The 115,343-nt window shown below is 40.5% G+C and carries 116 protein-coding genes, 1 tRNA gene, 1 pseudogene, 1 riboswitch and 1 other annotated feature (2 of these 120 cut by a window edge); of the genes and pseudogenes, 91 read left to right on the top strand and 27 right to left on the bottom strand.

Annotated elements, in window-relative coordinates:
* The 8 genes from FFM63_RS03835 to FFM63_RS03800 all read left to right on the top strand — a co-directional run.
* Positions 1-1,196, top strand: the 3' portion of a protein-coding gene (locus FFM63_RS03835) for a BglG family transcription antiterminator (RefSeq protein WP_137609006.1). 658 nt of this gene lie to the left of the window's left edge; 1,196 of the gene's 1,854 nt are visible here — the last part of the coding sequence; the start codon falls outside the window, past its left edge; the stop codon is at positions 1,194-1,196.
* On the top strand, positions 1,193-1,672 hold the full coding sequence (locus FFM63_RS03830) for a transcriptional regulator GutM (RefSeq protein WP_137609005.1): 480 nt from the start codon (positions 1,193-1,195) through the stop codon (positions 1,670-1,672). Before FFM63_RS03835 ends, FFM63_RS03830 begins: the two co-directional genes overlap by 4 nt.
* 2 nt (positions 1,673-1,674) lie before the next feature.
* Positions 1,675-2,226: a PTS glucitol/sorbitol transporter subunit IIC gene (srlA, locus tag FFM63_RS03825; protein WP_137609004.1), complete on the top strand. Its 552-nt coding sequence runs from the start codon at positions 1,675-1,677 to the stop codon at positions 2,224-2,226.
* A gap of 62 nt (positions 2,227-2,288) precedes the next feature.
* Positions 2,289-3,281 carry a PTS glucitol/sorbitol transporter subunit IIB gene (gene srlE / locus FFM63_RS03820; RefSeq protein WP_137609003.1) on the top strand — a complete coding sequence of 331 codons (993 nt, stop codon included), beginning with the start codon at positions 2,289-2,291 and terminating at the stop codon, positions 3,279-3,281.
* Positions 3,282-3,302: 21 nt separating this feature from the next.
* On the top strand, positions 3,303-3,656 hold the full coding sequence (locus FFM63_RS03815) for a PTS glucitol/sorbitol transporter subunit IIA (RefSeq protein WP_137609002.1): 354 nt from the start codon (positions 3,303-3,305) through the stop codon (positions 3,654-3,656).
* Positions 3,657-3,836: 180 nt separating this feature from the next.
* Positions 3,837-5,063 carry an S-methyl-5-thioribose kinase gene (mtnK, locus tag FFM63_RS03810; protein WP_137609001.1) on the top strand — a complete coding sequence of 409 codons (1,227 nt, stop codon included), beginning with the start codon at positions 3,837-3,839 and terminating at the stop codon, positions 5,061-5,063.
* A 1-nt stretch (position 5,064) separates the two neighbouring features.
* The gene (locus FFM63_RS03805) at positions 5,065-6,120 is read left to right on the top strand and encodes a s-methyl-5-thioribose-1-phosphate isomerase (protein WP_137609000.1); all 1,056 of its coding nucleotides are present in this window, start codon (positions 5,065-5,067) and stop codon (positions 6,118-6,120) included.
* Positions 6,121-6,133: 13 nt separating this feature from the next.
* On the top strand, positions 6,134-6,775 hold the full coding sequence (locus tag FFM63_RS03800) for an L-fuculose-phosphate aldolase (RefSeq protein ID WP_137608999.1): 642 nt from the start codon (positions 6,134-6,136) through the stop codon (positions 6,773-6,775).
* A 54-nt stretch (positions 6,776-6,829) separates the two neighbouring features.
* Here FFM63_RS03800 and FFM63_RS03795 read toward each other — a convergent pair whose 3' ends face one another.
* Positions 6,830-7,750, bottom strand: a complete 921-nt coding sequence (locus FFM63_RS03795; protein WP_137608998.1) for an alpha/beta hydrolase — start codon at positions 7,748-7,750, stop codon at positions 6,830-6,832.
* Positions 7,751-7,943: 193 nt separating this feature from the next.
* On the opposite strand from FFM63_RS03795, the gene rbsR reads away from it, so the two are divergent.
* The 8 genes from rbsR (at position 7,944) to FFM63_RS03755 (ending at position 13,016) form a co-directional block, all read left to right on the top strand.
* On the top strand, positions 7,944-8,936 hold the full coding sequence (gene rbsR / locus FFM63_RS03790; protein WP_137608997.1) for a ribose utilization transcriptional repressor RbsR: 993 nt from the start codon (positions 7,944-7,946) through the stop codon (positions 8,934-8,936).
* A gap of 111 nt (positions 8,937-9,047) precedes the next feature.
* A complete protein-coding gene (gene rbsK / locus FFM63_RS03785) occupies positions 9,048-9,953 on the top strand; it encodes a ribokinase (protein ID WP_137608996.1) in 906 nt (301 codons plus the stop codon).
* 16 nt (positions 9,954-9,969) lie between these two features.
* On the top strand, positions 9,970-10,365 hold the full coding sequence (gene rbsD / locus FFM63_RS03780; RefSeq protein ID WP_137608995.1) for a D-ribose pyranase: 396 nt from the start codon (positions 9,970-9,972) through the stop codon (positions 10,363-10,365).
* Between the two features lie 21 nt (positions 10,366-10,386).
* Positions 10,387-11,274 carry a ribose/proton symporter RbsU gene (rbsU, locus tag FFM63_RS03775; RefSeq protein WP_137608994.1) on the top strand — a complete coding sequence of 296 codons (888 nt, stop codon included), beginning with the start codon at positions 10,387-10,389 and terminating at the stop codon, positions 11,272-11,274.
* Positions 11,275-11,439: 165 nt separating this feature from the next.
* The gene (locus FFM63_RS03770) at positions 11,440-11,841 is read left to right on the top strand and encodes a hypothetical protein (RefSeq protein ID WP_137608993.1); all 402 of its coding nucleotides are present in this window, start codon (positions 11,440-11,442) and stop codon (positions 11,839-11,841) included.
* Between the two features lie 38 nt (positions 11,842-11,879).
* Positions 11,880-12,179 carry a DUF5960 family protein gene (locus FFM63_RS03765; protein WP_137608992.1) on the top strand — a complete coding sequence of 100 codons (300 nt, stop codon included), beginning with the start codon at positions 11,880-11,882 and terminating at the stop codon, positions 12,177-12,179.
* Between the two features lie 195 nt (positions 12,180-12,374).
* Complete coding sequence (locus tag FFM63_RS03760; RefSeq protein WP_137608991.1) at positions 12,375-12,704, top strand: hypothetical protein; 330 nt, start codon at positions 12,375-12,377, stop codon at positions 12,702-12,704.
* Positions 12,705-12,707: 3 nt separating this feature from the next.
* Entirely contained in the window at positions 12,708-13,016 is a 309-nt protein-coding gene (locus FFM63_RS03755; RefSeq protein ID WP_246033279.1) for a hypothetical protein, read from the top strand.
* A gap of 232 nt (positions 13,017-13,248) precedes the next feature.
* Here the strand turns inward: FFM63_RS03755 and FFM63_RS03750 are convergent.
* From FFM63_RS03750 to FFM63_RS03730, 5 genes and pseudogenes are all read right to left on the bottom strand, one after another.
* Positions 13,249-13,395, bottom strand: a pseudogene (locus FFM63_RS03750) (IS3 family transposase); the annotation flags it as partial.
* A gap of 587 nt (positions 13,396-13,982) precedes the next feature.
* A complete protein-coding gene (locus FFM63_RS03745) occupies positions 13,983-14,813 on the bottom strand; it encodes a phosphoenolpyruvate hydrolase family protein (RefSeq protein ID WP_137608990.1) in 831 nt (276 codons plus the stop codon).
* 3 nt (positions 14,814-14,816) lie between these two features.
* Positions 14,817-16,034 (bottom strand): Tm-1-like ATP-binding domain-containing protein, encoded by a 1,218-nt coding sequence (locus FFM63_RS03740; RefSeq protein WP_137608989.1) that lies wholly within the window; start codon positions 16,032-16,034, stop codon positions 14,817-14,819.
* 98 nt (positions 16,035-16,132) lie between these two features.
* Positions 16,133-17,323, bottom strand: a complete 1,191-nt coding sequence (locus tag FFM63_RS03735; protein WP_137608988.1) for a phosphoenolpyruvate hydrolase family protein — start codon at positions 17,321-17,323, stop codon at positions 16,133-16,135.
* A 547-nt stretch (positions 17,324-17,870) separates the two neighbouring features.
* A complete protein-coding gene (locus tag FFM63_RS03730) occupies positions 17,871-19,046 on the bottom strand; it encodes a NupC/NupG family nucleoside CNT transporter (RefSeq protein WP_137608987.1) in 1,176 nt (391 codons plus the stop codon).
* A 275-nt stretch (positions 19,047-19,321) separates the two neighbouring features.
* Here FFM63_RS03730 and FFM63_RS03725 point away from each other — a divergent pair, with 275 nt between their 5' ends.
* The 3 genes from FFM63_RS03725 (at position 19,322) to FFM63_RS03715 (ending at position 23,006) form a co-directional block, all read left to right on the top strand.
* Positions 19,322-19,960, top strand: coding sequence for a GntR family transcriptional regulator (locus tag FFM63_RS03725; RefSeq protein ID WP_137608986.1), 639 nt, complete (start codon positions 19,322-19,324; stop codon positions 19,958-19,960).
* 129 nt (positions 19,961-20,089) lie between these two features.
* Complete coding sequence (locus FFM63_RS03720) at positions 20,090-21,289, top strand: quaternary amine ABC transporter ATP-binding protein (protein WP_137608985.1); 1,200 nt, start codon at positions 20,090-20,092, stop codon at positions 21,287-21,289.
* Positions 21,282-23,006 carry an ABC transporter permease/substrate binding protein gene (locus FFM63_RS03715; RefSeq protein ID WP_137608984.1) on the top strand — a complete coding sequence of 575 codons (1,725 nt, stop codon included), beginning with the start codon at positions 21,282-21,284 and terminating at the stop codon, positions 23,004-23,006. Before FFM63_RS03720 ends, FFM63_RS03715 begins: the two co-directional genes overlap by 8 nt.
* 89 nt (positions 23,007-23,095) lie before the next feature.
* Here FFM63_RS03715 and proC read toward each other — a convergent pair whose 3' ends face one another.
* Positions 23,096-23,908: a pyrroline-5-carboxylate reductase gene (gene proC, locus FFM63_RS03710; protein WP_137608983.1), complete on the bottom strand. Its 813-nt coding sequence runs from the start codon at positions 23,906-23,908 to the stop codon at positions 23,096-23,098.
* Between the two features lie 190 nt (positions 23,909-24,098).
* Here proC and FFM63_RS03705 point away from each other — a divergent pair, with 190 nt between their 5' ends.
* The 11 genes from FFM63_RS03705 (at position 24,099) to FFM63_RS03655 (ending at position 31,442) form a co-directional block, all read left to right on the top strand.
* Positions 24,099-25,058, top strand: coding sequence for a helix-turn-helix domain-containing protein (locus tag FFM63_RS03705; RefSeq protein WP_137608982.1), 960 nt, complete (start codon positions 24,099-24,101; stop codon positions 25,056-25,058).
* On the top strand, positions 25,051-25,356 hold the full coding sequence (locus FFM63_RS03700; protein WP_137608981.1) for a hypothetical protein: 306 nt from the start codon (positions 25,051-25,053) through the stop codon (positions 25,354-25,356). The genes FFM63_RS03705 and FFM63_RS03700 overlap by 8 nt, the downstream gene beginning before the upstream one ends.
* A 75-nt stretch (positions 25,357-25,431) precedes the next feature.
* A complete protein-coding gene (locus FFM63_RS03695; protein ID WP_137608980.1) occupies positions 25,432-25,782 on the top strand; it encodes an iron chaperone in 351 nt (116 codons plus the stop codon).
* Positions 25,775-26,143 carry a VOC family protein gene (locus FFM63_RS03690; protein ID WP_137608979.1) on the top strand — a complete coding sequence of 123 codons (369 nt, stop codon included), beginning with the start codon at positions 25,775-25,777 and terminating at the stop codon, positions 26,141-26,143. Before FFM63_RS03695 ends, FFM63_RS03690 begins: the two co-directional genes overlap by 8 nt.
* A 351-nt stretch (positions 26,144-26,494) precedes the next feature.
* Positions 26,495-27,358 (top strand): sulfite exporter TauE/SafE family protein, encoded by an 864-nt coding sequence (locus tag FFM63_RS03685; protein ID WP_137608978.1) that lies wholly within the window; start codon positions 26,495-26,497, stop codon positions 27,356-27,358.
* 150 nt (positions 27,359-27,508) lie between these two features.
* On the top strand, positions 27,509-28,156 hold the full coding sequence (locus FFM63_RS03680; protein ID WP_137608977.1) for an HI_0552 family protein: 648 nt from the start codon (positions 27,509-27,511) through the stop codon (positions 28,154-28,156).
* A 101-nt stretch (positions 28,157-28,257) separates the two neighbouring features.
* On the top strand, positions 28,258-28,488 hold the full coding sequence (locus FFM63_RS03675) for a DUF1858 domain-containing protein (RefSeq protein ID WP_137608976.1): 231 nt from the start codon (positions 28,258-28,260) through the stop codon (positions 28,486-28,488).
* Positions 28,488-29,816 carry a DUF438 domain-containing protein gene (locus tag FFM63_RS03670; RefSeq protein ID WP_137608975.1) on the top strand — a complete coding sequence of 443 codons (1,329 nt, stop codon included), beginning with the start codon at positions 28,488-28,490 and terminating at the stop codon, positions 29,814-29,816. The genes FFM63_RS03675 and FFM63_RS03670 overlap by 1 nt, the downstream gene beginning before the upstream one ends.
* A 185-nt stretch (positions 29,817-30,001) precedes the next feature.
* A complete protein-coding gene (locus FFM63_RS03665; RefSeq protein ID WP_137608974.1) occupies positions 30,002-30,232 on the top strand; it encodes a heavy-metal-associated domain-containing protein in 231 nt (76 codons plus the stop codon).
* Between the two features lies 1 nt (position 30,233).
* On the top strand, positions 30,234-30,767 hold the full coding sequence (locus tag FFM63_RS03660; protein WP_137608973.1) for a ferritin-like domain-containing protein: 534 nt from the start codon (positions 30,234-30,236) through the stop codon (positions 30,765-30,767).
* Positions 30,768-30,782: 15 nt separating this feature from the next.
* On the top strand, positions 30,783-31,442 hold the full coding sequence (locus FFM63_RS03655) for a Crp/Fnr family transcriptional regulator (protein WP_137608972.1): 660 nt from the start codon (positions 30,783-30,785) through the stop codon (positions 31,440-31,442).
* Positions 31,443-31,536: 94 nt separating this feature from the next.
* Here FFM63_RS03655 and FFM63_RS03650 read toward each other — a convergent pair whose 3' ends face one another.
* From FFM63_RS03650 to FFM63_RS03635, 4 genes are all read right to left on the bottom strand, one after another.
* Positions 31,537-32,490, bottom strand: a complete 954-nt coding sequence (locus FFM63_RS03650) for a siderophore ABC transporter substrate-binding protein (protein WP_137608971.1) — start codon at positions 32,488-32,490, stop codon at positions 31,537-31,539.
* A 77-nt stretch (positions 32,491-32,567) separates the two neighbouring features.
* Positions 32,568-33,326, bottom strand: coding sequence for an iron ABC transporter ATP-binding protein (locus FFM63_RS03645; protein ID WP_137608970.1), 759 nt, complete (start codon positions 33,324-33,326; stop codon positions 32,568-32,570).
* Positions 33,323-34,291, bottom strand: a complete 969-nt coding sequence (locus tag FFM63_RS03640; RefSeq protein ID WP_137608969.1) for an iron chelate uptake ABC transporter family permease subunit — start codon at positions 34,289-34,291, stop codon at positions 33,323-33,325. Before FFM63_RS03640 ends, FFM63_RS03645 begins: the two co-directional genes overlap by 4 nt.
* The gene (locus FFM63_RS03635) at positions 34,288-35,235 is read right to left on the bottom strand and encodes an ABC transporter permease (protein ID WP_137608968.1); all 948 of its coding nucleotides are present in this window, start codon (positions 35,233-35,235) and stop codon (positions 34,288-34,290) included. Before FFM63_RS03635 ends, FFM63_RS03640 begins: the two co-directional genes overlap by 4 nt.
* 535 nt (positions 35,236-35,770) lie before the next feature.
* Here FFM63_RS03635 and FFM63_RS03630 point away from each other — a divergent pair.
* Both FFM63_RS03630 and FFM63_RS03625 read left to right on the top strand, forming a co-directional pair.
* Entirely contained in the window at positions 35,771-36,538 is a 768-nt protein-coding gene (locus tag FFM63_RS03630) for an SDR family NAD(P)-dependent oxidoreductase (RefSeq protein ID WP_137608967.1), read from the top strand.
* A 273-nt stretch (positions 36,539-36,811) separates the two neighbouring features.
* Positions 36,812-38,353 (top strand): zinc ribbon domain-containing protein, encoded by a 1,542-nt coding sequence (locus FFM63_RS03625; RefSeq protein ID WP_137608966.1) that lies wholly within the window; start codon positions 36,812-36,814, stop codon positions 38,351-38,353.
* A gap of 72 nt (positions 38,354-38,425) precedes the next feature.
* Here FFM63_RS03625 and FFM63_RS03620 read toward each other — a convergent pair whose 3' ends face one another.
* From FFM63_RS03620 to FFM63_RS03605, 4 genes are all read right to left on the bottom strand, one after another.
* Positions 38,426-41,275 carry a DEAD/DEAH box helicase gene (locus FFM63_RS03620; protein WP_137608965.1) on the bottom strand — a complete coding sequence of 950 codons (2,850 nt, stop codon included), beginning with the start codon at positions 41,273-41,275 and terminating at the stop codon, positions 38,426-38,428.
* 12 nt (positions 41,276-41,287) lie between these two features.
* On the bottom strand, positions 41,288-41,683 hold the full coding sequence (locus FFM63_RS03615) for a (deoxy)nucleoside triphosphate pyrophosphohydrolase (RefSeq protein WP_137608964.1): 396 nt from the start codon (positions 41,681-41,683) through the stop codon (positions 41,288-41,290).
* A 347-nt stretch (positions 41,684-42,030) separates the two neighbouring features.
* Positions 42,031-42,327 carry a hypothetical protein gene (locus tag FFM63_RS03610; protein ID WP_137608963.1) on the bottom strand — a complete coding sequence of 99 codons (297 nt, stop codon included), beginning with the start codon at positions 42,325-42,327 and terminating at the stop codon, positions 42,031-42,033.
* A 168-nt stretch (positions 42,328-42,495) separates the two neighbouring features.
* Positions 42,496-42,711: a zinc ribbon domain-containing protein gene (locus FFM63_RS03605; protein WP_137608962.1), complete on the bottom strand. Its 216-nt coding sequence runs from the start codon at positions 42,709-42,711 to the stop codon at positions 42,496-42,498.
* Between the two features lie 248 nt (positions 42,712-42,959).
* Here FFM63_RS03605 and FFM63_RS03600 point away from each other — a divergent pair, with 248 nt between their 5' ends.
* The 13 genes from FFM63_RS03600 (at position 42,960) to FFM63_RS03540 (ending at position 55,800) form a co-directional block, all read left to right on the top strand.
* A complete protein-coding gene (locus tag FFM63_RS03600; protein WP_137608961.1) occupies positions 42,960-43,916 on the top strand; it encodes a cation diffusion facilitator family transporter in 957 nt (318 codons plus the stop codon).
* 154 nt (positions 43,917-44,070) lie between these two features.
* Positions 44,071-45,870 (top strand): glycerophosphoryl diester phosphodiesterase membrane domain-containing protein, encoded by a 1,800-nt coding sequence (locus FFM63_RS03595; protein ID WP_137608960.1) that lies wholly within the window; start codon positions 44,071-44,073, stop codon positions 45,868-45,870.
* A 246-nt stretch (positions 45,871-46,116) separates the two neighbouring features.
* The gene (locus FFM63_RS03590; RefSeq protein ID WP_137608959.1) at positions 46,117-46,623 is read left to right on the top strand and encodes a dCTP deaminase/dUTPase family protein; all 507 of its coding nucleotides are present in this window, start codon (positions 46,117-46,119) and stop codon (positions 46,621-46,623) included.
* Positions 46,624-46,653: 30 nt separating this feature from the next.
* Positions 46,654-48,024, top strand: a complete 1,371-nt coding sequence (radA, locus tag FFM63_RS03585; RefSeq protein ID WP_137608958.1) for a DNA repair protein RadA — start codon at positions 46,654-46,656, stop codon at positions 48,022-48,024.
* Positions 48,025-48,097: 73 nt separating this feature from the next.
* Entirely contained in the window at positions 48,098-49,252 is a 1,155-nt protein-coding gene (locus tag FFM63_RS03580; protein ID WP_137608957.1) for a PIN/TRAM domain-containing protein, read from the top strand.
* Between the two features lie 96 nt (positions 49,253-49,348).
* Complete coding sequence (gene gltX / locus FFM63_RS03575) at positions 49,349-50,806, top strand: glutamate--tRNA ligase (protein WP_137608956.1); 1,458 nt, start codon at positions 49,349-49,351, stop codon at positions 50,804-50,806.
* Positions 50,803-51,000: a binding site (T-box leader), on the top strand. Its footprint overlaps the gene before it by 4 nt.
* A gap of 146 nt (positions 51,001-51,146) precedes the next feature.
* A complete protein-coding gene (gene epsC, locus FFM63_RS03570) occupies positions 51,147-51,680 on the top strand; it encodes a serine O-acetyltransferase EpsC (protein ID WP_137608955.1) in 534 nt (177 codons plus the stop codon).
* Positions 51,673-53,082, top strand: coding sequence for a cysteine--tRNA ligase (gene cysS, locus FFM63_RS03565; RefSeq protein ID WP_137608954.1), 1,410 nt, complete (start codon positions 51,673-51,675; stop codon positions 53,080-53,082). Before epsC ends, cysS begins: the two co-directional genes overlap by 8 nt.
* Complete coding sequence (locus FFM63_RS03560; protein ID WP_137608953.1) at positions 53,082-53,480, top strand: Mini-ribonuclease 3; 399 nt, start codon at positions 53,082-53,084, stop codon at positions 53,478-53,480. Before cysS ends, FFM63_RS03560 begins: the two co-directional genes overlap by 1 nt.
* Positions 53,470-54,297, top strand: a complete 828-nt coding sequence (gene rlmB, locus FFM63_RS03555; protein ID WP_137608952.1) for a 23S rRNA (guanosine(2251)-2'-O)-methyltransferase RlmB — start codon at positions 53,470-53,472, stop codon at positions 54,295-54,297. The genes FFM63_RS03560 and rlmB overlap by 11 nt, the downstream gene beginning before the upstream one ends.
* Positions 54,297-54,824: an NYN domain-containing protein gene (locus tag FFM63_RS03550; protein WP_137608951.1), complete on the top strand. Its 528-nt coding sequence runs from the start codon at positions 54,297-54,299 to the stop codon at positions 54,822-54,824. Before rlmB ends, FFM63_RS03550 begins: the two co-directional genes overlap by 1 nt.
* A 66-nt stretch (positions 54,825-54,890) precedes the next feature.
* Complete coding sequence (locus FFM63_RS03545; protein WP_137608950.1) at positions 54,891-55,448, top strand: sigma-70 family RNA polymerase sigma factor; 558 nt, start codon at positions 54,891-54,893, stop codon at positions 55,446-55,448.
* Between the two features lie 109 nt (positions 55,449-55,557).
* Entirely contained in the window at positions 55,558-55,800 is a 243-nt protein-coding gene (locus FFM63_RS03540) for a Veg family protein (protein ID WP_137608949.1), read from the top strand.
* Between the two features lie 28 nt (positions 55,801-55,828).
* On the opposite strand, the gene mscL is transcribed toward FFM63_RS03540, so the two are convergent.
* Positions 55,829-56,269, bottom strand: coding sequence for a large conductance mechanosensitive channel protein MscL (gene mscL, locus FFM63_RS03535; protein ID WP_137608948.1), 441 nt, complete (start codon positions 56,267-56,269; stop codon positions 55,829-55,831).
* 230 nt (positions 56,270-56,499) lie between these two features.
* Between mscL and yfmF the strand changes: the two genes are divergently transcribed.
* From yfmF to mprF, 8 genes are all read left to right on the top strand, one after another.
* Entirely contained in the window at positions 56,500-57,762 is a 1,263-nt protein-coding gene (gene yfmF, locus FFM63_RS03530) for an EF-P 5-aminopentanol modification-associated protein YfmF (protein WP_137608947.1), read from the top strand.
* Entirely contained in the window at positions 57,755-59,056 is a 1,302-nt protein-coding gene (yfmH, locus tag FFM63_RS03525; protein WP_137608946.1) for an EF-P 5-aminopentanol modification-associated protein YfmH, read from the top strand. Before yfmF ends, yfmH begins: the two co-directional genes overlap by 8 nt.
* A 253-nt stretch (positions 59,057-59,309) precedes the next feature.
* Positions 59,310-60,170 carry a RodZ domain-containing protein gene (locus tag FFM63_RS03515; protein ID WP_137608945.1) on the top strand — a complete coding sequence of 287 codons (861 nt, stop codon included), beginning with the start codon at positions 59,310-59,312 and terminating at the stop codon, positions 60,168-60,170.
* A gap of 117 nt (positions 60,171-60,287) precedes the next feature.
* Positions 60,288-60,869 (top strand): CDP-diacylglycerol--glycerol-3-phosphate 3-phosphatidyltransferase, encoded by a 582-nt coding sequence (pgsA, locus tag FFM63_RS03510; protein WP_137608944.1) that lies wholly within the window; start codon positions 60,288-60,290, stop codon positions 60,867-60,869.
* A gap of 108 nt (positions 60,870-60,977) precedes the next feature.
* Complete coding sequence (locus FFM63_RS03505) at positions 60,978-62,225, top strand: competence/damage-inducible protein A (RefSeq protein WP_137608943.1); 1,248 nt, start codon at positions 60,978-60,980, stop codon at positions 62,223-62,225.
* A 213-nt stretch (positions 62,226-62,438) separates the two neighbouring features.
* Positions 62,439-63,494 (top strand): recombinase RecA, encoded by a 1,056-nt coding sequence (recA, locus tag FFM63_RS03500; protein ID WP_137608942.1) that lies wholly within the window; start codon positions 62,439-62,441, stop codon positions 63,492-63,494.
* Positions 63,495-63,744: 250 nt separating this feature from the next.
* A complete protein-coding gene (gene rny, locus FFM63_RS03495; RefSeq protein ID WP_137608941.1) occupies positions 63,745-65,301 on the top strand; it encodes a ribonuclease Y in 1,557 nt (518 codons plus the stop codon).
* Between the two features lie 375 nt (positions 65,302-65,676).
* Positions 65,677-68,238 (top strand): bifunctional lysylphosphatidylglycerol flippase/synthetase MprF, encoded by a 2,562-nt coding sequence (gene mprF, locus FFM63_RS03490; protein ID WP_137608940.1) that lies wholly within the window; start codon positions 65,677-65,679, stop codon positions 68,236-68,238.
* A 29-nt stretch (positions 68,239-68,267) separates the two neighbouring features.
* Here mprF and FFM63_RS03485 read toward each other — a convergent pair whose 3' ends face one another.
* Complete coding sequence (locus FFM63_RS03485) at positions 68,268-68,672, bottom strand: Hsp20/alpha crystallin family protein (protein ID WP_137608939.1); 405 nt, start codon at positions 68,670-68,672, stop codon at positions 68,268-68,270.
* A gap of 224 nt (positions 68,673-68,896) precedes the next feature.
* On the opposite strand from FFM63_RS03485, the gene ispE reads away from it, so the two are divergent.
* The 9 genes from ispE to FFM63_RS03440 all read left to right on the top strand — a co-directional run bounded on the left by ispE (position 68,897) and on the right by FFM63_RS03440 (position 80,229).
* A complete protein-coding gene (ispE, locus tag FFM63_RS03480) occupies positions 68,897-69,748 on the top strand; it encodes a 4-(cytidine 5'-diphospho)-2-C-methyl-D-erythritol kinase (RefSeq protein ID WP_246033278.1) in 852 nt (283 codons plus the stop codon).
* Between the two features lie 358 nt (positions 69,749-70,106).
* The gene (locus tag FFM63_RS03475) at positions 70,107-71,054 is read left to right on the top strand and encodes a metal ABC transporter substrate-binding protein (protein ID WP_171000187.1); all 948 of its coding nucleotides are present in this window, start codon (positions 70,107-70,109) and stop codon (positions 71,052-71,054) included.
* Positions 71,055-71,598: 544 nt separating this feature from the next.
* Positions 71,599-72,279 (top strand): metal ABC transporter ATP-binding protein, encoded by a 681-nt coding sequence (locus FFM63_RS03470; RefSeq protein ID WP_137608938.1) that lies wholly within the window; start codon positions 71,599-71,601, stop codon positions 72,277-72,279.
* Positions 72,252-73,082 carry a metal ABC transporter permease gene (locus FFM63_RS03465; RefSeq protein ID WP_137608937.1) on the top strand — a complete coding sequence of 277 codons (831 nt, stop codon included), beginning with the start codon at positions 72,252-72,254 and terminating at the stop codon, positions 73,080-73,082. Before FFM63_RS03470 ends, FFM63_RS03465 begins: the two co-directional genes overlap by 28 nt.
* Positions 73,083-73,322: 240 nt before the next feature.
* Positions 73,323-74,141: a pur operon repressor gene (purR, locus tag FFM63_RS03460; protein ID WP_137608936.1), complete on the top strand. Its 819-nt coding sequence runs from the start codon at positions 73,323-73,325 to the stop codon at positions 74,139-74,141.
* A gap of 235 nt (positions 74,142-74,376) precedes the next feature.
* Positions 74,377-75,744: a bifunctional UDP-N-acetylglucosamine diphosphorylase/glucosamine-1-phosphate N-acetyltransferase GlmU gene (gene glmU / locus FFM63_RS03455; RefSeq protein WP_137608935.1), complete on the top strand. Its 1,368-nt coding sequence runs from the start codon at positions 74,377-74,379 to the stop codon at positions 75,742-75,744.
* Between the two features lie 97 nt (positions 75,745-75,841).
* Positions 75,842-76,813 (top strand): ribose-phosphate diphosphokinase, encoded by a 972-nt coding sequence (locus FFM63_RS03450; protein WP_137608934.1) that lies wholly within the window; start codon positions 75,842-75,844, stop codon positions 76,811-76,813.
* A 268-nt stretch (positions 76,814-77,081) separates the two neighbouring features.
* Positions 77,082-79,505, top strand: a complete 2,424-nt coding sequence (locus FFM63_RS03445; RefSeq protein ID WP_137608933.1) for a hypothetical protein — start codon at positions 77,082-77,084, stop codon at positions 79,503-79,505.
* A 4-nt stretch (positions 79,506-79,509) separates the two neighbouring features.
* Complete coding sequence (locus FFM63_RS03440) at positions 79,510-80,229, top strand: ABC transporter ATP-binding protein (RefSeq protein ID WP_137608932.1); 720 nt, start codon at positions 79,510-79,512, stop codon at positions 80,227-80,229.
* Between the two features lie 832 nt (positions 80,230-81,061).
* On the opposite strand, the gene FFM63_RS03435 is transcribed toward FFM63_RS03440, so the two are convergent.
* From FFM63_RS03435 to FFM63_RS03425, 3 genes are all read right to left on the bottom strand, one after another.
* The gene (locus FFM63_RS03435; protein ID WP_137608931.1) at positions 81,062-82,564 is read right to left on the bottom strand and encodes a helix-turn-helix domain-containing protein; all 1,503 of its coding nucleotides are present in this window, start codon (positions 82,562-82,564) and stop codon (positions 81,062-81,064) included.
* Between the two features lie 316 nt (positions 82,565-82,880).
* Entirely contained in the window at positions 82,881-83,624 is a 744-nt protein-coding gene (locus FFM63_RS03430; protein WP_137608930.1) for an amino acid ABC transporter ATP-binding protein, read from the bottom strand.
* Between the two features lie 95 nt (positions 83,625-83,719).
* On the bottom strand, positions 83,720-85,315 hold the full coding sequence (locus tag FFM63_RS03425; RefSeq protein WP_137608929.1) for an ABC transporter permease subunit: 1,596 nt from the start codon (positions 85,313-85,315) through the stop codon (positions 83,720-83,722).
* A 123-nt stretch (positions 85,316-85,438) separates the two neighbouring features.
* Positions 85,439-85,612: riboswitch (Lysine riboswitch) on the bottom strand.
* Between the two features lie 609 nt (positions 85,613-86,221).
* Here FFM63_RS03425 and FFM63_RS03420 point away from each other — a divergent pair.
* The 5 genes from FFM63_RS03420 (at position 86,222) to FFM63_RS03400 (ending at position 90,540) form a co-directional block, all read left to right on the top strand.
* A complete protein-coding gene (locus FFM63_RS03420; protein ID WP_137608928.1) occupies positions 86,222-86,596 on the top strand; it encodes an HIRAN domain-containing protein in 375 nt (124 codons plus the stop codon).
* A 178-nt stretch (positions 86,597-86,774) separates the two neighbouring features.
* Positions 86,775-87,473: an NAD-dependent protein deacylase gene (locus FFM63_RS03415; RefSeq protein ID WP_137608927.1), complete on the top strand. Its 699-nt coding sequence runs from the start codon at positions 86,775-86,777 to the stop codon at positions 87,471-87,473.
* Between the two features lie 60 nt (positions 87,474-87,533).
* A complete protein-coding gene (locus FFM63_RS03410; RefSeq protein ID WP_137608926.1) occupies positions 87,534-88,376 on the top strand; it encodes a chorismate mutase in 843 nt (280 codons plus the stop codon).
* Positions 88,369-88,896, top strand: coding sequence for a transcription repressor NadR (locus tag FFM63_RS03405; RefSeq protein WP_137608925.1), 528 nt, complete (start codon positions 88,369-88,371; stop codon positions 88,894-88,896). Before FFM63_RS03410 ends, FFM63_RS03405 begins: the two co-directional genes overlap by 8 nt.
* Positions 88,897-89,082: 186 nt before the next feature.
* Positions 89,083-90,540, top strand: coding sequence for an NAD-dependent succinate-semialdehyde dehydrogenase (locus tag FFM63_RS03400; RefSeq protein WP_137608924.1), 1,458 nt, complete (start codon positions 89,083-89,085; stop codon positions 90,538-90,540).
* A gap of 94 nt (positions 90,541-90,634) precedes the next feature.
* Here the strand turns inward: FFM63_RS03400 and def are convergent, their stop codons facing one another.
* Positions 90,635-91,198 (bottom strand): peptide deformylase, encoded by a 564-nt coding sequence (gene def / locus FFM63_RS03395; RefSeq protein WP_137608923.1) that lies wholly within the window; start codon positions 91,196-91,198, stop codon positions 90,635-90,637.
* Between the two features lie 264 nt (positions 91,199-91,462).
* Between def and rpsO the strand changes: the two genes are divergently transcribed.
* The 4 genes from rpsO to FFM63_RS03375 all read left to right on the top strand — a co-directional run bounded on the left by rpsO (position 91,463) and on the right by FFM63_RS03375 (position 97,132).
* Positions 91,463-91,732, top strand: coding sequence for a 30S ribosomal protein S15 (gene rpsO / locus FFM63_RS03390; protein WP_088934178.1), 270 nt, complete (start codon positions 91,463-91,465; stop codon positions 91,730-91,732).
* Between the two features lie 352 nt (positions 91,733-92,084).
* On the top strand, positions 92,085-94,214 hold the full coding sequence (gene pnp / locus FFM63_RS03385; protein WP_137608922.1) for a polyribonucleotide nucleotidyltransferase: 2,130 nt from the start codon (positions 92,085-92,087) through the stop codon (positions 94,212-94,214).
* 292 nt (positions 94,215-94,506) lie between these two features.
* Positions 94,507-96,504 (top strand): KUP/HAK/KT family potassium transporter, encoded by a 1,998-nt coding sequence (locus tag FFM63_RS03380; RefSeq protein ID WP_137608921.1) that lies wholly within the window; start codon positions 94,507-94,509, stop codon positions 96,502-96,504.
* A 106-nt stretch (positions 96,505-96,610) separates the two neighbouring features.
* The gene (locus FFM63_RS03375) at positions 96,611-97,132 is read left to right on the top strand and encodes a flavodoxin domain-containing protein (protein ID WP_137608920.1); all 522 of its coding nucleotides are present in this window, start codon (positions 96,611-96,613) and stop codon (positions 97,130-97,132) included.
* Between the two features lie 169 nt (positions 97,133-97,301).
* On the opposite strand, the gene FFM63_RS03370 is transcribed toward FFM63_RS03375, so the two are convergent.
* From FFM63_RS03370 to FFM63_RS03360, 3 genes are all read right to left on the bottom strand, one after another.
* Complete coding sequence (locus tag FFM63_RS03370) at positions 97,302-98,669, bottom strand: MATE family efflux transporter (RefSeq protein WP_137609057.1); 1,368 nt, start codon at positions 98,667-98,669, stop codon at positions 97,302-97,304.
* 108 nt (positions 98,670-98,777) lie between these two features.
* Positions 98,778-99,101, bottom strand: coding sequence for a DUF960 domain-containing protein (locus FFM63_RS03365; protein WP_137608919.1), 324 nt, complete (start codon positions 99,099-99,101; stop codon positions 98,778-98,780).
* A 216-nt stretch (positions 99,102-99,317) separates the two neighbouring features.
* On the bottom strand, positions 99,318-99,929 hold the full coding sequence (locus FFM63_RS03360; protein WP_137608918.1) for a 50S ribosomal protein L25/general stress protein Ctc: 612 nt from the start codon (positions 99,927-99,929) through the stop codon (positions 99,318-99,320).
* Between the two features lie 409 nt (positions 99,930-100,338).
* On the opposite strand from FFM63_RS03360, the gene FFM63_RS03355 reads away from it, so the two are divergent.
* From FFM63_RS03355 to udk, 3 genes are all read left to right on the top strand, one after another.
* Positions 100,339-101,055 carry a 16S rRNA pseudouridine(516) synthase gene (locus FFM63_RS03355; protein WP_137608917.1) on the top strand — a complete coding sequence of 239 codons (717 nt, stop codon included), beginning with the start codon at positions 100,339-100,341 and terminating at the stop codon, positions 101,053-101,055.
* A gap of 11 nt (positions 101,056-101,066) precedes the next feature.
* Entirely contained in the window at positions 101,067-101,753 is a 687-nt protein-coding gene (locus tag FFM63_RS03350) for a YjjG family noncanonical pyrimidine nucleotidase (RefSeq protein ID WP_137608916.1), read from the top strand.
* A gap of 70 nt (positions 101,754-101,823) precedes the next feature.
* Positions 101,824-102,450, top strand: a complete 627-nt coding sequence (gene udk / locus FFM63_RS03345; RefSeq protein WP_137608915.1) for a uridine kinase — start codon at positions 101,824-101,826, stop codon at positions 102,448-102,450.
* A gap of 79 nt (positions 102,451-102,529) precedes the next feature.
* Here udk and FFM63_RS03340 read toward each other — a convergent pair.
* The 3 genes from FFM63_RS03340 to rpiA all read right to left on the bottom strand — a co-directional run bounded on the left by FFM63_RS03340 (position 102,530) and on the right by rpiA (position 104,213).
* Positions 102,530-102,613, bottom strand: a tRNA-Leu gene (locus FFM63_RS03340).
* A 105-nt stretch (positions 102,614-102,718) separates the two neighbouring features.
* Positions 102,719-103,405: a 2,3-diphosphoglycerate-dependent phosphoglycerate mutase gene (gpmA, locus tag FFM63_RS03335; protein WP_137608914.1), complete on the bottom strand. Its 687-nt coding sequence runs from the start codon at positions 103,403-103,405 to the stop codon at positions 102,719-102,721.
* 130 nt (positions 103,406-103,535) lie between these two features.
* Positions 103,536-104,213: a ribose-5-phosphate isomerase RpiA gene (gene rpiA, locus FFM63_RS03330; RefSeq protein ID WP_137608913.1), complete on the bottom strand. Its 678-nt coding sequence runs from the start codon at positions 104,211-104,213 to the stop codon at positions 103,536-103,538.
* Positions 104,214-104,621: 408 nt separating this feature from the next.
* Between rpiA and rpsL the strand changes: the two genes are divergently transcribed.
* From rpsL to rplX, 17 genes are all read left to right on the top strand, one after another.
* Positions 104,622-105,035, top strand: a complete 414-nt coding sequence (gene rpsL / locus FFM63_RS03325; RefSeq protein ID WP_002294318.1) for a 30S ribosomal protein S12 — start codon at positions 104,622-104,624, stop codon at positions 105,033-105,035.
* A gap of 44 nt (positions 105,036-105,079) precedes the next feature.
* Positions 105,080-105,550 (top strand): 30S ribosomal protein S7, encoded by a 471-nt coding sequence (rpsG, locus tag FFM63_RS03320; protein WP_137608912.1) that lies wholly within the window; start codon positions 105,080-105,082, stop codon positions 105,548-105,550.
* Positions 105,551-105,630: 80 nt separating this feature from the next.
* A complete protein-coding gene (fusA, locus tag FFM63_RS03315) occupies positions 105,631-107,715 on the top strand; it encodes an elongation factor G (RefSeq protein WP_137608911.1) in 2,085 nt (694 codons plus the stop codon).
* Positions 107,716-107,877: 162 nt separating this feature from the next.
* Positions 107,878-109,065, top strand: coding sequence for an elongation factor Tu (tuf, locus tag FFM63_RS03310; RefSeq protein ID WP_137608910.1), 1,188 nt, complete (start codon positions 107,878-107,880; stop codon positions 109,063-109,065).
* Between the two features lie 544 nt (positions 109,066-109,609).
* On the top strand, positions 109,610-109,918 hold the full coding sequence (rpsJ, locus tag FFM63_RS03305) for a 30S ribosomal protein S10 (RefSeq protein WP_010756438.1): 309 nt from the start codon (positions 109,610-109,612) through the stop codon (positions 109,916-109,918).
* Between the two features lie 21 nt (positions 109,919-109,939).
* Positions 109,940-110,569, top strand: coding sequence for a 50S ribosomal protein L3 (rplC, locus tag FFM63_RS03300; protein ID WP_137603772.1), 630 nt, complete (start codon positions 109,940-109,942; stop codon positions 110,567-110,569).
* 28 nt (positions 110,570-110,597) lie between these two features.
* On the top strand, positions 110,598-111,221 hold the full coding sequence (gene rplD, locus FFM63_RS03295; protein ID WP_137608909.1) for a 50S ribosomal protein L4: 624 nt from the start codon (positions 110,598-110,600) through the stop codon (positions 111,219-111,221).
* On the top strand, positions 111,221-111,508 hold the full coding sequence (gene rplW / locus FFM63_RS03290; protein WP_137603770.1) for a 50S ribosomal protein L23: 288 nt from the start codon (positions 111,221-111,223) through the stop codon (positions 111,506-111,508). The genes rplD and rplW overlap by 1 nt, the downstream gene beginning before the upstream one ends.
* Positions 111,509-111,547: 39 nt before the next feature.
* Positions 111,548-112,381 carry a 50S ribosomal protein L2 gene (gene rplB / locus FFM63_RS03285; protein WP_137608908.1) on the top strand — a complete coding sequence of 278 codons (834 nt, stop codon included), beginning with the start codon at positions 111,548-111,550 and terminating at the stop codon, positions 112,379-112,381.
* A gap of 42 nt (positions 112,382-112,423) precedes the next feature.
* Complete coding sequence (rpsS, locus tag FFM63_RS03280) at positions 112,424-112,702, top strand: 30S ribosomal protein S19 (RefSeq protein WP_071857885.1); 279 nt, start codon at positions 112,424-112,426, stop codon at positions 112,700-112,702.
* Between the two features lie 21 nt (positions 112,703-112,723).
* The gene (gene rplV / locus FFM63_RS03275) at positions 112,724-113,071 is read left to right on the top strand and encodes a 50S ribosomal protein L22 (RefSeq protein WP_137603768.1); all 348 of its coding nucleotides are present in this window, start codon (positions 112,724-112,726) and stop codon (positions 113,069-113,071) included.
* A gap of 13 nt (positions 113,072-113,084) precedes the next feature.
* Positions 113,085-113,741 carry a 30S ribosomal protein S3 gene (gene rpsC / locus FFM63_RS03270; RefSeq protein ID WP_137608907.1) on the top strand — a complete coding sequence of 219 codons (657 nt, stop codon included), beginning with the start codon at positions 113,085-113,087 and terminating at the stop codon, positions 113,739-113,741.
* A gap of 2 nt (positions 113,742-113,743) precedes the next feature.
* Positions 113,744-114,178 carry a 50S ribosomal protein L16 gene (gene rplP / locus FFM63_RS03265; protein ID WP_137603767.1) on the top strand — a complete coding sequence of 145 codons (435 nt, stop codon included), beginning with the start codon at positions 113,744-113,746 and terminating at the stop codon, positions 114,176-114,178.
* The gene (gene rpmC, locus FFM63_RS03260) at positions 114,168-114,359 is read left to right on the top strand and encodes a 50S ribosomal protein L29 (RefSeq protein WP_010747210.1); all 192 of its coding nucleotides are present in this window, start codon (positions 114,168-114,170) and stop codon (positions 114,357-114,359) included. Before rplP ends, rpmC begins: the two co-directional genes overlap by 11 nt.
* A gap of 21 nt (positions 114,360-114,380) precedes the next feature.
* Entirely contained in the window at positions 114,381-114,647 is a 267-nt protein-coding gene (gene rpsQ, locus FFM63_RS03255; protein WP_137608906.1) for a 30S ribosomal protein S17, read from the top strand.
* A gap of 55 nt (positions 114,648-114,702) precedes the next feature.
* A complete protein-coding gene (rplN, locus tag FFM63_RS03250; RefSeq protein WP_010742760.1) occupies positions 114,703-115,071 on the top strand; it encodes a 50S ribosomal protein L14 in 369 nt (122 codons plus the stop codon).
* A gap of 35 nt (positions 115,072-115,106) precedes the next feature.
* Positions 115,107-115,343, top strand: the 5' portion of a protein-coding gene (rplX, locus tag FFM63_RS03245; RefSeq protein ID WP_137608905.1) for a 50S ribosomal protein L24. It continues 75 nt past the right edge of the window; 237 of the gene's 312 nt are visible here — the first part of the coding sequence; it begins with the start codon at positions 115,107-115,109; the stop codon falls past the right edge of the window.

The raw sequence follows: 115,343 nt of genomic DNA, 5'->3' as shown, positions 1-115,343 counted from the left end.
CTCATTATATCAATTATTTTGAAGGTGACCCGCTGCTAGAAGACTTGTTTGTCAGTTTGGCGACAGAATATAGTTTGACAATCAGTCAATTTGATTTTGACTTTCTATGTTTTCCACTGAATATTTTTAATAATAATTTAGTACTTGAAACAAAAGCCGATAATACCGAAGTGAAAAAAGTGTTTCAATTCATGATGGATCAGATCAATGCAGCGGTCCTTATTAATTTGGATCAAGCAGAATTGTTCATTAATCTGCGTACTCATTTCATGTTTTTAATCAATCGGTTGATTTTTCAAGTAGAGACGTATGATATCTTTCACGAGGAATTCAAGCAAAAACATGCCTTTGCTCATGAACTGGCAGAATTAGGAATCAATGCTTTGGCACAATTTTTACAAAAGCCAAAGCAAATTTCAGAGATCTCTTACTTGGCGATCTATTTTGAACTCGCATTAAAATCTGATAATCAGACAAAGATGAAAGAAATCGCCGTCGTCTGCAATACAGGCAAAGGAACAGCATTGATGATCAAACGTCAACTAGAGACCGTCCTAGGTCCCAACATTCGAATCTCGCATTATTCTGAAGAAGAATATGAGACCAAGGATCTGGATCGTTATTTTGCAGTTTTTACCACGGTTCCATTGAAGCATACAAAGGCGACGACCGTAGTGATCAAGCTGACAGATTTGTTCAATGAAAATTGGCTGCTGAGCGAGTGGAAACGGATCGTTGCGACGAAAGCAGCTATTTTTGATCACATTCAGATGAACTTCATGCAGCTGGATAAGCAACTTTCTTATGAAGAAAATCTAACAATGATGTTAGATGAATTAGTAATCAAGCAGAAGGTCGATGAGACATTTAAAAGTTATATTTTAGAAAAGGCTAAAGAAGAATCTGCCGTAATCGGGAATGGAATCGCTTTTCCTCACGGAATCAATCATCAGATCGAAGAAATTTTAGTAATGATTGGAACCTATGCAGAAGGCTCTTCTTTGGAAGACATTGAATTAGTTTTTTTAGTGGCGATTCCGGAAAATTTAACACTCGCTATGGAAAAAGAATTATTGAGTTTTTATGATACGATCTTTGTTATTTCAGCAAATGATACGCTGCGAAAAGAAGTCAAGCAAATCAATAATAAAGAAGATTACTGTCAGTTAATTGTGGAAGGAGACGGGATCAAATGAACATCATCGTTTTAGGAGTTATTGCCATTATTGCTTACATTTTTCAGATTTTGTTAGGAATGAAGCAAATCAAAAATTTTAACACAGTCTATATCAGGATGAAACGTAAAGGAAAAGTGGCTATTGGCCGCCGACCTGGAAAAATTGCTTCGGGAACGATTTTATTATTAGGCGTTTCAGATAAGGGAATCATTCAAGAAGCAGAGATGATGCAAGGAATCTCCGTAGTGGCTCGGTTTAAAGCGCGTCCCCAATTTGTCGGGATCGATATCCATCAATTAATGGAGTCAGCTATCTTAACAAAAGAGAATAAATTGACGCGTCAAGCAGCAGAAAATGCACAAAAGGTCTATTTAGCAGTTGAAAAGGGAAATTATCAAGAAACGAAACCTATTTCTCCACTGATGAATCTAGGGACGCAGTTATCGTTGATGAAACATTCGATTCAAACAAAATTTACTAAAGGACGTGTATAAGAATGGATTATATTACAAAGTTTGCGGAAGGATTTATGAGTCTCTTCCAAACCGGAGCAGAAACCTTTATTAGTTGGATGACTGGGATCGTCCCCGTTGTTTTGATGTTGATGGTTGCCATGAACACACTGATCGCCTTTTTAGGAGAAGAACGTGTAACGAAAATTGCTAAAGCGTCTTCTAAAAATCCATTTACTCGCTATTTGATTTTGCCATTTGTTTCCGCTTTTATGTTAGGAAATCCAATGTCTTTCACTATGGCTCGCTTTTTACCAGAATATTACAAACCAAGTTATTACGCTTCCCAAGCACAGTTTTGTCATACGAGTAATGGTGTTTTCCCTCATATCAATCCCGGTGAATTATTTGTTTGGATGGGGATTGCCCAAGGAATCACTCAATTAGGTCTAAACTCGATGGAACTAGCCATACGCTATATGTTTGTTGGGATCGTAATGAACTTTATCGGCGGCTGGGTAACAGACTTCACGACAGCATTCGTTTGCAAGCAGCAAGGAATCGAACTAAGCAAAGAAGTTAAATTAGTCGACTAATACGACCTATGACGTTGTATCCAAGATAAAAAGTAGAGAAGAATCTATTAGGAGGAACAAACATGGCTTATAATAGTATTAAAGTAGTGAAGGGAAATGGCGGTTTCGGCGGCCCTTTAGTGATCACACCAACTGAAGAAAAACACAAATTTATCTATGTAACAGGCGGCGGCGAAAAACCGGCGATCGTAGATAAAATTGCTGAATTAACTGGTATGGAAGCTGTTAATGGATTCAAAACATCTATTCCTGATGATGAAATCGCTTTAGCGATCATCGACTGCGGCGGGACGTTACGCTGCGGGATCTACCCAAAGAAAAATATTCCAACGATCAATATCGTCCCAACTGGAAAAAGCGGTCCGTTAGCGCAATACATTACTGAAGATATTTATGTTTCCGCAGTAGGCCTTAATCAAATCACATTGACTGAAGAGAGCGCAACACTTCACGCAACGGAAGAACCGGCTGAAAAGAAATACAAATATTCAACTGACAAAAAAATTACGGAACAACGAGCAGAACAGCAAAGTTTTATCGCTAAAATCGGGATGGGCGCCGGGAAAGTTGTAGCAACCTTCAATCAATCCGCTCGTGAAGGCGTACAGACAATGATCAATACTGTGATTCCGTTCATGGCTTTTGTTTCATTATTGATTGGGATTATTCAAGGTTCAGGGATCGGAACGGTTTTTGCTAATTTAATGAAACCGCTGGCAGGAAATGTTTTTGGATTGATCATTATTGGTTTTATCTGTTCATTGCCATTCTTATCACCGTTATTAGGACCTGGGGCGGTTATCAGCCAAATTTTGGGAACTTTGATCGGGGTTGAGATTGGAAAAGGAAACATTCCACCGCAATTAGCATTGCCAGCATTGTTTGCGATCAATACGCAAAATGCCTGCGATTTTATCCCAGTTGGTTTAGGATTAGAAGAAGCTGAAGCAGAAACAGTTGAAGTTGGGGTACCATCCGTTTTATATTCCCGCTTCTTAAATGGTGTGCCAAGAGTAATTGTTGCTTGGTTAGCAAGTTTTGGATTATATAGTTAAAAATGTTTGGAGAGATGAAGGATGATTTTTGAGACACACGTTACCCATATTGGACCTGAAGCAGAGATGTTTCGACAAGAAAAAATGTTGATTCTCTTTGGAAATGACGCGCCGGAAACATTAGCAGATTACTGTTACAATATCCAGTTGTCGCCATCGACCGATGAGATCACCGCAGGAATGAATTTTTCTTTTGACGATCAAAGCTACAAAATCACCGCAGTCGGAGATGTGGTAAAGAAAAATTTGGATGACTTAGGCCATATCACCTTACGCTTTGATGGATCAGAAACGGCGGAACTTCCGGGTACACTCTACGTAGAAGATAAAGAGCTACCGACCATCACCATCGGCACAAAAATTATGATTAAATAAGAACACTCACCGAAAAGTTGCATTTGACTTGTTTAAATGTAAACTTTTAGGTGGGTGTTTTTTTCTTAATAAAATGAATTTTGTGGACGATAAGCAAAAGAAAAAAACATAACGTACTAGAAGCTGATCGAGTTTGTGAGACGTTTCTCGATAGTAAAATGAAATGAATGAGGTGATATTATGAGGATCACACCGAATGAAACAACGACATATCAAGAGCATTTTTTAATGGACAGCGCAGCGGTCAAAAAATATGTGGTGGAGAAATTGGGTGCTTTTTCCAGCGCGGATCCGTTAACGGTGACTGAGATTGGCGATGGGAACATCAATTATATTTTTCGGGTGGTAAATCAAGCGACGCAAGAAAGTCTGATCATCAAGCAAGCGGATGTCTTGTTGCGTTCTTCTGGGCGGCCATTGACCATCGACCGCAATCGGATCGAAGCAGAGATCTTATGGTTGCAAAATGAGTTGGCACCGCGGTTTGTACCGGAAGTATATCATTATGATCAAAAAATGTATGCCTTGACGATGGAAGATATCTCAGATTATCAAAACATGCGTTATGAATTGATCGAAAAGAAAATCTTTCCTGACTTTAGTGAGGAAATCACGGAATATTTGGCTCGGACACTGCTTTTTACGAGTGATCTTGTTTTGGACCGCGAGGTGAAAAAGCTGCGGGTCAAAGATTTCATTAATCCTGAGATGTGCGATATCAGCGAAGATTTGGTCTTTACCGAACCTTACGATGACTATAAGCAGCAAAATGTTTTGACTCCCGGTAATGAGTCGTTTGTCATCAAAAATTTATACGAGAATGCCCCGTTGCAAGCCGAGGTCGCGCTGTTGCGCAATAACTTTATGAACAATGCTCAATCATTGGTGCATGGCGATCTTCATACCGGTTCTATTTTTATCAATCAAACCGGTTTGAAAGTCATTGATCCGGAGTTTGCTTTTTATGGACCGGCGGGCTATGACATCGGTAATGTTATCGCCCATCTTTATTTTCCGCTAGTCAAAAATTTGTTTGACCCGACAGTCGATCAAGTGTTCCATCAGTGGATCAAACAAACGATCGGGACAGTTTATGATCAAGTTCGACAAAAATTAGCTGAATACTACGATGAAGCGGTGACTTTTTCGCTTTATCGAAACCAAGCATTTAAAGAGGCGCTACTGCAAGAGATTTTGACAGATGCGGTTGGGTATGCTGGAACAGAGATCATTCGGCGGGTGGTAGGCAATTCAAAGGTCAAAGAATTATCTTTGATCCCGTTAGAGAAAAAAGCAGAAGCAGAGCAAATGTTATTAAAATTAGGAATCCAATTAATTATCGATCGCAAGCACATTACTAGCGGCAGTCAACTGATCGATAGAATCAATGAATTAGAAGGTGAGTAAGTTGGAAAGACAAGATTATACGATGCCGACATTGCTGCAATATGAAAATGTCGCTTGGTATGAAGATGGCAAGGTTCGTATTTTAGATCGGCGAATCTATCCGACACGGGTAGAATTTGTCGAATGCGAGACCCATCAAGCAGTCGCGCAAGCCATCACAGATATGGTGACGCAAAGTGCGGGACCATACACGGCGGCAGGAATGGGCATGGCATTGGCGGCAGAAGAAAGCAAAAATTTAACGCCTGCAGCTCAGCTGTTGTATTTAAAAAAAGCAGCAGCAACGATTGCTAATGCGCGTCCAACGACTGCTAATCGGATGACCTTGATCACTGAAAAGTGTGTGGCAGTCGCAGAAACAGCATTAGCAAAAGGCGAAGACCCCACAGGAGCAATCAAGCAAAATACGATTGATTCTTTGAACCGCCGCTATTATACGATGAATCAAGTGGCGAAATACTTGATCGCAAAAATCCCTGACAACGGGACAGTTCTAACGCAATGTTTCGGAGAAACGATCATCGGAATGCTGTTGCGTGAAGCGCTTGAACAACAAAAAACGCTGCGCTTTTTTTGTGCCGAAACACGCCCGTATTTGCAAGGGGCGCAGCTGACTGCCAGTTGTTGTGCGGAAATGGGATTTGATACGACCGTCGTTTCTGATAACATGATCGCGTATTTGATGGAACATGAACAGATCGATCTCTTTACTTCGGCAGCCGACACGATCGCTCAAGACGGCTATATCGCCAATAAAGTCGGTACATATCAAATCGCGATTTTAGCGCAGCGTTTTGGTATCCCTTATTTTGTTACTGGAATTCCAGATACAGATAAACTGACGCACGAAAGCATCAAGATCGAGATGCGCGATCCGGAGCAAGTCATGGAATTAAATGGGATCAAACACACGTTAGCAGGAGTCAAAGCGATTTATCCATCTTTTGACATTACGCCGCCAGAATTGATCGGTGCGGTCGTGACTGATCGGGGAATTTTTTCACCTTATGATTTAAAACGCTATTTAACGGAACAACCTGAAAATAATTTTTATTGATAGGAGCAAAAAAATGAAGTACCAAAAAGAACGCGAGTTGATTGTTGAATACGGCAAAAAGCTGATTACTGAAAATTTGACTACCGGAACTGGCGGCAATATCAGTCTGTATTTGCCTGAAGAACAAGTCATGCTGATCAGTCCAAGCGGCGTCCCTTATTTTGAAACAAAATCCGCAGACATCGTTTTGATGGATCTAGAGGGCAACGTTTTGGAAGGAACGCGCAAACCATCAAGTGAGTATGAGCTGCATAGTATTTTTTATGCGAATCGACCAGAGGTACGGTCTGTCGTTCATACACATTCAGAATACGCGACGACTTTTGCCTGTCTGCAGCAAGCAATTGAGCCGCTGCATTACATCATCGGTTCCGTAGGTGAACAAGTCCGCTGTTGCGCGTACAAAACCTTTGGAACTTACGAATTAGCTGAAGAAGCCTTTAATTTTATCCACGAAGACAATGGAATCTTATTAGGAAATCATGGCGTCCTAACGATCGGTCCAGATCTTCCCAGCGCCTTCAGTGTGGCAAAAGATATTGAATTTTTAGCAAAACTGGATTATCGCGCCCGCTCCATCGGGACGCCGAAACTATTAAATCAAGCACAAATGCAAGAAGTCTTGGAGAAATTTGCGACATATGGTCAACAATAAAAAAACGTATCTTTGACGAACACGCCAAAGATACGTTTTTTTAACTAAAAGAGATCAGGGAACATATTGCTGAACAAAATGGGCGACTTTTGCCTGGTACATATCGGGGTCTTTGCTTAATGATCCGGCGTGTTTGGCACCGTGAACGACATAGCGTTCTTTCGGTCCTTTTGTTGCGTGGTAGACCTCATCGAGCATCGAATAAGGGACAAAATCATCTTTGTCGCCGTGAATAAAGAGCATTGGACGATGATTTTTTTTCAATTGTTTGATTGCGTCTGCTTCGCCCCAAAAATAACCTGCTCGAATTTTTGTGATCAAACTAGTAACGGGGACCAACGGAAATGCGGGGAGATTGAAGAGTTGTTTTAATTGATAACTCAATTCAGCCGTAACTGAGCTGTAACCGCAGTCTTCCACGAAGGCTTTGACATTGTTCGGTAATTTTTCACCGCTAGTCATCATTACCGTTGCTCCGCCCATGCTGACTCCATGAAGTATGATTTCAGCATGGGGATCTTTTTCAATGATTCGATCGATCCATTGAAGATAATCTTTTCGTTCCGGCCAGCCGAAACCGATATAAGCACCTTCGCTTTTGCCGTGTCCGCGAGCATCGGGCAGCAAAATATTATAGCCGAGATCATGATAGATCTTGGCGTATTGCGGCATATCAGCGGCTTGGCCCATATAGCCGTGGGCAATGATAACTGTTTTATGCTGAGTCGTTTTAGCGGGCAGATAATACGCCGCTAGTTTCAAGCCGTCTTTTGAGGTGAGCCGCCAAGTACTGTGATTATTTTTGAACCATTTTTCAGCGGCAGCTAATTGGGTTGATTTTTTCTCAGAACGCGTCGCGATAAAGTCTTTTTTAGTTGGAACGACCGCATACGTGTAAAAATAATTTCCCGCAATGATCAGTCCAACGACTAGAAACAAAGCGATCCCTAAAAGGATTTTTGCTGTCCGATTCATGCCTTCACTTCTTTCTATTTTTAAACAGTTGATTGATCGATTGAAAATGTAAAAAAATAAGCTGAAAACATTGATTGATCCATCATTAGCAGTATAAAAAAATCTGCACGGCATAGCAAGTTTACAATGAGCGTATTTACAGGGTTGATTATTCATGAGAAAATGTAGCAGAGTTTGAGGTAGGAGAGATCAGATGAAAAACAAAAAAATCACCATCAAAGATGTTGCCAAAAGATCAGGGGTTTCAATTGCAACGGTCTCCCAGATTTTAAACGGAAATGATCAAAAGTTCAGTCCGAAAACAGTTGAAAAAGTCTTGGCAGCTAAAGCCGAATTACATTATGAACCGGATTATTTTGCGCGCCGGATGATCATGAAAAAAAGCAAGACCATAGGTGTGTTGGTTCCAGATATCACGAATCCGTTTTTTAGTACGCTGGTTCGCGGGATTGAAGGCGTTTTATATCGTGAGAATTTTGTGACGATGCTGTGCAACGCCGATTTGGATACAAAAAAAGAGACCGATTATTTAGAAGAATTGAGTCGCCGCGGGGTCGACGGCTATATTATCGCTAGTTCAGCGATTTCTAATCGAGCGATCAACGAGACGCTGCGAAAAAAGAATTTTCCATACATTGTTTTGGATCAAAAAAAAGCAGAAGGATTTAGTGACGCAGTTTTGACTGATGATTTTTCAGGCGGAAAAATGGCAGCGGAACATTTGAAACAATTGGAGCATCAAAAAGTCGCCGTTGTTTTACCAGAAAATGCGACAGAAAATATCCAGACACGGCTGATAGGTTTTCAAACAATTTATCCAGAAGCTGTTTTAATTTATGCAAAAATGTCCAAAAAGGGCGGACGCCAAGCAGCCAACGCCGTTGTGGAGACAGATGTGACGGCGGTGTTTGCGATCAATGATGAATTAGCTTTTGGATTGTATTTAGGTTTTGCCGAGTTGGGAAAAAAAATTCCGCAAGACTATAGTGTGATCGGTTACGATGATGTCGACATGTGTGAATACGTCACGCCGCAATTGACGACGATCGCTCAGCCCATCTATGAATTGGGGCAGACGACGGCGGGATTATTACTGGAAAGAGTGGAACGACCTGAGAAAGATTGGGAAGAGAAAACCTTGCCTGTACAATTAGTTAAACGTTTTTCAACTGCACACTTGAAATAGTTTTCAAGCTGTGCTATATTTTTGGTGTCGAATTAAAACGTTTTAATAAAACGTTTTAATTCAAACTAAATGAGCAAATAAATCTTAAGAATTAGAGATGGAGTGAACAAAATGAATACGATTACAATTATTGGAAGTATAAATCTTGATCGCACGATCCGAGTGAAGCAAATGCCAAAACCAGGTGAAACGATGCACACGAAAGAAATTTTCTCAGCCGGCGGAGGCAAAGGCGCAAACCAAGCCGTTGCAGCTAAACGTTCTGAAGCAGCGACAAATTTCATCGGTGCTGTCGGCAACGATGCAGCAGGGGAAATGATGCGCGGATTATTAGCAGATGAAGGCATTGAATTAGCTGGTGTGCAAACATTAGAAAAACAAGCAACCGGTCAAGCTTACATCATTGTGGATGATCAAGGTGAAAACAGCATCATGATCCATTCAGGCGCCAACAACGTGTTTACGCCGCAACAAGTGCAAGAACAAGCCGACGTGATCAAAGCAAGCGACTTTGTGATTGCCCAATTTGAAAGCACTTTAGAAAGCACGGTCGAAGCTTTTAAAATCGCCCGCGAAGCTGGAGTAAAAACAATTTTAAATCCAGCACCCGCTTTAGAACACGTTCCTGAAGAATTATTGAAAGTTACAGATATGATCGTTCCAAATGAAACTGAGACAGAAATTTTGACTGGAATCAAAGTTACAGATGAAGCTAGTTTGAAGGCTGCAGCAGAGCAGTTACATCAATTGGGAATCGAAGCCGTGATCATCACGATCGGCAGCAAAGGAGCCTATTATGATGTGCAAGGCCGAAGCGGAATCGTACCAGCTTTCAAAGTGAATGCTGTGGATACGACTGCGGCGGGAGACACATTTATCGGCGCAATGAGCAGTGTCTTAGCCACTGATTTTAGTAATTTAGAAGAAGCCATCGAATATGGAAACAAAGCATCATCACTAACTGTTCAACGTTTTGGTGCGCAACCTTCTATCCCATACAAAAATGAATTGAAATAAGGAAAGGATGTTTACAATGAAAAAAGGAAAAGTTATTAATTCAGATATTTTACGCGTGATCTCACAAATGGGGCACTTCGATCAAATAAGTATCGGTGATGCTGGTATGCCAGTCCCGATGACAACAGAAAAAATCGATTTAGCCGTCGATAATGGTATTCCAAGTTTTATGGATGTTTTAAATAATGTTTTGGAAGAATTAGAAGTTCAAAGAATTTATTTAGCTGAAGAAATCAAAACAGAAAATCCAGCAATGTTGAAACAAATTCAAGAGCGATTACCAGAAATGCCGGTAACATTTATCCCGCATAGTGAAATGAAAGCGGCACTGCACGATAGCCGAGCATTTATTCGGACAGGAGAAATGACTCCTTATGCCAATATTTTATTGGAAAGCGGCGTCGTATTCTAGACAGGTGAAGGGAGAAAAAATATGAACGCAACAGCACTTTTAATCGGATTAGGACCATTACTTGGTTGGGGATTGTATCCTACGATCGCATCAAAAATCGGCGGTCGGCCAGTTAATCAAATTTTAGGTTCAACTTTAGGAACATTGATTTTTGCTTTAGTTTTTGCGGCAGTTAACGGTATCAGCCTGCCAACTGGAATGGATCTAGTCTTCTCGATTCTTTCAGGGATCGGCTGGGCAACTGCACAGATCATTACTTTCCAATCATTTACAATGGTCGGCTCATCACGAGCAATGCCGATCACTACAGCTTTCCAATTGCTAGGAGCTTCTCTTTGGGGCGTATTCGCATTAGGAAACTGGCCAGGAACGAGCGCTAAATTATTAGGCGGACTAGCTTTGATCTTGATTATTCTTGGTGCATGGATGACTGTTTGGACAGAGGAAAAAACGCAAGAAAAAGCCAGCATCTTGAAAAAAGCTGTGATCTTATTAGCAGTCGGCGAAATCGGTTATTGGGCATATTCAGCTGCACCGCAAGCAACAAGCATTGACGGCATGCATGCCTTCTTACCGCAAGCAATCGGAATGCTCTTAGTTGCTGTTGTTTATTCAGTATATTTGAGTGTGAAAGGCAAAGACAAATCGGCTTTTGCAGAAGCTGTTTCTTATAAACATATTTTCTCTGGTTTCTTTTTCGCCTTCGCTGCATTGACTTACTTGATCTCTGCACAACCAAATATGAATGGTTTAGCGACCGGCTTCATTTTATCTCAAACATCAGTTGTTTTAGCAACGTTGACAGGTATTTGGTTCTTAGGACAAAAGAAAACAAAAAAAGAAATGACGATTACGATCATCGGCTTGGTATTGATTTTAGCTGCCGCAACGATGACAGTGATGCTCTAAGCGGTTGTAACAGACTACTTATTCGGAAAAAAGGATGCGACTTTTGTCGCATCCTTTTTTTGCTGGAGATAAATCAAAGTAAAAAAGCTGAAGGCAATGTTATAATCAAAATATAGAAAAGAAGACTGTTTTTGGAAATTCCTTCAGTAAAGAAGAGGAGAAGTTATGAAACTGACGATCTCATTAGATATTTTAGAAGAGGCTTTTTATTATGTATCGCCGGTCAAACCGGTATCGACGGTACCATTGATCTATACGACTTTTTCAGCAGAAAAGGCAGAAGTAGCTTACACAACTGATAATGAAGCAAAATTTGCCCGCAAAATTGAACGATCTTTTAAGGCGGCTTTTCATGAAATCGTTCAAGCAAATCAAGATTATCGCAAAATACTTGATCAAGATACGCTGTTAGCGCCACAAGAATATTTAGCGATGCAAGGGAAATTGATTGATTCGATTGTTACATCAATCAAAAAATATCCGGAATTAGCATTGATTCGGGTGGAATTTGCCGGCAGTTGGCCAGCATATCAGACAGCAGCAGGGCATCTGGACTTGGCTGACTAAGCGAGTCTTTAAAATAAATGCAGGAGAGGGCGGAGAAAATGGATAAGACCTATTTTGAAGGACAAACGGCATTTTTAGCAGATTATCAAAACGTGGCAAAAACGGCAATGACCGATCAGCAAGTGATCGATGAAGTGATGGAGCAGTTGAACAAACCGATCCCTGACAAAAAACTCGTCTACATTTTACCCGGAGATCAAACGATCAATGGCCAAGCAGTCAGATTCCCGTTTCGCAAAGAACTGATCGCGCAAGATAATGAAGCAACGGTTTCGAATCAATTTTTCTATGAAGGTTCACCATATGAATATGGAGTTGTTGAAGACGAACAGCCGTAAACCTAAAGACTTTTGAGTTTAGCAAAACTCGAAAGTCTTTTTTTGGCTTGCTTTAAAATTAGAAGCTGATATGATAGATACAATGTGATTTGTTATTTTTTTGCAAGAATGGGAGGTGATGGTCTTGCATGATTTACCAGCAGCAGGGCTATTTCCTGCAAGCGATAAATTAAAATCTGAAAGGAAGTTAATCAATTGTTTACTCTTGAAAAGAAAGCGGAACCAGCACAACAACTATGGAACCATATCAAACGTCACTATCAAGGTGAAAAAGTCGCCGTTGTAGGAGTGAAAAAAAGTCTGCCGCAGACTTTCTTACGCAACAAACAAGTTATTTTTTATGAAAGTCTGACTGGAGAATCGTTACTCGTTGAAGGAAAACAGTTTTTAGAGCGGTTTGCTAAAAATTATACAGCGTTCGTCTTTTATTTAGATTGCCCTGCAAAAATTGCTGAACAGCTGATCGACACTGGCCGTGCTTTAGGAGTCAGAGTGACGGTCACAGTGAAAGAGCAGGCGGCTTAGCCGATGATGTGGAAAGAAGTTGTTCGCCAAAAAACGATTCAAAACACTATCTTAAGAAATGGACTGCGACTGTTGCGCCAAAAAAATTGGTATCAAAACCAAGATAAGCAGACAGTCCTAGAAATCTCAAGCAAATTACAAAATGTGATGCAATTGCATTTAGAAACAGAAAACTTAGTCGTAGGAATTCCCGGCTTTGGCAAAGAAGTCACTTTATTGGAGATCGATGAGCCGCAATTTGTCCCTCACTATCAAGTAGAACAAGTTATTGAATCTGCCGCGGGACACTTTATTAAATTAAAAACAATCTAATCGTTTAAAAGAAGCTGCACGAATATGCAACGTCATTAACTTAAGAGACTTGTTTTTTTTAAAGTGGAAATTCGTAAATTTCATGGATTCCTACTTCTTTTTCTTCCTTACAAGATATACTTAAGAAAAGAGCGTCCCGGTGTGTACTGACTCCAAAAAGTTAGACCAAAATTGGAAATGTTAAGATGGAATTGTCAAGAAAAACTAGACACTTAGTTAAGAGAATAAGTGTCTAGTTTTTTTCAAAGTCTCTAGGAGATTGATAGCCAAGAGCAGAATGCATTCGTTTGGTGTTATAGTAAGTTTCAATATATTTAAATATTTTCTGTTGAGCTTGATCAATAGCCGCAAAGTTTGCGTTATTGATCAGCTCTCTTTTTTTGACTCGTAATGTGGTGTTGTAGTAATACTTAGGAATACTTAAATATTAATCGTATTCAAAAAATGGTTAGGTTCTCAAAAGGTCCATTTTAAAAAATAAAGAGAGTATCTATCTTGATGATGGAACGCTACTGTATAATGGATCGTATGTAGAAATAGAAACAAAAACTAGTAATATCATGAAGCGTCCATTTCACAATTATTTGGAGAATTCAAAGCAATGGGGACACACACGTATACATGGTGAGAATTAAAAATTGGCAAATCTTAGAATAAAAAATTGAAAGTGTGAAATATGATTAGAATTCAGTTGAGGTTGAAACGGTTGGAAACAGTTTTCGGACTTGCTGTAGAATCTAATTATAACGAAAATTCAATATTTATAAGCATGATTATTTTTCTAAGTGGGGATAGAATCTGAATAATTTCTCTAATATTTCTGCTAATCTTCTCCAAGTGAGGTTTAGGATGAACGAGATTTTTTTATAAAATAAATTCAAAACCAGATATAATCCTACTAAAATAAGATTTTATCTGGTTTCTTGGTATAAGGATTTACAATATTTTAAAAATATTAAAATCTATTTATTTTTTTATGATTTTAAATGCTGCGGTTTGTTCTCGGATACCCTTTTCTGCCGCAAAGCGTTCAATACTTGAGGCACCAAAGAAGCCATCAATGCCTTTTGTTTTCTCAATAACATATTTTGCATCTTCTGGTTCAGCAATTGGGCCACCATGACAAATTACCATGATTTCAGGATTAACGGCTCTCCCAGCTTCGATGATAGCTTCAATTTTTTCTACACAATCATCTAAGGTCAGCGCAGTTTTGGCACCAATCGTTCCTTTAGTTGTTAGGCCCATATGAGCAACTAGAATATCTGCTCCAGCTTCCGCCATTTTTTTAGCTTGCTCCGGATCAAATACATAAGGAGTGGTTAACATATCTAACTCGTGAGCTTTTTTAATCATCTCAACTTCTAAATCATAACCCATTCCTGTTTCTTCAAGATTCTGTCTGAATACACCATCAATTAATCCAACTGTTGGGAAATTTTGTACGCCATTGAATCCTTGATTTTTTAATTGTTTTAAATAGATATCCATTACACGGAAGGGATCAGTCCCACAAACCCCAGCTAATACGGGAGTTTCTTTTACTACTGGAAGGACTTCTTGTCCCATTTCCACAACAATTTGATTTGCATCACCATAAGATAGAAGCCCCGCTAAAGATCCTCTACCGGCCATGCGATAACGACCAGAATTATAGATGATTAGCATATCTGCGCCACCAGCTTCACTACTTTTGGCGGTTATTCCAGTTCCTGCTCCTACACCGACAAGGATCTCTCCAGTGTTAATTTTTTCTTTAAACGAAGCAACTACTTCTTTTCTTGTTTGAGTATTCATGATTTAAATTCCTTCCTTATTTATTAGATTAATCAGTTTTTGCGCAGAAAATTCCGCAAATTCCTGATCATTAATTGCATTGTTTAATTCAATTAATTGAACATTTTTATTATTTAAATGTTCCTTTATCGAATTGATTAATGCCAGGTCTGCTTCTGGTGAATAAAAAGGACCATCGACTATATCGATTCCTGAAAAGCCATCTTTTGGGATAATTAAAATAGTTTCTATTTGTGATTGGTTTAGCTTTTCGGCAATTATTACACCTAGCTTTTTATTCTCCTCAACAGTTGTTCTCATCAAAGTAACCGTAGGATTATGTTTATAGAATAATCTTTCCTTAAATTTCTCTGGCACAGTGTCAAATGGACCAAAGTTGACCATGTCTAGCGCACCAAGTGAGACTACTTGAGGAACTTTTGCGGCTACTGCTGCGTCAAGTCTCTTTTCCCCGGCATTTAGAATTCCACCTACTAGTTGGTCAGCCCATTCAGTCGTTGTGAGGTCAAGTACGCCTTTAAAATAGCCATCTGCTATCAAGGACTCCATTGTCCTACCGCCAACTCCGGTAGCATGGAAGACCAAAACTTCAAAGCCATTTTTTTCAAGATATTCTCTAGCAAAATTAACAGCTGGAGTAGTCACGCCAAACATTGTTGTAGCAATCAATGGGCGTGCATCTTCCTCCGATTCAAAACGATAATTCAATAATCCGGCCATAGCAGATACCGCATTCCCAAAGATTCTTTTTGATATCTTATTTAGGCCAGAAACATCTACGATTGAAGGCATCATGATAATATCGCTTGTACCAACATAGACACTAGTATCTCCTGAAGCTACTGTCGAAACAATCAATTTTGGAACTCCAATTGGCAGCTGCCGCATTCCGGGAGCCACCAATGAAGTTCCTCCTGTACCACCAAAAGATAAGACCCCGTCAAATAAATTTTTGGCATACAACTTAGGCAAAAGAATCTCTAATCCTTTTGACAATACATCTGTTGCGTAAGCCCTATCATTTCGTTTGCGGATCAACTCAATATTCTCATTCACTTGTTCAGCGACTTCAGAGACATCGATGTCTGGAACAAATGAAGGTTCAAAAACTCCAATATGGATAGTAAAGACGTTCAGATCGAGATCTTCCAAAAGTTTTTTAATATATTGATACTCTGTCCCTTTTGAATCAAAAGTCCCAACTAAAGCTACCGTTTTCAATTGTTTATACCTCCTTATTCGGTAATATTTACTGTTTACAAGGTAATTATAGGGGGATAAGTATGGTTTGAAAACGTTTTATTAAACTAGAAAATAGTTTATATATTAGATTCTCTGTAATTTTTGGGTGATTGATGTATATATTTTTTGAAGATTTTATTGAATTGTGCATAATCCGGGTAACCAACTAGAGTAGCTATTTCAACTAATCTCAAATCAGTGGAGTTCATTAGTTCAATCGATTTATTCAACCGAAATTTGATTAGGTATTCTGTAAAGCTTATTCCAGTTTTTTTCTTAAACAGATCACTCAGGTAACTTGGGGACAAATTCGAAAATTCAGCTAATTCGCTAATATAGATAGTAGTAGAATAATTCTCACTAATATATTTTTTGACGAAGTCCACAGGATCATAGTATTTTTCAATACCTTCTAAAATTTGTATCGTCAAATTATTATGATGAGTATGTGTCGCGTCTTTAAAAGACTTGATTTGTGAGGATAAAATCTGTTCCGAATTGATTCTTTCGAATGTTGATCCACCAATATATCCTTTTATCTCTGGAAATTTATTATAAATATAACGAGCTTCTATCAGGTCGTTGATTGGCCCACCATAAACCATAATAATACTTGTTGAATTTTGTTTTTTTAGCAAGGCGCATATTCCTTGAATCGTCATCAGCATATTCTCAAAAGAGCGCATTTTCTTGGCACCCAAACTACCACCCTCAGTGAGACCGAGATGAATACAAAGAATATCAGGACGTATTTGATCCATCATTTCTGCCTCATGAGTATTTGTGACAAAGCCCATCGTAAATAAACCAAATTTTTTTGCAGCGGCAATAAATTCTATTTCTTGATTAAAAGTAATTCCATCTTCCTCCAAAGCTTCTCTAAATTGTCCATCAATCAGACTAATCGTTGGATAATTCACTATGCCAGCAAAATTATTTTCATAGATATATTTAATCAACCCTGTTGAATCCATTAAGGGATCAGTCGTATTCACACCAAATAAAACAGGAAAATTCTCAAGAAGGGGTAGTATCTCTCTTGTAGAAAAATCTCGTACTAAATCATTACTATTAGCGAATGGAAGGTAGCCACCTAATGAGCTTCTGCCCATCTGCCTAAATTTACCAGAATTTAAAGCTAAAATTATATCTGCTCCGCCATTTTTAGCATTGACTGCGCTCATTCCCGTCGCGGTAGCCACGCCTAAAAGATATTTTCCTTCATAGATTTGCCTCTTAAGCTTCTTTAAGACTATTTGCTTTTTCATATTTGCCTCACGCTTTCACTATCAACAATAGATTCACTTTTCTCATTACTATTATACTTTAGTTAGGAAAAAAAAATAAACCTATGTTTACCTAAAAAAGTGGCAAGGATGCTTTGAGATATCCCCAGTCAATTGGACAACTAAATTCGTTCAATATTTTGCTGAATTAAAATGAAAGGACAGTATCATCATGAAAAAAACACTAGGGAAAAAGATACAGAATGCTTTTTATAGAGAAAATTCCCAAACGTTTTGCAGATGGAGTGCATGCCAATGCTCATCAGATTGGCACGATTAGCAGCCCTTAGATCACACGCCAAGGGGGCGCATGATCTAAGGGCTGCTTCTCTCCATTTCGAGAAGGAAAGAGATACAGATTAAAATTTTTTATCGCAAGAACTTCAGAGAAATTCTTTTGGTATAGTCTAAAATTAATTTCTGCAATTTTTTTGAGATAAACGCAAATTATATTTGTCGGTATTCTTTTCTTGATATTTTCAGGGGGACTACACCATCCCGTTTTGGAATGGTGATCGGTGTTTTTGACTTAGAAGATCAAGCCTGTAATAATCGCACTTAAAAAGCTGACTAAACTGGCACTTAACAAAATTTTCAAACCATGCTTGGCAACTAAATTGCCTTTTTCTTCATTCAAACCTTTCATAGCACCGGAGATGATCCCGATGGAAGAGAAGTTGGCAAAAGAGACTAAGAAAACGGAAATGATCGCTGTCGTACGAGCTGAGAAATCCCAATTGCCGTTTGCTAACTCAGTCATAGCTACAAATTCGTTGGTCACTAATTTTGTAGCCATCAAGCTACCGGCGTCAACCGCTTCTTTCCAAGGAATCCCTGTGATGAAAGCCAATGGCGCAAATACATAACCTAAAATCTCTTGAAAGGTCAGACCGGTGATCTGAGCAAAAATAAAGTTAATCATCGCGATTAATGCGACAAAACCAATCAACATCGCGGCCACAGTCACAGCTACGTGGAAGCCGTCTAAAATATATTCGCCCAACATTTGGAAAAAGGTTTGTTCTTTGTCTTCTTCGATCACCAATTCGTCATTTTCCAATTGATAAGGATTCACGATTGAGGCAATCAAAAAGCCGCCGAATAGATTCAAGATTAGCGCAGTGATCACATACCGCGGCTGGATCAATGCCATATAAGAACCAACGATCGACATGGAAACAGTCGACATCGCTGAGATTCCCATAGTCGTTAAACGTTGTTCAGATAATGAAGGAAGTTCTTTTTTAATGGAAATAAATACTTCAGACTGTCCTAAGATCGCCGAAGCAATCCCGTTGTAAGATTCTAATTTTCCCATTCCATTGATCTTGCTGAGCGCAAGCCCGATCCCTTTCATGAAGAGCGGTAAAATCTTAATGTAACGCAAGATTCCGATGATCGCAGAGATGAAGACAATCGGCATCAGAACATTTAGGAAAAACGGAAAACTGCCTTTGTTGGCGATCCCGCCAAAAACAAATGCGACTCCTGAACCGGCAAAACTCAGCAAGGAATCAAACACACCGGCCAACCCACTGACGATGGTCGTTCCTACAGTCGTTCGTAATAAAATAAATCCTAATAAAAATTGCAATACTAACATGACCAAAATCGGCGTATAGCGAATTTTTTTACGATCATTGCTGATCAAAAAACTTAAGGCTAAAACAAGAATCAACCCAATAATACCTATCAAAAAATGCAAAAAATCACTCCTAATTTCTGTAGAATTACTTCATTTTTTTCATGCCGTTTTGCTAGTCATGCTGCCGTAACATTCAGCAGAATCGGCAATCTGGGATAGCGTAACTTTTTTTAGCCGAAATTGCGAAAGATATCTTAAAAAAATTTGTTTCTATGATTAAATTCTAAAGAGGAAAACACTAACAACTTCATTTTTACCGATACATAGTGATTACAGCTTTTCTGAAAAAAATATGCTATGCTTGGAAAGAATTCTGCAGAAAAAGAGGGATAGGAATGGAAGGGGAAAACAAGAAGCGGATTTTACTGCCGCGCTATCAACAAGTAGCAGTAGAGATCGCCGAACGAATCGCCGATAAACGGTATCAAGTAGGAGAAAAAATCCATGCACGCTCGACATTGGCCAGCAATTTCAATGTTTCGCCAGAAACGGCACGCAAAGCGATCAATGTTTTAGTGGATCTTGGGATCATGGAAGTCCGCCACGGCAGCGGAGCGTATGTCCGCTCGCGGGAAAAAGCGCAAGTTTATTTTGAAAAATATCAAGATGTGCAATCGATCCAAGAAATAAATACTGAGATTCAAGCCAGTGTTGAGAAACAAAAGCAAGAGCTGGATTCTGTCAGTAAACTGTTGAATCAATTGATCTTGCAAACGAAACGCGTTCATAACGTTGCGCCGTTTGTTCCTTATGAATTGACGCTGACGGAAGTTGCGGCACACTTGGAAAAAACGATCAATGAGTTGAATATTTGGCATGAAACCGGTGCGACCATCATCGCGATCCAACAGAAGAACGAATTATTGTTATCTCCCGGACCTTATGCCAAGATCTGTGCTGGCGACACGTTGTTTTTTGTCGGCAATGAATTAGTTTTACAGCGGATGCAGCATTTGTTTTATCCAGATAAATAATTCAATCCAAAAGAAAAAGCCGCGGTTTTTTCTTTTTTTGTTTGCAGAAAATTTTCAGCATCTTTTTTGACAAAAGTGACCACATGATGTTAAGGTTGTATGGTCACTTTTTAAGAGGAGGATATTTTTTTGAGTAAAGTTAAGGTAGAACATCTGACTAAAATCTTTGGTAAGAAACAGCAACAAGCCCTTGCGATGATTCAAGAAAATCGTGCAAAGACTGAAATTTTAGAACAAACAGGTGCAACTGTTGGTGTGTATGATGCAAATTTTGAAGTCAATGAAGGAGAAATTTTTGTTATTATGGGACTTTCCGGCAGCGGGAAATCCACGCTGATCCGTTTATTAAATCGCTTGATCGATCCAACTTCAGGGGAGATCTATATCGATGGAGAAAATATTGCTCAAATGGATAAAGAGGCACTGCGTGAAGTGCGCCGCCATAAAATCAATATGGTTTTTCAAAACTTTGGTTTGTTTCCTCATCGGACGATTTTAGAAAATACAGAATACGGACTTGAAGTGCGCGGCGTACCAAAAGCCGAGCGTCAAGCTAAAGCAGAACAAGCATTAGAAAATTCTGGGTTATTGAGCTTCAAAGATCAATATCCTAATCAATTATCCGGCGGAATGCAGCAGCGGGTCGGCTTGGCACGAGCGCTAGCCAATGATCCTGAAATTTTATTGATGGACGAGGCGTTCTCTGCGTTGGATCCGTTGATTCGCCGTGAGATGCAAGATGAATTGTTAGATTTGCAATCAAATGTACAAAAAACGATCATCTTCATCACGCATGATTTGAATGAAGCGTTGCGGATCGGTGATCGGATCGCGTTGATGAAAGATGGTCAAATCATGCAGATCGGTACCGGCGAAGAAATTTTGACTCATCCAGCCAATCAATATGTACGCGATTTTGTCGAAGATGTGGATCGTTCAAAAGTGTTAACTGCACAAAATATCATGGTTCCGGCGTTTACGACAAATATCGAAGTCGACGGACCAAATGTCGCGTTGAATCGGATGCGTAAAGAAGAAGTCAGCATGCTTTTAGCAGTGGATCGCAAACGAAAATTAAAAGGCAGTCTGACGGCGGAAAAAGCGTTAGAAGCCCGTAAAAATAATTTAACACTGAAAGAAGTCATCGATAAAAATGTCCGCCGGATCCCTAAAGATATGCTGGTCACGGACATTTTCAATCTGATTTTTGATTCGCCGGCACCGCTAGCGGTAGTCGAAGGCGACCGCTTAGTCGGAGTCGTTATTCGCGGCAGTGTGTTAGAAGCATTGGCCAATACAGAAACGGAAGAGGTGGAAGCCCATGTTTAATTTTTTACAACAAGCCTTGCCTGTCGCCGATTGGGTCGAAGGATTTACTAATTGGCTGACGGGAACTTTTGCCGGACTATTTTCTGTCTTGCAGCATGCAGGGCAATTTTTGATGGATGGAATGACCAATCTATTAACAATGATTCCACCGTTATTATTTATTCTTGTCTTGACGGTTATCGCCTTTTTTATCTCGAATAAAAAATGGGGACTGACGAGTTTTACATTGGTTGGATTATTGTTTATTTATAATCAGGGATTATGGACCGATCTGATGAGTACCGTTACATTAGTTCTTTTATCCAGTCTATTGTCGATCATCATCGGAGTACCGCTTGGAATTTTAATGGCTAAAAATGAAACAGCTAAAAAAATTATCACGCCGGTTTTAGATTTCATGCAGACGATGCCGGGATTTGTCTATTTGATTCCAGCCGTTGCTTTCTTTGGGATTGGAATGGTGCCGGGGGTGTTTGCCTCCGTGATCTTTGCGTTGCCGCCAACTGTTCGTTTTACTAATTTAGGGATCCGTCAAATTCCTAAAGAATTGATCGAAGCTTCGGATTCATTTGGCGGAACTGGAAAACAAAAACTGTTTAAACTAGAATTGCCGCTAGCTAAGAGCACGATTTTAGCCGGGATCAACCAAACGACGATGTTGGCTTTATCAATGGTTGTGATCGCATCGATGATTGGTGCTCCCGGTCTAGGCCGCGGCGTCTTGTCCGCTTTACAGCGCGCACAAGTCGGAAATGGCTTTGTCAATGGATTGGCGTTAGTAATTTTAGCCATTATCATTGACCGCTTTACACAAAATATCAACAAACCAAAACAACACGTGGTTGAAAAGAAAGCGAAAACAAACAAGAAAAAAATCGGGATCATCGCAGGTGTAGTCGCAGCAGTTATCTTGTTCGCTTCATTTGGTCTTAATGGAATGTCTAAAGAAACAAAAGGCACGATCAATCTGACTTATGTTGAGTGGGATACAGAAGTCGCTTCCACCCACGTGGTCGGCGAAGTCTTAAAAGAGATGGGCTACGATGTCAATCTGACACCGCTGGATAACGCGATCATGTGGGAATCTGTAGTAAAAGGCGAATCGGATGCGATGGTCGCTGCATGGCTGCCAAATACCCACAAATCACAATTTGCTCAATACAAAGATCAAGTAAATGATCTTGGCGTCAATTTAAAAGGTGCCAAAGTCGGAATCGTTGTACCAGACTATATGGCTGTGGATTCGATCGAAGACTTGACGGACCAAGCCGATAAAACGATCACGGGAATCGAACCTGGCGCCGGAGTAGTCACTGCAGCTGAGAATACAGTGAAGACTTATCCAAACCTTGCTGATTGGAAAGTTTCAACGTCATCTTCAGGCGCCATGACCGTTGCACTCAGTCAAGCAATCAAAAAGAAACAACCGATCGTCATTACAGGCTGGTCTCCCCATTGGATGTTTGCTAAATACGGATTGAAATACTTAGAAGATCCCAAAGGCGCGATGGGAACAGCAGAAGCCATTCATACAATCGCACGCAAAGGATTGAAAAAAGATCAACCTGAAGCGTACAACGTATTAAATAATTTCCATTGGAACCAAAAAGATATGGAGAGCGTCATGCTGGCAATCAACGAAGGCGAAGACCCTTCCCAAGCCGCAAAAGATTGGATCAAAGACCACCAAAAAGAAGTTGCAGAGTGGAAGAAATAAAAATCAACAACCGCCAAACATTAGATTTTAGTCTGATGCTTGGCGGTTGTTTTTTATCACTTAAGATAGAACACATATATTGGTTTAAATTATTTCTTCCCTAATTCTTCGTCTTTGCGAATGGTGGCGTCGATTCCTTTGATCACGGTGGAGATGAAACCGTGGTCTTCTAATTCGACAATGCCTGCGACGGTTGTTCCACCGGGAGAACTGACGCGGTCGATCAGGGTCCACGGATTTTCTTTGCTCTGAGCCAACGTTTCTGCACTGCCTAAAATGGCTTGGGTCGCCATTTCTAAAGCAAGGTCTTTTGGCAAACCGTTTTTCACCGCGGCACGAGCGATGGAATCGATGAATAAAAAGGCATAGGCGGGAGAGCTTCCAGCAATCGCTGTGAAGATAGAAAAATATTTTTCTTCTAGCGGCCAAGCTTTGCCTACGGCGTTGAATAGGTCGATGATCGTTGATATATCTGTTTGTGTGGCACTTGGATTTCCGCAAACAGCGGCGGCACCTTCACCGACCATCGCATTCATATTCGGCATCACGCGAACGATCCGAATCGGCTGATTGGTCTCAAAGACTTCATAAATCGCTTCGGTACTAGTTCCTGCGGCAATCGAAACGATCAGCGGATCATTTTTTAAGATCGCGTCTTTTGCGGCGAGCAAAACGCCTTTGATGACGTTCGGTTTGACCGCTAAAATCAAAGTGTCGACGGTTTCGATGACTTCTTGCGGATTTTCCAACGCATGTGCACCAACTTCTTTTGCAAAGGCTTGGACTTTCTCAGTTGATATATCGTATAGATAAATGTTTTCTGGTTGACTGAAGCCTTTTTGGATGATTCCTGTAACGATTGCCGTCGCCATATTGCCGGCACCGATAAAACCAATTTTCATATTTATTCCTCCTAAATTTTTTAGCTAGTTTTTAATCTACAAAATTAAACTAGTGATCAAAGTGTTTGAATCAAATGTTTAAAATTTGAAAAGATGGTACAATCAATAAAACAAGTATATGCTGATAGGCATTTATTTAAAATAGTTTAGAAACAGAAGAAAGTGTTTGATTCTAAGGTGGGAAAGTTCATTGGATGTAACCGTGACACAATATACTGATTTTTATCGCTTTCTAAAAACATTGGATTGCTATTTAGCTGACAATGACAAAATGATCGACGAAGTTCGGCGTTTTACAGAAAACCCGCAGCGGGAAATCGCGGCGTTCGTGACTAAAAAAACGGGTGATCAAATTACTGTTCCTACAGGTTTTGTTCGGATCTTATACGTGCTAAAAGGTTCGGCGGTTGTTAGAACAGAGGACGTAGCAACAACGCTGACTACCGGCGGTCTGATCATCACGAATGCTGTTGCAGATCTTTCTTACGGCGCTGAGTTTGATTCTGAGGTGATCGCCTTTTATTTCAAGTCGAGCTACTTTACTGAGTCGCTGCTGGGCCAATTTTTTGAAGAACCGCTGCTTTATCGTTTTTTTATCGAGGCATTAAGTGATGAATTTAGCGGTATCGGTCGTTATTTGATCTATGATTTTGCTGAGGTGACAGATGTCCATTTTTATGCGTTACTTTTGTTGAAACAAATCGTCAAAATGGCTTATTTTAATAATAAAGTAACGAAATCAGCGTTTGTGCTCTTGATCGTTGAGATCAGTCAGGCGGCGCCGGAACGTTTGGTTGCTAAGGATACTTTTGTTTCGAATGGGCAATTGACTGAAGAAATATTAGCGTACATCGATGCTCGGTTAGAACAAGTGACATTAGCAGAAGTTGCGCAAAAATTTCACTTCCATCCGAATTATTTATCTAATTTACTAAAGGAAAAAACGGGTCAGTCTTTTACCGAAGTTGTTTTATTTCGAAAAATCGAACGATGCAAAAGTTATTTAGCACAGACAGAACTAACAGTGCAAACGATCGTGGAACGCTTAGGTTATAAAGACAAAGCTTTTTTCTATAAACGTTTCAAACAGATTGAAGGAGTCACACCGAGTCAGTATCGAAAAAATGAGAGGAAGAAACTAAATGTATGAAGAAATTTTTGCTGAAGTTCAGCTGACTGTCGCAGAACAGCCGATCGAATGGGTCGACGGCTTGCCGTTTTATCGCGGACACATCAAAGAACTGCCTTTTATCACTGGTGCAGGTCCCTCAAAAAAGGCGATGTATCGTCAATTGGCAGAACAATACCAAGAATATGCGGCCTTGAATCAAGTTGAGGATAAAGAAGAGGAAATGACGTCTTCTTTATTGACGGCTGATCAGTTGTTGAAATATTATGACGGCGAAACGTTTGACGGTTTTTCATTGGGTGATTTATTGAAAGAGTAGAGCAAATTTCTATCGCTTTTTAGTCATTTTCGCTAAACTAACTGAAAAGGCTATTACGAATAAGGAGCTGAATGTATGTCACCGATTGAGATCTACATCAATGATGCTGAAAAAGAGCAACAACCTTTGCTGAAAGAGCTTTATCAGCTCATCAAAGAAATTGTTCCAGCAGAAACAACGGAAAAAATCTCTTATGGGATGCCGACTTTCTATTTAAAAGAAAATCTGGTCCATTTTGGCGCGATGAAAAAACATTTAGGATTTTACCCGACACCTAGCGTGTTGACGGTTTTTCAAGAACAACTGGAAGACTACAAAACTTCAAAAGGTGCCGTGCAGTTTCCGTATGAACAAGAATTGCCGAGCGATTTGATTAAAAAAATGGTTCATTTTCGTTTAGAAGAGGTGGTGGCTAACTATGCTTAAAGAAATCGAAATCATGTTGTATGTCAATGATGTCGCTGCTAGTGCGGCTTTTTGGCAAGAAGGGCTGGGTGGAACGATCCGCTCGCAGCAAACGATGGTCGATGGCTCGCTGCAAGTAACGGTAGAATTGTTTGAATCGGTCCAGTTAGTTTTGTTTGATCGGGCGTTCATTGCGGAGTATTCTCCGGAAGTCATCAATAATGTTCCTTCATTATTATTAAAAGTATCGGACCTGGATAGTTATCATAAACGGCTGCAAAAAATCAGTCCAGTGGTAAATCCAATCGCGGAACAAGCGGGTAAAAGACTATTTAATTTTTCAGATCCTGAGAATAATTATTTTGTCTTGAGTGAAGAATGATCAGATTTTATACTGAGTGATTTGCGACTTTGAGGGTGTGACAAGAATCTTGTCACACTCTCTTTTTTCGAATAAACGGTGTTTCAGTGGCATCTTTAGAAATGCGCCGAGATTTCACAAAAATTTGAGCAACGATTTTCAAAACTGTCCGTTGATTTCTTGAAACTGCCCACTTCTGTCATCCTCACTTTTTTTATGGAAATCGATTTGACAGTCCACTTTGAATAATGTACTGTTTATTGGATGAATATCATCAAACTGTTAGTTGATTTAAGTTAAATTCCTTATGAAGTGCTGTATTATTTTATAAGGAAAAAGCGCTTTATTATTAAATTGTTAAAGGAGAAAATCATGGTACAAATTTTGTTGGGGTTGCTAGGCGTCCTATTAGTTTATTATCTTTTTTATTTTATTCGCGATTTAGCTGCAGAACGAGGAAATTGGGGCAGCGGAAACGCCATAGTCTCAGGAGTGATCGGTCTGGTGACCGATGCGATGGACACGTTAGGAATTGGAAGTTTCGCACCGACGACGATGTTGTTGGAAATGACGAAACAGTTAGATAATGACCGCAAACTGCCGGGAACATTGAATGTTGCCCATACGGTTCCAGTAATTATTGAAGCATTTATTTTTATTACAGTTGTAAAAGTGGCACCGTTAACATTGTTCTCACTAGTTATCGCTGCGATCGTTGGTTCATATGTAGGTTCTAAAACGGTCAGCAAATTGCCAGAGAAAAAGGTGCAGTTCTACATGGGGATCGCTCTGATCATCACGGCTGGTTTGATGGCGTTGAAACAATTAGGCTTGCTTGATATGTTAGGAACAGGCAATGCGTTGACTGGCTTGACGGGGATCAAATTGATCATCGGGATCGTTGGGAACTTTATCTTAGGCGCGTTGATGACGATTGGAGTTGGCTTGTATGCACCATGTATGGCTTTAGTTTATATGCTGGGCTTGAATCCATTGGTCGCTTTTCCAATCATGATGGCTTCATGTGCGGGCTTGATGCCGGTTGCCGGTGTGAATTTCATCAAATCTGGCGACTATGCCCGGAAAGTTAGTTTGGCAATTACGATCGGTGGGATCATCGGTGTGGTGATTGCGACTAAATTCGTTACTGGATTAAACATGAATGTTTTAACGTGGATCGTGATCGCAGTAGTTATCTACTCAGGCGTTACCTATATCCGCAAAGGCTTGCGTTAAGTTCAGTTCGGACAGTTATGAAAAATTTTTAAAACCGCTCGACCCCTTGCTCAGTTTGAGAAAGGGGTCTTTTGCTGCTTACAAATTTTGTTTGAATAAATATTTTGAAATGTTTACAATAAGGATGATTTAAGGAAAAGAGGCGATTTCATGGAATTAACAAACGATGACTTTCAATTATTTGAGCGTGATTTTTTTGCCTTCAAACAATTAAAGGAATTTTATTCAATAGATGAAGTGGAAGAAATAAAACAAGAGTATAAAGAACACTGGCAAAAATGGAAAGCGTGGCAGCAAGCCGTTGCGAAGGCGTTGCCAGCAGAGTATCGTATGGAAAAACCAAAGATTGAAAGTTGGACCAATGGGTGGAATTTACGGAACCACTTTTGGAGCGCCTATCGTGATCCGCAGAGCAGAAATCAAAATGCCTGTCTAGCAGCATTGCTGAATAGAAAACAATTTCAAGTCTATTTGATGTTTCAACATTATAAAAGCGATGAACGTGCCGGGAGTTTAGCTGAATACAACGAATTGCTGACCAGCTTGCATGAATGGAGCAAAGGCGTGGCAAATATTGAGGAGTATTATATTTGGCCGCAAGTGGAACATGAATTAGAAGACCATTTGCCGCTGACAGAATTTTTAGCCGACAACAACCAGCCGCAAAAATTACAAGCAGCGATGCAGGATCGCAGTTTCCAATTAGGAAGATTAATTTTTAAAGCTACACCGAACATCGTTCAAGAAACGCTGCAAACATTAGAAGAACTTGCGCCTTTGTATTTTACGTTAAGCTGATTTATCAGATACGATATTTTTGCAAAGTTTTTTTAACAAGTGCTGTGAAATGCTTAGGTTATGCGTATAATGAGTAAACAGCATGTAAAGGAGAGCCGTATATGAAGGAATTAGACTTATCTAAATCTCTATTCGAATTAGTCACGCTTTATCCTGAAGTTAAGGATTTAATGTATAAATTAGGTTTTGACACAATCGCAAAACCGGGGATGCTGCAAACGGCAGGTCGCTATGTAACGATCCCTAAAGGAGCAAAAATGAAACACATCCCGATGGAACAGATCATCGAAACATTTGAAGCAAATGGATTCACAGTGAAAGGAGCGGTTTAATGGAACGAACAAGAGAACAGCGCCAAGAAAGAATCGTAGAGATTTTGTCGCTGCTGCACAAAGGCGGTTCATTTGAAGAAGCCAAAGACTTATTCAACCAAGAATTTGAAGGAGTAGATGTCACCGAGATCACCTCTGCTGAAAAGGCGTTGATCCAAGGCGGCTTGAATCCGCAAGAAATCCAAAAATTATGCAACATCCATGCAGCGGTCTTCAAAGGATCGATCAATGAGATCCATCGTTCCAATCTAGAACATGAACAACCGGGACATCCGATCCATACGCTGAAATTGGAAAACCAAGTCTTGCAATCTTTATTGACAGACGAAATCGATGGTCTTTTAGCAAAGGTCAAAGCGGGGGATTGGTCGCAAAAAGACCGCCTGCTACATGCATTAGGGGATCTGATGCAGATCGATAAACACTATGCCCGCAAAGAAACATTGATTTTTTCTTACATGGAAAAATATGGGATCACAGCGCCGCCTAAAGTTATGTGGGGAGTGGACGATGATGTTCGTGATCAAGTCAAAGCGCTGATCCAATTAGTCGCTTCAGAAAAAGTTGCTTACAACCCGCTAGCTGAAAAATGGGAAGAAGCAAAAAATGAAATTGAAGAGATGATTTTTAAAGAAGAAGAAATCATGGCACCCATGACGCTTGATGTTTTTAGTCTGAAAGATTGGGAAAAAATTGCCGCAGACAGTTTTGATATCGGTTTTGCCTTCATTCCGGAACCACTGCCTTGGAAAGCCAGCAAATCTGCGTTAGAAAAAGAACAAGAACGCGAGCCGGCACGTCAGTTGGCAATCCAGCAAGCGAAAGAAACAACCGAAGGAATCGCGGCAGGTCTTGCTGAAGCCGAAGCAGCCGTACTTGAAGAGCATTATGATTGGGAAAATGAAACATCAGCAGAAACGATCGTCTTGCCGACTGGGACTATGAAGCTGGAAGAAATGATCGCGATGTTCCAAGTATTGCCAGTCGATTTGACTTTTGTAGATAAAGATGACCGCGTACGCTTTTTCTCAGAAGGAAAAAATCGTGTCTTTCCACGGACAAAATCCGTTGTCGGTCGGGAAGTCGTGAATTGTCATCCGCCAAAAAGCATGCATATCGTTCAGCAGATTTTAGATGATTTTCGTTCTGGCGCTCGCTCAGAAGCCGATTTTTGGATCGATATCCGCGGCAAGAAAGTCTATATCCGCTACTTTGCACTAAAAAATGAACAAGGGGAGTATCTGGGCTGTTTAGAAGCAACCCAAGATATCACCGAAATTCAAGCAATCGAAGGCCAAAATCGTTTATTGGATGGAAAAACAGAATAAGAATCAGCAGAGTTCTCGTCACGGCGGGAACTCTTTTTTTATTTGTTCCAAAATAAATCGTTTTGAGTATTCGCTGATTTTTTGCTAATGATCAAATAAAAAAGTCAAAACTTGATAGAGGTCAATTTATTAAGTCCAAAGACCCGCTAGAATAAGAGTATCAAATGAACGAGGAGGAAACAGTCATGCAAAAAGTAATCATCCAATTAGGAACATTAACTTGTCCATCATGTATGCAAAAAATCGAAAATGCGGTGGGACAACAATCAGGTGTCGATAAAGTCAAAGTTTTATTCAATGCCAGCAAGGTCAAAGCCGAGATTCAACCAGATAAGACGAGTCCAGAAGCCTTAAAACAAGTGATCGAGAATTTAGGTTATGAAGTAGAAGGAATCAAAGTAAAGGAGTTGGCATAAGATGACGGTTGAAGAAAAGTATCAAGCAGAGAAAATCAAAAGCGATCAAGATCACCACATTCCTACAGCCGGCGCGATGATCAGCCACATTTTGTCCAATTTATTTGTCCATAGAGTCAAATTACGGCAAGCGGATTATTATTTGAAAGGATCTGTCCGGAGTTTTGCAGAACCTAAGCTAGCAGCTATGATCGCTGAAGAAGATCAGTTATTTGACGAATTAAGCCAGAAGGTGTTAGATGAAGGGGAACTGATTCCAACGACTTTGGCTGAGTTTACAGAGTATGCTATGATCAAAGACAGCGGCAAGTTGAAATATGAGGACGCCGAAACGATCCTCAATGAGCTCGTAGCCGATTTAGCTACACAAAACTTGTTTATCACTCGCGGGATCGCATTAGCTGAAAAAGAAGAAAAATTCGGTTTAGCTGAATTTCTAAAAAAATTGTATGCTTGGATCAAACATCAAGTCTTAGTTTGGCAACGTTATTTAGGAAATGACGTAACAGAACTTGAAGAGGACGAAGACGATTAATTGAGGAGGATTTCCATGAGTCAAGAACACCTATGCGTTTCTTTAGTACCATTATTCAATCATCTGGAGGTAGCAGATCAAAAAAAGATCCATGCGCTGGTCAAACATCGGATGGTAGCTAAAGGTGAGCAGATCTTCACACCTGACGGCGAGAAACAGCTGGTCATCGTTGCTCGTGGAAATATGAAAGTGTACCAGCTTTCTTCCAATGGAAAAGAACAAGTTTTACGGGTAGTAGAGCCGGGCGAATATGAAGGGGAAAACCAATTATTCGGCGTGCAAAATGATGCGCTGTTCGGCGAAGCGTTAGAACCTACCGAAGTCTGTATTTTAAGACATCAAGATTTTTCTAACTTGTTATTAAAATATCCGCAGTTAAGTCTAAAACTATTAGAAATCAATGCGACAAAGATGGTGAAGACGGAACAGCAGACCCAATTTTTGATGATGGAAAAAGTCGAGGAACGTCTAGCGACTTATTTACTTGATTTGGCAAAAGTAGCGGATTCTAATGAACTAGTCTTGCCGATGAAAATGAAAGAGCTAGCTTTGTTTTTGGGAACGACGCCAGAAACATTGTCAAGAAAACTGAAACTGTTAGAAAGCAAGCAGTTGATCAGTCGTAAGAAACGAACGATTATTTTATTGGATCAGGATGGATTAGAAGATCTATAGTTTTTTGAAAAGAAAAATGTTTGGGAAGTCATTTTTCAATCAGCAAAAAGGGTTGTGACAAAATCTTGTCGCAACCCTTTTTCTGAATTTATTGTTATTCAAATGCTTGATTGACGTCTTCTAGCATCATTTTAGCAGATTCTAAACCGCCGCCGCTTAAATACCAAACGTCGGGCTGCAATGTGATGACTTTGTTATTTTTACCAGCTGTTGTCTGGGCAACTAATTCATTGTCCGCGACATTGTTAGCGCTAGTGTCGCCGCCGATTGCTTTTGTCCGGTCTACGACGAAGATGATCTCTGGATTCTTGTCTAAGACATATTCATAAGCAACACTTTGACCGTGAGTAGAGGCTTTGATCGCGTCATCAGCTTCTGCAAAACCAAACGTATCATAAATAATCCCAAAACGTGAATCTTTTCCATAAGTAGACAATTGTCCTTCGTTAATCAAAACAGTCAAAGCTTTATCTTGGCTTTCTTCTGCTTTAGCTTTTGTTTCTTTGATGTCTGCTTCTAGTGCAGATAATTGTTTTTCGGCAGCTTTTTCTTTGTCAAAGATTTGTCCTAGCGTCGTCACGTTTTGCTTGATTGAATTCCAAGTATCAGAAGTATCCACAGCTAAATACATCGTTGGTGCGATCGCTTTTAATTGCTCTAGAAAATCACTTTGCCGACCAGAAATAATAATCAAATCGGGTTTTATCTGATTGATTTTTTCTAAATCAGGTTCTTTGATCCCGCCGGCCGATTCCACTTTTTTATAATCTTCTAAATACGCTGGCAAATTATCGGTTGCTGCCGCTACGACTTTATCGCCGACCCCCAAAGCATCCAAAGTATCTAGCGAGCCATTATCGAAAACGACGACTTTCTCAGGATTTTTTGGAACGGTCACTTTGCCGTTAGAATCAGTTACTTCGATGGTTTTTTCTACACTGCTAGTTGTCTTGGCCGAATCATCGGTCTCAGCGCTATTGGTCGAACCGCAGCCCGCCAATCCTAGACTTAGTAAGGCAATCGACAATCCAACGATATATTTTTTCATTTTGTTTCCTCCTGATTTCTGTGTGATGTATTGATTTTATAAAACTAGTCCCGAGATGAGGATTAGTTATTATTTTTTTAATTGAAATACATGCAAAAACGTTTGCCGTCTAGTTCGCAAATCTTGATATCCATTTCGTATAATGCATTCAAAATCTGTGGTTGGATCATTTCATCGGTCGTTCCGTGGGCAAAAATTTGACCGGCTTTCATCGCAACGATCTCATCCGCGTAACTGGCCGCAAAATTAATATCATGAATGACCAGCAGCACCGTCTTATGATCTTCTTCTACTAATCGTCGCAAAGTCTGCATAAGATGGACCGCATGATTCATATCCAAGTTGTTCAGCGGTTCATCCAGCAAAATATAATCCGTATCTTGTGCCAAGATCATGGCGATGTATGCCCGTTGCAGCTGTCCACCAGATAAAGTGTCAATCATTGCTTCCGCCATTTCATTCAATCCTAGTTTTTCTAAGGCATAATCAATCCAGGCTTGATCTTCAGCCGATAAGCGGCCTTTTGAATAAGGAAAGCGGCCAAAACTGACCAGTTCACGGACAGTAATCCGCAAATTGACGCCGTTGCTCTGTTTTAAGATTGATAATTTTTTTGACAATTCATTGGAGCGCCAAGCTTTCACTTCATTATGATCGAGGTAAATTTGTCCCGCATCGATCGTGATCAATCGGCTAATCATTGAAAGCAAGGTGCTTTTTCCAGCGCCATTAGGTCCGATAAACGCGGTCAGCTGTCCTTCTTTGATCGGCAAGCAGATTTCGGAGATCACTTTTTTTGTTCCATAATTTTTTGATACGTCGTTGATATCGATCATTTTTGTCTCCTCCGCTCATAAATAATTTTCCAAATAAAATACAGACCACCGATAAATTGAGTGACCACACTGACTGTCGTCTTTAATTGAAAAATTTGTTCGACTAAAAATTGGCTGCCGACTAAAAAAATAATCCCGAGTAAAATCGCGGTGGGAAACAGATAACGGTGACGATACGTCGGCATCAATTGGTAACTGATATTCGCGACGATGAAACCTAAAAACGTAATTGGTCCAACTAAAGCCGTCGCGGTCCCAGTCAAAAGGCTAATCAAAAACAATAGCAAGATCTGAAATTTATTGAGCGAGATCCCTAAGTTAGTCGCTTGATCACTGCCTAAATGCAAAACATCCAAATAACGATTCGCCGCAAATAAAATAAGTGACCCCAGTAAAATGATTCCAGCCGCCCAGTTCAGATGGACGGTATTGATATTACTGAAGCTGGCAAAAAGCCGACCTTGCAGCAGATCATATTCATTCGGATCCATCATCACCTGCAAGAAATTACTCGTACTGCTGAATAAAGTTCCTAAAATCATGCCCAGCATCAGCAGGATAAACAAATCATTTTGCTGACGTTTCAATAACGTTTTTGCTAGCAATAAACTCAAGAGTGCCATCAATAAAATGCTGGTCAAAAAAGTCGCCGTTTGTTTTTGCGCCAGCATGTTGACGCCGCCCGCGCTGAAAAACAGTAGAGTTTGGATCAAAACGTACAAGGAATCCAGACCAAGAATGTTTGGCGTCAAAAATTGATTTTGGGTCATTGTTTGAAAACTAACCGTAGCCGCTCCCGTTGCTAAAGCGACTAATAAGAAAGCGGCGATTTTTTTTCCGCGCAGCATCCACGCAAATTGAAAATTTCCGTAAGTATTATAAGTTAAATAAAGTCCGCATAAGAGTACCGCAAGAATACCAAGGCTGATCAAAAGTAGTGATTTTTTTGGCAGAGAAAGGTTCATGCGCGCCGCCTCCTTACCAACAAATAAATAAAGATCAGGCTGCCTAAAATGCCTACGGTCAAGCTGACGGGAACTTCATAAGGCGCAATGACTACGCGTGAAAGAATGTCGCAGAACATTAGGAAGAGGCTGCCACACAATGCAGTGATCAATAAATTTTGTTTTACATGGTCGCCGTAAATCAGTGAGACGATATTTGGCACGATCACGCCTAAAAAAGGAACAGTCCCGACCATGATCAAGACTAATCCGCTGGCAGCGGCAACCAGCCCGATTCCAAAAAGCTGGATCAAAGGATAATTGATCCCTAAATTAACCGCCAAATCTTCACCCAAACCAATAATTGTGAAGAAGTAAGCAAATACATAAATAATAAAAAACAGCGGGATCGTCAGATAGAGTAATTCATAGCTGCCTTTAGCCACTAATGAAAAATTTCCTTGCAGCCACGAGGACATGTTTTGAATCAATTGAAATTGATAGGCAAAAAAAGTAGCGACTGACCCAACGATGTTGCCAAACATCACACCTAATAACGGCAGAAAAATGGGATCTTTTGTCGGAAGCAAGCGACTCAATGCTAAAAAGATCATCGTTCCAAAAAAGGCGAAGACAAACGCCGCAAAGGTTCGAATAGTAGTAGAAGCATTCGGTAAAAAAAGCATCACGATCAAAATTCCTAAGCGCGCGCTGTCCATTGTTCCGGCAGTTGTCGGTGAAACAAATTTATTTTGAGTCAGGTGCTGCATGATTAATCCGCAGACACTCATCGTTGCTCCAGCTAAAATCAAACTAACCGTTCGCGGGATCCGTGTGGTCAAGAGGATCAACCACTGTTGGGCATCACCTTGAAGCAAGGCTTGCAGCACCAAATCTTTTACTCCGATAAAAATCGAGAGAGCGCTTAACAAAAATAATGAAAAAAAAATTCCACTTCGTCTCAATCACTCATCCCTTTCATAAATGATAATGATTCTCATTCTCTTTAATTATAAAGTTTAGGGGAAAAACAAAACAAATGCAAGTTGTTTTTTACAAAAAAAAATCTTCTTTTCATAACAGATCAGGTTCCAACAAAATATTCAACAGAATAAATTAAAAAGAACACTCAGCGATTTTATTTTAACTAACTCGTTGAAACAAATAAATTAAGTGACAAATCAGAAGGTAAAAGGTTTTTCCTAGATTAGACATAGATGTTATTTATTGCGGTTTTTAAAGGTTGCGTAAGGGAGTATTTTGATTGAAATTTTGTATGATTAGAAAAAATCGACTTTTTAAAAAAATAAAATTGGTGAAAATTAACACAATCAAAAATCAGTCGTTCTCTATCAGAAATGAGCTCTTTTTTTCAGCCGGAACTAAAAAATCCTTTTTTAATCAGCATTTTTGGCAGAAGCTCTTGACAGACATACATCATTTTAGGTACCGTTAATAAAACGATTGTGAATACGTTATCATGAAGCGGAGGAATGTTCGATGTTTGATTTGAATGGAAAAGTAGCAGTGGTAACAGGTGCGAGCAGCGGGTTAGGTCGCGATGCGGCAATCGCCTATGCAGAAGCGGGAGCAAATTTAGTTTTATTAGCGAGACGTTTGGAACGATTAGAAGAAGTAGCAGCAGAGATCAAAAAAATGGGGCGCGATGTGTTAGCCATCAAAATGGATGTGACCGATGAAGCCAATGTCAAAGCCGGAATCCAACAAGCCTATGATCATTTTGGGCAGCTGGATATTTTATTGAACAACGCTGGAATCGCCGTGCGTGGCGGAGTAGACTCTTTATCGGTGGAAGATTTCGACAAGTCGATGGATGTCAATGTGAAAGGAATTTTCTTAGTCAGTAAATACGTAGTGAAACATATGATCGCTAATAATTATGGTAGAATCGTCAACATTGCTTCGATCAATGCGATCATGGCTGACAAAGAAGACATGTTTATCCGCCACTCATACAATGCCAGCAAAGCAGCAGTTTTAGGTTTAACTAAAGGTATGGCGGCTAGTTATGGAAAATATAATATTACTACTAACGCTATTGGGCCAGGTTTATTCGAATCTGAGATGACCACCGATACTTTATTTAAATCAGCAGATTTCCTCAATCTTTATCAAGGCTTGAATCCAATGAGCCGTCCAGGAAAACACAAAGAGTTGAATGGAACAATTCTTTATTTTTCAAGTGATGCATCAAGTTATACGAATGGTCAATTCATCGTCGTTGATGGCGGCATGTCGATTGTTTAGAGCAAATCTTCAAGAAGAGCGTGTGGCAAAAGCCTTGTCACACGCTCTTTTGATCTTCCAGCAGCCTTTTTCGAAAATCAGTCGCAGTTTCATAAGATTTGAAAAGTAATTTTGGGGAATTTTGGCTAATTTCTTGAAGCTGTCCACTTTTGTCACAACCGCGTCTATTTTATAAAAAAATCCCTTTTTTGACAGGATATTTGCTACAATTAATAAATAATTCTTGTATTATTAAGTGGTTGAAATCAAGGTTAAAAGAACAGGGTGAGATAAATGAAAAATTGTCCTAAGTGTGGTCACGAAAATCCGGCGAATGCCCGTTTTTGTGAAGAATGCGGACAGGTGTTTGAAGGGGAAGATTCTAAAGAAACAAAAGTTTTACAAGAGGAGACGGTGGAAAATAAATCAGCCGACAAACAATTTTGTCCCAATTGCGGAAAAACGATTCCACCGAATGTTGCGTTTTGTCCTAACTGCGGACATGGATTGAAACCAGTGATCCGACCAGCCGCTACTGTAAAGCGGTCATTATCAAAGAAACAAAAAATTGGATTGGGTGCGGGACTGGCAGTTTTTATATTATTAGTAAGCGGTTTGATATTTGGCCGTCATTATTATAGTTATCCGCAGCAGTTGAGCCGCTTTGCAGCGACTTTTAAAACACAAGATCCAAATAAAATCGCAGAGATCACTACTTCAGAAGATCCAAACTACAAAGTGTCAGCGACAGAGCTTAAAAAATTTGTCAGTTATTATCAAGAAGACGCGCATAAGAAAGATTTTGCCGATTTTTTGAACGATTTAAAAAATGATCCAAGTCAGCTAGCAGATTTTTCAATTCAGGAAAAAGGAAAATTTTTAGGCTTGTTTCCACGTTATCAATTAGTGATCCAGCCGGTTTATTTGACGGTTGCAACAGATCAAGCGGACATGCGGCTGGCATTGGATAATAAAAAATTGGCAACTTCTAAAGGGCATGATTACCAAACGACTTTTGGACCGTTGACGCCAGGAAGTTATCAAGTTGAAGGGGATTTGGCTGGTGAAAAAGCGGTATCTACCCAAAATTTAGTTCGTTATCATAATTCTGAATTTGAGACTGATAGTCATCTTACGATCAATTTGCATAAGATTTCTTTCAAAGTTACTTCGAACATCGACGGAGCAAAAGTTTTGCTGAATGATAAAGAAGTCGGAACGATCAGCGATGGACAAGCAGAGATCAAAGATGTTGTCTGGCATCAAGGATTGGATGTGCAACTATCCTTCGCTACGACAAACGATCAGCTGAAAAGTGATTCGTATCAAATTGGCGGCAACGAGTATTTAGCTGACGATTACAGCGAAGACAGCTACTCCTCAGAAATTAATTTAGATTTTGCTGATGTCCAATCAAAAGCGGATGTTCAGAATTACTTGGATAGTCTATACAGTGATGTAGCTTCATACACTTCAACGTACAGTGATTTTGGCGCGTCAGAAAAAAGCGATCTGGCTGAGTATTTCGTCAATGGACTGAACAATGCAGAGGAAAAAGATTTCGAGAAATTTATCAACGACATTCGGACGAGCAAAAAGAAATCACGAGTCGATGCCGAAGCCGAAGTAGAAACCTTCAGCATGATAGGAAAAGATACGTATACCGTGCAATATTTGATTTATTACGACACAATCTATCTTGATGATACCGCTGATGTAAACCAAGTCTTCCGTTACAAAAAAGCCACACTGCATTATAACGAGGACGAAGACCTGTTTCAGATCGATAACCTCGGCGGCTTTGAAAACTTCGAGACTGTTGATGCTGGAAACTAATAAAAAAAGGATGCCATATGCGGCATCCTTTTTTTATTAGAAAGATTCTGAGACTATCATTTATATTAAAAATTAAGTTAAGTATTTAAATAATTTTGTATCAATTGCATGGGTTAGCCGTAAATCCATCTCTACGACATTTTGCGCCTGACCACCTTGTGTAGGTTTTAATAATTGTTGAATAGTATCTTGGATAGGTTTAACTTCTCCAAGGTAATAAAATTCTGTACCCTCATCATCTGATTTTTTTACAAATAGATAAATTGTCCAATTTTCAGAGTCTTGCAACCGTTGTACTTCTGGAGATTTCAAGGTTCGAGGTGATTTAGTAAACCAATGCATAGTAGACTCATCAATTAATTCATCTTCATAAGCCATTTGTGCGCCTTTAAAAGCTTCTCCCTTTTGTAGTGTGATAAAGATAATAAATTTACCATCTTTATAAGTATAGCCACCGATATTCTGATCCACCATTTGTTCGTGCCAATTTAACATGCGTAAAACATCACGTCGTCGATATTTAGCATATCGGGTTAATGTGTTATCAGTATCAAAAACCTCTGATTTATAAAAACTAGCAGTTAATAAATCATCTAGTAATTTTTTGAAATATTTATTTTCTAATGCACTGCAGAATTGTTCAGTAAGTTTAATGGTACCATCCTTTGTCTCGATGATTTCTGCACCGCTGTAAGATTTCTTTATCCCACCAGTAAAAAACTGTAAAGATAATGTTCTCAATACAGACTGAACTGTTTTTTCATCGCTTTGAAGATGACATTTTGTAAATATTTGCTGAATTTCTTCAAAGGATAAATTTTGTTTCTCATTAACTAGCTTAGATAATAAAATGATTTCATGCCGTCTAATACCGGGTAAAATTTCTCGCGAAAGAACCATCAAATATTTATTTTCATGTTCATTTAAGAGTCCTTCTGCCTCGCCAATTTTTTCTAAAAAAGTATAGTAAGATTGAAATTTAGTTGCAATTAACATCGGGTCAAGGATTTTTTGCTGAACAAAATCGTTCAAATAAGGAACACGATTTAATCGATTTTTAGTAGTTGAATAAATGTTTTTTAGTTCCCTCATAGAGTCAAGAGCAGCTTCATCAATGGATTTGAAGATGCGTTCCTTAGCAATTTTTTCAAAATTAATCGAAGAAAGACCAGAAATGAAATTCGTATCAAAAGTATCTTTTCTCAAAGAATCTTTATTTCGTGTGATATCGCCAGAAAGAGCCATCGGGATCATATAATTATTTTTATAGTTACCAATAAAATCAATAATAGTTACGAAATCTTTGGAAGAATCTTTCCGCAAGCCTCGTCCTAGTTGTTGGACAAAGATGATACTTGATTGAGTATTACGCAACATGATTACTTGATTAATTTTTGGAATATCGATTCCTTCATTAAAAATATCTACAGTAAAAATATAGTTGATTTCACCAGATTCAAGTCGTTTAATTTGGATCTCTCGTTCCTGGATCGAGTGTTCAGCTGTTAAATACGTACTAGGAATCATTCGTTGATTAAAATGATCGGATAGTTCTTTTGCCTCTTCCTTTCGACTACAGAAAATGAGTCCTTTTGGGGTATTTCGTGAACAACCATAGTACTTTATTTTTTCTAAAAGAAAGGAGACGCGATCAGCTGCAGCTAAGTATTTTAAATCAGTCGTTTCGGAGATAACCATACCATCTTTTTCATAATCGGAAACGCCAAAATAATGAAATGGACATAGTAAATCTTCTTCTAATGCTTCTTGTAAACGGATTTCATAAGCTATATTGTAGTCAAATAGTTCAAAAATATTGAATTTATCAGTTCTTTCTGGAGTAGCGGTCATTCCTAATAAAAAATCTGGTGTAAAATAATCTATTGTATTGATATAAGACTGCGCACCAGCTTTGTGAACTTCGTCAATTAAAATATAGTCGAAGTGATCTTTTTCAAATAGTTCATGATAAGCAGGTTTTGAAATTGTTTGAATTGTTGCAAATAAATATTTTGCATCTATCTTTTTTTGACTGCCTGATAGAATTCCAAAATTTTCTTCAGGCTCAGCTAATATTTTTTGAAAAGACTCTTTGGCTTTGTTCAAAATTTGTTCGCGATGAACGATAAACAACATTCTTTTTGGTTTAGTTTGCAAGACGTCAAAAGCAGCAAGATAAGTTTTTCCTGTGCCAGTGGCGGATATAATTAATCCTTTTTTTGCACCAGAATTTCTTAGGTCCTGTAAATTCTCCAGAGCAACTTTTTGCATTTTATTTGGAACAATATATTGTGAATTAGGCTGGTCAATCTTAACAACTTCTGTACGATCTTGAGTATTCACTAGAGGTTGATAACCAGCTTGATATTTTTTAATCCATTCAGTAGACAATAACTCTGCTTGATCCCATTCAGTAGCTAGATGTTTCTGAATTTGATGAATTACTTCGCCGTGTTCATATGAGGTTAAACGAATATTCCATTCATAATTTAATTTTAAGGCATTCATTGTTAAGTTAGAGCTACCGATGATGAAAGAGTGATAGTCATTTTGAGAAAAAAGGTAACCTTTGGAATGAAATCCGTTTTTTGTAGAAATGCGTACTTCGAGATTAGGAATAGTCAAAAGTGATTCAAACATATCAGGGTGATTAAATCCTAAGTAAGTGGATGTCAATAGACGTCCGCTTATTCCTCGTGAGGCTAAATCAGTGAGCTGTGATTTGAGAGCATTCAAACCATCTTGCGTTACAAAAGCTACCGAAAAGAAGAAATCATTACATGTATCTATTTCTTCTTGTAAAACATTTAGCAAGAATTCTTTCTGCTCGGGTTGGTTAATAATAATTTTTGGATCATATTGAGAGCCTTCAAATTTCCGATCGATAAAAGCTTTTTTTAATGATTGCTCCAAACTATTCATAAGAGAGCTCCTTTAAAGTGCTAGTTTTAATTTTTTTACGGTAGGAATATCGGCAGGGGCCCATTCAAGGGTGTCGAGTTCATCCGAATATAACCATTTGATAGCAACATGTTCTGTAAGGGTAGGTTTGCCCGCCAATAAATGGCAAACAAAAGTAGTTAAATGAACAGTGCCAAAATCATATTCAAATTTTGTCGATTCAAATGCTTTTTCTTCCACATCGACAGAAATTAAAAGTTCTTCCGTCAATTCTCGTTTTAGTGCCTCTATAGGTGTTTCATTAACTTCAATTTTACCTCCGGGAAATTCCCAAAAGTTTGCTAATGATTTTTCTGGTCCACGTTGGGCACATAATATTCTTTTATTATCAACAATAATTGCACCAACTACTTCAATTGTTTTTTTCATAGTGTACTTCCTTCTAGCATAATGTGAGTAAAACTATTATAGCTGAATACAGTTAAAAGTCCTATTATCTATAGGAATGTAAAGTGAATAAAAATTATCTTACCTTATGAATTGCAGGAAAGATCATGAAAAGGCGAGTGATTTAACGAGACATCAAAATATTTAAGAATTTTTTTGGCAATAAAGGGAGAAAAGATCTATTTGCGAGAAGATAAGATTGGAAATAACTTCTTTTTTATTTATGGAGCATAATAGTTGAACTGAAGAGTAATCAAGTTAGTTTATGAAGAATACAACGATACTGGCTGCTTCAGAATTAAAAGAAGAAAAAATAAAAAAAGATGCTGCTAGTTAGCCACATCTTTTTTATTTTTCTTCTCTGACCAATGCAAGGCAAGGTAGTAACCGGTAATACCCATACCAATTAAAAAGCACGCGGCATCGAAACTATTTATGTCTGGTTTGAAGAGGGCATCGAGGATCACGACAATCAGCCAATTTGTGGTACCCCATAATACATTTGTGGGAGCAGAAGCGGCTTTTTTCCAAGGAACATCCCATCTTTCAGCGGTGATTCCTTTGATAAAATGCGGGATACCATTCGCAAACAGCATGCCTAAAACGATACAAATAATTGAATCCATCGTATTTTTCTCCTTCTTACGTGTTCAATTTGTAGTATACCTCTTTCATCGTTTTTTTTCTGCCTATTTTTAAAAGAAACTTTTATAAATTGCAACGCTGGATAAAAAAATGGAGTGGATTTCTCCACTCCGAAAAAATACTTTGGCAGCTGATCGATTACGGCGTTTTTAGTTTCCACCCATCAGAAAGTCAAGGACATTCCAGCCGTCAGTAGTTGCATTGCGATAAAGTTCTGTGTACCCGCAGCGATTACAGCTGATGGTAGTAAATTTTTTGTTTTGGACGTCGAACATTTTTGCAAAATTTCCGCCAGTCGCTTGGAACTGATCGGAAGTATATTCTTGCCCGCCGCATTTATCACAAACATATTGTTTCCGTTCCATCTTTTCCACACTCCTCTTTGATAATTTGATTATAGCAAATCTACGGTGATCTTCCTCCGTCTTTAGGAGTATTCTGGAAAGTAAATGGTTGGCTGAGTGATGATCTGTCATTGAAATCATATGATTTAGACTGGAAGTCCAAAATTTCTGCGCATTAGATCACGTAGCTAACTTGTTTAGAGGTTTTGTTTTTATGATTTTTACTTTCTGTCTTATAATAGAAAAGAATTAGGAAGTGAGTGAACCACATGGAAGAAGGAAAAACGCAAGGGTCGATTGCAGTCTTGGCGGCTTTACTGGCCAATGTGCTAGTGGCGGTCAGCAAATTTATCGGCTATATGCTTAGCGGTAGTGCCGCGATGATGAATGAAAGTATCCACAGTGTTGTTGATTGCAGCAATCAAATTTTATTATTATTTGGCAATCGCCGAGCAGCTCGTGGACAAAGTGAGCTGCACCAGTTTGGTGAAGGGCGAGCAAAATATTTTTTTAGTACGATCGTAGCGACGATGCTGTTTTTTGGTGGGGGTGCGTTAGGGATCTGGGAAGCGCTGGAAAAATTGTTCCATCCCAGTCATGAAGTTACAAATCCTTTGATCGTATTAGCAATCTTGATTTTTGGGATCTTAGTTGAAGGCAGTTCTTTGCGAGTAGCCGTCAAAGAAATTCGCGAGTTGAATACAGAAAAGTTGCCGCTCCTGCAGTTTTTGCATGAAAGTCGGCACAGCGAGATCTTGATTATTTTTACGGAAGATTTTTGTGCGGTGATCGGTTTAGTCTTAGCGGTGGTCGGAACCCTACTGACGATGGCAACGGGCAATCCGATGTTTGATGCACTGAGCGGGTTATTGATTGGACTGATGTTATTATTTGCTTCCATCTTTTTAGCTCGGGAATTTTATAGTCTGATCATTGGCGAAAGTGTTTCTAAAAATGATTTAGAAAAAATTCGGAATGCCTTCAAACGCGCTGAAGTGAAAAAAGTGATCGACATCAAAACCGTTCATTTGGGACCGACTGAGGTCATGATTGCGGCTAAGATCGACATTGCGGATGCGTATGAAGGGGTCAGTTATGATGTTGTGAATCAGATTGAACGGGTGATCCGTCGAGCTTTGCCTGATAAAAAGGCGTATATTTATATTGAGACCGACGAGTTCGATCCTGACTATGATCGAAAACGTCAAAATCCATCGGGCACATAATTTTTGTGCCCGATTTTTTACCATTTTTGCAGTAAAAGCATAAGTTTTTGGATAGACCGCAAGGAAAAAGATTCTCCAAATTTTTCGAAATCATTTTCTTTACGCCTTGTCACAATAAGAATTCGTATCAAGTGTTTGAAAGGAGGGGCAAGAGATGTCTTCATTACGCTTTTTCTTTACTTATTCAAGAGAGTTTTTACGCCATTGGGGGAGTTACATTCTTCTGATCGTTGGAACGAATATCGCTTTAGAAATGATCGTTATTCCTTGCGTTCAATTTTTGATCGCATTTATTTTGCAGCAAGGGAACATCCCTTATGTGTCAAATACAAATATATTAACGATTTTAACGCAGCATCCGGCGGTTTTAGCGGCTTTGTTACTGCTTTTAGCGTTAGTTTTGACTCTGATTTTTTTGCAATTTACTTTTCAGTTATTTGGGATCAAAAGTATTCAAACAAAAGAAGACCGTTCATTGTGGGAGTTGTTTAAACAATCGCTGTATCACATGCGGCATTTGCGTCCAGGAACATTCTTTTTCTTTCTATTTTATTTTTTGCTGATCTTGCCATTTGCCAATGCTATTTTTCGGACGCCGTTGTTGAGCAAAGTGACGATCCCGGTTTTCGTTTTGGAACATTTGAGTGAAAATCTATTGATCCTGCCGCTCTTATTGATTGCTTCATTAGTCGTCACTTATATCGGGATTCGTCTGTTGTTCGTGCTACCGCTGATGATTTTTTCAGATCAAACACCAAAACAAGCAGTCGCTAAAAGCATGGCGCTGACTCATCATCGTTTTTGGCATTATGGTTGGCGGATCTTTATTTTGACGCTGTTTTTAACGCTGGTGTCTTATGCCGGCTACGGCGTAAGTTTTATCGTGCAAGCCATTCTAGATTTGTTGCCGCAGCCGTTTCCGGCAATCGGTGCGATGATCACGTTGACGAGTATCCAATTTTTCAGTCAGCTGATGTTGGCGTGGGCGACTGTTTTATACTTCAGTATCTTAGTTCAAAAATTTTATCCGCTGGTGATCAGCGGGGAACGTCCATTGCAGATGATCCGGCCCAGTTTGTGGACGCGGATCGCGGCGATCATCTTGTGCATCTTTTTTGGCGGCTCACAGCTGTTTAACAATGTCCTTTATTTAGCGGGATTAAAAGATTCTATTCCATTAACGATCTCTCACCGCGGTGTCGATAATGGAAATGGTGTTCAAAATACGATTCCGGCGATGGCGGCTACGATCAAAGAAAAACCAGATTATATTGAGATGGATGTACAAGAAACCAAAGACCATCAATTTGTTGTGTTTCATGATGAAAATCTAAAAAATTTGACTGGTGAGGACAAAACGACGCATGATTTGACTTTAAGCGAATTGCAAAGTCTCCAAGCCGTTGAAAATGGTCACATTGCTCCGATCGCGAGTTTTGATGATTATTTAGCTTTTGCTAATGAACACCAGCAGAAGTTGTTGATTGAAATCAAAACGACTTCTGCCGATTCGAAGCAGATGATAGCTAGGTTCGTTAAAAAATACCAACAAACTATTTTGACTCATCAGCATCGGATACATTCTTTGGACTATGACGTAGTGACTGAGTTGAAACAAAAAGCCCCCAAATTGTATGTCAGTTATGTTTTGCCATACAATTTGGTGTTTCCACAAACGTCGGCTGACGCGTATACAATGGAAGAAACAACGTTGACGGGAGATTTTGTTCAGCAAGCGCATCAAGCGGGAAAAGATGTTTATGCTTGGACGGTCAATGATGCGGATTCGATGGATCGAATGGTGTCGTTGAATGTCAATGGCATTGTGACCGATGATCTGAAAACGTTGCAAAAACAAATCAAAATATACAAGGAAAATCCTTCCTATGCGAAGCGGATCGATATCTATATCAACCGTTTGCCTTCGCTGAGTGAACGAATCAGTGAGCAATAAAATAAGGCGAAAAAAATTCATTAAATTTCCATAGAGTTTTCGTAAAAGATTTTCGAAGTGCCGCCTGCTCTATGGTAGAATAACAATAGATTTCACAATGGGGATCTGTTCCACTTTTCGCAGTTTTCAGCACGAATTAAAGCAATCAATCGAGCGGAAGAGCGCTTCAAGTAGTGTGAGAGTTTCCGAGTTGAAAATAGAGTTGGTTTTCCTAGAAAATCGGTTCTTTATAAAAAGGAGTTTACAATGAAAAAACGAGGTTTTGAAGTGATCGCGGCTTATCAAGATCAGGCGATCAATTTACCGAAACGCGCAACAAAAAATGCGGCAGGTTATGATTTTGAAGCCGCAGAGGATATCGTGATCCCAGCAGTTTGGAAACAAATCATCCAGCATTTCGCCAAAGGTTCGGCTGCCGCTGAAAAAATTGTCAAACCAGTCTTAGTTCCTACCGGTATCAAGGCGTACATGGACCAGGATGAATATTTACAATTGGCCAATCGTTCGAGCAATCCGTTGAAACGTTTTTTGGCGTTAAGCAATGGTGTGGGCGTGATCGATAGCGACTATTACAATAATCCTGATAATGAAGGACATATCATGTTCCAATTTTCAAATTTTGGTTTGACTGACGTTCAAATCAAAAAAGGCGAACGGATCGGGCAAGGAATCTTTTTGCCGTTTCTTAAAGCCGATAATGATGAAGCAACCGTTGAACGGACTGGAGGATTCGGTTCTTCAGACAATCAATAAAAATTTAAACAAACGAGTGAGGCGAATATTTTGGCAAAAAAATCCAAGACCCAATTTATCTGCCAAGAATGCGGGTACGTTTCGCCTAAGTATTTAGGCCGATGTCCTAACTGCGGCAATTGGAATACAATGGTGGAAGAAGTAGAACAAAATACTGAAGATCGGCGCAATCGGGTCAGTCTGACGGGAGAACGCGCGCAGCCTACGAAACTAAAAGATGTCGTTTTTAAAAAAGAAACGCGGGTTCAAACAGAATTAGTCGAATTGAATCGTGTTTTAGGCGGTGGCGTGGTTCCAGGCTCATTAGTACTGATCGGCGGCGACCCCGGTATCGGGAAATCGACTTTGCTACTGCAAGTCTCTCATCAATTAGCGGCAACTGGCGGCAATGTTTTGTATGTTTCCGGTGAAGAAAGTGCGCAGCAAATAAAATTGCGGGCGGAACGTCTAGGTTCAAGTGATACTGATTTTTATTTGTATGCGGAAACGGACATGGGCGAGATCAGTCGGACGATCGAAAATCTAAAACCAGATTATGTGATCATCGACTCGATCCAAACGATGACCCAACCAGATATTTCCAGTGTGGCGGGTTCAGTCAGTCAAGTTCGCGAAACTACCGCAGAGTTGTTAAAGCTGGCAAAAACGAACGGCATTGCGATCTTTATCGTAGGTCATGTAACGAAAGAAGGAAACATCGCGGGACCGCGGATGCTGGAGCACATGGTCGATACTGTTTTGTATTTTGAAGGCGAAAAACATCACAGCTTCCGAATTTTACGAGCAGTAAAAAATCGTTTCGGCTCGACCAATGAAATCGGAATTTTTGAAATGCGAGAAGGCGGGCTAGTCGAAGTCGCTAATCCTTCTCAAGTTTTCTTGGAAGAACGGTTAGAAGGGGCGACTGGCTCAGCAATCGTGGTAGCGATGGAAGGCAGCCGGCCGATTTTAGTCGAGGTACAGGCGTTAGTGACACCAACTGTTTTCGGTAATGCCAAACGAACGACGACCGGATTAGATTTCAATCGTGTCTCATTGATCATGGCAGTTTTGGAAAAACGCGCGGGCTTGCTGCTGCAAAATCAAGATGCGTATTTAAAAGCTGCCGGCGGCGTGAAGCTGAATGAACCAGCGATCGATTTGGCTGTCGCGGTGGCGATCGCTTCCAGTTATAAAGAAAATGGTACGGATGCGACCGAATGTTTTATCGGTGAAATTGGTTTGACCGGTGAGATCCGCCGGGTCAACAGTATCGAACAACGGGTCAAAGAAGCGAGCAAATTAGGTTTTAAGAAAATTTATTTGCCTAAGAACAACATGGGCGATTGGACGCCGCCAAAAGGAATCGAATTGATTCCGGTGGCAACGTTAGCAGAAACATTGAGAAAAGTCTTTCGTTAATAAACGGCAGTGCCAGAGTTGATTTCTGGCACGCCTATAAAAAAATAGTTTGATAGAATTTAGGAGGGATGGCATGCAAAAACGTGTGTTGACAGTAATCGTGTTACTGGTTGGGATCAGCTTAGGAATTACTTTCTTACCAGCGGCATGGACAGCAATTGGCTATGCAGACAACATATGGCTGAATAATTCACTTACGGATGGCCTAATCGGTGCAATTATTTTTTATATTATTTCTTTGGCGATCGTAGAACCAATCTCTGTTGGTGTGAAAAGAATTGAAAAACAATTAAATGAATTCAGCTTGACTTATATTTTATTTGGAGTGGTCGGTGCGATCTTAGGCTTGACCTTAGGGTTGATCGGAACATCACCGCTTTATCAGATTCCGATTCCTTTTATCAATAACGCGCTGCCGATTTTGATTATGCTGCTGCTTGGTTATTTGGGATTTCGGATGGGTACGACACGAATCGATGAACTGAAGAAATTTTTCAGCAGCCGCAATAAAAAAGCTGAAACAAATGAAGGCGAAGTGCTTGAACGCAAAGCCGATGATCATTTTCATAAATACAAAATTTTAGACACGAGCGTCATTATCGATGGTCGAATCTATGATATTGCGAAGACCGGGTTTTTAGAAGGAGTCTTGATGATTCCTAATTTTGTTTTGTATGAATTGCAATACATTGCCGATTCTGGCGACAGTTTGAAACGTGTCCGAGGCCGTCGCGGGTTAGACATCTTGAACGCGTTGCAAAAAGAAGAAGGAATCGTCGTTGAGATGTATGACGGTGATTTTGAAGACATCAGCGAAGTTGATAGCAAGTTGATCAAATTAGCTAAACTATTAGATGGTGTCATTGTGACGAACGATTACAATTTGAATAAAGTTTCAGAGTTCCAAAACGTCGCTGTGTTGAATATCAATGCGCTGGCAAATGCTGTGAAACCAGTCGTGATCCCAGGTGAGAACATGAATGTCTTAGTTGTAAAAGCGGGAACTGAACGACAACAAGGGGTCGCTTATTTGGATGACGGCACGATGGTAGTCGTAGAAGACGGTCAGCATTACATGAACGAACATATCGAAGTTGTCGTGACGAGCGCCTTGCAAACGGCTGCCGGCCGAATGATTTTTGCCAAGCCAGCACATTCAAGCCGCAACATCAAAGATGAATCACCGGATAAAAAATTGGATTACACGCAAGAAAAAGCAGCAAAATAGCGGTGCAGCTTTACTAAACAGTCGATTGATTGTACAATTTGGGTTGAGTAGTAAATGATTTTGATTTGCTAAATAAGCGGGAAAGAGGAACTATATATGTCGAAAATTCGTGTGCGCTACGCACCAAGTCCAACCGGACACTTACACATCGGAAACGCCCGAACAGCTTTGTTCAATTATTTATTTGCTCGCCACAATGATGGAGATTTCATCATTCGAATCGAGGACACTGATTTAAAAAGAAATATTGAAGACGGCGAAAAAAGCCAGCTGGAAAATTTAGCATGGTTGGGGATCGACTGGGATGAATCACCAGAAAATCCTGGCGATTATGGTCCTTACCGTCAATCAGAGCGGCGTGAAATCTATCAACCGTTAGTTGATCAATTACTAGCCAGCAACTTAGCTTACAAGTGCTACTGTACATCTGAAGAGTTGGAAGCTGAACGTGAAGCGCAACGTGCGCGCGGCGAGATGCCTCACTACTCAGGAAAATGTGCAAACTTAACACCAGAAGAACAAGCAGAAAAAGAAGCACAAGGATTAGAATCAGTTATTCGTTTCCGTGTTCCTCGCAATACTAGCTTTGCTTTTGACGACATGGTCAAAGGTGAGATCAGTTTTGAATCTGATAATATCGGCGGCGACTACATCATCCAAAAACGTGATGGAATGCCGACTTACAACTTTGCAGTGGCTGTAGATGATCATTTGATGAAGATCACGCATGTCCTGCGAGGCGATGATCATATCGCTAATACACCAAAACAATTAATGATCTATGATGCATTTGGCTGGCCGCGTCCGATTTTTGGGCACATGACGCTGATTATCAATACTGAAACCGGTAAAAAATTAAGCAAACGCGATGAAAGTATTTTACAATTCATCGAACAATACCGTGAATTAGGCTATTTGCCAGAAGCAATGTTCAATTTTATCGCTTTGCTTGGCTGGTCGCCAGTGGGTGAAGAAGAGATCTTCCCGCAAGATGAATTGATCAAGATTTTTGATACTGAACGTTTGAGCAAGTCACCGGCTGCGTTTGATCAGAAGAAATTAGAATGGGTGAACAACCATTACATCAAAGCACTGGACTTGGATAAATTGACAGAATTATGCTTGCCTTATTTGATCAAGGCTGGTAAAGTCGAAGAAAATCCGACACCCGAACGCAAAGCTTGGGTGAAACGAGTAGTCAGCTTGTATCAACCGCAAATGAGCTACACAGCAGAAATCACTGAAATTTCTAGTTTGTTCTTCCAAGAACAACTTGATTTAGCGGATGAAGCGAAAGAAGTTTTAGCTGGCGAGGATGTTTCAACTGTATTGAATGCATTTAAAGCACAATTAGAAGCGTTGGAAACAGTGGACGCGGCAAGTGTCTTGGCAGCGATCAAAGCAGTTCAAAAAGAGACAGGCATAAAAGGTAAAAATCTTTGGATGCCGATTCGTGTAGCGGTTAGCGGTATGGTGCACGGACCAGAATTACCAGAAACAGTTGAATTATTAGGCAAAGAAAAAGCCTTAGCACATTTAAACCAAGTAATCTAAACATGATGAAGAGAAGAAGTAGCAAGCGGCGATTTTCCAGAGAGACTGCGGGTGGTGAGAGCAGTCAAATCAACGCTTACGAAATGCATCTCGGAGTGGTCTCGGCGATATGTAGCTGGGGACGGTTCACAGACGTTACCTGTTTCAAGGCATAACTGCAAACAAAAGTGGAACCACGTAAAAGCGTCTTTTGAGGAAACTCAAAAGATGCTTTTTTTTCACTAATAAAAGTCTGATGAACAAGAATACATAAAAAATGTCGCAAAAAAATAGTTGTCAAAGTCAGCATTTGAAGAGCTGACAACAGTTAAAAAAAATGAAGGTGAAGGAGTTGAAGTGAATGAACTGGTGGCAAGAAGCGATTACAGCTGCGAAAAAAAATGACCCGGCAGTCAAGTCAGGCTTAGAAGTAGTTCTTACATATCCGGGAGTCCATGCATTATTTTTTCATAAATTTTCGCATTTTCTTTATCGACATCGGCGCTTTTTATTGGCACGGATTCACTCGCAGATTTGGCGCTGTTTGACGGGGATCGAGATCCATCCCGGTGCTAAGATCGCCCCGGGTGTTTTTATCGATCACGGCATGGGTGTAGTAATCGGCGAAACGGCGGAGATTGAACGCGATGTGGTTTTGTTTCACGGTGTGACATTGGGCGGAACGGGAAAAGATACGGGAAAACGCCATCCCACAGTACGGCAAGGCGCATTTATTTCTGCTAATGTCCAAATTTTAGGTCCCGTCGAAATTGGTGAAAAAGCCAAGATCGGTGCTGGAGCCGTAGTTTTAAAAAATGTACCAGCTGAGACGACTGCTGTAGGAGTACCAGCAAAAGTAGTCAGAATAAAAGGAAAGAAGGTTCAACATGATTAAAATACACAATACGTTGACACGAGAAAAAGAACTGTTTAAACCAATTGAAGAGAATAAAGTCCGAATGTACATCTGCGGACCGACAGTTTATAACTATATCCATATCGGCAATGCCCGTAGCACGATCGCATTTGATGTCATTCGCCGCTACTTTGAGTATCGTGGATACGAAGTAAATTATGTATCGAATTTTACCGATGTGGATGACAAGATCATCAAAGCCGCCAAAGAATTATCGATTACTGCGCCTGAAGTAGCGGATCGCTTTATCGCCGCTTTTGAAGAAGATACGGCGGCATTGAATGTGAAACCTGCGACCTTGCACCCGCGAGTGATCAATCATATTCCAGATATTATCGCCTTCATCGAAGTTTTGATTGAAAAAGGCTATGCGTATGAAGCTGAAGGCGACGTCTATTATCGGACGCGCAAATTTGAGCATTATGGTGAGTTGAGTGACCAATCGATCGATGAATTAGAAGTTGGCGCGAGCCAGCGGACAGGTGCTGAACAAGCGATCAAAGAAGATCCGTTAGACTTTGCTTTATGGAAAAGCGCCAAACCAGATGAGATCCATTGGGAATCTCCTTGGGGCGAAGGACGTCCAGGCTGGCATATTGAATGTTCTGTAATGGCGACCAAACATTTAGGCAACACGATCGATATTCATGGCGGCGGTCAAGACTTGGAGTTTCCGCATCATGAAAATGAGATCGCGCAAAGTGAAGCGAAGACCGGTCAACGTTTTGCTAATTATTGGATGCATAACGGCTATGTAACAATTGGCGAGGACGATGCGAAGATGAGCAAGTCACTAGGCAACTTTGTGACGGTTCATGATCTAGTCAAAGAGATCGATCCGCAAGTGTTACGTTTCTTCATGGCGACAACTCAATATCGCCGTCCGATCCGCTACAGTCAGGCGACGATGAAAGACGCACAAGCAAATCTTCAAAAATTGCGGACAGCTTTTGAAAATGCGAATTTCCGTCAAGCGGGCGCTGAAGCAGAATTACCTGATGATCAAGAAAAAGCAGCAGAATTGCAGCACTTAAAAAATCGTTTTATTGAAGAGATGGACGATGATTTTAACGCGGCTAATGGGATCACAGTCGTTTATGAAGTTGCCAAATGGTTGAATCACTATAGCGAACAAGTACATGTTTCCACAGCGATTTTATCTACTGCACTGGATGAATTTCTAAAAATGCTGACCGTATTTGGAATCGAATTTCAAACAGCGGGATTATTGGATGAAGAGATCGATCAATTGATCGAAGAACGCAATCAAGCGCGCAAAGATAAAAACTTCGCTCGCAGCGATGAGATTCGTGATCAATTAAAAGAACAAGGAATTATTTTAGAGGACACCCCGCAAGGCGTCCGTTGGAGACGAGCATAATGACAGATTACAAACAATTGAATGCACTGGCATTGGCTTATGTGGGCGATGCGATTTATGAAACGTATGTCCGAGACCATCTCGTTCGCAAAGGCCAGACACGGCCCAATAAACTGCATCATTTAGCGACTCATTATGTTTCAGCCAAAGCTCAAGCAACACTGATTCAAAAAATGTTGGCTGATGATATGCTGTCAGAAGAAGAGCAAGGGATCTATCGTCGCGGGCGGAATGCTAAAAGTTATACTTCTGCTAAAAATACCGATATCATGACGTATCGAATGTCGACAGGATTCGAGGCGTTGATGGGTTATCTACATTTATTGGAACGGCAGGAACGATTAGAAGAATTGATTACATGGTGTTTAGAGAAAGCAGGTGAAGCAAGTGAAGGATAAAAAACAATGGCCAAAAAATGATCGGCGCAAGCAAAGAAACACACGTCCCAAAGAACGGCACGAACCTGTCGAGGCAGCTGAAGCAGAAGAAAATAACTTTGCTTTCGGTCATCACGCCAGCGTTGAGGCGCTGCAAGCGGGTCGAGGAAATAAATTATTTTTACAAGAAGACGCGCATGGCGATAAAATCGATCTATTAAAAAAATTAGCGAAAGAACAAGCGGTCCCAGTGAAATGGGTACCAAAACAAAAATTAGACACTTTGAGTGACGGCGGTGTTCATCAAGGCGTCGTTTTAGGGATCACGCCTTATGAATATTTGACGCTGGAAGATCTATTAGCAAAAACCTCTTCAGAAGACGCGCCTTTTCTGCTTATTTTAGATAGTTTAGAAGATCCCCATAATTTTGGGTCGATTTTACGAACGGCAGATGCCAGCGGGGTGTCAGGTGTTATCATTCCGAAACATCGATCAGTCGGGATCACGCCGGTTGTGACGAAGGCGTCGACGGGTGCGGTAGAATATGTACCGATTGCGCGAGTGACAAATTTAGCTCAAAGTATCAAACAATTAAAAGAGGCAGGTTATTGGATCTTCGGTACGGACATGGCAGGAACCGATTATCGTCAATGGAAAGTGGCGGGACCAATCGCTCTAATCATCGGCAATGAAGGAAAAGGCATGAGTGCCGGCTTGAAAAAAGAAGTCGATGAAATGCTGACGATCCCCATGACAGGACATGTCCAAAGTTTGAACGCGGGTGTGGCTGCGGGATTATTGATGTATGAAGTTTTCCGAAAGCGAAGTGAACTGTAATGAAAAAACAGTTACTGATTGTTGACGGATACAATATGATCGGTGCTTGGCCAGAATTGGTCACGTTGAAAAACCAAGATCGATTGGAAGAAGCACGGGAAGCACTGTTATTTCGGCTGTCTAACTTTGCCAAGTATCAGGGCTTAGAAACGATTATTGTTTTTGATGCGCAATTTGTTCCAGGGATCACGCAGAGTTATAAAAAATATCAGCTGACCGTCGTTTTTACAAAAGAAGATGAGACCGCCGATAGTTACATCGAGCGGATCGCCGGCGAGCTGAATGATCGCTTGACACAAGTGACAGTAGCGACTAGCGATTTGGCTGAACAATGGACCATTTTTTCTCAAGGGGCACTTCGAACATCTGCCCGTGAATTGTACAAAACGGTCCAACAAACCGAAGCATTGATTGCTGGAGATACTGAAGATACGCATTTTCAAAATTTTCGCCGCAATTCTCCATGGGATAATGAACAATTACAAAAATTGTCGCAAAAATTAGACGAATTGAGCCGAAAAAAATAAATCGGCGAGTATTTTCCCCTGGTCATCCTCTCAACGTGTATGCTTTTGTTGAGAGGAGTGTGGAAAATGAAAGAGACAACGTGTTTGGAAGAAATCGATGGTGTAGCTTTTGAAGAAATATTCAGTCAGTATTTGCCAATTGTTTACAGCATGCAGTCGCGCTATCTGATTCGTGATTTTGAGTCTGATGATTGGCTGCAAGAGGGGCGGATTGCGCTAAACGATGCGTTGCGCAGTTATCGTCAAGGACAAGGAACGACGTTTGGACTTTATTATAAGATGATTTTTGAAAATCGGATTCGTTCTCTTTTGCGTCGTCAGCAGGCCAAAAAACGATTAGCGCAACAACAAGCCGTGTCAATTGAAAAAGTTGGCTTGGAGACTTTCAGCGAGCAGTTCCACTATCATGAGTGTGTAGAAGAAAGCATTTATATCAGCGAGATGTTGCTGAGTGGCGAGGTCGCGCTCTCTTCTTTAGAAAATCGTTCGTTGTATTATTATTTAAAAGGGGAAGAACCTTGGATGATCGCACAGCGATTAGATGAATCTGAAAAGGCGATTCACAATGCGCTGAATCGTGCGAAAAATAAACTAAAGAAAAAACTCAGTGCTGCGAAAATATAAGTTGAATTGAGTGTTCGATTAGATAGACAAAAGTTTGCAAATCTTTTTATCTTATGATAACATTGTAAAGTTTTGGAATTGTGCTATAATGTATATTGAGGTGAACTGTATGCCAACAACTTTAGCGTCTATCAAGAAAAATTTGGAAGATCGGATTGGTGCGCCAATCATGCTCGTAGCTCAAACAGGGCGCAAGCGTCAAACTCAACGCAAAGGAATCTTAACTGAGACATACCCTTCCGTATTTGTAGTTGATTTGGATCAAGAGGAAAATTCTTTCGAACGTGTTTCATACAGCTATTCCGATGTATTGACTCGCACAGTAGAAATCGAATTTCTAGAAGCAATTTAAAAACCATGGAGCAGTTGCTCCATGGTTTTTATTTGTCTTCGCGTGGTGCTTGCGCAGCTTTTTTTTGTTCAACTAAAAGATCGCGAATATCCGCTAAATAATCTTCGGCTGTCGGAATTTGTACTTCGGGAACCACCGCTTCTTTTTTAGCTGCGGTTTCTCTGGCTTTATTCGCAGCTTTAACGATCAAGAATAATACAAAACCCGTGATAATAAAGGTGATCAACGCGCTGACAACATCGCCAAAAGCAAAAGTTACACCATTGACCGGTGTCCAGTCCAAGACAGACATTGCCTCGTTCAAATCTTTTCCTTTAGTGAATAACGAAACGATCAATCCAACTAGCGGCGTGATCAATCCATTGACGACATTTGTTACGATCGCGGTAAAAGCAGTCCCAATGACTACACCAACGGCAAGATCGATGACGTTGCCGCGCATCAAGAACTCTTTAAATTCTTTAAACATCTTGTCACTCCTCTCTTTCTTATTTTCAGTATAGCGAAAGAAGAAAAATTTTGAAATAAAAGCGATCCTCAGCTAGCGCTGATCGCGATTCTTAGTCTATCCCTGTGCTATAATTAGGCTTAGTATGAAGACTAAAAATATCATTTAGATTTTTTAATAAGAATCAGCTTTTTTAGCAAAAAATTGGCTGATCCTGTACAAAAATAAATCTATTAATAAGGAGATTTGTAATGATCGAACTAAAAAAAGGCGTGCGTCTGCACGTTATTCCGACCAAAAAATATAAAACGATTCAAATCTACGGACGTTTTACGACCCGTTTGACTAAAGAGATCATGACTAAACGAGCATTGTTGGCTAATCTATTGGAGACAAACTCGCTGCATTACCCCGACCAAACCAAATTAAGCGGCCAACTGGCAGAACTTTACGGTGCCAGTTTCGGCTTGAACGTTGGGCGCAAAGGAAATTTACACTGGCTAGACATCGGCTTAGGCGTCGTTAATGGAAAATATGTTGACGATCCAACACTTTTACCGGCGGCGCTGGCTTTCTTGAAAGAAGTGCTGTTTTATCCCAATATTCAGGATGGAAAATTTGAAGAGGCTACTTTTCAATTAGAAAAAGAAAATCTGCAAAGCTATATTGAAACGTTGCAAGAAGATAAACAAACACTGGCTTCTTTAAAAATCAAAGAGACTTATTTCACGGATGAAGCACAAAAGTTGCCAAGTTTTGGTACTGTAGCAGCTTTAGCAGCTGAGACTAGTGCGAGTCTGGCAGCTTATTACCAAGCGATGATCACACAAGACCAAGTTGATCTGTTTGTGATCGGTGATGTGAACGAAGCAGAGATAGCAGACTTGTTCCAGCAACTGCCATTTGTTGAACGGGAAGAAAATTCTCCGGAAATTTATTATTATCAGACGCAAGATAATGTGATTCGGGAACAACAAATGCAAGAAGCGGTGATCCAAGGAAAATTGAATCTCGCTTACGCCACAGATGTTTACTATGAAGATCCGGATCGCTTTGCGTTGTTAGTTTTTAACGGTTTATTCGGCGGCTTCCCGCATTCGAAATTGTTTATGAATGTCCGGGAAAAAGCCGGATTGGCTTATTATACGTCTAGTTCGCTAGATACTTTCCGTGGATATTTGCAAGTACAGACAGGTATCAACGGCGACAATCGCGAAAAAGTGCTGCGCTTGATTAATGAACAATTACTTGAATTGCAAGCCGGCAAGTTTACCGAATTGGCTTTCCAACAAACGAAGGCGATGTTAAAAAATCATTACTTGCTTGGTTTAGATAGTATGCAAAATACGATTGAGACAACTTACTTGGCGCACTGGCTGCCGCAAAGTAAACTAACAGATGAAGAATGGCTGAGACATTTGACGGCTGTGACACCGCAAGATGTCCAAAAAGTCGCAAAGAAAATTCGTCTGCAAGCGATCTTCTTTTTAGATGGAGGGCAGCAAAATGGATAAAGTAGCATATCAAAAAATCAATGAGACCTTATATAAAGAAGTTTTACCGAATGGTTTGACGGTCTATCTATTGCCAAAAGCAGGGTATCACAAGACTTACGGTTTGTTTAGTACGAATTATGGTTCAATCGACAATGAGTTTATCCCCCGCGGCGGAAAAGACTATATCAAAGTTCCTGATGGGATCGCCCATTTTTTAGAGCATAAGATGTTTGAAAAAGAAGATGGGGATGTTTTCCAAAAGTTTGGCGAGCAAGGCGCGTCAGCTAATGCATTCACTAGTTTTACACGAACCAGCTATTTGTTTTCTACTACGGATCAATTGGAATTGAACTTGGCGACATTATTGGACTTTGTTCAAGCACCTTATTTTACGGAAGAATCGGTCCAAAAAGAGCAAGGAATCATTGGACAGGAAATCCAAATGTACCAAGACGATCCAAGCTGGCAGCAATTTTTTGCTATTTTGAAAAATATGTATCCCAAGCATCCGCTGCACATCGACATCGCTGGGACGATTGACTCGATCGCACAGATCACAGCTGAAGATCTGTATATTTGCTACAATACGTTCTACCATCCTAGCAATATGACCTTGTTTGTCGTAGGTAATTTGGAACCGGAAGCTTTGATGACTTTTATTCGTGAAAATCAAGCGGCCAAAACATTTGAAGCACCCGAACCGATTCAGCGGCGTTTCCCAGAAGAAACTGTCGAAGAGATCATCAAACTCAGTGAAGAAAAAATGCCGATCACACTGCCGAAAGCTATTGTTGGGATCAAGGGACTAGCAGAACTGCCTGAAGACGATAAAAAACGGCTGATTTTCAAAGTCTCATTGGATTTATTGTTCCAAATGCTGGTGGGTCCGACTTCACAAAATTACTTGCATTTGTACAATGAAGGGCTATTAGACGACAGTTTCGGCTTTGAATTTTCACTGGACCGCAGTTTTTATTTTGCAGATTTTGGCGGAGATAGCGAAGAGCCACAAAAACTGGCGGATCATTTGACTGAGATCTTACAGGGCTTTGCCAGCGATTCAGAAGTTAATCAAGAGAATCTAGACTTATTAAAGAAAAAAATGTTAGGGAAATATTTCCAATCGTTGAATTCGTTAGAATATGTAGCGAATCAATTTACGCAGTCGTTATTTGGTGAATGGACGCTGTTCGATATGCCGGAGATCATTCAAGCCATTGAATTGACCGATGTCTTGGCTGCCGGTGAATTATTCATCAAAGAAGAAGCCTTTACTCGGTTTTATATGGAAAAAGCAGTTAGTTTGGATTAAGTCAGACAAAAACAATTTGAAAAACAAGGCGAAGGGCTGCTGGACTAGTGAGCCCGTCAGCGTCCAAAAGCTGTTTACAAAAAGTCAGTAGGGCAAGGTGAATCTGCAGGCTGCTCCGATCAGTGAAAAAAAGTCTTAAATTTCGTTTCAGACTTACTGAAACGTTATCCTCAGCAAGTTTTTTTTATGGTATCCTTAGACATGTTGAAAGCAGCAAAAATTTCATTATTACGAACTAGGAGTAGAAAATTAAGTGGCTAGTATTAATATTGGAGAAACGTTACGCGAAGCCCGTATCGATAAAAAAATTGGTTTAGATGAACTGCAGCAGCGTACAAAGATTCAGAAACGTTATTTGCTGGCGATTGAAGAAAATGATTTTCAAGCGTTGCCCAGTGAGTATTATTTGCGGACGTTTATTCGACAATATGCTGACGAGGTAGAACTTGACAGCGATTATTTGATCGATGTGCTGGACGGCAAGGATCGGCCGTTGCCGTCGTATCCTGAGCTTGAGACAGTTGACGAACTGAGAAAAAATAAACATGCTGAAAATCCTGCTCATGCTCGTTTCAGAGCGACGTTGCCGATGATTTCTTTAGGGCTTGTAGCGTTGGCTATTATCGCAGTGGTAGGTTATGTGACTTGGCTGGATCATCAAGAGACCGCCATTATCCCAGAAAACAGTTCCGTTCAAGTCGAGCGCTCCGGCGTTTCTTCATCAACGGAACAAGTTTCATCTCAAACAGAGCAAACGACGGAATCCTCTCAAAAACAGGAAAAACCTCAAATGGCCTTTGCGATGGAATCGAACACGACAAATGCAGCGACGATGAAAGTTGAGCATGCGGAGAAACCGTTAAAGATCACGTTTACTGGTAAACAGCGCGTGTGGGTCGGTGTGCAGATCAACGGTACTTTGACTTATCAATATACTTTGCAAGTAGGAGAGTCGCAAACAACAGAACTGCCTGCAGACACTGCACAAGCGGTCATCACAGTTGGCATGGCAAAATATGCAGAAATCAAAGTCAATGATCAAGCGCTTGATTTCCAGCCGGGTGATTCACTGTTGCAAAAGAATGTGACGTTGAACATCGCCTACGCAACTTGATGACGTGTTTAAGCAGCAATCAAGTTGTGGTGCGTTTTCTATAATTAAAGACGACCAGAACAACACACTTTTGCTGAAGAGAAATAAGTATATCAGTAAGAATTAGGAGGAAATACAATGAATCTACCCAATAAATTGACCGTTGTTCGAATCTTTATGATTCCATTGTTTATGGTCATTGTTTTAGTCCCATGGGATTGGGGGACACTGCAAGCTGGCAATACGAGTTTAGCGGTAACACAATTAGTCGGAGCCATTATTTTCGCAATCGCCAGTTATACCGATCATTTAGATGGAAAAATCGCGCGCGCGCGGGGCTTGGTCACTAATTTCGGAAAATTTGCGGACCCGCTGGCGGATAAAATGCTAGTGATGACGGCGTTTATTATTTTAGTAGAACAAGGCAAAGCCCCTTCTTGGGTAATCGCCATTATTGTTTGTCGGGAGTTAGCAGTGACTGGCCTGCGGTTGTTGATCGTAGAGCAAGGCGGTGGGGTTATGGCAGCGGCAATGCCTGGTAAAATCAAAACTGCCACACAAATGGTTGGGATCGTATTGTTGTACTTGAACAATGTGCCGTTTAATTTCATCGGTATTCCGATGGACCAAATCATGTTGTACATCTGCTTATTCTTTACAGTTTATTCAGGTTATGACTACTTTGCTAAAAATACAGCTCTTTTCAAAGGTTCAATGTAAGAAAAAAGTAAGAAAAAAACGGTTCGTGCGATATGAAATTTGTCGCACCGATCGTTTTTTCTGTTATAGTTGAGGAAAAATGGCGTATGTTAGAAAGAAGAGAAAAAAATGAGAGCAGAGATCATTGCTGTAGGCACAGAACTTTTATTGGGACAAGTCGTAAATACTAACGCGACCTTTTTATCAGAAAAATTAGCGGATATGGGGATCGAGGTGTATTTTCACACAGTCGTAGGAGACAATCCTAAACGTTTGGAAGAATTACTTCAATTAGCGGATACGCGCAGTGAATTGATTGTTTTGTGTGGCGGCTTAGGACCAACAGATGATGATTTAACGAAAAATGTTTTGGCGGATCATGTAGGTGTGCCGCTAGTCCAAAATCAAGCCGGATTAACAGCCTTGAACGAATTTTTTGAACAACGTCAAAGTACGATGACACCAAATAACTTGCGTCAGATCGAAACTTTGCAAGACGGGATTCCATTACCGAATCGGACGGGTCTGGCGATCGGCTCTTTATATAAAGGTGAGAAAAATAATTATATTTTATTACCAGGACCGCCAAGTGAATTAAAACCAATGTTCTTAGAACAAGCGCGTCCGCTGCTGGAAAAAGAATTTCCGACAACGGAAAAATTAACATCACGGGTTTTACGATTCTTCGGGATTGGGGAATCAAAATTAGTGACCGAGCTGGCAGAAATGATCGAACACCAATCTAATCCAACGATCGCTCCTTATGCTAAGCCCAATGAAGTAACGTTGCGAATCACAGCGAAAACAGAAGATGCGATCTCGGCTAATACTTTATTAGATCAAGCAGAAGCGGAGATCCTAGCAAAAGTCGGCGAATTTTTCTACGGTTACGGAGAAGAAAATAGTTTAGTAGAAGTCGTAGTCGGACTTTTAAAAGAAAATCAGGCGACAATCACTGCTGCTGAAAGTTTAACAGCCGGCGAATTCCAAGCCACTTTAGGAACAATCGTAGGTGTTTCTGAAGTCTTTCCAGGCGGCTTTGTAACGTATTCTTCAGCAACGAAAGCAAGTTTCTTAGGCATCAATCCTGCAGTGTTAGAGCGTGTCGGGGTCGTCAGTGAAGAATGTGCGAAACTGATGGCAGAAGCAGCGCTGCAACTTGCAAAAACGGACTATGCCTTGTCATTTACCGGTGTAGCAGGTCCGGATGAACTAGAAGGCCAAGCAAAAGGGACCGTTTATATTGGACTAGCACAAAAAAATGGCGAGACTATCGTTACTGAAAATCACTTTACCCGCGATCGCTCGTATATTCGTCACAGTTCAGTAATGAAAGGTTTAGACATGGTTCGTCGAACAATTCTAAATAAAAATTAAAAAACCGAATGTTTGTTCGCTTTTTGCTTGATTTTTTGATTTCAAACCGATAAACTAAGGATATTGAAAAAGCAATAATGATGTGAACGTATAATTGATAGAGATAAGCGGCTGCTGATTCTTTTGCTAGATCAGAAAGAGTATGCAGCAAGAATATCAAAATCATTTTTTATAAACGAAACAAATTCCATCAAGAAATAGGAGGATCAGCTATTGGCTAATGATCGTAAAGCGGCTTTAGATGCTGCAATGAAGAAGATTGAAAAGAATTACGGTAAAGGTTCGATCATGAAATTAGGGGAAAAGATCGATCAACAAATCTCAACAATCCCAAGTGGCTCTTTGGCATTGGATGTCGCGTTAGGTGTAGGCGGCTATCCACGCGGACGGATCATCGAAGTATACGGTCCAGAAAGTTCAGGTAAAACAACTGTTGCGTTGCATGCAATCGCAGAAGTACAAAAACATGGCGGCACGGCGGCATTTATTGACGCTGAGCATGCGTTAGATCCGCAATATGCACAACGTCTGGGCGTAAACATTGACGATCTATTGCTTTCACAACCGGATACGGGTGAACAAGGATTGGAAATTGCTGATGCCTTAGTTTCTAGTGGTGCGATTGATATCATCGTAATCGACTCTGTAGCGGCGCTAGTTCCGCGTGCTGAAATCGATGGTGAGATGGGAGATGCACACGTTGGGTTGCAAGCTCGTCTGATGTCGCAAGCCTTGCGTAAACTATCAGGTTCGATCAATAAAACTAAAACGATCGCGGTCTTTATCAACCAAATTCGTGAAAAAGTCGGTGTCATGTTTGGGAATCCAGAGATCACACCAGGGGGACGCGCATTGAAATTCTACGCAACGGTTCGTTTAGAAGTGCGTCGTGCGGAACAATTGAAAAACGGAACGGATATCATTGGTAACCGGACGAAGATCAAAGTCGTGAAAAACAAAGTTGCACCGCCTTTCAAAGTTGCTGAAGTTGATATCATGTATGGCTTAGGGATCTCACAAGAAGGTGAACTTTTAGACATGGCAGTTGAACAGGACATTGTCGATAAGAGTGGTGCTTGGTATGGTTATAAAGAAGATCGGATTGGTCAAGGCCGTGAAAACGCGAAGAAATATCTTGCAGATCATCCAGAGATGATGGCAGAAGTTGCGAAACGTGTCCGGGCAGCTTATGGTATTGGTGAAGAGCTGGAAACAGAAACGGATAAAAAAGAAGATGCTGGGCAAGAAGAATTGCCTTTAGAAGAATAAAAATGAAATCAACACTAATGACATCGTGCTTTTGCACAGTTATTAGTGTTTTTTTCGCACTATTTTACGCTAAACGGAAGCCGTGCATTGCTGAAAGCGTCAAAAGAGAAATAAAGTTGACACGCTATCAGACAAACATTAGAATAAAGTTGTGTGACAAGCACATATGCAAGTAGGCATATTGATAATTTGACATTCGTTTATCAAAAAACTACAGATAGGTAAATAAGATAGTACGGAGGTGGATTTAATGTTAGTTCCTATTCTCCTCGCTATCATCGGTTTAATTGTCGGTCTTGGTTTGGGTTTCATGGCAGCGAAAGCACGTCATGAAAAGGAAATTGATGGGGCACAAAACACAGCTAGAGGAATCATTACGCATGCAAATAAAGAAGCGGAAACCTTGAAGAAAGAAGCTTTGTTGGAAGCCAAGGAAGAAAACCAGCAGTATCGCGCACAAGTTGAAAGTGAGTTGAAAGAAAGCAGACAAGAATTAAAATCACAAGAAAATCGCTTGCTTCAAAGAGAACAGACTTTAGATCGTAAAGACGACTCTCTCGAGAAGCGTGAGCACTCACTGGAAGAAAAAGAAACAAAAATCAGTGCTAGACAGCAATTAATTGACGAGCGAGAAAAAGATGTAGAACAACTAATTGAAGAACAACAAACAAAATTGGAACACGTCGCTGCTTTAACGAAAGATGAAGCAAAAGAAATAATCATGAAGACGACTGAAGAGGAATTGAATCATGAGTTAACTGTTATGGTCAAGGAATCTGAACAACGTGCTAAGGAAGAAGCGGATCGCAAAGCGAAAAATCTTTTGGCGATGGCGATTCAACGTTGCGGTGCGGATGCTGTTTCTGAAACGACTGTTTCGGTAGTCACATTGCCAAATGATGAGATGAAAGGTCGCATTATTGGACGTGAAGGCCGTAACATTCGCACATTAGAGACGTTGACGGGAATCGATTTGATCATCGATGACACACCAGAAGCGGTTGTTTTATCCGGTTTTGATCCAATCAGACGGGAAATTGCCCGGATGACATTGGAAAAATTGATTCAAGATGGTCGGATCCATCCGGCTCGGATTGAAGAAATGGTTGAAAAATCTCGCAAAGAAATGGATGAACGTATTCGCGAATACGGGGAACAAGCGGCCTTTGAAGTGGGCGCCCACACCTTGCATCCAGACTTGATCAAGATTTTAGGCCGATTGCATTTCCGTACCAGTTATGGTCAAAATGTGTTGAATCACTCGATTGAAGTTGCTAAATTGACAGGCGTTTTAGCCGCAGAACTCGGCGAAAATGTTCAGTTAGCGCAACGGGCAGGTTTGCTACATGATATCGGTAAAGCACTGGATCACGAGATCGAAGGCTCACACGTTGAGATTGGGGCAGAACTTGCCGCTAAATACCGTGAAAATCCGGTTGTGATCAATGCGATCGCCTCTCACCATGGAGATACAGAAGCAACTTCAGTTATTTCTGTTTTAGTTGCCGCTGCGGATGCAGTGTCTGCTGCTAGACCAGGTGCACGGAGCGAGTCGCTAGAAAACTACATCCGTCGTTTAGAAAACTTAGAAAATATTTCAAATAGTTTTGATGGAGTGGATTCAAGCTTCGCTGTTCAAGCTGGACGTGAAGTTCGTGTCATGGTCAAACCAGAAGAAATCTCTGATTTAGATACGACTCGTTTAGTTCGCGATATTCGTCGCAGAATCGAAGATGAATTGGATTATCCAGGACACATCAAAGTGGTCGTTATTCGCGAAACACGAGCAACTGACTACGCAAAATAAACTAGTTGTGAAAAGAAGCATTTAGCTTTGAAAAGAAATTAATTTAAACGATTTCTTAAACATTTGTAGTTAAAAGGGGTGTGACAAAAGTCTTGTCACATCCTTTTTTTCGAATAAAGGTGTTCAAACTTCAAAAAATAAGCTGAAATCTCACAAAAATTTTAGCAGCAATTCGCAGAACGGCTTTTTTAGTTCTGATAGCTGCTCGCCGCTATCACAATTTCTTTTTCTTGTTGCTGGAGTCTCGGGGATTCGTTCAGTCCGCTTTGAATCAGAAGAGCGAATTATTTTTGCTGGAGCTAAATTTAAAAGAATAGCTTCAAAACAAGAATTCATTTAAAATAGATTATAAGAAAAAAGAATGGGAGTAGAAGGATGACGACAATCAGTCGCTGGTTTAAACGTTATGCCACCTTGCTCAAAATTATATTCTTCGGAATTGTCTTATTTTTCGTTGCCAATCAAGTGAAAAATATTGCCCATGGGATGAGCTGGCAGACAGTTTGGCAAACAATTCAGCAACAAGATCACATTGCTTTGTTCAGTATGTTCGGAATCGGGCTGTGCGGTGTTCTGCCCATGCTTTTGTATGATCATGTGGCGATCACGATACTCGAATCAGCGGGACGGCCGCGGATGAACCGCAAAGAGTGGTTCGTTTCTGCTTGGACTACGAATACGATCAATAACTTAGCCGGTTTTGGCGGGGTCGTTGGTGTGAGCTTGCGTTCAAGTTTTTATGGTAAAGGGATGGAAAAGAAAAAAGTCTTGGCTGTAATCTCTAAGATCGCTATTTTTATGTTAGCGGGACTTTCGATCATGGCATTTATCACATCTTTAGACCTGCTGTTTTTTCGAACGGAAAATTCATTTGTCCGCTATCGTTTTTGGTTGCTAGCCGGTGGAGCATTTGCACCGCTGCTGTTTGGTTTAGTTTATGGCCGCCGCCGCACGCTATTCAAAGAATTTCGGCTGAAACAAATTTTTGAATTGTATTTAGCTTCTTTAGGTCAATGGCTGGGCGCGTTGATGGTCTTTTTAGTCGTTGGTTATTTGATGGGCGTGGAATTGAATATCGGTGAAGTTTATCCGATGTTTGTGATTGCGACTGGGTTAGGAATGCTGACGATGGTACCAGGCGGAGCAGGGACCTTTGATGTCATGATGATTTTAGGACTCGGACATCTCGGGTTAGATCAAAGCACCGCCGTAGTTTGGATCTTGTTTTATCGGATCTTTTATTATCTGATTCCTTTTATCACAGGGATCGTGATCTTTTTGACGAATACGAGTGTTAAAATGAATCGCTACTTTGATAATTTGCCGCGCGTACTTTCACAAAAAGTTGCCCATGTGATCATGGTCAGTGCCGTTTATTTCGCGGGAATCATGATGATCTTATTGTCTACACTGACTAATTTATCCAACATCAGCCGGCTGTTCCAAGTCTTGTTGCCGTTTTCTTTTGATTTTTTGGATCAGACACTGAATTTATTGATCGGTTTTTTACTACTAGGCTTTGCACGGGGGATCTCACAAAAAGTAAAACGGGCGTTTTGGCCGACGATCGTGCTATTGATCTTTGGGATCATTAATACTGTCGCACGAACAGCATCGATTCGGCTGATCGTCGTGTACTTAGTGATCTTATTGATCGTTTGGCTATCGCGCCGGGAATTTTATCGCGAACGCTTTGTTTATTCTTGGGGCGCACTAGTTTTTGATGGCATTTTGTTTGGCTTGCTATTTGTTTTTTACGCAGTAGCAGGGTATCACAGCGGTCAGATTTGGAGTACTGAACGCTTAACAACCAAATATTTTGCTTTTCCTTCAGGCGAGATTTGGTTTTCAGGATTAGTCGGCTTGATTTTATCTATTTTATGTTTGGCACTTTTGTATCAATATTTGACGCAAAGTGAGACGAAACTAGGCGATCTTTGGGATGAAAAACGCTTCAATTATTTGATCAATCGTTACGGCGGAACACCGGCGAGTCATTATTTACGCGTGTCGGGATATCAGTATTTTTATTACCAAGAAAATGGGAACGATCAAATCATTTTTGGTTTCCAAACACGTGCCAATAAATGTTTCGTATTAGGCGATCCGGTGGGGAATCCTGAGAAATGGCAAGCCGCCACATTTGCTTTTATGGAGCATGCCGATAGACTTGGTTATCAGTTGGCTTTTTATAAGATATCGGAAAAATATGTGCTGCTGTTACATGATTTGGGCTTTCATTTTGATAAAATCGGCGAGACGGGAGTCACGGATTTCACGCGTCATGAACACGATGTTTTTTCTGACCGTTTCGAATTCAAACGTTTGGCGAATGAAGGTTATCAATTTATTTATTTTGAAAAATTGCCGGAAGAGGTCTTTGAAGAACTAGAAGAGATTTCAGATGAGTGGTTGAATGGGGAAAAAGAGAAATGTTTCTCAGTAGGACTGTTTGACCGCGCCTATATCGAGACTAGCAATGTTGGGATCGCACGAGATCCGCAGAATCGAATCGTTGGCTTTATCACTGAACAACCGGTCAACCAAGAAAAAGCTTCATTTGATCTTTTACGTTTTCGAAATGATGTTCCTAATGAATTGCCGATTTTCTTGAAATTGCATTTGATGGATGAATTGAAAGAACAAGGGTACCGGGAAGTGTATCAAGGAATGGCGCCGTTAGCAAAAGTCGGTGAGACTTCATTTGCCTTTTTAGGCGAGCGGATTATGAATTTGATCTATAAATACGGTCATTCAATCTACGCTTTTCAACAAGTGGCAGAAGAAAAGACCGTCTATGTCGATCGCTGGCGGCCGCGCTACTTTGCTTATATGAAAGACAGCAGCTTCTTATTTTCTGCTTTGCAGTTGCTGCTGCTGATTGGTCGGGGAAAAAACAAAGGAGTGACCATTTCAGAAGAAATGATCGAACTTTAAAAAGACGAGCCGTGGCTCGTCTTTTTTTGCTAATCAATGGCGATAGAGCTACCTTTTTTCTCTTCGTGAGGAGCTTTGGGCAGTTTCAAAGTAAGTACGCCGTTTTCAAATTTTGCGTTGATTTGGTCTGCAAGAATATCTTTGACAACAAATTGCCGGCGATAAGCACTGCTGGAACGTTCTCTGCGAACAAAACGACCATCGTCTTTGACTTCACTTTCCGCTGTATGTTCGGCATCAATAGAAAGCAGGTCATTGTTGTAGTGTACGGCAATCTCTGATTTTTCAAATCCCGGCAAGTCCGCTTTGACTTCATAAGAATCATCCAAATCACGAATATCGACACTCATTTTTCGATCTTCCCAAAAGGTGTTCATCAGTTTCCCAACTAAATCTTCGCCATCCAACCAATCATTTTTCGGTAGTAAATTCATACACTATTCCTCCTAAATTATAATTTTTTGGATCTTATGGAAATCAGATCATACTAAAAAATTTGGAACATATTACAGAGCTGATGACAGCCCTTTCTTTAATAATAAAATCTCAGCTGAAAATATTCAAATTATTTGGAGCGTCTATGCTAAAATGAATTATCTATACATTTATTATGGGCTATGATAGAATCGTCTAATGAAAAATTTGAACGGGTGAGAAAATGGAAATTATGGAGAAAGCCCCAGCGAAGATTAATTTAGGCCTCGACATTTTAGGCAAACGACCGGATGGGTTGCATGAGTTGGCGATGGTTATGGCGAGCATCGATCTGGCAGATCGTTTGTACTTAGAAGAGATTCCTGAAGATAAAATCATCATTGAGACCAACAAGGCTTTTTTGCCCACGGATAAAAAGAACCACGTCTATGAAGCGTTGGAATTAGTCAAAGAACGTTTTGATATAAAAAAGGGCCTGCAAGTTAAAATTCATAAGGAAATTCCAGTGGCAGCCGGCTTAGGGGGCGGTTCGACAGACTCAGCCGCGGCTTTGCGCGCGGTCAATCGTTTGTGGGACTTAGGGTTGTCGATCGAAGAACTGGCTCGTCTTGGCGCTGAGGTTGGATCTGATGTTCCTTATTGTGTTTATGGTCAGACTTCGTTGGTAGAAGGTTTCGGCGAAAAAGTAACACCGCTTGCACCGATGCCCCAGTGTTGGGTCGTGGTAGTCAAACCGCGGATGAGTGTGTCGACACGAACGATTTTTGCAAAGATCGTGATGGAAGATTTGTATCATCCTGATATCGCAGCGCTCGTATCTGCTATTGAAGAAAATGATTATCAAAAGATGACTGAAAACTTGGGCAATTCGATGGAAGTCGTGACAATCAAAAAGCATCCGGTTATCCAGCAGTTGAAAGATCGAATGCTGAAATATGGCGCGGATGCGGCAATGATGAGCGGCAGCGGTCCTACGGTTTATGCCTTGTGTCATAAATACTCGCGCGCTAAACATGTATTCAATGCGTTAAAAGGTTTTTGCGAGGAAGTCTATCTTGTTCGGACGTTGAAGTAGATCCTGTGGGTCTGCTTTTTTTATAGACTGCTTAATCAAAGCGAAATATAAAAGATAAGATCTGACCATAATAGCGGTGTTCGATTAAAAAAGTTCCCAACAAACTGCCGTATTTTTAAGCGATCTGTTTCAAAAAAATAAATCCTTATTTTGCATAAATTAACAATTAAATAACATGAATATACTTTTTAAGCGGATACAGGTTTCGTTCTACATATGAATGAAATGTCATCTATATTACGGTTTATCACGTTTATCACGACTTAAATCGTAAATTTTACGGTTTGTGTTGACGGATAGAAAAACATCTGTTAAATTAAATCTTGTCTTAAAAAGCGAAGAGAAGGTGTGTAGATAAATGAAAATGCAAAAAGGACTACTTTTACTAGGAACTGTGTTAGTATCAATCTTGCTGACCGCTTGCGGCAGCGAAGAAAAAAAAGAGGCATCAGCTGATGATAAGATTCAAGTGATGACGACTTTCTATCCCATGTATGAATTCACCAAAGAAGTAGTGGGAGATAAAGGGGACGTGGAACTGCTGATTCCAGCAGGGACTGAACCACATGATTTTGAACCTTCTGCCAAAGACTTGGCAAAGATTTCAGATTCTGATGTGTTTGTGTATAATAGTCCAGAACTAGAAACATGGACAGAAAACCTGACTGATACGATCGATACTGACAAGACGAAGATCATTCAAGCTGCGAAAGAAATCGAGCTGATGGATGGCGCAGAACATGATCATGAAGACGAAGAGGATCACGATCACGACCATGAACACGAACTAGATCCGCATGTTTGGTTAGATCCAGCATTAGCAATCAAAGAAGTTGAAACAATTCGTGATCAATTAAGTAAAAAATATCCTGATGATCAAGCGGCATTTGAAAAGAACGCTGCAAGTTATATCGATGAATTAAAAGCATTGGATGCTGAGTACCAAACAGCCTTTAAAGATGCGAAAAATAAAACATTCGTGACACAGCATGCGGCTTTTGGGTATTTGGCGAAACAATATGGTTTGACACAAGAAGCGATTTCTGGGGTCTCACCAGATCAAGAACCGTCGCCAAGTCGTTTGAGTGAATTGAAGCATTATGTTGACGATCATCAAGTTGAAGTAATCTATTTTGAAGAAAATGCTTCATCAAAAGTTGCCGAAACACTGTCTGAAGAAACGGGTGTAAAATTAGCAGTATTAAATCCGTTAGAAAGTTTGACGGAAAAACAAATCAAAGCTGGCGAAAATTATCTCTCCATTATGCGTGAGAATCTGACAGCGCTGAAGCAAGCCATTCATTAGTATTAGCAGGAAAAGGATGCCAGTTCCTCTTTCGCTAGTTCGACTCTTGCATTTGCAAGGTTAGTCGAATGGTGTGCGTACGAGATTTTTTGAATTTTTACGCTAGAAAAATTCGATCATTGCTTGCGAGTTAGCTTAATAAAGACAAGCAAGAATTTTAGAGGAATGGTAAACTTGACTACAGTTGTCTTTCTCAAAGATTGAAAAAGACGACATTAGTAGGAAAAAGGATGCTAGTTCCTCTTTGTTTAATGAATAAAACCAGCAATCTTTTACAAAAAAATAGAGATAATCAAAGTCAGTATACTTAGAGGAATGGTATACAGCTTGACGATAGTGGTCTTTTTCATTCATTGAAAAAGACGACATTAGTAGGAAAAAGGATGCCAGTTCCTCTTTGTTCGATGAATAAAGCCAATAATCTTTTACAAAAATAGAAATAATCAAAGTCAGTATACTTAGAGGAATGGTATACGGCTTGACGATAGTGGTCTTTTTTATTCATTGAAAAAGACGACATTAGCAGGAAAAAGGAGAGACGAAAATGTCGTATATCGAGGTGGAAGATCTTTCGTTTTATTATGACAACGAACCGGTTTTAGAAAATGTGTCTTATCATGTAGATCCGGGTGAGTTCGTCATTTTAACTGGAGAAAATGGTGCCGCAAAATCAACATTGATAAAAGCGACATTAGGTTTATTAAAACCAAGCAGCGGGAAAGTAACGATTGCAAAAAAAAATGCGCAAGGGAAAAAATTGAGTATCGGCTATATCCCGCAGCAGGTAGCGTCATTCAACGCGGGTTTTCCCAGCACAGTTTTGGAGCTGGTATCATCCGGGCGTTATCCGCAAGGCAAATGGTTTAAAAAATTATCAGCACGCGACCATGAACATGTCCAAAAAGCTTTAGAATCAGTGGATATGTGGAACATGCGTCATAAAAAAGTTGGAGAATTATCCGGTGGACAAAAACAACGGATCAGTTTGGCGCGTTTATTCGCTAAAGATCCTGATTTGTTGATCTTGGATGAACCGACAACCGGGATGGATGAAAAGTCACGGAATGATTTTTATGAGTTGTTGCGACATAGTGCCCATGCACATGGAAAAAGTATTTTAATGATCACTCACGATCATGAAGATACAAAGAAATATATCGATCGTCATATCCGATTGGTGCGAAAGGAGAATTCTAAATGGCGTTGCTTTCATATGAGTTCATGAGACGAGCCTTCCTAGCAGCAATTTTTATTGCTGGGATTGCACCAATGCTGGGAGTCTTTTTAGTTATTCGCCGCCAGTCTTTGATGGCAGATACATTGTCGCACGTTTCGTTGGCTGGGGTCGCGTTAGGATTTTTCTTGAATTTGAATCCTACGGGAACTACCTTGCTCGTCGTTGTGATCGCGGCGATCATTATGGAATATTTGCAAAATATGTACCGCTCTTATTCTGAGATATCGATCGCGATTTTGATGGCGGCTGGGTTAGCTGTCGCGTTGGTGTTGATGAGTTTGGCACCAGGGAATTCCGCAGTCAGCATCCAATCATATTTGTTTGGTTCGATCGTAACAATTACCCAGCAACAAGTTATTTTTCTAGGGATTTTATTTGTTTTAGTCGGCATCTTATTCTTATTGTTCAAGCGTCCGATGTACGTATTGACGTTTGATGAAGATATCGCCGCCGTAGATGGACTGCCGATTCGCATGATGTCGATGATTTTTAATGTGGTGACTGGAATCGCGATCGCAATCATGATTCCGATTGCTGGAGCTTTATTGATCTCGGCGATCATGGTATTGCCGGCAGCGATTGGTATGCGGGTAGGAAAAAGTTTTAATATCGTGATCTTAGTCAGCGTCCTTGTTGGATTCGTTGGGATGATCGGCGGATTGACCAGTTCTTACTATTTAGATACACCGCCAGGAGCGACAATCACGCTTGGTTTTATCTTATTGTTCTTAATACTCAACGGAATTCGACAATTACGGATAATGATTCAACGAAAACAAGCACAAAAATAGAGGAAAGCGAAAGCTTTTCCTCTTTTTTTGTAGAATAATTAATAAACTACGAACTTTTCAACTTAAAAATGAGAAAATGCTCGAATTTTGTCAACTAAACCCTTATAATGAGAAACGATAAATCAGAATGTGTTGTCACTGCCCTTTGCTCGCATGAGGAAAGCCATGACAGACGATGAAATCAAAATTATTTTTCGTGCTGAAAAATAATTATACTAAAATGAAATAGGAGTGAATTACGTGAAAGTGCGTCGAAGCGAACGATTGATCGACATGACACAATATTTATTGGATCATCCACATGACTTGATCCCATTGACTTTTTTTGCGGCCAGATATGATTCGGCGAAATCTTCAATCAGTGAAGATTTGGCCATTGTCAAGAAGACTTTCAGAGAACGGGGAACGGGATTTTTAGAAACGATTCCTGGGGCTGCCGGCGGTGTCGTTTTTACACCGAGTATTACGGACGAAGAGGCGCAAGAATATATCGAATCTTTAGCCGAACGTCTATCGGAGGAAGACCGTTTATTGCCAGGCGGGTATGTATATTTATCTGATATGTTAGGACAACCCGACTTATTACGTAAAGTTGGTCGGATCATTGCGGCTCAATATTTAGACAAAAAAGTTGATGCTGTTATGACGGTTGCAACGAAAGGTGTACCGATCGCCCAAGCCGTTTCTTATTATTTGAATGCGCCGTTTGTGATCGTTCGACGTGATTCTAAAATCACGGAAGGCTCAACAGTTAGTGTGAATTATGTTTCAGGCTCTTCTGAGCGAATCGAAAAAATGGAATTGTCAAAACGCAGCTTGAAACGCGGCTCAAAAGTCTTGATCGTGGATGACTTCATGAAAGGCGGCGGGACCGTCAACGGCATGAAGAGCTTGATTGAAGAATTTGAGGCAGAACTTGTAGGGATTACGGTCTTTGCTGAATCAAAGTTTAAAGGTGAACGTGCCATTGACGACTATAATTCATTATTATTTGTGCAAGATGTTGATACAAGCACAAAAACAATTACGGTTGTTCCTGGCAACTGCTTTGATAAATAGCTAAAAGAAATGCTAAGCTGGTTGGATTTTTTACAGAGAATCTGACCGGCTAGCCTTTTTTGCGTCAGGCTAGTAAAATGATAAAAGACAAAAGTAAATAATCATTAAATCGAAATAGGGTGCCAGTTCTACTTCGTACTTCTAGTACGTTAGTAGAAGGATATAGGGAATGAAAATCAGAGATAGTTTTTTTCGAAAAATTATTTCCACTAAATTGAAATAGGAGTGACTTCTTTTGGAAAATCGTTATGCGATTATTTTAGCAGCGGGTAAAGGGACCCGAATGAAATCAAAGTTATATAAAGTCTTGCATTCGGTTGCAGGAAAGCCGATGGTGGAACATATTATTGAACGAGTAATCGAGACGCAGCCGACGGAGATCGTAACGATTGTCGGTCATGGTGCGGAAATGGTCAAAGAGCAGTTGGGCGAGCGCAGCGAATATGCACTGCAAGCGGAACAATTAGGAACGGGGCATGCGGTCATGCAAGCCGCTGAATTTTTAAAAGGAAAAAAAGGAACGACCTTAGTTATCAGCGGAGATACACCGCTGCTCACAACGCAGACGTTGAACAATCTATTTGATTATCATCAAGGGAAAAAAGCGAGTGCGACGATCTTGACGGCTCATGCAGATGATCCAACCAGTTATGGCCGAATCTTACGTGACCATGTCGGCATCGTGAAAAAAATCGTCGAACAAAAAGACGCGACAGCCGAAGAAGCACGTGTACAAGAAATCAATACGGGAACGTATTGTTTTGATAATGAACAGTTATTTGCGGCGTTGGAAAAAATCGGCACGAACAATGCGCAAGGCGAATATTATTTAACGGATATCGTCGAGATTTTAAAAAATGAAGGGCAAACAGTTGCAGCCTATCAAACAGATGATTTTGAAGAATCAATCGGTGTGAACGACCGAATCGCTTTAGCTACGGCTAATGAGATCATGCGCCGCCGGATCAATCGCCAACATATGGTCAACGGTGTGACGTTTATTGATCCAGCAACGACGTATATTGATGCCGGCATCGAGATCGGTTCAGACACGATCATTGAACCAGGTGTACTGATCCAAGGAAATACCGTGATCGGTTCTGATTGTATCATCGGAGCTCATTCAAAAATTGTGGACAGCACGATTGAAGATGAAGTAGAGATCAAAGCGTCTGTTTTAGAAGAAGCTATCGTACGCAAAAATGCGGATGTTGGTCCGAATGCCCATTTACGTCCGCAAGCAGAAATCGGCGAAAATGCGCACATCGGTAATTATGTTGAAGTTAAAAAAGCGACGATTGGTGAAAACACTAAAGTCGGTCATTTAACTTACGTCGGGGATGCAACACTTGGCAAGGATATCAATGTCGGCTGCGGCGTTGTTTTTGTCAATTACGATGGCAAGAACAAACATCATACGACTGTGGGCGACCACGTTTTCATCGGTTCGGGAACAAATATTATCGCACCGGTCACGATCGCAGATAACAGCGTGACGGCAGCGGGTTCGACGATCACAGAAGATATTGCTGCTGGTGATATGGCGATCGCACGCGCGCGTCAAATAAATAAAGCCGGCTATGCCAGCCGTTTGCCATTCTAAGGGAAATCTCTTGATTTCTTAAATGGAAATGACTAGTATTTTATTTGAAATGGTATATAATCGATAACGTATGTTTAAAAAGAAAGTGGAGGTCCCCATGTCGAAACATTATTTTGATCCAAGATTGAAAATTTTTGCTTTGAATTCAAATCGTCACTTAGCTGAGAAAATTGCCGAAGAAGTTGGTGTTGAGCTAGGAAAAAGTTCAGTGAACCAATTTAGCGATGGTGAAATTCAAGTAAACATTGAAGAAAGTATTCGTGGCTGTCATGTCTATGTGGTTCAGTCAACAAGTAGTCCCGTAAATGATAATTTAATGGAACTTTTGATTATGATTGATGCTTTAAAACGGGCGAGTGCAAAAACAATCAACGTTGTAATGCCATATTACGGTTATGCCCGTCAGGATCGTAAAGCACGTGCACGGGAACCAATCACTGCTAAACTTGTTGCCAATATGATTGAAAAAGCTGGCGCAACACGTCTATTGACTTTAGATTTGCATGCTTCTCAAATTCAAGGATTTTTTGATATCCCTGTGGATCATTTAATGGGTGCACCATTAATCGCTAACTATTTCTTGGAAAAAGGAATTTACGGTGATGATGTTGTTGTCGTATCGCCTGACCATGGCGGCGTAACGCGCGCACGTAAATTGGCAGAATTTTTGAAAGCACCAATCGCGATCATCGACAAACGTCGTCCGAAAGCGAACGTTGCCGAAGTAATGAATATTATCGGAAAAGTCGATGGCAAAACTTGTGTCATCATCGATGATATGATCGATACAGCGGGTACGATCACACTAGCCGCAAATGCTTTGAAAGAAGCTGGCGCAAAACAAGTCTATGCTTCATGTACGCATCCTGTTTTATCTGGTCCAGCAATGCAGCGGATCCAAGATTCAGCGATCGAACATTTAGTTGTGACAGATTCGATCTACTTATCTAATGAACGTAAAATCGATAAAATCGACGAAATCAGTGTTGGTGAATTAATGGGTGATGCGATCAAGCGTATCCACGAAAACAAACCAGTTAGTCCATTATTTGAAACACCTAAAAAATAGTTCTATCCACTAGGTACTCCACGCGGGGTACCTATTTTTTTGTGAGTTGCTAATCCAACTTCTTGCAGTTTGTGAAGAGCTAAGTCAAATTTAGTCAGACCATGATTTATTTTAGTTGTTTCTTTGAATGGGTATGTCGGAAAAGTTATAAGTGTTCATTTCAATCCGTTGAAATTTTTTTACGGCTCAAAGGAATTTGAAGAAACGCTTTCAGAATGGTCGTCTTCTGCTATGATAATAAGTAGAAAAGATCATTGGGGTGGGTGTCATGCAAAAAAGAATGGACCGGATTTCGATCATCGCCGGTTATGGGATTTTAGCAATCACTGTGTTTCTTAAACTAATCGGCGGAAAAAATCAGTCGTTTAGTTTGATCGGTGTCTGGCTCGATAGTTTAATGAGCGGGGATTTTCTTGGTTTTTGGCAAACAGAATTTGCTGCCGGAATCGGTGTTTTAGTCGGTACAGGGATTTTTTTACTTTTGACCGTGCTCTATGTGTTCGATGCCGCACTTATCAAATTTCAGCGGAGAATTGGGTGGTTGCAATCATTTAAAACGGCTTGGTTGTATTTTACGATCTTTTTCTATCTAATTTTTATCCAGTTTTATTCCAGCAGTATTTGGCTGGGACTGATCTTGATCGTCTGTGCAGTAGAATTTCTTTTGAATCGGTATTTGGAAGATAAGATCGAACGTGATCGAAAGTATGCGAAGCTGCAGGAAAAAGAAAAAGCCTACAAAGCAGATCGCCAACGACGCTTAGCTTTTCCAGGCAACTATCCGCCGGAGTTTCATCAGATCATTCGCAAAAATTTTCGTTATTATCAGAAAAATTACTGGTTATTGATCTTTGCGAATGCTGTGACCTTTTTTGCGTTAGTCATCCTCTTTTTCACGTATCAAAAATTTAGTCACACGCACACGCAAGACGCAATTTTTGATAAGACCGGCCTTTTGCGGATCTTTATCGAATCTGGTGGAATCCTCTTATTGTTGTTTTTATTGTTTTTATCGTTTATGGATGGATTGTATATCGACTTTAAAGCAAAACAAATGAATTTATTTATTCAGTTAGGGATTCGCAAAAGAACTTTTTTGACCATGCTGCTGGAGGAATTTAGTTTTTGTGCGTTGGCCGGTGTTCTGCTTGGCGGGATACTTAGCTTATTGATCACTAAAGGGAGCGGTTTTGGTTGGGCATTGCTGTTGTATGCGGGGTTAGTAATTCTTGCGATGGCTTTCCATCAAGAAAAAATCGTGCGGCTACTTCAATTCAGCCCCCAAGCATCTGCAAAATCTGATCACCCAAATCAGCGTTTAACGCCGTGGTTTTTACTGATTGGTTTAATTGCATTAGCGATTACTTTCTGGTGGTTCGATCGGCGCAAGTCAACTGAGACAGTATTAGTGATCGGTCCGCTGATCATCGCCTTGTGGGGACTGTTTTTTGGTGTCGGAGGGCTTTACGTCAAACATAATCGCGGCAAACAAGCATTATTACTTTCCCGCACTGATTTGTTTTATCGTTTTCATAAAAGCATCAAGGTATTGATCTTAGCTGCTTTGTTGCAAGTTTTAGCAACTGGGTTCTTCTTGCCGCGTTTAGTGACTTTTCAGTTGACCACAGCCGCGGAGTTATTTCCCTATGAATTAGTGGCCAAAGTCAAACGACCCGAAGTCCAGCAAGTTGAAACTGTCCTGGATCGTGCCGAGGTTTCGTGGGAAAAATATCCTTTCTTTCCTGTAACGTCGGTTGATGGTGATTCTGAATGGGAAGTTTTTGGAACGGTGCGGCCGGTGATGTTTATCCAAGGTCAGCATATTGGAATATCTGAATCAACGTATCAACAATTACGGCAGGCAAAGCATTTGGATAAGCGACCTTTAAATTTGAAAAAAGGGCAATGGCATGTTGTTTACCAACAAGCAATCAGTATCCGCGGGCAGCCGATCGATTGGGATCCGCAAAGTATACGTCCACGTCTGCGAGTCGGGACGCCGCTGGAACAGTATAATACAACAAATGTCGATTTGATTTTTCCAATGCGTCAGATCAAAAGTCAAGAACGTTTGATCTTGACGGGAATGTTCCAACGCGGATTGCAAGAGAATATCCTAGTCTTTTCCGATGAGGAATTCGGCGGATTGGTTCAAGAAAAACAGCCCAACCAATTATTTTTGATTGACGGTGATAAAAAACTGGCGACGTCGCTGACCTTTTTGCAGAAAAAATATGAAGATGATCAGCGTTGGGATACGACGATCAAGCCTGTGTATGAAAGAAGCCAGCGGAGAAATAATGTGGTCACTGAAAATCAGCTGCAAGTCTTGCTGTTAATTTTTACATTAGTTGTTTGTGTCTTTATGAATGCGGGGATCTTAATAGCGAAATTTGAAAGTGAACAGCGCAGTTTGATAGCACAAAGGAAGTTATTAGATCAACTAGGGATGCGGCAAAAAGAACAGCATAGGGTGTTGAAGCAACAAGTGAATCTTTTTATCTGTGTACCGATCATCAGCGGTCTGTTATTGAGTCTTGGGTTTATTGGGATCATGGGGCATTTGCGTTTCTTTTCAATCACAGACTGGCAGCAATTTAGCCGCGTCTTTTTGCTAGATTACGCGCTCTACTCGGTGGGCTGGAAACTCATCGCTCATTTTATTTATCGCAGAATTAAAAAGTGGAGGTAAGTAAATGAATTCAATCATCAAAGCTTCAGCAATCACTAAAACATACAATCAGCAAGAAGTATTGAAGGGACTGGACCTGACGATCGAAGCGGGTGATTTCACTTGTATTATGGGGCGTTCTGGCTGCGGCAAAACAACGTTGTTAAAGATCTTAGGTCTGATGCAACCGCCGACTGCCGGAGAAGTCTTATTTGAAGACAGACCGGTCCAAGAACTTTTTCCCGATGAGATCTCCGACATTCGCAGACAAAAAATCGGTTTCGTCTTTCAAGATTTCAACTTGATGGAAAGTATCACTGTACGGGAAAATATTCTTTTGCCAGCGATCCTAGATAAGCAAGCAACCGAAAAAGCGCTAGTGCGAATGGAACCTTTTTTCAAAGTGTTGCGAATTGAACATTTGATGGATAAGCTGCCGCATGAGTTGTCCGTAGGTGAAAAACAGCGGGCAGCGATTTGTCGAGCGTTGATGAATGAGCCGCAGATCATTTTTGCAGATGAACCGACAGGGAATTTAGACAGCAATGCAGGAGCCGAAGTAATCAAAATTTTTCAGCAGATCAATCAAGAATTAGGCATTACTATCGTGATGATTACCCATGACAGCAAGGTTGCACAAGCCGCTCGTGAAGTCATCTTCTTAAAAGATGGCCAAATCTATGATCGGTTGAAAAATTTTGTTGGTTCGGAAGCTCAGATCGCAGAAAAAATGTTGGAAGTCTGATTGAATAGTCAAACAAGCGGTTGTAGAAGTGAATGACTTTAAGAAATAAGCCGGAATTTGCGAGAATTCCTTTTCAAATTTTTGTGAAATTTTTGGCTGATATTTGAAGAATGGAACACCATTTATTCAAAAAAGGCTATGACAAAATTTTTGTCATAGCCTTTTTAAGATTTATCGACAAAAAAAGAGCTCATCGGTGGGTGGCCGATGAGCAAAGGAGTTAAAAAATGAAAAAGTGTTAGGGTTGTTTGTTGGTATGCTTATATAATAGCAACTAATTATGAATTATTTGTGAACGAAGTTTGTCAAAAAAATTAAAAATTATTAAAGAAAATGCAATTTAATCGCGTGAGCCTGTTAAATAAAAAAAGAGCTCATCGGTGGGTGGCCGACGAGCAAAGGAGTTAAAAATGAAAAAGTGTTAGGGTTGTTTGTTGGTATGTCTATATAATAGCAACTAGTTGTGAATTATTTGTGAATGAAGTTTGCCATAAAAATAAAATAATTTTAAAGAAAATGGAAGATATTTTAACTGATGAGCGGACAAAAAAAGAACCCATCGGTGGGTGGCCGATGAGTAGAGGAGTTAAAAAATGAAAAAGTGTTAGGGTTGTTTGTTGGTATGTCTATATAATAGCAACTAGTTATGAATAAAATGTGATGAAAAAATAGCGAAACTATTAATTCTCAAAAACTATGCCGGCAGAGCCTTTAAAAACAACAATCTGCTTTTAATGCTGGAAAAAAGACAGGATTTGATCAAAAAAAAGAGTGTGACAAAAATCTTGTCACACCCGTCTCTTATTCATAAAGCTGCCGACTGCTGCAATCTTTATTCGTAGACCCGATTTTTTTTATCGTAAATGCTGCGCAGATCCAAATACAAGGAGATAAGTTCGGCCTTTGTATAAGGAAAGTCCAATTGATACAATGGAATATTGGGTTTTTCTTTTTTCAACAGCGATGAAGTACTGATAATCAAATCATAATCATCCTTCAAGGAAATATCATACGGCTCCGCATCGACAAAGCGCAAATCTTCTAAAAAGCGATACAATTCGCGGACAAAGATAGCGTTGTGTTCTAAAGCGATCCCGATTTTTAGATTATGGGTGTAAGGAAACTGGTTGAAATACGGCAATAGCAATCGTTTGAACGCCCGTGTAATCAATGGATGAACGGAGCTGATAAAGCTGTAAGACGGATTGTCTTTTGCCATTTGGATAAAGTTTTGGATATTTTGGAACAAAATATATTCTCCGCGCGTTTGTTTCTCGTTTGGATCCATTACTAAATCAATGATATTTGGAAACGGCTGCCGGAAAATAAAGTAGCCGAAAGTGATATTCAGTAAATTGGCGATGACCAATGGATCGTCCATTATTTCGGTTCGATCGGGAAACAATGCTTTTTTCGCAAAATTACGGAACTCCATGACAAAGTCGTTCACGGGGTTTTGTCTAGCATCAAAATCATGCAATGCTTGTTTTAAACTTTGGTCCTCGCGAATTGTATAGAACGGCGCAAAATGTGCTAAGAAATAAATAAAGCTAGCTTCGCCTTTCAACTGACGCGTTGTCATCGGAACATCGATCAGCTCACGCAATGACGTAAAATCATAATACGAATTGTCCTTCATCAAGAAATTATAGCGCGGATCGTATTTGACAAACTTTTTATTTTTGATGCGGATCAAATCGATAGCAGCGAATAATCTGAGTTCTTGCGTACCAAAATAGGTCCGTGACAACGGAAAATAATCTTTATAACTGTCGACTAGCCGATTTAATTGATGCGGCTCAACGTTCACCGGACATTCAATCCCGCGGGTTCCAAGCCATAAAAGATCAAATAAAGCTAACCGGATCAAGCGTTCATCACCAGACATCCCAGCTTCGGTATAAGTAAAACGAATATTGAAACGTTTTAAATGTTTTTTTAGTTTATCGATCTTACGGGAAACGGTGGAGCGGCTCACAAAGTATTTCTCACAAAATTGTTCAATCGTAGGTTCTTCTTCATTCAAGAAATATAAAATAAATTGAAAAGGCACCGCTTGTTGCAGCAGGTGATAGCGGTACTCATCAATTGAAGCGTTCAGATTTTCCAGATTTACTTTCCCTGCCCGCATCATGATCGATTCATAATTTGGCCGGATTTCTGCTAATTCTTGATCTATTTCATTTAATTCGATAACGCTTTGTTGATAATTTAAATCTAAGTCTTCTGACAATTGGCTGATCGCCAAAACTTTTTTAGTCGATTGGTTCAAGTATTTAAAGATACTAAAACGTAAGAGGAGCGACGTATCAAACATAAGTTCCTCGTATAACATCTTTTTTCCCCCTTTATTAAATAAGGTTATTAATCTGAATTTTTTTAAGCATATTCTCTTATATTGTACTTTATTTACATAAACCTGTCAGTTATTAATTGATAAAGAGCGGGTAAAATTATACAGGAAAAAATAAATTTCATGTTCTTCTAAGAAAGAAAGCAAAAAACGACCAGATTGCGATTGACAGCGTTTCTAAATAGAGAAGTTGTGTTCATTTTTCTGTTTTTTATACAAGTTATTTGAACACTCACGGGTGTTATTGTTGTATATTATTAAAAAAACGCGACAGAAGGAATTTCTGTCGCGTTTTTTTTTAAGGTTGCGGATGCAATACTCGATGTAAGAATTCTTTGGTTCGAGCTTCTTTTGGATGAACAAAGATGTCTTCTGAGCTGCCTTCTTCGGCAATGACGCCTTTATCCATGAAGATCACCCGATCAGAAACTTCTTTGGCAAAAGCCATTTCGTGGGTAACGATCACCATCGTCAAGCCGCTTTCTGCTAATTTTTTCATGATCTGCAACACATCGCCGACCATTTCTGGATCAAGCGCAGAAGTCGGTTCATCAAACAACATTACTTCCGGATTCATCGATAACGCACGTGCAATCGCGACCCGTTGTTTTTGTCCGCCGGAAAGTTGTGCTGGTTTGGCATCGATAAAACGATCCATGCCAACTTTTTCCAAGTTTTCCAATGCGATTTTTTTGGCTTCTGCTTCTTTTCTGCCTAAGACAGTCATTTGCCCGCTCGTACAGTTTTGCAAAACATTCATATTGTTGAAGAGATTGAATGATTGGAAAACCATTCCTAAATGCGTCCGGTATTTTGGCAAGTTATAACCGGGGGTCAAAACATTTTCTCCTTGGTACATGATTTTTCCGTCAGTCGGTGTCTCCAATAAATTAATACACCGCAGCAGCGTCGATTTACCAGAACCGGATGCACCGATGATGGTCACGACTTCTCCTTTGTTGACGTTCATGCTGATATCTTTTAAGACGAGATTATCGCCGAAACTTTTTTTCAAATGTTCAATTTCAATGATACTGCTCATAATGATCCTCCTTATTCGATTCAAAATCATTTTCGCTGAAACTTCAGCCGTTCGCTAAATCCAAAGCAACATTTACCAATTAAAATGGACGAGAATTAGTTGTCTTCAACTGCTGTGTCAACATCATCTAAACGAACATAAGCTGAAGGACCATCCATCTTCTTCTCAACTGCCCGCAAAATACGAGAAGCTGTGAACGTTAAGACGAAGTAAATCACACAAATGATGAAGTATGTTTGGAAGAACATGTAGTTGGTTCCTGCTGCTGATTTACCTTGGAAGAATAATTCAGAAACAGAGATGATACTCAATACGGAAGTATCTTTGATATTGATGATCAATTCATTCCCGGTCGCCGGTAAGATATTACGCAATACTTGCGGCAACACGACTTTGCGCATTGTTTGGCCATGAGTCATACCGATTGCATGAGCGGCTTCGAATTGTCCTTGATCCACAGCGAAGATCCCGCCGCGGACGATCTCAGACATATAGGCACCCGTATTAATAGAAACAATGAATAAAGCGGCCGCTATCCGATTCAAATCGATCCCAAAAGCCATCGCGATCCCGTAGTAGATAACCGCTGATTGAACGATCATCGGTGTTCCGCGGAAAATTTCGATATAGGCATTCAACAACCAGCCGAAGACTTTTTGCAGTCCGCGTTTTGTGCGGTTTGCTGATTCGGGAATTGTCCGAAAGACGCCGACTAATAATCCAATCAATGTTCCGACGGTCGTACCAACAATCGCCAACAATAAAGTTACACCGGTCCCACGCAAGAACATCGAACCATTTTGTTTCAAGATACGGACAAAAACATTTTCTTTTTTGCCAGACGAGCTTTCTGTTTCATCTGCTGCTGGTTGATCTTTGATTGCTTGGTCCATGATGTCGACCCGATCATCTTGTGAAATCCCAGCTAAAATTTGGTTTACTTGTGCGATGTCAGTATCGCCTTTGCGCATACCGACTGAAACTTGAACATCTTCTGGATTTGTTTGGAAGCCGTTTGCTTCATCGAATTCCACCATTTTTAAATCTGGGTTGACACTTTCAGCCGTTACGCCTTCAGGTCGTTCGCTGACATAACCATCGATCGTACCAGATTCTAAAGCGACCCGCATTGCTGGAAAATTATCCATGGCACTTTGTTTTTCCACATCAGGGATCTGCGGGATCACATCATAATGAAACGTACTTAATTGTGCGGTGATTTTTGCACCGGCGAAATCTTTAATAGAAGTAGCTTTCGCATAACTTGTATCTTTGCGTGTAACGATAACTAGTTGTGATTCATAATAAGGATCAGAAAAATCAACTTCTTTGCGTCGTTCAGCAGTTGGCGACATCCCGGCGATGATAGCGTCGATTTTGCCTGATTGCAAAGCAGGCAGCAAACCGTCCCATTCAGTTTTGACTACGACTAGTTCACGATTCATCTTCTCGGCGATCTTTTTCGCCATTTGGACATCGTAGCCGCCGGCATACGCTTTGTCTCCTTGGATCGGCACAGCGCCATTTCGATCATCTTTTTGCGTCCAGTTGAACGGCGCATAGCCAGCCTCCATCCCAACGCGCAATTCTCCATCAGGTGTTTTTTCGTCAGCCTGTGTGATCAGCGGTGCACCTAAAAATGCGACAAACAATGCGACAAGTGCGATAACTGAAAATTTTCTTTTATTCATAATTTCTCCCTTTCTTGAAATAACGAGATTGGGTAAGGATGATTTTGAAAATCTGCAACAAAAAAAGCCGCCGATTGAATATAAGGCCGCTTGCAGATAATAAGAAGATGGTGTCCCCTCTCACAAAAACATAGCGCAACTTAGCATCACTGCTAAGACAGTCCGCAAGTTATTTGCTTGCGTCCCAACATACAGAACAAAGAGAATCCTGCATATTTCGGCGAAACTTCCTAGACCTATCTCAACGTGTCTCTACACTCCATAGGGTTAATAAGGTTCGCGACCTCTACCTCATTGTACTGAGGCATCTCGTATTCAGTTATTATGTTTCACAGTCTAAAGGCAAAAAATGAAAAAGTCAATGGAAACCAGTTGAAATGGATAAAAACGGACCCGAAATTTTAATTTAGCAATTAGGGTTATACGCAAACTAAAAAAATCCATTGAAAAATCTGCGAAATAGACAAGATTCTTCAAAAATAGTCAGTTAAACACAAAAATATAAACGATTCTGCAAGCAGAGCACGATCTGAGAATTGGAAAAATGGTATAATTTTTCTAGCGAGTTTCTTTGGAAAAAGGACGAAGACACTCTTTTTTCAACTAAAAAGAGACTAGAAGAACAAAATGATCTAAGAAAAGATGAGGTGAGTTGAATGGAAAACAAAGAGCGTGAAGCATTTGTAAAAGCACTTGAAAAATCTGCGAAATAGACAAGATTCTTCAAAAATAGTCAGTTAAACACAAAAATATAAACGATTCTGCAAGCAGAGCACGATCTGAGAATTGGAAAAATGGTATAATTTTTCTAGCGAGTTTCTTTGGAAAAAGGACGAAGACACTCTTTTTTCAACTAAAAAGAGACTAGAAGAACAAAATGATCTAAGAAAAGATGAGGTGAGTTGAATGGAAAACAAAGAGCGTGAAGCATTTGTAAAAGCACTCAAGCAACATTCTTATGAAAAGAGCCGCCACTTTATGGATTTTCATATAGCGGGATTTGCTTATTATGAAGGAATCGATGTTATCGAGGAATTGACTTTGGGCAAACCGGTCAGCCTCGTAGCGGAACCTGATAACCCTTATGATCCGGAAGCTGTAGCAATTTACTATCAAGACCAAAAAATAGGCTATGTCCCGAAAGATAAAAATGAGTATTTAAGCAAGTTCCTTTATTTTGGGCACGGTGAGATTTTCGAAGCCAAAATTCAATATATCAATAAAGAAACTCATCCTGAAAGACAATTTCGTGTGGTGGTAAAAATAGCGGACAATCGCTAAATAATTATTTATTAGATTGAGGGAGTGCGACAAGAATTTTGTCACACTCTTTTTTTCAATAAAGGATGTTCTAGCCGCTTCGGAAATCAGCCGAAATTTTTTGAAGCGGATCACTTCAGCTGCAACCTTTTTTTATTTTCCCACTTTTTATACTATACTTATTTGTGAGGTGACAAAAATGGAAATTACGATCGATCAAGCGGTAGAGATGATTCAGCAAAGTAAGGCGATCACATTTTTAACAGGGGCAGGTGTCTCGACGCCTTCAGGGGTGCCGGATTATCGTTCATTGCAAGGAGTGTATCATGGTTTGGAAGCACCGGAGTATTTATTGAGTAAGGAATGTTTGCTGCGGGAACCGGAGAAGTTTTATGGTTTTGTGAAACATTTGTATCATGAAGAGGCGCAACCCAACGTCATTCATCAAGCGATGGCGCGGTTGGAAAAAACGAAAAAAACTTGGATCGTCTCACAAAATATTGATGGCTTGCATGAAGCAGCTGGAAGTCAGCGGCTGGTGAATTTTCACGGGTCGCTTTATGATTGTTATTGTCAAAAATGTCATCAGGCGGTGGCTTGGCAAGATTATTTAAAGTCGGATTCGCACAAAGATTGCGGCGGGCAGATTCGGCCGAATATCGTTTTGTACGGTGAAGGATTTGAAGAGTCGGTTATTCAGCAAGCAATAAGAGCGGTCAAAGAAGCAGAGTTGGTCGTAATTGTCGGAACGAGCTTCCAAGTTCATCCATTTTGTGATTTAATTTATGAAAAACGTGGAACGGCAAACGTTTTGGTGATCAATCAAACGCCGATCCAATTAGCAGGTGAATACAATTTTGTCCAAGCAAATGGCGTGGCGGTGTTTGAAAAACTGTAAACTACCGGCGGCGTTGCAGACGCAAGCTATTCGCTGAAAATACTAACTAGGAGGCACGTAATGGAGCTGACTGAAAAAGAAAAAATGGTTGCTGGTAAATTATATTTTGCAGGTGATCCTGAATTAATCGCTGATCGAAAAGATGCGCGTGTTAAATTGCATGCGATCAATCACGAACAAGATAAGAAAAAACGGGAAGCCTTTGTAAAATCAGCTTTCGGCGGAACGAAAAAGCATGTGTATGTGGAACCTTCGATTTCGTTTGACTATGGCTACAATATTTTTGTAGGAGAGAACTTCTATTGCAACTTCCATAATATCTTTTTAGATTCTTGTCCGATCATAATCGGTGACAATTGTATGTTTGGTCCGAATGTTCAATTATATACGGCCAGTCATCCGATCGAACCTGTAAAGCGCAACAGCGGATTGGAACTAGGAAAACCCATCAAAATCGGCAACAATGTTTGGATTGGTGGCTCGGCAGTGATTGTTCCCGGCGTCACGCTAGGCGACAATGTAGTCGTAGCTGCAGGGGCAGTCGTGACCAAATCATTTCCAAACAATGTCGTGGTCGGCGGAAATCCTGCACAGATCATCCAAACGATTGAGGAAGAACCTGAAAAAGATGCGTTGCTCCAAGCACGGGAAAAGATCGATCATATCGACCGCGAGATCGTAGCGTTGTTAGAAAAACGGATGTCGGCAGTCAGTGAGGTTGTTGCTTACAAAGCACAGACCAAAAAAGCTGTCTTAGACACTAGCCGTGAAGAAACAGTTTTGAAAAATGTCGCGGATTTGGTACAAGATGAAAAGTATCGTGAGACGATCGTTGAGACCTTCAAAGATATTATGAAGCAGTCGCGAAACTATCAAGGAGGGCGGTTGAAACAAGATGATTGATGGTGATCAGCGGAAAGCCGCTATTTTAGCCGCCTTGCAGCAGGCAACAAAACCGATCAGTGCGACAAATTTTGCGAAAAAATTTGGTGTGAGCCGTCAAATCGTTGTCGGCGACGTGGCGTTGTTGCGAGCATCCGGCGCGACGATCATCGCCACTGCACGCGGGTATTTGCTGGAACGTGAATCTGAAAAATTGATCAGCAAACTGGCAGTTCAACACACCCCTGAACAAACGGAAGAAGAATTGCGGACAATCATCGAGCATGGCGGTGAAGTCATCGATGTGGTAGTGGAGCATCCTTTATATGGTGAATTAGTCGGCGGTCTGCATTTGGCGACACCGCAAGACGTTGATACTTTTATCAAAGAAGCGGACAGTTTAGGCGTGACACTTTTATCGGAACTGACAGCAGGAATCCATCTGCACACGATCGCTTATGAATCATTAGAGGATCTGGCAAAGATCAAACAGGCACTTTCGGAAAAAGGTATTTTATATGAAGAGAACCGTCACGCGTAAACGTGACGGTTCTTTTTTTTTTTTGAAAAAATGACGACTGCATATTTGTGTAAGCGGATTTTTTGGCGCTGATTTTTGTTCATGGTAGGGTAGTAATAAGGAAAGAAAACTTCAATTCTGTTGTAAAAGTTAATGAAAGAATTTTTCTAGAAAATGAATTTCCTAGGAAACAGGAGGAGATGGACGATGGACAACCGTAATTTACCAAAAGTTGAAACACATCTGTATATTGATGGTAAGTGGGTCGAAGGATCCGAAGAGCCAGTCGCAGTCACTAATCCAGCAACGGGTGAGGCTTTAGAAAAGATTCAGCAAGGCGGTGTAGCAGAAACAAAACAGGCAATTCAAGCGGCCAAGCGCAGTTTTTCTACTTGGTCCAAAACATCCCCTAAAAAGCGCGCGGAACTGATGAACAAGGTTGCAGATCTGATTGAAGAAGATACCGAACGATTAGCTAAAATCATGACGATGGAACAAGGAAAGCCTTTGTCGCAAGCAAAGAGTGAAATTCAAACAGATGTTGAGAACATGCGCTGGAATGCTTCAGAAGGACAACGGTTAGTCGGCGAGATTATTCCGTCACCAGACACGAATCTTTGGCAAGTTCGTAAACAGCCAGTGGGGGTCGTCGGAGCAATCACACCATGGAATTTTCCTTCAAATATGATCATCCGAAAAATTTCTCCAGCAATCGCCGCCGGTTGTACAGTTGTTTTGAAGCCGTCAAGCGAGACACCGTTGTCAGCGTTAGCCTTGATGGAGTTGTTTCATAAGGCAGAATTTCCCGCGGGTGTTGTAAATATCGTCCTAGGTGAATCTGGTCCAATTGGCGAAACTTTATCTGAATCAGAAGATGTCCAAAAAATCACATTCACTGGATCAACGGAGATTGGGAAAAAATTAAGTGAACAGGCGGCACCTAGTTTAAAAAAAGTTTCACTGGAACTAGGTGGCCATGCACCGTACATTATTTTTCCAGATGCCGACTTAGAGCTGGCGGTCAAGACACTGATCAAGACTAAATTTATTAACAATGGTCAGGTATGTACGTCGCCAAATCGAATTTTTATCCATAAAGATGTCAAAGCAGAAGTCACGAAAATGATCCTCAAAGCGATGGAAGAGGTGACTGTGGGGAATGGATTGGATGATCCTACCGTAGGACCGCTGATTAACCAAGCAGGACTTGAAAAAGTTGAAGAGCAACTTGAAGATGCTCAGAAAAAAGGCGGGAAAATATTATTCGGCGGAAAAAAATTGGAAGAAGGGAACTATGCAAAAGGTTATTTCTTTGAACCAACGGTCGTAGACAATGTCACACCAGAGATGTCGATTTATTATAATGAAACATTTGGTCCGGTCATACCATTGATTTCCTTCGATGAAGAAGAGGCGGTCATCACAGCGGCCAACGATACCCCATTTGGGTTAGCCAGCTATTTCTTTACCCAAAGTATTCAGACTATTGATAATGTCAGCAAAAAATTGGCTTATGGGATGGTAGGGGTCAATGATACTAGTATTTCTCATTCTGCGACCCCGTTTGGCGGAGTGAAGCATTCAGGCTTTGGTCGTGAAAATGGCACATACGGGGTAGAAGAATATATAGATGTGAAGTTCATCAATATTCGTACTGCGAAATAAACACAAAAAAATTCTCAGGAGTAATGAACCGACCCCAAAAGATTAGATTTTTGGTCTAACTTTTTGGGGGTCACTACATAATTCCTGAGAATTTTTATTCGATGACTAAAACGCCGTCTTTCAACTGTAATGGATTTTTCTCATCGATATGATCGTAAAACATGATGCCGTTGATATGATCAATCTCGTGTTGTACGACGATCGCTTCATAGTTTTTTAAGCGGATCTTGTGTTTTTCGCCTGCTTCATCAAAATAAGAAACAGTGATTCGTGCCGCACGAACAACGTAGCCTGGTACTTCACGATCAACGGATAAACAGCCTTCACCTTCACCTAAGCAAGCTTCTTGGACTGAATGGCTTAAGATTTTTGGATTGTACATCACCGTACTGAGTCCATTTTCTGGTTTCTCTGGATCCATACTTGGAACGTGGACCGCGATGATCCGTTTTGAAATATCTAATTGGGGAGCTGCCAGTCCAACACCGCCGCGCAAATGCAATTCTTCTGATTTTACGGGATCCTGACTATTTTTAAGAAATTGCAGCATTTCTTTTCCAAGCTCTACTTCTTCAGCAGCTGGAGGAAGCGGGACTTCTTTGGCAACTGCCCGCAAGGTTGGATGGCCTTCCCGAATAATATCATCCATTGTAATCAATAAAAAGTCTCCTCTCAGACATGATTTCATCACGTTAGTTTAACACAAAAAGTAAGTAAGGTAAAAAAACTATTTTTATCAGCAAGCGTCTTTAAAAAAATATAATGATTATAAAAAATCAGCTTAAATTAGTGTACAGCTTGATTTTTTGGAACAAATCAAGTAAAGTGTTAAAGTGTGTATAACGCACTACCTATCACTTGGTTAGGCGATTCACCAACGCTTTACTCAGTCATAGGAAGAAAAAAGGAAGAGGTGAAAACCATGGCATTATCAAAAGAACGTAAAAACGAAATCATCAATGAATTTGCTCGCCATGAAGGAGATACTGGTTCTCCAGAAGTACAAATCGCTGTATTAACGGAAGAAATCAATCAACTAAATGAGCATGCACGTGTCCACAAAAAAGACCACCATTCATACCGCGGTCTAATGAAAAAAGTTGGTCATCGTCGTAACTTGTTAGCTTACCTACGTAAGAACGAAGTACAACGTTACCGTGAATTAATCCAACGTCTAGGACTACGTCGTTAATTCGTACTACTATGAAAGTGAGGTTCCTAGGAATCTCACTTTTTTTGACAGTTAGGCTTTTTGCAGTAGAGAAAGGCCGCGGTCTGGCAATAGATTTTATGCATCCGAAGATCCGTTCATTTTTCTTATTTGTAGAAAAATAATTTGGAAATGAGCAGACTGCTGGATGATAGTGTAAAGCTCAACGTATTCGCTAATTGTTTCTAAATCAATCTAACACTGAGAGTGCTCAGAAAAATAAAAAACCTTTGATTGGCGTGTTGTCACTCTACTAACCAAATGCAAGAAGCGAAATTTTCGCTGTTTCCATTTGTTTAGTAGCGTCGCACTGGTCAAGGGAAGAGGAGAAATTATGTCAGAAAAACAAGTTTTTAAAACCACTTGGGGCGGACGCCCTCTGCAAGTTGAAATCGGTCAACTTGCCAAACAAGCCAATGGTGCAGTATTAGTTCGCTATGGTGACACAGTTGTATTAAGTGCGGCAGTCGCTTCAAAAGAAGCTAAAGATACCGACTTTTTCCCATTGACGATCAACTATGAAGAAAAAATGTATGCAGTAGGAAAGATCCCTGGCGGTTTCATTAAACGCGAAGGTCGTCCAAGTACCGAAGCAACATTGACGGCTCGTTTGATCGACCGTCCAATCCGTCCAATGTTCGCAGATGGCTTCCGGAATGAAGTACAAGTAACAAATGTTGTTATGAGTGTAGAACAAGATTGTTCTCCTTCAATGGCAGCGATGTTTGGTTCTTCATTGGCATTATCGATCTCAGATATCCCATTCAATGGCCCAATCGCAGGTGTCGATGTTGGTCGGGTAAATGGCGAATATGTATTGAATCCTACAGTAGAACAACATGCAGAATCAGATATTGATTTGACTGTTGCCGGAACGAAACAAGCGATCAACATGGTTGAATCTGGTGCGAAAGAAGTTTCTGAAGAAGACATGTTAGGTGCATTGCTATTCGGTTTTGACGCTATCAAAGAATTAGTTGCTTTCCAAGAAGAAATCGTTGCCGCTGTCGGCAAAGAAAAAATGGAAGTTGCTTTATTACAAGTCGATCCTGAGTTGAAAAAAGAAATCTTTGCCAGCTATTATCAAACAATGAAAACGGCTGTTATGACGATGGACAAATTGGCCCGTGAAGACGAGATCGAAAAAGTAAAAGAAACGGTCAAAGAAGTCTACGCAGAAAAATTTGCAGCAGTTGAAACAGAAGACATCGTTCAAATCACAAAAGAAGTGAAACAAATCGCTGAAGACCTTGAAAAAGATGTTGTTCGCGAATTGATCACGATCGACAAGATCCGTCCGGATGGTCGTAAGTTGGATGAAATTCGTCCGTTGGCTGCTGAAACTGGTTTGTTGCCGCGTGTTCATGGTTCAGGACTGTTCACTCGTGGACAAACGCAAGCATTGTCTGCTTGTACATTGGCGCCGCTTGGCGAACATCAAATCATTGACGGTTTAGGTTCAGTTGAAAGCAAACGATTCATCCATCACTATAACTTCCCACAATTTTCTGTTGGTTCAACAGGACGTGCCGGATCTCCTGGTCGTCGTGAAATTGGCCACGGAGCATTGGGTGAACGTGCGTTAGCACAAATTATTCCAAGTGAAGAAGATTTCCCTTATACAATCCGTTTAGTAGCAGAAGTATTGGAATCAAACGGTTCTTCTTCACAAGCAAGTATCTGTGCTGGAACATTGGCTTTAATGGATGCAGGTGTGCCGATCAAAGCACCAGTTGCTGGGATCGCGATGGGACTTGTTTCTGATGGCGAAAATTACACGATTTTAACAGATATCCAAGGGTTGGAAGATCACCTAGGTGATATGGACTTTAAAGTTGCCGGAACAAAAGCAGGGATCACTGCCTTACAAATGGATATCAAAATCCAAGGGATTACTGAACAAATCTTGACAGAAGCATTGACGCAAGCGAAAAAAGCGCGGATGGAAATCCTTGAAGTGTTGACAGATACACTAGCTGCTCCGCGTGAAGAATTAAGCCAATATGCACCGAAAATCGAAATGATCCAAATCGACCCAGATAAGATCAAGACAGTTATCGGTAAAGGCGGCGACACAATCAACGGTATCATTGATGAAACCGGCGTGAAGATCGACATTGATCAAGATGGAAATGTCAGCATCGCTTCTTCTGATGCAGATATGATTAAAAAAGCTATCAAGATCATTGAAGAATTAACTAAAGAAGTCAAAGTCGGCGAAGTTTACTTAGGTAAAGTCGTTCGAATCGAAAAATTTGGTGCGTTTGTAAACTTGATCAAAGGCAAAGACGCATTGGTGCACATCTCACAACTTGCTAACGAACGTGTAAACAAAGTAGAAGATGTTGTGAAATTAGGCGACGAAGTATTAGTCAAAGTAACAGAAATCGATCGTCAAGGTCGTGTGAATGCTTCTCGCAAAGCATTATTGAAAGACGAAGAAAGCAAAAAAGAAGAAAAATAGTCTATATTTTGAGGATATTCGTTGACAATTCTTTCTGCAAACTGGATAATACGAGATAAGTTTTAGGGGAGTAGCAACATAGAATAGCTTCTATGCTTTTAGATCAACAACTAGCGTATCGCGCTGGTCTAAGAGATAATTTGCAAGACCTAAACAATAGTGAAAGCTGTTGTTTAGGTCTTTTTTTAATTCAATTGTTTTGATTGAGCAGTTGCCTCAGCAAACGTAAAACTTAACAAGTATCAAAAAGGAAAGAGAAATTCAGTAGTTAGCTGTAATAGGAGTGTGCAAAATGGAAAAAAAGAAAGATCATGCCAAAAAGCTTTCAGCAGCCGGGTTATTGATCACATTAGGTGTCGTCTATGGAGACATCGGAACGAGTCCACTGTATGTAATGAAAGCTATTTTAGAAGAAAACGGCGGACTGAGTACGGTTACGGAAAATTTTGTATTGGGAGCTGTCTCGTTAGTTTTTTGGACGGTGATGCTTTTAACGACAGTCAAATATGTATTGATCGCTTTAAGGGCGGACAATCATGGTGAAGGCGGAATTTTCTCTTTATATACCTTAGTGCGTAAAGGCGGAAAATATTTAATCGTGCCGGCGATGATCGGCGGGGCCGCCTTATTGGCTGACGGTGTATTGACACCAGCGGTAACTGTGACGACAGCGATCGAAGGTCTGCGGGGGATACCGAGTTTTTATCAAGAGTTTGGCAATAATCAAACCATTATTGTGGTCATTACATTAGTGATCCTGCTCTTTTTATTTTTGATCCAACGTTTTGGGACTGATTTTGTCGGCAAAGCTTTTGGCCCGATCATGTTTTTGTGGTTCACGTTTTTAGGATTGATGGGACTTTTGAATATCCCTTATGATTTTGGTGTAATTCGAGCATTGAATCCTTATTACGCGATCCACTTGCTGTTTGATCCTACTAATAAAATGGGGATCTTTATTTTAGGCAGTATCTTTTTGGCAACGACGGGTGCCGAAGCGTTGTATTCTGATATGGGCCATGTCGGCAAGAAAAATATTCATTTCAGCTGGCCGTATGTCTTGCTTTGCTTGATGTTGAATTATGCTGGACAAGCGGCGTGGATCTTACATGCAAAAGGGAATCCAGCGATTGAAGGGATCGAGAATTTGAATCCATTTTTCCAAATTTTACCGGAAGGTTGGATGATTTTCGGCGTGGTCTTTGCAACGATCGCGGCGATCATCGCTTCGCAGGCGTTGATTTCCGGTTCGTTCACCTTAGTCTCTGAAGCAATCAAATTAAAATTGCTGCCAAGAATGCGAATCATTTATCCCGGAAAAAGTATCGGACAGATGTATATTCCAGCAGTCAATATGATTTTATGGGCGGCTTGTTCATTGATCGTACTAACATTCCGGACTTCTAGTCATATGGAGGCGGCTTACGGTCTGTCGATCACGGTCACCATGTTGATGACGACTTTCTTGCTGTATCATTATTTACTGCAAAATGGGACACCGAAAATTTTAGCTAGTTTAATGCTGCTCTTTTTCGGCACGCTAGAAGGCTTCTTCTTTATCTCAAGTGTCACGAAATTTTTCCATGGCGGTTTTGTAGCAGTAGCGATGGCCTTGCTGATCTTAGCTATCATGTATATTTGGCATCGCAGCAATCGCGTACAAGAAGACGCCAGCCAAGACGTCAGTCTGAAAGAGTATCTGCCGCAATTGCAAGAGCTGCATGAAGACGATACGATTCCTTATTACCAAACCAATGTCGTTTTCCTAGTTCCTCGTTTGGAAGGAGATATGATTCCGCAACAATTTGTTTATTCAATTTTAGATAAACGCTTGAAACGGGCAAAAGTTTATTGGTTCGTCAATGTCGAAGTGACTGATGAGCCTTACACCGAAGAATACAGTGTTGATATGATGGGAACTGATTTCATCGTGAAAGTAAAACTGTATTTAGGCTTCCGGATCGCACAAGAGGTCAATGTTTATTTGCGTCAGATCATTCATGACTTGATGAAACAAGGCCGATTGCCAAAACAACCGCAGCACTATTCATTGACACCAGGCCGAGAAGTCGGTGATTTTCGTTTTGTGATGATTCAAGAAGAGCTGTCGAATATGACGAGAATTGATAAATGGGACCGTCAAGTCATGCAAGCACGGCTTGCGATCAAACATCATGCAGTCGCACCAGAACGCTGGTTTGGAATCGAATACAGCGAGGTCACCTATGAGACAGTACCGCTAGTCGTTGGTGAGGCAAGAAAAACTTGGTTGAAAGAACGGAAACAATAAAGGTAAAAATTACTTCTCACTGTGTTTATTTGAAGCTGCGATTACAGCAATAATTTTTGTTGTGATCGCAGCTTTTGTTATACTTGAAAAAAGGGTGGTGGAGAAAATGAGCTTGATTATTTACGGAACACAATATGGAACAAGCAAGAACTATGCAGAAAAATTAGCGGCGATCATGGGAGCTACGGTCATTGATTATCGCGAGTTGCCGCGGAAAATTGAAGAGCCGGAAGTGATTTTTGTCGGCGCGCTTTATGTTGGACGCATGACAGGACTGAAAAAAGTTTTGCAAGTATTGGAACCGCAGAAACATCGTTTGACCCTTGTGACAGTCGGAATGACTGATCCAGCCCATCCCACGTTGCTTACCGAGCTTCAACAACCGCTACGTAAAAAAATCGCGGAAAAACAGTTGGAATTAAGAGGGATCTACCATCTTCAAGGTGCGGTAGATTATGAAGCGTTGGCTTTGAAACACAAAATGCTTATTAAACCGATGCTGTTAGCTTTTAAAAAGCAAAAACCCGAAGAATTAGATGCTCAAGCTCAAATGATGCTGCAAGCTTTTGATGGATTGCCGCCAGCTGTTATTGATTTTGCAGCCTTTGCGGAAGAAATCCAAAATTAAAAGGGAGGTGACAAGATTTTTGTCACCTCCCTTTTCTTGGGATGATCGGTATGCCAGTGGCTTCGGAAATAAGTCGAAATGCCACAAAAAAATTGAGCCGCGATTTTTGTAAATGCCTGTTTATTTCTTGAAACTGCTTACTTTTTTAACAACGTTGTTAAAAATTTCATCAGGAATCCGATGCCTCGCTTTTGATTTGCTGTGCCTGATCTAACTGTTTCAAATGGTGCATTGCTTTAAAATAAGAAGCCAACAAGACAGCGGTCGAACCAATCCACGCCAGCGGCGAAGCAAAGGCGGCACCGATAAAACCAAAAGCGTTAGTCAAGATAATTGCAGCAAAAGAACGCATGACCAGCTCCATGATTCCGGCGATCGTGGGGATCGTTGCTTGGCCTAGACCTTGCAAGGTGTAACGCAAAATAAATAAAATGGCTAAGATCCAGTACAAGGAACCGTTGATGTTGAAATAGACTTGTGCCAGCTCAAAGACCCGCGTTTCGCTGCGACTGACAAAAAGAGCAACAAAGTAGTGACCGCAAGTTATCACCAAAATTCCCGCAAAGATACTGAAGGCTCCACTCATCAGCAAACACTGTTTCACACCTTTTAAAATCCGACCGTATTCTTTTGCGCCTAAATTTTGGGCGGTGAAAGTCGCCATGGTAATGCCAAAAGACATCATCGGCAAAATGGCAAATTGATCGATGCGATTGGCAGTCGTTTGAGCCGCTACGACATCGGTTCCTAAGGTATTCAGTGCCGCTTGCAAGATGACTGCTCCAATTGCGATGATCGATGATTGAAATCCCATCGGTAGTGCCGCATTCAAATGAATTCGGAAATTATTTTTTTCAAAAACAAAATTTTTGCGGCTGATTTGCAGCAAAGGGATCTTTCGTTGAATGAACCAGAGACACATTAAGCTTGCTAAAATTTGCGCGATCACGGTAGCGTAACCGGCACCTGCGACGCCCATATGAAAACGAGTAATAAAAATTAGATCCAAGACCACATTGACTACTACCGCAAAGGCCAAGAAAAACAGCGGTGTTCGGCTGTCACCCAAGGCTCTGACCATGTTTGATAAGAGATTGAAACTCATTGCGGCAAAGATCCCGCCAAGGATCACTGAAATAAATTCTTGTGCCTGATCTAAAAGTTCCGGTGGAGTTTGCATCAAAAGCAATAGTGGACGTAAGAAGACGAGACTTAACGTCGTTAAAACAATCGTTACACCCAAGCTGATGATAATGGAGATCGCAAAACTTTTTCGGACACCTTGAGCATCTTTTGCCCCGAAGCGCTGCGCCGTTATGATCGACAGGCCAGCAGTCAAACCTTGCGCAAACCCAATGATCAAAAAGCTCACGCTGCTGGTAGCGCCTACAGCCGCCAGCGCTTCTTTACCTAATGTTTGCCCAACGACGACCATGTCGACCATACTGTAAAATTGCTGAAAAACATTTCCCACAAATAACGGCAAGGCAAATAAAATAATCAGTTTTGCCGGATTCCCGTGCGTCAATTCTTTCATCTTTTTCCCGCTCTCTAATAAATTTTTCTGCTTGATCGTACCATAAAAATTATCGGAAACAAATCTTTTACCCAAAAAAAAGACAACCTCTAGGGCTGTCTGGATAAATTAGCGTTGACGAATCTCGTTGGGCAACAAGATCGTTTGGCGGCTGCCGTCGTCGTAAGCATAGACTTCTTGCGGGAAATCGTAAGAATAACCAAATGGCAAGTCGATCCCCATTTCAACTTCACTGCCTTCTTGTGAAAAGTGCATCGTGACACGGCCGTCGTTGTTGACCAAATCAAAACTTAAGATATTGTCTAAGGGAATCAGTCCCTTTAAGTCTAAGTCAATGATATACCAGATACTATCAATCAGCTCGCCTGGCAAGCTGGATACCACACCGACAGAGGCATAACGGCTTTTTTTCGAATCGAATGTTTCAAACATAGATGTTTCCTCCTTTAGTTGGAATCACTTACTTAAAGTACAAATAAACTTTGTAGTGTCTAATTGTAATTCTTTTTGGCAAAAAAAACCACTCATTACGCTCAATCCATAAAAAATAATTTTTTATCACAAGCGGCAGAGGGGATTGATGAGCTGAATCGTCTGTACAAAAAAGAGGTTGCGACAAGACTCTTGTCACAACCTCTGGTCAATAGCTTATTCTTTAGTTTCGCCGATAACTTCTGGTTCAGCGCCTTCAGTTGCTGTTTCTTCAGGAAGCTCTTGTGCTTCTTGGATCGCAACGATTTGTTCTTCTGCATCGGTAACGATCGTGTAGTCAGCGTTCTTAGGTAGATCGCTGATTGCGATTGTTTGACCAATCTCTAATTTAGAGATATCGACATCAATGCCTTCAGGCAATTTTTCTGGAGTTGCAGAAACGGTAACGGTGTAAAGTGTTTGAGTCAACACGCCGCCTGCTTTCGCACCAGCTGCTTCACCAACTAGGTTGATTTCTGTTTCAGCTTCAGTTTGTTCTGTTAAGTTAACGGATAATAACTCAACGTGGCTTAAGTGACGAGTGAAGGTATCTAATTGTGCATCGCGTAATAACGTATTTACCTTTTTTCCACCAATTTCAATGGCAAAAACTGTGTTTGCGCCATTTTCACGTAATAATTTTGAAAATTCACGTTCGTCGATCGAGATAGTGGTGCTTTCCACTTGGTAGCCGTTAACGACTGCGGGAACTCTGCCTTCATGACGAAGTTTATTACGAATGGAACGGGGACGAGTTGCTCTTTCTTCTACTTTTAATGATACTGCCATAACCAAATTCCTCCTTAAAATGTGACTGTCTGCGGTTGTCAGACAGATTTTATTTAAGTGATGGGTTATTCTCAGCACAATGGCTTTGCGAAAAGAACGCAAAAAGACAGTTGTCTACACAACTGTCCAAAAAAGTCTAAGTTCAACTTTCTCTACCAGGTCGTAACGCTGTGTATGAGAAACCTTTGACACCGGAGTGTCGATTCACTTAATATACGAATCTTTAACTCGTATATTAAAAGTGTAGGACTCCTTCCGATAAAAAGCAAGGATAATCCCTTTTTTATTTAAGCAAAAATAAGATTTTTTTTTATTATAAATGGATTTTCGGAATTTGGTCTGTTTTGCATGGTTGGTCTTTGCAGAAAATTTCGGTATAATAAGGCCGGTATATTTGGAGGGTTGCGAGATGCGGTTAGACAAAGTGATCGAACAAAGTTTACAAACGACGCGCAAAGAGATGAAGCGTCTCTTTTTAATGAAAAAAGTTTTTGTCGATGGAACAGTCGAGCTTAATCCGCAACGTAATGTGGATAGCCGTCTGCATAAAATCACTGTCGAAGGACAAGCGTTAATGACCAATCATGTCTATTATTTGCTGAACAAACCAGCCGGCGTCGTAACAGCCAAAAAAGATTCAAACTTTCAAACCGCAACTGAGTTGATCGCAAAAACAGAACGACCTAGTGATTTGTATCCGGTCGGACGATTGGATCGTGACACGACCGGCTTGCTGCTGTTGACCGATAATGGGCAGCTAGGCTACGATCTTTTACAACCTCATGCAAAAGTTGAGAAGACTTATCGGGCGGTAGTCAATGAGCAGGTGACGGTAGCAGATGTAGCTGCTTTTGCCAATGGAATCATTTTTCATGGCGGCGTTCGCTGTCAACCGGCACAACTAAAAATTTTAAGCGCAAAACCGGGACATTCGGAAGTTTTGCTGGCAATCAAAGAAGGCAAGTTCCATCAAGTGAAAAAAATGTTTTTGGCCCGCGGAAAAAAAGTAACCAGTCTAACACGGTTGACGATGGGGCCGTTAGAATTACCGCAAGAATTAGCTGAAGGCGAGTATCGTTCATTAACACTTGCCGAACTCCAACAATTAAAAACATATTTTAGATAGAAGGTTTGAAGATGAGTTACGAGACGATTTTATTTTATATTGACGATACGCTGTTAGATTTCAAAGCGGCAGAAGAGCAGGCATTGAGCTGGCTGTTCCAAGACATGGGGGTAGAACCTTCATTAGCGGTAAAAAACATGTATAAAGAAATGAACCAAGGCTTTTGGCGCGACCATGAAGCCGGCTTGCTGTCGCGGCAAGAATTGCTAGATAATCGCTTCCGTTTATTTTTTGCCCAATACGAGCAAGCAGTGGACGGTCCGCAGACCGAAGCGCGCTACCGTCAGTATTTGAACCAAGGTCATCAGCTGATCGCTAACAGTTTAGAAGTTGTCACAAATTTGAGCCGACAAAAAGATCTGTATATAGTGACTAACGGAGTTTCTGCAACGCAACACCAGCGTTTGACCCAATCAGGCTTGGCGCCTTATTTTAAAAAGTTCTTTATTTCTGAAGAGCTGGGTGTTCATAAACCGATGAAAGAGTTTTTTGATATTGTTTTTGCTGAGATTCCGCATTTTGACAAAGAAAAAACGGTGATTGTCGGAGATTCCTTGACTTCAGATATCAAAGGCGGGCAAGTGGCGGGGATTGATACGATCTGGATGAATCCGCAAGCAAAGAAAGCGCAAGAGATCAAGCCGACATTTCAGATCGAAAAATTGACTGACCTCTATCAGATTTTGGAAGAATTTTAAGTTTTTGATAGTAATTTGACGGTGTTTCGCTATAATAGGACTAATGAAAAACGAAAGAGGTTTTATTTACATGAAAAACAAGCCGATCATTATTGGTGTAACGGGCGGTTCAGGAAGCGGAAAAACCAGCGTCAGCCGCGCGATTTACAATCGGTTTCCCAATCATTCCATCATGATGTTGGAGCACGATTCTTATTATAAGGACCAAAGCGGTATCAGTTTTGAAGAACGATTAGAAACAAATTACGACCATCCTTTTGCTTTTGATACGGATCTCTTGATCGAACATTTAAAAGAATTGACACAATACCAAACGGTCGAAGTTCCGATCTACGATTATGTTGCCCACACGCGTAGTGAAAAAGTGTATGTTCAAGAGCCAAAAGAAGTCATCATATTAGAGGGAATCTTGATTTTAGAAGATGAACGTTTGCGAGATATGATGGACATCAAAATCTACGTAGACACCGATGACGACATCCGGATCATTCGCCGCATCAAACGCGATATGAACGAACGGGGCCGGACGTTGGAATCAGTCATCGGCCAATATTTGACTGTAGTAAAACCAATGTATCACCAATTTATTGAGCCAACGAAGCGCTATGCCGATATCATCGTGCCAGAAGGCGGCGAAAATCATGTAGCGATTGATTTGATTGCTACTAAGGTTGCAAGTTTTTTGAATCATGATTAAATCAAATGTCTCAAAAAAATAATTTTAAATGCAAAAAGGGTCTATGACAGCGCGTCACAGACCCTTTTCGCGAAATTTATGCGGCCGAGAAGACTCGAACTTCCACGATATTGCTATCACTAGCGCCTGAAGCTAGCGCGTCTGCCAATTCCGCCACGACCGCAAATAATTTACTTATTTATTTTAGCACAAAAAAAATATTATGAAAGGATTAGTCTAGTTACTAGCAAATAAAAATCCCGACTCAAGTTCGAGCCGGGAAAAATTTCTATAAGTAGTATTTTTTGGCAACAGTTAAGTCATCATTCAAATCATAAACAAGCGGTTGGCCTGTTGGGATTTCTAAATCCATGATGTCTTCGTCAGAAATACCTTCAATGTGTTTAGCTAATGCACGTAATGAGTTACCATGAGCTGCAACTAAGACAGTTTTTCCGTCTTTCAATGCAGGAGCGATTTCATCTTGCCAGAAAGGCAATGCACGTTCCAAAGTAACTTTCAAGTTTTCTCCACCAGGAATATCGCGAGGATCTAATGCCGCGTAACGACGTTCTTGTGCAGCAGAACCTTCGTCCGTCGCTTCCATCAATGGAGGTAATACATCGTAAGAACGACGCCAGATATGAACTTGTTCGTCCCCGTATTTTTCAGCGGTTTCTTTTTTGTTCAATCCTTGTAATTTACCGTAATGACGTTCGTTTAAGCGCCAAGATTTTAGAGTTGGTACCCAAAGTTGATCTGAATATTCTAAGATCAAGTCACAAGTTTTGATTGCACGAGTTAAAACAGATGTATAAGCTACATCAAATTCAATTCCTGCTTCTTTAATTTTACGGCCGCCTTCTTTTGCTTCTTCGACACCTTCTGGAGCCAAATCAACGTCTGCCCAGCCTGTGAATTGGTTTAATTTGTTCCATTCGCTCAAGCCATGACGAGAAAAAACTAATTTTGGCATATCATTCTCTCCTTTTGAAATTTCTGAAATTTTCAATTCCTGATTCATTGTACAATGTTTCTGTCATGATTTCCATTAAATTGAGTTCATTTTTGTCAAAATCAGGAGCTTTAAGGAGACTTTTGTAAAATTAGTTTGGAACTTCTAAAGTTTTTGGTCCTTCTGGTGTACCGACGATCACACGCGAAATCATATCGATAAATAAGCCATGCTCGACTACACCGACATAAGTATCCAACTCTTTTGCTAAAGCTCGCGGATCTTCAATGACGTCTAAGTGCAGATCGATGATGTAATGACCGCCGTCAGTTGTTAAAAGTTCGTTGGCTTCATTTTTACGCCAAGCTGGATTGTAGCCTTTTGCTTCGAATAAACGAAAAATGTTGTGGCTGCCAAAAGGAACGACTTCAACCGGTAACGGGAATTTTCCTAATTTGTCGACCATTTTGCTTTCATCGACGATCCAAATGCAATCTTTTGAATATGTTGCGACTACTTTTTCAAAAAGCAAAGCTGCGCCGCCGCCTTTGATCCCTTGAAAATCTGCACTGATCTCATCAGCACCATCGATTGTAAGGTCAACTGATTCTACTTCATCGATCGCTTTTAACGGAATGCCTAATTCTTTTGCTTGTTCTTCAGTTTTTGAAGAGGTCACGACGCCCGTGATCTTTAAGCCTTCTTCATTTACACGGCGACCTAGCTCTTTGACTAAATAATAAGCTGTTGAACCAGTTCCTAAGCCCACAGTCATCCCATCTTTAACAAATTTAGCCGCCTCGATCCCAACTAACTCTTTCAAATTCATTGAAATATCCCACCTTTTATTAAGTTGTTTCTATTGTAATCGCAAAAAAAGAAAAAAGATAGGTTTTTAAGTAGAAAAGACCAAAAACAAAAAAGCGTTTTATTCAGCGGTGTTACAATAAAGAACCAATTTTTACTTTAGAATAAGAATTTTCTTATCAAGCGATTATCAATAAAAAGATCGGCTTAGAATGACAGGGAAAAACTCTTGGATAGTTTGTTGACAGTTAAAACTAATCGTGGTATGCTATCAAAGGTGCTTTGTGAACAGGTCTCTCACATGAGACGTGCTGACTGTGTCGAAGTACACTTGATAGAGAATGCAGGGATGCATTATTTTTTATCGCTAAAAAAGAACCACCAGGATGTGTGGTACTAGAATGCGAATCGAGGAAGGAGGAAACAAGGAATGCCTACAATTAACCAATTAGTACGTAAACCTCGTAAATCAAAGGTGGAAAAATCAAATTCACCAGCATTGAACAAAGGATATAACAGCTTTAAGAAGACTCAAACAAACGTGAACTCACCTCAAAAACGTGGGGTAGCTACACGTGTTGGTACTATGACGCCTAAAAAACCGAACTCCGCTTTACGTAAATATGCGCGTGTTCGTTTGTCTAACTTAATCGAAGTAACAGCTTATATTCCAGGTATCGGCCATAACCTACAAGAACATAGTGTTGTTCTATTACGTGGTGGACGTGTAAAAGATTTACCAGGAGTACGTTATCATATCGTTCGTGGTGCGCTAGATACTGCCGGCGTTAACGATCGTAAACAAAGCCGTTCTAAATACGGTACTAAAAAACCTAAAGCTTAATCAAACGAATAGATAAGATATATTTTCGGAAGGAGGAGTTACGTATGACTCGTAAAGGAATTATTGCAAAACGTGATGTTTTGCCAGATCCTATGTATAACTCTAAGTTAGTAACTCGTTTAATCAACCGTGTAATGGTTGACGGCAAACGTGGTACTGCTTCAAATATCGTATACAACGCTTTTAGCACAATCAAAGAATCAACAGGAAATGATCCGTTGGAAGTTTTCGAACAAGCAATGGAAAACATCATGCCTGTATTAGAAGTTAAAGCTCGCCGTGTTGGGGGTTCTAACTATCAAGTTCCCGTTGAAGTACGTCCAGAACGTCGGACTACTTTAGGATTGCGTTGGGTTGTAAACTTCGCACGTTTGCGCGGCGAACACACAATGGAAGAACGCTTAGCGAAAGAACTTATGGATGCAGCTAACAACACTGGTGCTTCTGTGAAAAAACGCGAAGATACACACAAAATGGCGGAAGCCAACCGTGCATTTGCTCATTATCGTTGGTAAGATTTTTTCTGTTGGTTTTGACCAGCAGAAAAATGATTAGACAATGCTGAATTTAATTTAAGAGAGGAGCAAACAAAGAAATGGCAAGAGAATTTTCTCTAGACAATACTCGTAATATCGGGATTATGGCCCACGTTGATGCAGGTAAAACTACAGCAACTGAGCGTATCTTGTACTACACTGGTAAAATCCATAAAATTGGTGAAACCCACGAAGGCGCTTCTCAAATGGACTGGATGGAACAAGAACAAGAACGCGGAATCACGATCACTTCTGCCGCTACAACAGCGCAATGGAAAGGTCACCGCGTAAACATCATCGATACTCCAGGACACGTGGACTTCACAATCGAAGTACAACGTTCATTACGTGTTCTTGATGGCGCAGTAACTGTATTGGACTCACAATCAGGTGTAGAACCACAAACAGAAACTGTTTGGCGTCAAGCAACAGAATACTCTGTTCCACGTATTGTATTCTGTAATAAAATGGATAAAATCGGTGCTGACTTCCTTTATTCAGTAGGCACTTTACATGATCGTTTACAAGCGAATGCTCATCCAATCCAATTACCAATTGGTGCAGAAGATGACTTCACTGGTATCATCGACCTAGTTAAAATGAAAGCTGAAATCTACACAAATGACTTAGGAACTGAAATCCAAGAGACTGAAATTCCTGAAGAATATAAAGAACAAGCTGAAGAATGGCGCGAAAAATTAGTAGAAGCTGTTTCTGATACTGATGAAGACCTAATGATGAAATTCTTGGAAGGTGAAGAAATCACTGAAGAAGAATTAAAAGCAGGTATCCGTAATGCTACTTTAGCTGTAGACTTCTTCCCAGTTCTATGTGGATCAGCCTTCAAAAACAAAGGTGTTCAATTGATGTTGGATGCAGTCATCGACTATCTTCCAGCCCCAACTGACGTAAAAGCAATCCAAGGATTCAACCCTAAAACTGACGAAGAAACTGAACGTCCAGCTGATGATTCAGCTCCATTCTCATCACTAGCGTTTAAAGTTATGACTGACCCATTCGTAGGCCGTCTAACATTCTTCCGTGTTTACTCAGGTGTACTAAATTCTGGTTCATACGTCTTGAACGCATCAAAAGGCAAACGCGAACGTATCGGACGTATCCTACAAATGCACGCGAATACTCGTAAAGAAATCGAAACGGTTTACTCAGGCGATATCGCTGCTGCTGTTGGTTTGAAAGATACAACTACTGGAGATACACTTTGTGATGAAAAATCACCAGTTATCTTAGAATCTATCGAATTCCCTGATCCAGTTATCGAAGTTGCGGTTGAACCTAAATCAAAAGCTGACCAAGATAAAATGGGTGTTGCTTTACAAAAACTTGCTGAAGAAGATCCTTCATTCCGCGTTGAAACAAACGTTGAAACTGGCGAAACTGTTATCGCTGGTATGGGTGAACTTCACTTGGACGTTTTAGTTGACCGTATGCGTCGTGAATTCAAAGTAGAGGCAAACGTTGGTGCGCCTCAAGTATCTTACCGTGAAACATTCCGTTCTGCGACAAAAGCAGAAGGTAAGTTTGTACGTCAGTCTGGTGGTAAAGGTCAATACGGTCACGTATGGGTCGAATTTACACCAAACGAAGAAGGTGCCGGCTTCGAATTCGAAAACGCAATTGTCGGTGGTGTGGTTCCTCGTGAATACATCCCAGCAGTTGAAAAAGGATTAGAAGATGCAATGGCAAACGGTGTATTAGCTGGTTATCCATTAGTTGACATCAAAGCTAAGCTTTATGATGGTTCATACCATGATGTCGATTCAAATGAAACAGCCTTCCGTGTAGCTGCTTCTATGGCGCTACGTGCTGCTGCTAAAAAAGCTAGCCCAGCAATTCTTGAACCAATGATGAAAGTTACGATTACTGTTCCAGAAGATTACTTAGGTGATGTAATGGGTCACGTAACTGCACGTCGTGGTCGAGTTGAAGGTATGGAAGCGCATGGTAATTCACAAATCGTGAATGCGATCGTACCGTTGGCTGAAATGTTCGGCTATGCAACAACTCTTCGTTCTTCTACGCAAGGACGCGGAACATTCATGATGGTCTTTGACCACTATGAAGATGTACCTAAATCAGTTCAAGAAGAAATCATTAAGAAAAACGGCGGAAAAGCTGAATAATTCTTAAAAGTCAATTGAATTTGGCTGGATTTCTACCAAAAGAACTATATTTTTCAAGGTATTTCATGTAATATTATTAACTGATGATATGGGCTCGTACTGTATTTTGCAGTACGACCTATCAAAAAAAACTAATCTCATTTACTAGGAGGAACATTTTAAATGGCTAAAGAAAAATTTGACCGTTCAAAACCCCATGTTAACATTGGTACTATCGGACACGTTGACCATGGTAAAACAACTTTAACAGCTGCAATTACAACTGTACTTGCTAAACAAGGCGGCGCGACTGCTATGGATTACGCTTCAATCGATGGCGCTCCAGAAGAACGCGAACGCGGAATCACAATCAACACTTCACACGTTGAGTATGAAACAGAAAACCGTCACTATGCTCACGTTGACTGCCCAGGTCACGCGGACTACGTTAAAAACATGATCACTGGTGCTGCTCAAATGGACGGAGCTATCTTAGTAGTATCTGCTGCTGATGGCCCTATGCCTCAAACACGTGAACACATCTTGTTATCACGTAACGTTGGTGTTCCTTACATCGTTGTATTCTTAAACAAAATGGATATGGTTGATGATGAAGAATTACTAGAATTAGTTGAAATGGAAGTTCGTGATCTATTAACAGAATACGATTTCCCAGGCGACGACACTCCAGTTGTTGCAGGTTCAGCTTTGAAAGCCTTAGAAGGCGACGCTTCATACGAAGAAAAAATCTTAGAATTAATGGCTGCTGTTGACGAATACATCCCAACACCAGTTCGTGATACTGACAAACCATTCATGATGCCAGTCGAAGACGTATTCTCAATCACTGGTCGTGGTACTGTTGCAACTGGTCGTGTTGAACGTGGACAAGTTCGCGTTGGTGACGAAGTTGAAATCGTAGGTATCGCTGAAGAAACACCTAAAACAACTGTTACAGGTGTTGAAATGTTCCGTAAATTGTTAGACTACGCTGAAGCCGGCGATAACATCGGTGCATTATTACGTGGTGTTGCACGTGAAGATATCCAACGTGGACAAGTTTTAGCTAAACCAGCTTCAATCACTCCACATACAAAATTCTCTGCAGAAGTTTACGTTTTAACAAAAGAAGAAGGCGGACGTCACACTCCATTCTTCACTAACTACCGTCCTCAGTTCTACTTCCGTACAACTGACGTAACTGGTGTAGTTGATCTACCAGAAGGTACTGAAATGGTAATGCCTGGTGATAACGTAACTATGGAAGTTGAATTAATCCACCCAATCGCTATCGAAGACGGAACTCGTTTCTCAATTCGTGAAGGCGGACGTACTGTTGGTTCAGGCGTTGTAACTGCAATCAAAGCTTAATCAGCTTTACCTTTTAAACTTATGCTCGGACGTAAAGAGCCGCCAATTTTTGGTGGCTCTTTTTTTGTCATTTTAATTGATAAAATCGATAAGCGGGAAACGATGGGGCTTTAAATTAAGAATAGATCTATTAGAAAGATTTTTAACGAAATCGATCGCAACGGTTTTGCGTGGCGAAAAAATAAAATAAAACGGTTGTTGACGCACTAATTTTTTTTAGAAGGTGAAGATCGGTTTTGTTAAACAAAATAAATACTATTACTATAGAAGGAAAAAGTTATCAGTTGTGTATTTCGAATATTTTCTGAAAATACACTAGAAAATCTAAAAAGGCTGAGAAAATCCTTGCAATCGTTAACCTCATGTAATATAATCATAAAGGTGCTGTTTGCAGAAGTGTGAATGACACTGGGGGTTCGAAAAAGAATCCACTGGCTTTGAAACGAGAGGTTGCGACACGCCCGGACGCTTTGCCACGAACGAGCGTGACGGAGATTTTCGTGGAGCTATGTCTACTTTTAAAATAGGCGAAGGAGGGAATAAGATGGCAAAACAAAAAATTCGTATCCGTTTAAAAGCGTATGAACATGGTATTTTAGATCAATCAGCGGATAAAATTGTGGAAACTGCAAAAAGAACTGGAGCTAGCGTATCTGGTCCAATTCCATTACCAACAGAACGCAGTCTTTACACTGTAATCCGTGCGACTCATAAATACAAAGATTCGCGTGAACAATTCGAAATGCGTACTCACAAACGTCTGATTGACATTGTGAACCCAACACCGAAGACAGTTGATGCTTTAATGAAGCTTGACTTACCATCAGGTGTGAACATTGAAATCAAACTATAATAAGAAAATGGAGGTGTAATCATGACCAAAGGAATCTTAGGGAAAAAAGTGGGAATGACTCAAATCTTCACAGAATCTGGCGAACTTATTCCAGTTACTGTTATCGAAGCTACTCCAAACGTTGTTTTACAAGTGAAAACAATGGAGAACGATGGCTACGAAGCTGTTCAATTAGGTTACCAAGATATGCGTGAAGTTTTGTCTAACAAACCTGCGAAAGGTCATGTTGCAAAAGCAAACACGGCTCCTAAGCGCTTCATTCGAGAATTCAAAGATGTTGAGCTAGGAGACTATGAAGTAGGTAAAGAAGTGAAAGTTGATACTTTCCAAGCTGGAGACATCATTGATGTTACCGGAACGACTAAAGGTAAAGGATTCCAAGGCGTTATCAAACGTTATGGACAAAGCCGCGGCCCAATGGCTCACGGATCTCGTTACCACCGTCGTCCTGGATCTATGGGTCCTGTTGCACCGAACCGTGTATTTAAAAACAAACGTTTAGCTGGCCGTATGGGTGGCAACCGCGTGACAATTCAAAATCTTGAAGTTGTTCGTGTTGACGCTGACCGCAACGTTATCTTAGTTAAAGGAAATGTTCCTGGCGCTAAAAAATCTTTAATCACTATCAAATCAGCTGTGAAAGCTAAATAATTAGTTATAGGAAAGGAGGAACTAAGGAATGCCAACTGTAGCATTATTCAAACAAGATGGAACTCAAAATGGTGACATCACTTTAAATGAAGAAATCTTCGGAATCGAACCAAATGAAAATGTTGTTTACGACGCAATCGTTATGCAACGTGCTTCATTAAGACAAGGAACACACGCTGTGAAAAATCGTAGCGCAGTTCGTGGCGGTGGTCGCAAACCATGGCGCCAAAAAGGAACTGGACGTGCTCGTCAAGGTTCTATCCGTTCACCACAATGGCGTGGAGGTGGTATCGTCTTCGGACCTACACCACGTTCATACAGCTACAAACTTCCTAAAAAAGTTCGTCGCTTAGCAATCAAATCTGTTTTATCAGAAAAAGTTGCTGAAAATAATTTAGTTGCTGTTGACGCTTTAAGCTTTGACGCTCCTAAAACAAAAGAATTCAAACAAGTTTTAACTAGCTTGTCTATCGATTCAAAAGTATTGGTTGTTTTAGAAACAGAAAACGAAGTTGCAGGCTTAGCTGCTCGTAACTTACCAAACGTGACTGTAACTACTTCAAACAACGTTACTGTATTAGATGTAGTCGCTAATGAGAAAATCTTAGCAACGCAAACCGCTCTTACTCAAATTGAGGAGGTGCTTGCATAATGAACTTACTAGACGTAATCAAACGCCCAGTGATCACTGAAAAATCTATGTTAGACATGGATGAAAAGAAATATACTTTCGAAGTGGACACTCGCGCAAATAAAACTTTAGTCAAACAAGCGGTTGAAGCTGCATTTGACGTTAAAGTTAAAAATGTAAACATTATGAATGCTAAACCAAAAGCAAAACGTATGGGTAAATACCAAGGCTTCACAAAAAAACGTCGCAAAGCTGTTGTGACTTTATCTGAAGAATCAAAAGAAATTCAACTTTTCGACGCTGAATAAGCGTTAGAAAATCACCAGTAAATAGGAGGGAAACTAGACGTGGCGATTAAAAAGTACAAACCTACCTCAAATGGTCGTCGTAATATGACAAGTTCTGATTTCGCTGAAATCACTACTTCAACGCCTGAAAAGACGTTATTACAACCATTGAAAAACAACGCCGGTCGTAACAACAACGGTCGCATCACTGTACGTCATCAAGGTGGCGGACATAAACGTCAATACCGTGTTATCGACTTCAAACGTAATAAAGATAACGTGGTTGCTACAGTACAAACGATCGAGTACGATCCAAACCGCTCAGCAAACATTGCATTAGTTCATTATACAGACGGAGTGAAAGCTTACATTTTAGCCCCTAAAGGCTTAGAAGTCGGCATGACAGTCGTATCTGGAACAGATGCAGATATCAAAATCGGAAATACATTACCGCTAGAAAACATTCCAGTCGGTACTGTTATCCACAACATTGAAATGAAACCTGGCAAAGGCGGACAATTAATCCGTTCAGCTGGTACAAGTGCTCAAGTACTTGGTAAAGAAGGAAAATACGTATTAGTACGTTTAAACTCTGGCGAAGTTCGCATGATCTTAGCTACTTGCCGTGCTACTATCGGTTCTGTTGGTAACGAACAACATGAATTGATCAACATTGGTAAAGCTGGTCGTTCTCGTTGGATGCGCAAACGTCCAACTGTACGTGGTAGCGTAATGAACCCTAACGATCACCCACACGGTGGTGGTGAAGGTAAAGCTCCAGTCGGACGCAAAGCTCCAGTATCTCCTTGGGGACAACCTGCATTGGGTTACAAAACACGTAATAAGAAAGCTGCATCAGACAAGCTTATCGTACGTCGTCGTAAGACTAAATAAAACCATTGACTATGTGTCGCATATTTTGAGAGGAGGTACACCATGGGTCGTAGTTTGAAAAAAGGACCTTTCGTCGATGATCATTTGATGAAAAAGGTTGAAGCGCAACAAGGTGTTGAAAAGAAAAAAGTTATCAAAACTTGGTCTCGTCGTTCAACAATTTTCCCTAGTTTTGTAGGATTTACAATTGCTGTTTATGACGGACGCAAACATGTGCCAGTTTACATCCAAGAAGACATGGTAGGACATAAATTAGGCGAATTTGCACCATCAAGAACTTATCGTGGACATGCCGCCGACGATAAGAAAACAAAACGTTAATTTTGAGGGGAGGATATTAACATGGCAGAACAAATTACATCAGCTAAGGCAACTGCGAGAACAGTTCGCACTTCTCCTCGTAAAGCACGTTTAGTAATCGATCTTATCAGAGGAAAAAGCGTAGCAGAAGCAATTTCAATTTTGAAATTCACACCAAATAAATCTGCAGGAATCATCGAAAAAGTTATGATGTCAGCAGTTGCTAACGCAGAAAACAACTTTGACTTAGATGTTGAAAATTTGGTAGTTTCTGAAGCATTTGTTAACGAAGGACCAACAATGAAACGTTTCCGTCCGCGTGCAAAAGGTTCAGCATCACCAATCAACAAACGTACAAGTCATATTACCGTTGTGGTATCAGAAAAATAAGGAGGGATAATCAGTGGGTCAAAAAGTAAATCCTATTGGGATGCGTGTAGGCATTATCCGTGAGTGGGATGCTAAATGGTATGCCGAAAAAGAGTATGCTGAATTTCTACACGAAGATTTGAGAATCCGTAAGTTCATCGCAACTAAACTTGCTGATGCCGCTGTGTCAACTGTTGAAATCGAACGCGCTGCAAATCGTGTAAACATTTCAATTCACACAGCCAAACCTGGCATGGTTATCGGTAAAGGCGGATCTGAAGTTGAAAGCCTAAGAAAAGAATTAAATAAATTAACTGGTAAACGAGTTCATATCAACATCATTGAAATCAAAAAACCAGATTTAGATGCAAAATTAGTCGGAGAAGGAATCGCACGTCAATTAGAAAACCGTGTTGCTTTCCGTCGTGCACAAAAACAAGCGATCCAACGCACAATGCGTTCAGGCGCTAAAGGAATCAAAACTCAAGTATCTGGTCGTTTAAATGGTGCGGATATCGCCCGTTCAGAAGGATACTCAGAAGGAACAGTTCCTCTTCATACATTACGTGCTGACATCGACTACGCATGGGAAGAAGCAGATACAACATACGGAAAACTAGGAGTTAAAGTGTGGATTTATCGTGGAGAAATTCTTCCTACAAAGAAAAACACTGAGAAAGGAGGGAAATAATCATGTTAGTACCTAAACGTGTAAAACACCGTCGTGAATTCCGCGGTAAAATGCGTGGAGAAGCTAAGGGTGGTAAAGAAATCGCATTTGGAGAATTCGGCTTACAAGCTGTTGATTCACATTGGATTACTAACCGCCAAATCGAAGCTGCCCGTATTGCAATGACTCGTTACATGAAACGTGGTGGGAAAGTATGGATTAAAATTTTCCCTCACAAATCTTATACTGCCAAAGCAATTGGTGTACGTATGGGATCTGGTAAAGGTGCTCCTGAAGGCTGGGTTTCACCAGTTAAACGCGGCAAGATCATGTTTGAAATCGCCGGCGTTCCTGAAGAAGTTGCTCGTGAAGCATTACGTCTTGCTTCTCACAAATTACCAATGAAAACTAAGATCGTAAAACGTGAGGAAATGGGTGGTGAATCGAATGAAGGTTAAAGAAATCAGAGAATTAACCACTGCCGAAATGCTAGATCAAGAAAAACAATTAAAAGAAGAATTGTTCAATCTTAGATTCCAATTAGCAACAGGTCAATTAGAAAACACTGCACGTATTAAAGAAGTACGTAAATCGATTGCACGCATCAAAACTGTGTTGCGTGAACAAGCTGACAAATAGTGGAAGGAGGCCATTTCCAGTATGACTGAAGAAAGAAATCAACGTAAAGTTTATCAAGGACGCGTGGTATCTGACAAAATGGACAAAACGATCACTGTTATCGTTGAAACCCAAAAAAACCACCCAATCTACGGTAAACGCATGAAATATTCTAAAAAGTACAAAGCTCACGATGAAAACAATGAAGCAAAAATTGGCGATATCGTGAAAATCATGGAAACTCGTCCGTTATCAGCTACCAAACGTTTCCGTCTGGTTGAAATCGTTGAAAAAGCAGTGATTATCTAATCACACGAGATTTTCCTATATAGATGTTCTTTAAATCTGAAAGGAGGATACACAAGTGATCCAAGCAGAAAGCCGTTTAAAAATCGCGGACAACTCAGGCGCCCGTGAAATTTTAACTATTAAAGTTCTTGGCGGATCTGGTCGCAAAACTGCCAATATCGGTGATGTGATTGTTGCTACGGTTAAACAAGCAACGCCAGGTGGTGTTGTCAAAAAAGGTGACGTCGTTAAAGCCGTTATCGTTCGAACTAAATCAGGCGCTCGTCGTACTGACGGTTCTTACATTAAATTTGATGAAAATGCAGCTGTTATCATTCGTGATGACAAGAGCCCAAGAGGAACACGTATCTTCGGACCTGTCGCTCGTGAACTACGCGAAGGCAACTTCATGAAGATCGTTTCATTGGCACCGGAAGTATTATAATCGAGAGATTCAACTAAAGGAGGTGCGCAACAGTAATGTTCGTTAAAAAAGGCGATAAAGTAAAAGTTATCTCTGGCAAAGACAGAAATAAAGAAGGCGTTGTATTAGAAGCCCTTCCTAAACAAGACAAAGTCGTTGTCGAAGGTGTCAATGTCGTAAAAAAACATAAAAAAGCCTCTCAAGAAGCCCCTCAAGGCGGAATCGTTGAGGTAGAAGCACCAATTCACGCTTCTAATGTTATGGTGATCGACCCTTCAAATGGAGAAGCGACA

This window comes from Enterococcus pingfangensis, from assembly GCF_005405205.1.
GTDB lineage: Bacteria > Bacillota > Bacilli > Lactobacillales > Enterococcaceae > Enterococcus_A > Enterococcus_A pingfangensis.
This window is presented reverse-complemented; position numbering and strand designations above follow the sequence as displayed.

Excerpts from the sequence above, each read along its gene's own strand:
- FFM63_RS03830 (WP_137609005.1), top strand. The coding sequence starts at position 1,193 with ATGAACATCATCGTTTTAGGAGTTATTGCCATTATTGCTTACATTTTT.
- srlA (WP_137609004.1), top strand. The coding sequence starts at position 1,675 with ATGGATTATATTACAAAGTTTGCGGAAGGATTTATGAGTCTCTTCCAA.
- srlE (WP_137609003.1), top strand. The coding sequence starts at position 2,289 with ATGGCTTATAATAGTATTAAAGTAGTGAAGGGAAATGGCGGTTTCGGC.
- FFM63_RS03815 (WP_137609002.1), top strand. The coding sequence starts at position 3,303 with ATGATTTTTGAGACACACGTTACCCATATTGGACCTGAAGCAGAGATG.
- mtnK (WP_137609001.1), top strand. The coding sequence starts at position 3,837 with ATGAGGATCACACCGAATGAAACAACGACATATCAAGAGCATTTTTTA.
- FFM63_RS03800 (WP_137608999.1), top strand. The coding sequence starts at position 6,134 with ATGAAGTACCAAAAAGAACGCGAGTTGATTGTTGAATACGGCAAAAAG.
- FFM63_RS03795 (WP_137608998.1), bottom strand. The coding sequence starts at position 7,750 with ATGAATCGGACAGCAAAAATCCTTTTAGGGATCGCTTTGTTTCTAGTC.
- rbsR (WP_137608997.1), top strand. The coding sequence starts at position 7,944 with ATGAAAAACAAAAAAATCACCATCAAAGATGTTGCCAAAAGATCAGGG.
- rbsK (WP_137608996.1), top strand. The coding sequence starts at position 9,048 with ATGAATACGATTACAATTATTGGAAGTATAAATCTTGATCGCACGATC.
- rbsD (WP_137608995.1), top strand. The coding sequence starts at position 9,970 with ATGAAAAAAGGAAAAGTTATTAATTCAGATATTTTACGCGTGATCTCA.
- rbsU (WP_137608994.1), top strand. The coding sequence starts at position 10,387 with ATGAACGCAACAGCACTTTTAATCGGATTAGGACCATTACTTGGTTGG.
- FFM63_RS03770 (WP_137608993.1), top strand. The coding sequence starts at position 11,440 with ATGAAACTGACGATCTCATTAGATATTTTAGAAGAGGCTTTTTATTAT.
- FFM63_RS03765 (WP_137608992.1), top strand. The coding sequence starts at position 11,880 with ATGGATAAGACCTATTTTGAAGGACAAACGGCATTTTTAGCAGATTAT.
- FFM63_RS03755 (WP_246033279.1), top strand. The coding sequence starts at position 12,708 with ATGATGTGGAAAGAAGTTGTTCGCCAAAAAACGATTCAAAACACTATC.
- FFM63_RS03745 (WP_137608990.1), bottom strand. The coding sequence starts at position 14,813 with ATGAATACTCAAACAAGAAAAGAAGTAGTTGCTTCGTTTAAAGAAAAA.
- FFM63_RS03735 (WP_137608988.1), bottom strand. The coding sequence starts at position 17,323 with ATGAAAAAGCAAATAGTCTTAAAGAAGCTTAAGAGGCAAATCTATGAA.
- FFM63_RS03725 (WP_137608986.1), top strand. The coding sequence starts at position 19,322 with ATGGAAGGGGAAAACAAGAAGCGGATTTTACTGCCGCGCTATCAACAA.
- FFM63_RS03715 (WP_137608984.1), top strand. The coding sequence starts at position 21,282 with ATGTTTAATTTTTTACAACAAGCCTTGCCTGTCGCCGATTGGGTCGAA.
- proC (WP_137608983.1), bottom strand. The coding sequence starts at position 23,908 with ATGAAAATTGGTTTTATCGGTGCCGGCAATATGGCGACGGCAATCGTT.
- FFM63_RS03700 (WP_137608981.1), top strand. The coding sequence starts at position 25,051 with ATGTATGAAGAAATTTTTGCTGAAGTTCAGCTGACTGTCGCAGAACAG.
- FFM63_RS03695 (WP_137608980.1), top strand. The coding sequence starts at position 25,432 with ATGTCACCGATTGAGATCTACATCAATGATGCTGAAAAAGAGCAACAA.
- FFM63_RS03690 (WP_137608979.1), top strand. The coding sequence starts at position 25,775 with ATGCTTAAAGAAATCGAAATCATGTTGTATGTCAATGATGTCGCTGCT.
- FFM63_RS03685 (WP_137608978.1), top strand. The coding sequence starts at position 26,495 with ATGGTACAAATTTTGTTGGGGTTGCTAGGCGTCCTATTAGTTTATTAT.
- FFM63_RS03680 (WP_137608977.1), top strand. The coding sequence starts at position 27,509 with ATGGAATTAACAAACGATGACTTTCAATTATTTGAGCGTGATTTTTTT.
- FFM63_RS03675 (WP_137608976.1), top strand. The coding sequence starts at position 28,258 with ATGAAGGAATTAGACTTATCTAAATCTCTATTCGAATTAGTCACGCTT.
- FFM63_RS03670 (WP_137608975.1), top strand. The coding sequence starts at position 28,488 with ATGGAACGAACAAGAGAACAGCGCCAAGAAAGAATCGTAGAGATTTTG.
- FFM63_RS03665 (WP_137608974.1), top strand. The coding sequence starts at position 30,002 with ATGCAAAAAGTAATCATCCAATTAGGAACATTAACTTGTCCATCATGT.
- FFM63_RS03660 (WP_137608973.1), top strand. The coding sequence starts at position 30,234 with ATGACGGTTGAAGAAAAGTATCAAGCAGAGAAAATCAAAAGCGATCAA.
- FFM63_RS03655 (WP_137608972.1), top strand. The coding sequence starts at position 30,783 with ATGAGTCAAGAACACCTATGCGTTTCTTTAGTACCATTATTCAATCAT.
- FFM63_RS03650 (WP_137608971.1), bottom strand. The coding sequence starts at position 32,490 with ATGAAAAAATATATCGTTGGATTGTCGATTGCCTTACTAAGTCTAGGA.
- FFM63_RS03645 (WP_137608970.1), bottom strand. The coding sequence starts at position 33,326 with ATGATCGATATCAACGACGTATCAAAAAATTATGGAACAAAAAAAGTG.
- FFM63_RS03640 (WP_137608969.1), bottom strand. The coding sequence starts at position 34,291 with ATGAACCTTTCTCTGCCAAAAAAATCACTACTTTTGATCAGCCTTGGT.
- FFM63_RS03630 (WP_137608967.1), top strand. The coding sequence starts at position 35,771 with ATGTTTGATTTGAATGGAAAAGTAGCAGTGGTAACAGGTGCGAGCAGC.
- FFM63_RS03625 (WP_137608966.1), top strand. The coding sequence starts at position 36,812 with ATGAAAAATTGTCCTAAGTGTGGTCACGAAAATCCGGCGAATGCCCGT.
- FFM63_RS03620 (WP_137608965.1), bottom strand. The coding sequence starts at position 41,275 with ATGAATAGTTTGGAGCAATCATTAAAAAAAGCTTTTATCGATCGGAAA.
- FFM63_RS03615 (WP_137608964.1), bottom strand. The coding sequence starts at position 41,683 with ATGAAAAAAACAATTGAAGTAGTTGGTGCAATTATTGTTGATAATAAA.
- FFM63_RS03610 (WP_137608963.1), bottom strand. The coding sequence starts at position 42,327 with ATGGATTCAATTATTTGTATCGTTTTAGGCATGCTGTTTGCGAATGGT.
- FFM63_RS03605 (WP_137608962.1), bottom strand. The coding sequence starts at position 42,711 with ATGGAACGGAAACAATATGTTTGTGATAAATGCGGCGGGCAAGAATAT.
- FFM63_RS03600 (WP_137608961.1), top strand. The coding sequence starts at position 42,960 with ATGGAAGAAGGAAAAACGCAAGGGTCGATTGCAGTCTTGGCGGCTTTA.
- FFM63_RS03595 (WP_137608960.1), top strand. The coding sequence starts at position 44,071 with ATGTCTTCATTACGCTTTTTCTTTACTTATTCAAGAGAGTTTTTACGC.
- FFM63_RS03590 (WP_137608959.1), top strand. The coding sequence starts at position 46,117 with ATGAAAAAACGAGGTTTTGAAGTGATCGCGGCTTATCAAGATCAGGCG.
- FFM63_RS03580 (WP_137608957.1), top strand. The coding sequence starts at position 48,098 with ATGCAAAAACGTGTGTTGACAGTAATCGTGTTACTGGTTGGGATCAGC.
- gltX (WP_137608956.1), top strand. The coding sequence starts at position 49,349 with ATGTCGAAAATTCGTGTGCGCTACGCACCAAGTCCAACCGGACACTTA.
- epsC (WP_137608955.1), top strand. The coding sequence starts at position 51,147 with ATGAACTGGTGGCAAGAAGCGATTACAGCTGCGAAAAAAAATGACCCG.
- cysS (WP_137608954.1), top strand. The coding sequence starts at position 51,673 with ATGATTAAAATACACAATACGTTGACACGAGAAAAAGAACTGTTTAAA.
- FFM63_RS03560 (WP_137608953.1), top strand. The coding sequence starts at position 53,082 with ATGACAGATTACAAACAATTGAATGCACTGGCATTGGCTTATGTGGGC.
- FFM63_RS03550 (WP_137608951.1), top strand. The coding sequence starts at position 54,297 with ATGAAAAAACAGTTACTGATTGTTGACGGATACAATATGATCGGTGCT.
- FFM63_RS03545 (WP_137608950.1), top strand. The coding sequence starts at position 54,891 with ATGAAAGAGACAACGTGTTTGGAAGAAATCGATGGTGTAGCTTTTGAA.
- FFM63_RS03540 (WP_137608949.1), top strand. The coding sequence starts at position 55,558 with ATGCCAACAACTTTAGCGTCTATCAAGAAAAATTTGGAAGATCGGATT.
- mscL (WP_137608948.1), bottom strand. The coding sequence starts at position 56,269 with ATGTTTAAAGAATTTAAAGAGTTCTTGATGCGCGGCAACGTCATCGAT.
- yfmF (WP_137608947.1), top strand. The coding sequence starts at position 56,500 with ATGATCGAACTAAAAAAAGGCGTGCGTCTGCACGTTATTCCGACCAAA.
- yfmH (WP_137608946.1), top strand. The coding sequence starts at position 57,755 with ATGGATAAAGTAGCATATCAAAAAATCAATGAGACCTTATATAAAGAA.
- pgsA (WP_137608944.1), top strand. The coding sequence starts at position 60,288 with ATGAATCTACCCAATAAATTGACCGTTGTTCGAATCTTTATGATTCCA.
- FFM63_RS03505 (WP_137608943.1), top strand. The coding sequence starts at position 60,978 with ATGAGAGCAGAGATCATTGCTGTAGGCACAGAACTTTTATTGGGACAA.
- rny (WP_137608941.1), top strand. The coding sequence starts at position 63,745 with ATGTTAGTTCCTATTCTCCTCGCTATCATCGGTTTAATTGTCGGTCTT.
- mprF (WP_137608940.1), top strand. The coding sequence starts at position 65,677 with ATGACGACAATCAGTCGCTGGTTTAAACGTTATGCCACCTTGCTCAAA.
- FFM63_RS03485 (WP_137608939.1), bottom strand. The coding sequence starts at position 68,672 with ATGAATTTACTACCGAAAAATGATTGGTTGGATGGCGAAGATTTAGTT.
- ispE (WP_246033278.1), top strand. The coding sequence starts at position 68,897 with ATGGAAATTATGGAGAAAGCCCCAGCGAAGATTAATTTAGGCCTCGAC.
- FFM63_RS03475 (WP_171000187.1), top strand. The coding sequence starts at position 70,107 with ATGAAAATGCAAAAAGGACTACTTTTACTAGGAACTGTGTTAGTATCA.
- FFM63_RS03470 (WP_137608938.1), top strand. The coding sequence starts at position 71,599 with ATGTCGTATATCGAGGTGGAAGATCTTTCGTTTTATTATGACAACGAA.
- FFM63_RS03465 (WP_137608937.1), top strand. The coding sequence starts at position 72,252 with ATGGCGTTGCTTTCATATGAGTTCATGAGACGAGCCTTCCTAGCAGCA.
- FFM63_RS03450 (WP_137608934.1), top strand. The coding sequence starts at position 75,842 with ATGTCGAAACATTATTTTGATCCAAGATTGAAAATTTTTGCTTTGAAT.
- FFM63_RS03445 (WP_137608933.1), top strand. The coding sequence starts at position 77,082 with ATGCAAAAAAGAATGGACCGGATTTCGATCATCGCCGGTTATGGGATT.
- FFM63_RS03440 (WP_137608932.1), top strand. The coding sequence starts at position 79,510 with ATGAATTCAATCATCAAAGCTTCAGCAATCACTAAAACATACAATCAG.
- FFM63_RS03435 (WP_137608931.1), bottom strand. The coding sequence starts at position 82,564 with ATGTTATACGAGGAACTTATGTTTGATACGTCGCTCCTCTTACGTTTT.
- FFM63_RS03430 (WP_137608930.1), bottom strand. The coding sequence starts at position 83,624 with ATGAGCAGTATCATTGAAATTGAACATTTGAAAAAAAGTTTCGGCGAT.
- FFM63_RS03425 (WP_137608929.1), bottom strand. The coding sequence starts at position 85,315 with ATGAATAAAAGAAAATTTTCAGTTATCGCACTTGTCGCATTGTTTGTC.
- FFM63_RS03420 (WP_137608928.1), top strand. The coding sequence starts at position 86,222 with ATGGAAAACAAAGAGCGTGAAGCATTTGTAAAAGCACTCAAGCAACAT.
- FFM63_RS03415 (WP_137608927.1), top strand. The coding sequence starts at position 86,775 with ATGGAAATTACGATCGATCAAGCGGTAGAGATGATTCAGCAAAGTAAG.
- FFM63_RS03410 (WP_137608926.1), top strand. The coding sequence starts at position 87,534 with ATGGAGCTGACTGAAAAAGAAAAAATGGTTGCTGGTAAATTATATTTT.
- FFM63_RS03405 (WP_137608925.1), top strand. The coding sequence starts at position 88,369 with ATGATTGATGGTGATCAGCGGAAAGCCGCTATTTTAGCCGCCTTGCAG.
- FFM63_RS03400 (WP_137608924.1), top strand. The coding sequence starts at position 89,083 with ATGGACAACCGTAATTTACCAAAAGTTGAAACACATCTGTATATTGAT.
- rpsO (WP_088934178.1), top strand. The coding sequence starts at position 91,463 with ATGGCATTATCAAAAGAACGTAAAAACGAAATCATCAATGAATTTGCT.
- pnp (WP_137608922.1), top strand. The coding sequence starts at position 92,085 with ATGTCAGAAAAACAAGTTTTTAAAACCACTTGGGGCGGACGCCCTCTG.
- FFM63_RS03380 (WP_137608921.1), top strand. The coding sequence starts at position 94,507 with ATGGAAAAAAAGAAAGATCATGCCAAAAAGCTTTCAGCAGCCGGGTTA.
- FFM63_RS03375 (WP_137608920.1), top strand. The coding sequence starts at position 96,611 with ATGAGCTTGATTATTTACGGAACACAATATGGAACAAGCAAGAACTAT.
- FFM63_RS03370 (WP_137609057.1), bottom strand. The coding sequence starts at position 98,669 with ATGAAAGAATTGACGCACGGGAATCCGGCAAAACTGATTATTTTATTT.
- FFM63_RS03365 (WP_137608919.1), bottom strand. The coding sequence starts at position 99,101 with ATGTTTGAAACATTCGATTCGAAAAAAAGCCGTTATGCCTCTGTCGGT.
- FFM63_RS03360 (WP_137608918.1), bottom strand. The coding sequence starts at position 99,929 with ATGGCAGTATCATTAAAAGTAGAAGAAAGAGCAACTCGTCCCCGTTCC.
- FFM63_RS03355 (WP_137608917.1), top strand. The coding sequence starts at position 100,339 with ATGCGGTTAGACAAAGTGATCGAACAAAGTTTACAAACGACGCGCAAA.
- FFM63_RS03350 (WP_137608916.1), top strand. The coding sequence starts at position 101,067 with ATGAGTTACGAGACGATTTTATTTTATATTGACGATACGCTGTTAGAT.
- udk (WP_137608915.1), top strand. The coding sequence starts at position 101,824 with ATGAAAAACAAGCCGATCATTATTGGTGTAACGGGCGGTTCAGGAAGC.
- gpmA (WP_137608914.1), bottom strand. The coding sequence starts at position 103,405 with ATGCCAAAATTAGTTTTTTCTCGTCATGGCTTGAGCGAATGGAACAAA.
- rpiA (WP_137608913.1), bottom strand. The coding sequence starts at position 104,213 with ATGAATTTGAAAGAGTTAGTTGGGATCGAGGCGGCTAAATTTGTTAAA.
- rpsL (WP_002294318.1), top strand. The coding sequence starts at position 104,622 with ATGCCTACAATTAACCAATTAGTACGTAAACCTCGTAAATCAAAGGTG.
- rpsG (WP_137608912.1), top strand. The coding sequence starts at position 105,080 with ATGACTCGTAAAGGAATTATTGCAAAACGTGATGTTTTGCCAGATCCT.
- fusA (WP_137608911.1), top strand. The coding sequence starts at position 105,631 with ATGGCAAGAGAATTTTCTCTAGACAATACTCGTAATATCGGGATTATG.
- tuf (WP_137608910.1), top strand. The coding sequence starts at position 107,878 with ATGGCTAAAGAAAAATTTGACCGTTCAAAACCCCATGTTAACATTGGT.
- rpsJ (WP_010756438.1), top strand. The coding sequence starts at position 109,610 with ATGGCAAAACAAAAAATTCGTATCCGTTTAAAAGCGTATGAACATGGT.
- rplC (WP_137603772.1), top strand. The coding sequence starts at position 109,940 with ATGACCAAAGGAATCTTAGGGAAAAAAGTGGGAATGACTCAAATCTTC.
- rplD (WP_137608909.1), top strand. The coding sequence starts at position 110,598 with ATGCCAACTGTAGCATTATTCAAACAAGATGGAACTCAAAATGGTGAC.
- rplW (WP_137603770.1), top strand. The coding sequence starts at position 111,221 with ATGAACTTACTAGACGTAATCAAACGCCCAGTGATCACTGAAAAATCT.
- rpsS (WP_071857885.1), top strand. The coding sequence starts at position 112,424 with ATGGGTCGTAGTTTGAAAAAAGGACCTTTCGTCGATGATCATTTGATG.
- rplV (WP_137603768.1), top strand. The coding sequence starts at position 112,724 with ATGGCAGAACAAATTACATCAGCTAAGGCAACTGCGAGAACAGTTCGC.
- rplP (WP_137603767.1), top strand. The coding sequence starts at position 113,744 with ATGTTAGTACCTAAACGTGTAAAACACCGTCGTGAATTCCGCGGTAAA.
- rpmC (WP_010747210.1), top strand. The coding sequence starts at position 114,168 with ATGAAGGTTAAAGAAATCAGAGAATTAACCACTGCCGAAATGCTAGAT.
- rpsQ (WP_137608906.1), top strand. The coding sequence starts at position 114,381 with ATGACTGAAGAAAGAAATCAACGTAAAGTTTATCAAGGACGCGTGGTA.